Below are 115,343 nucleotides of genomic sequence, written 5' to 3'. Positions count from 1 at the left end.
CCAGAAAATTCCGGCTCTCCAGAAGCTCCTTTTCCTTAATCTTCAGATCGGTGATATCCATCATGATGCCTAAATACCCGCCCTCGGTGCCATCTGACAAATGATAAGCCGACAGAGAATAAAGAATATCATGCTCTTTGCCGTCGGCAAAATGCCTCTTAAGCTGCCTTTGAGCGGGTCTGCCATTTCCGGTCACTTCTCTTCTCATCTCATCCAGCTCTTCATAGCTTGTTCGGGGCAAATGCGCCAAGTCCTTCGTATGCAGACCGGTCAATTCCAGCCGCTTCACATTGAATGCCTGCTCGTAGGCGGCATTGCAGCCAAGGAAATAACCCTCTACATCCAAATAAAATAACGGATGGGGCAAAGTGTCGATAAGCTGGGACGTAAAGTAAAGCTGGTCCAGAAGCTCTTTTTTTATGCGTTTATATTCGGATACATTCTCTTTGATGCCTACATAATGAGTGATCTTCTGGTGATCGTCCTTGATTGAGGAGATGATGACGGCTTCCGTGTACTTCTCTCCGTTCTTTTTCTTGTTGATAAATTCCCCCTGCCAGTTGTCGCCCTTGCTGATTGTTCTCCACATCTCCCAATAGGTTTCCGGCGCCGTATCTTCCGACTTAAGAATACGCGGCGTTTGGCCGACCGCCTCTTCCATGGTGTATCCGGTTATCTTCGTAAAATAAGGATTGATGTATTCAATCTGGCTGTGCGTATCGGTGATAATGATGGAAAGCGGTGATTGCTCGATGACGTTCAGATACAGGCGCAATTGTTCATTGTACTTCTTTTCGGTCTCCAGCATTTTTTTGGCGTCTTTAATCTGTTTTACATACAGGAGTACAATAAAAAAAGCCATTATGAGAATCACTACGTAAACAATACTATGTATGGAAGCCACGAATCGTATACCTCCCTTCAGAGCCCCCAGTTTGAGATAGACTCCCTCATTTCTTTCTTCGACATAATCCAACAAAATAATTAGATCAACCGCCGCGCGGATGCGCTTACATAGAAATATTAATCCTCTCCTCTTCACAAAAAAATAACAAATGGCCGCCCAGCGCCTAATCAGGCAGCCTGGCGGCCAAATCTTATAGCCAAATATTATTTTACCGTCGCGTTATACTGCTTCAGTTTGTCGGTGATCTGCGCTGCAGCATCCTCAAGCGCCTTCTTCGGCTCCTTCTTCCCGTTCAGCGCCTCCTCGATTGCGCCTTCCACGATCTGGCGCGCTTCCGGGAAAATACCCATAACCGCACCTGATGTAGCATTCGAGGCGCTTGAAGCATGAAGCTGATCAACGGCAGTCTGGAACTGCGGGTATTTGGCCATGTTGTCTTTCAAGACCTGCTGATCGTATGCTGCCTTCGTGATCGGGAAGTAGCCGGTGCTTACGCTCCATTCCGCCTGAACTTCCGGGGAAGCTACGTACTTGATAAGTTCCCAAGCCGCTTTCTGCTCCTCCTCCGGCTTGTTGTTCATAATGTACAGACTGGCTCCGCCTACAACCACGCCGCCTTCTTTAACGTCTTCCGGTCTCGGCAGAAAGCCGGTTCCCACTTCGAACTTGCCTCCTACCGCATCCACCATCTTCCGCAGAGCGGCCGTCGAATTCAGGGTCATCGCCACTTGTCCGGCGGCAAATGCGCTGTCCGTATCGTCCGTATCACGTCCAAGGTTGGCAACGGCCTTTTCGTCCACCATCTTCTTCCACCACTCCAGTGTCTTCACACCAGCGTCCGAAGCAAGCAGCGATTCCGTTGCAGCCTGATCACGGCCATTGCCTCCGTTCACATACTCGGCATTCTGATTGGCGAACAGCTGCTCCATGAACCATCCGTAAATCGCGATCGCTGCCCCCGGCTTGCCGTTCTTGCTGAGCGCTTTGGCAGCCGCCTCATATTCTTCAAAGGTCTTGGGCGGATTCTCGGGATCGAGTCCAGCCGCTTTAAATGCGTCTTTGTTATAGTAGAGGATTGGATTGGACGTATTGAACGGCATCGCGTTCAGTTGACCGCCAATCGTATAGTAACGGATGATGTTCGGTTCAAGGGAAGACAAGTCAAATTTATCCTCGTCGATAAACTTCTGTACAGGAGTAATCATCTTGGAGTCAATCATAAATTTGCTGCCGATCTCATACACCTGCATCAGATCCGGACCGCTATTAGAACCGAGCGAAGCCTTCAGCTTGTTCAAGCTCTCGTCGTATTTTCCCTGATAGACCGCTTCAACCTGAATGTCAGGATGGCTGGCGTTAAAGTCGGTTACAATCTTGTTGATTGCCTTCTCGCCGGTGCCGGACATGGAGTGCCACCAAGTGATTTTCACCGGTGCCGCTGCGGTGCTAGCCGTGCCTTTATCGCTGCTTGATGCGTTGTTAGACGATGTATTGGTAGCTTCAGTGTTTGCGTTAGCGCCTGAATTCCCTCCGCAGCCTGCCAAAATCACCATAAACATGGCGAGCACAAGAATCATGCCGCGTCTGAAACGAAATCTTCTAAAGCCAAACCTTTTCATTGTCTTAACCTCTCCTTTTCGGTAATCCCTCTTTGTGAATCTATAGATCATCTGCATCAAGCAGCTGATTTCTTCCATTGGCCCGTGTCTTCTAGCCCTTCAGCGCTCCCGCCGCCATGCCCCGCACCAGCTGCTTCAGCCCGAATACAAGCAGCAGCAGTGAAGGCAAAATTACGAGCGAAATTCCGGCAAACACCAGATTCCACGACGTCGATTCTTGAAATTCCAGCATGGAAATGCCGATCTGCACCGTCCGCATCATTTCACTGTTCGTAATCAGCAGCGGCCATAAATAGGAGTTATACGTATTTAAAAAGGAATAGACAGCCAGGGTGCCGATCGCAGGCCGGGACAGCGGCAGCACATGCAGCAGAAAATAGCGGATATGCCCGCAGCCATCCATCCTCGCCGCCTCGAACAGCTCCTTCGGGAGCTGGAGGAAGAACTGGCGCAGCAGGAAGGTGCCGAACGCCGTCGCCAGAAAAGGAACCGTCAGGCCCTGATACGTATCAAGCCAGTTCAGGCTGCGGACCGTCAAATAATTCGGGATCATCGTCACTTCCCAGGGAACCATCATCGAAGCGACAAACAGGCTGAAAATGAAGCCCTTGCCCTTAAAGTCCATTTTGGCAAATGCATAAGCCGCAAGGCTTGCCGTAATGAGTTGGCCGATCATAACAATGCCTGAGACAAGAAACGTATTTCCGATGAAGGCCGCGATCGGCACAATTCCGAATACGTCGATGAAATTTGCCGGATTGAACGAATGCGGAACAATGGACGGCGGAAAGGCGCTCGCTTCCTCCGGCGTCATCACAGACAGAAAGAAGCTGTACACGACCGGATACAGCGCGAATACGGCTGCCAAGATAAGGATGAGATAGACGGCGGCTTGTCCGGCAATATGCTTTTTCATTGATAATGCACCTTCCTTTCGATCCATTTGAACTGAATCAGGGTAAGGAGCATGATGACCACGAACAGCAACAACGCCTGCGCGCTGCCGGTTCCGAACCGGAAATTCACGAAGGCCTCCCGGTAAATGGAATAGACGAAGACATTCGTGCTGTCCATCGGACCGCCCTGAGTCAAAATATTAATCTGTCCGAACGATTGAAAGGCGCTGATGATCGATACGACCAGAACGAAGAACAGCGTCGGAGATAGGAGAGGAATCGTAATTTGGCGGAACATCGCCACCGGGCCCGCACCGCCGATCTTGGCGCTCTCGTACATGTCATCCGGAATGCCCTGCATGCCGCTGGAAATCACAATGTAATTAAAGCCAAGATTCATCCAGACGGTCATGAGCGAGATGGAGAAGAGCGCCCACTTCGGGCTGGTCAGCCAGGGAACCGGTGCAAAACCGGCCAGCTCCAGTCCGTAGTTCAGCATGCCCAGCGACGGATGAAACAGAAACTTCCAGATGACGGCCGCGGAACCGACGGAAAGCACCATCGGAAGCGAAAACGCGAATTGGAACAGCCGTTTGCCCCTCAGAAGATTATGAGTAAGCGCCGCAAGCACAAGAGCGAGCAGCATCCCTGCCGGTACCGTAAGAAGCGCGAACAGCACGGTAACGCGAATGCCATCCAGGAACAGGCCGGAGGAAAACAATGCCGTGAAATTCTCGGCTCCGACAAAGGAGGCCACTCTTCCCGCCGGGTCCGTGCTGTACAGACTGAGATACACCGACCGCAGCAGCGGATAGAACATAAACACCCCAAACAGCAGCAGAGAAGGTGCGAGAAAAGCATACGCAAGCATATTTTCCCGTACTTTCAGCCTCTTTAACGAAACTGTACGCAGGCCTCTTCCCGCTGAAGCTCTGCTTGCTCCGGCAGGAAGGCTCCAACGATTATCAAGCTCGCTCATGGCGAATGCCTCCTTTTTGTTGAAATCTGCTCTTGTACAATCCTCTGCAAGTGTAAGACTTGAATGTAAAACGAAAACGCCGGGAAATTCTGGCTAAGGTAAAACTTTAGTAAAACTGTTAACTGAATGAAAAACACAAAAAAGCTGTCCCGTAAATTTGCATACTCAGGGACAGCTCCGGTTTAGGGTGCGCGGCCAGCGGGCCCGGGCTTCAAATGAAACGGAATTCCTCCATCTTAATTTTGTCGAAAAGAACCAATGCCAAGCCTGAAAGGGAATTCCTCCCTATAAATCTGGTTTTTTGCCGAAAACAAAGAAATCGCAGAGTATAAGCCGGAGTTTTTCCCGTTTATACTACTGCGACGCTCTTTTTACTTAAAATAAAGGGGAGCTTTTCCTGCTCATGCTTACTCCTACCTGCAGATTATAGTGAAGCCCATCCATAGCCAGCGGCTCCAATCTCCCGGCAAAGTCACCTAATCCTGCATCATGCTCTTAAACAGCCTTTCGGTATCCTCCCGCTTACACAGTTCCCGCTCAGGATTCATGACCGCGGCCGCTCCGGCGGCAATGCCGAAGCGGACGGATTCCGCCAGCGTCCCTCCCTGCTCCAACCGATAGATGACTCCGGCTACCAGGCTGTCACCCGCGCCTACAACGCTGACAACAGGTACTTGGGGAGCGGTAATATGCTCGGCTCCTTCCTTGGAAATCATAAAGGCGCCCTTCGCTCCCAGCGAAACGATAACCGCTTCAGTCCGGCCTTCCGCAATGAGCTTCTCCGCCGCAGCCTTCACATCGCCGTCGCCCGAAAGAGTCATTCCGGTCAACTCTTCCAGCTCGCGGGCATTGGGCTTTAGCAGATACACGCCCGCATCGGCTGCCCGCTGAAGAGCTTCACCCGACGTATCCACGATTACCCGGCAGTTCCAATCCTTGACAGAATTGATGATCTGCGCATAGTAATCTGCCGGGCATCCGGGGGGCAGACTGCCGCTTAAGACCAGATAATCCGGCTTGGTCTTGAGTTGATTTAATTGATCCAGACACCGCTGCCGGTCTTCCTCGCCAAATGCCGGACCCGGCATATCGAATCGAAACTGCTGCCCGGTCGACTCCTCCAGAACAATGAGATTCTCTCTCGTTTGTCCTGAAATCGGAATGGACTGATGCTCGACGCCCTCTTGCTCCAGCATTTGATGAATCAGCTGCCCGTGCAATCCTCCCGATGTGTACAGAGCCAGGGCCTTACCGCCCAATCTGTGGATGGCTCTGGAGACGTTAACCCCTCCTCCTCCGGGTTGATAGGTCGCTTCACGGCAGCGGAGTTTATGGTCGGGAACCACCTGCTTTATTGCTGTGCTGGCGTCCACGCTTGGGTTAACGGTCAAAGTAACAATCATTTCCGCATCTCCTTTTTTGAGGCAGCTCGTTATATTCTACCTAAACGGTATACTTCACATTTACCCTTTTTATACATGGAAATGCCGGGCCGGGTCCTATTTATCCAAAACGTCCGTTCCGTATTGCCAATTTAATACAAAAAAGTGCGTCTAATTATTCGGCCCGTCATTACCCGGCTGCTCCAATTATCCGAAGAATCAGTCTGCCCTACGGTTCATCAGCTCCGTCTGCGCCTCCACAGCCGGTAACCTTTCCTCACCATTTCCAGGACAGGGCGGGGCACCGGAAACAGCCAATGGGAAGCGATCGGCCTGTACAGGCGGGTATAAGCTGTCTTAAAGTCATCCCACATCGTGCAGTCTTCCTGCTTAAGAAAATCCGAGATGTCCACAATCAGGCCGCGTCCATCCTCGGTCATTACATTTTTGGCGTGAACATCGTGGGGATGAAGCCCCCGTGAAGTCGCATATTTCAAGGCCTCATCAATATCATGGATGGCCTGATCGGTAATTGGAATGCCCCGCTTCATGCAGTCGTAGAAGGTAATCCCCCTGAGCCGCTTGAGCACCAGAAAATCAGGACCGGCATGGTAAAGCTCCGCATAGGCGGGATGAACTCCAAGACGCCGGTAAACCTCCACTTCTTCCGCAAGGCCGGGTCTTCCGGGCGCATATATCTTCACCGCATATTTATCGTATTCGGGATGACAGAGCACCGCCGCATAATTTCCCGATCCCAGCAGCATCCATGGCTCGGGGACATTTCGAACCTCGATCGGGTCCTCCGGTTCCACGCTCTCCAAGACCAGATGCTCCAGCAGTTCTTCCTGTATGATTTCCAGCAGCTTATCCATACTTCCTCCCTGCGGCTTCTAAGGCAGCTTTCATTCCGGTAATTTCTCTGACAAGTACTGTATTTATAACTTCAGTTTAAGGCATTTCATGAAAAAACACATCCTAAATGCGGCTAAATTATGCTATGGCAGAGTTCTGCCCCTCTAAAAAATGAAGCAGGCCGCCCAAGGTTATATCCTTGAACGGCCTGCTTATGGACGGTTCCACATGGAACCCGGCGGCTAGTATACTCGCATTATGCCAATACGCCAAGCCAGTATCCGAGAATGCCTACTGCAAATAAAGCGAAGATAAGCGCAATGGCGTTCACTTTCTTTTTCAGCAGTCTCATGCACAGGAAGGTCAGAAGAAGAGGAAGCAGTCCAGGCATCAGTTGGTCGAGAATCATTTGAACCGTAGTGATGACTTCTTTGCCGTCCGAACCCGTATATTTGGAAACGACCAGCGGCACGTTGATACTGGTCCATTTGGAAACCAGCGCCCCCATAACAAATAGTCCCAATATGGAAGCCGATTCGGTAAGCTTGCGCAGCCGGTTGCCCGACATGTCGGACACAATCTCCGTTCCTTTTTCATAACCGTACTTCAAGCCGTACCACTTGGTCGCCAGCCGGCACACGTTAAAGAGAATGAAGAACAGAAGCGGTCCGACGATGCTGCCGGTCAAGGCAATGGATGCGCCGAGCGCCGCCAGAACCGGCCGCAAGGTTCCCCAGTAAATCGGGTCGCCCACACCGGCAAGGGGACCCATCAAGCCGACTTTCACCCCGCTGATCGTAGCGTCGTCAATGGGCTGGCCGTTGGCCTTCTGCTCTTCCATCGCTGCCGTTACCCCCATAATCGGGGCCGAGATAAACGGCTGTGTATTGAAGAACTCCAGATGTCTCTTCAGAGCTTCTTTTTGATCCTCTTTCTTGCTGTAAAACCGTTTGATTGCCGGAATCAGCGTGACGCAGAAGCCGATGGACTGCATCCGTTCAAAGTTGAACGATCCAAGCAGAAACCATGAGCGAAAAAACATACTGTTTAAATCTTTTTTTGTTAATTTCTTCTCTTCCATTGTATAATCCCCTCTTTCTTTGGAAGCTTGCTACAGCTCATCAATTTCTTCCACTGCCGCGCTCTGCGCGCTATATTTCGGATTCAATTGGATGTACAGAATAGCCAGAACCGCACCGACAATACCGAAGCCGACCAGATTGATGCCCGTAAAGGCCGCAACGACGAAGCCAAGGAAGAAGAAAGGCATCAGGTATTTCGCGGACATCATGTTGATTACCATCGCATAACCGACGACTACGATGAATCCGCCCGCAATTTGCAGGCCTCTCGTCACGACTTCCGGTATTGAATTCAGCAGGCTCGTAACCAGCCCCGTTTCGGCTGCAACCGCTACCAGAACAGCTGGCAGTGCGACACGCAAACCTTGAAGCAGCAGCGCTATAAAGTGACACAGCTCAATTCCCTTGAAATTCGAGGACTCCGCATATTTATCCGCCAAATGCTGAAAGAATACGGTAATCGTCCGGACAAAAATCGTAAGTACCTGACCGGCGGCGGCAATCGGTATGGCAACGGCAATCCCGGCGCCTATCGATTGATGCCCTACGATAACAAGGATCGTCGATACCACACTTGCGAGCGCGGCGTCGGGAGCCATTGAAGCGCCGACGTTCATCCAGCCCAGAGCCATCAGCTCCAAAGTCCCGCCAAGTATGATACCTGTCTTAACATCACCGAGTACAAGGCCGATCAGCGTACACGCAATCAGCGGCCGGTGGGTCTGCCCTTCGTCGAGTACGCTGCCCATGCCGCATATGGCCGCAACCAGCGCTACCATTACGATTTCAAAAGTACTCATGTTATAACCCCTCTCTTATTTCCTTTGGCTATAGATCCTGAATCTTGGATATCAGATTCACCTTTGGATCACTGGCGACTTTTCTGATCTCCAATTGGATTCCCTTTTCATGGAGCTTGCGGAATGCATCGACATCCTGTTTATCAACGGAGACCGCACCCGTGATCTGCGTCTTGCCTTCCTTGTAGCACATTCCGCCGATGTTCACCGATTTGAACGGCACCCCGCCTTCCACTACACGAAGCACATCTGTCGGATTCGTAAACAGAAATAAGGTCTTGAAATCCGCATATTTCGGATTATTATAAGCCTCGATCGCTTTGTCTATGGTTACGACGTAGGCTTTTATTCCTGGAGGGGCCACTTGAAGGAGCAGCGTCTTCCGTAATGTATCCGCTGCCACTTCATCGCTCACCGCGATAATCTTATTACACTTTGTTTCTTTCACCCAGACGGTCGCCACTTGGCCGTGAATCAAACGGTCATCAATACGAACAAATGAAATTTCCATTTACAATTCCTCCTCTGTTTGGCTGTCTCTTATGCTGCGGAAAGACTTCATTGAATCTTGCCCTGCCCGAATCGCCAGATCGGCCAAATCTGCTAATTGTTCTGTCGATCTGTTAACCATAACGTCAACGATCATAGGCAGGTTAACTCCGGATACAATGTCCATATTCTCATAGCCTGCCGCAATCCGGCTGGCTGCGTTATAGGGACTGCCGCCGAACAAATCAACAAGAAAAATAACGCCGTCGCTCCAATCAATCGTATCCAGTGCCGCTTTGAATTTTTCGACAAGCCCGTTAACACTTTCACCAGGCTCAAACGTTACACCGGCTACATTCTCCAGCTCGCCGAAGACCATAGATGTCGACCTCAGCAGTTCCTCGGAAAATTTTCCGTGCGTACCTACAATAACTCCAATCATTTGTCTCACCCCCTAAATTCCCTTCGCCTATATTAGATATGCAAGACCCGTGCCAAACTTCTGTATGAAGAGAAGATTCCGGGGGAAAACATAAAAATCCCCGGCTGTGCCGGGGATTCTCGTCTGTAAATAAATAAGGATTCAGTTTGGAATTACGGTTTTCATACACAAATGTAAACGCTTCATACACTATCTCTTTAAATAAGGGCTGTTTTATATACATCGCTCAGCATTTCGCAAATATAATATTTTTCATCGCCCGTTAGAGACAGGTTAATACCGGAAGAAAAAATCGCGCAGGCCTGATTCACCGCATTCAAAATTTGAGGATCGATCATCTCCGTCTCCCCCCGGTATACCAGCCCGTCGTGAATAACCATCCGCTCCAGCGCGTGAGCCGTATGGATCGCAATCTGGACCTTCATCGCATATTCAAAATCCGTATTGAGCCCGCTTTCAAGCTCCTTAACGAAGCTCATCAGGGAACCCAATATTTTGTGGGGATTCAGATAGGTCAGGAATTCCTTCAGGCTTTCTTCGCACAGATCCTTGATAACCACACTTTGGTTCTCCTGTACGACGGGCAGCTCATGGTTCAGCAGCAGTTCTCTCAGCAGTTCCTCACCGCTCGCGTCGATCAGCTGCTCCAGAGGAATGAACGGAACATTGCGGTCGCCCGGCCGCTTTACTCCAATCACGGCCAGAACACTATGCTTGGCCTGCTGCTCTTTGACCACTTTATCCAATTCCCTGACCTTAGCCGGGATTACCGCTATTTTTTTCTGCGTAAGGTCGTAAACGATCTTCTCGACAAATTCCTTAACCTTGATCGCGGCGCCTTTGCCGGACGAGCAGACCGTTATGATGACCTTATTGTCCAATATCGCGCCTACCGATGCCTCCAGGTTGTTGTAGCCCCGGAAATCTTTCAGCGATCGGTAAATGTCCTCAAGCTCCATATCAAGCAGACTGGCCTTCCGGACGGCCTCCAGCGCCAGTGGCGTGGACACCATATCGATGGTCTTCACCTTGATCCCGAGCCGCTCCATAATCGCCGCTTCGAAATTGAGCAGAGAGCCCATATCCACGAGCATCAGCACACCTCTGCCGTTGTCAATGCTCTTTGCCTTGTCGACAATAATCTCCAGAATCTCTCTTGGGCTGACATCGAGCGGCATGTCCACCGCGCAAATGCTGGAGCTCCCCAGCAGGCTGTCGACAACGCCGACGATACTGCTTGCCGTACTGTTGCCGTGCGCGGCAACGATAATTCCCACATTGCCCTTTCGCTCTTCCTCCACCGATTTGAGCAGGATCGCCACATACGTAATTTCGGCCTCCGGTACGTCTATTCCGAAGCCGGATTCAATCATATCCTTGATGGTCAGCGCCATTTTGTATTCTTCATCATTCTGGTCAATGGGATCATAGACGGGTTTGCCGCCATATTTCTTCTCCCGTATCCGCTTAAGAAAAGCGCTTAGATGAAGACTGAAGGCATAGACGAACCGGTCGCTGTACCTTCGGTTCAGCTCCTGCTCAACCAGCGATTTGACCTGATCGGCAAATTCGAGAATCTCCTTGTCTACAATTTTGAGAATCCGTTCCCTGCTGCCTTTTTGATTATAAAAACGGTTATAGAAGCTTTTAATATGGATGTTGACGTCCGTAGTGATAAATTTATTAATGTAGCTGTCGTCGAGGCCTTCATCCTTCAGCAGGCTTATTTTGTCTTCAATCAGCTTGTAGAGGTTGAACGGCGGCTCCAGCACATCTTCTTCCGTGGCATGGCTTCCTTCGGGAGTGATGTACAGCTGGGAAGAAATGGACCCGAGTTCTTCGCTTTCCCTGCGGCTCTTGCCAATGTTGAACAGCCCTTCCCTGATGTTGCCCGGCAGCACTTTGAAGTCAAGTCCGATGTCTTCCCAATTCTCACGGATGCTGTCCAGAAATCCCTTGGCGCAAACGAGCTGGATATTCGATTTAAGCTGCCCGATATTGCCGTAGGTGACACTGCCGATCAGCGCTTTGGCGACTTCCGGCTCGACCCGGATCGGCTTGTTGACGCGAAGGGCCTCGCTCTCCAGCAGATGCTTCAGTATTTGAAGCTGTTCCGAAGGCATCCGTTCCTGAAAAGGAGGAATGTTGATGGTAATCGGGATGCGTCTGATAAAGGTCTTCAGCATGGACGATCCCGGATCTTCCGTCGTTGCCGCGACAAGCAGTACATTCGCGCTCCGCTTGCGTTCGGATTCGCCCAATTTATTGTACGTATGCGTATCCATGAAATAGAAAATCATTTCCTGGCCTTCGGGCGGCAGACGGTGAATCTCATCCAGGAACAGAATTCCGCCGTCGGCTTTTTCAACAAGCCCCTGCTTCTCCTGGTCCGCTCCGGTAAACGCACCTTTCACATGACCAAAAATATGGGACAGCAGCAGCTGCGGATTATTATAATAGTCGGCGCAGTTGAACACGATAAAAGGCGCCTGCCCGGTAAACCGCTTCATGTGCTTGCCGTAGTTGTACATCAATTTGGCAAACATCGTTTTCCCCACGCCCGTCTGGCCTACAATGAGTGTATGCAGTCCCCTTGGCGGGTACAGAATGGCCGCTTTGCCCTGCTCCACCTGATTACGCATGCTGCCTTTGAAGCCGATCAGGGAATAAAAAGGGTCTTCCCGCTCCCCGGTCTGCAGAATTTCCCCAAGGCTGTTCACTTCGATTTGCTTCTCTTTCAGGTGAACGCGAAACATCTCCTCGATGGTCTGTTTATGAAGAAACTTGACCGGTCTTCCCTTGATTTTAATAATCCGGTCGGCCCGTAGAAGTTCATTCAATTCCTTGCTTACATTGTTTCTGAGCATGTTCTGGTTAGCCGCAATTTCCGCAGCCGTAATTCCTTCGCATTGAAGCAAAGCCTCTTCCGGAAATCCCTTTGTTTTTTCGGCAATATACTCCAAAATCTTGTCGATTCTTCTCACCATTTGCACCTCCGGACTAAGCCGTTCCTAGATGAAGCTCTTGCCTTCGTCTCAAGTATATAGGAGCAGCTGGGTAATCTCTATTACAAATCTTTTCTGCAGGTCACAAAAATTTCTGGAGAAACTGTGATAAATGTACTGTGCTCACGGTTCTAAATTCACAAAAATAGAGATATAAAGTTATGGATAGTGGCAGGATATTATCATTCGTCTGACGAATTATCCTCCATATCGCTGAATATATCCGGAGTTCCTTCTGCGGCGGGAGATGGCCGACCTTCCTCCCAAACTGCCGCCGGTTCATTCCGGAAGGAGTTGAAAGCATTTACATGATACAATTCGGACTCAAACAAGAGCAGACACTAAAGCTGGCTATAACGCCCGAACTGCGGCAGGCGATACAAATGCTGCAGTACTCGTCCGCCGAGCTGCTATCCTATCTGCGCGAGCAGGCCAACGACAATCCGGTAATCGATCTGCAAGAAACCGATCTGGCCGTCGGCATCGGCGCGGAGCCGTCCGCTGCTCAGAAAGATTCGAAAGATTACGATGATAGCCGCGGCGGAGAAGGATATGCGCATTCCTTAAGCACTCAGACTTTTGACCTGCTGGCCGCCATGGCCAATCCGGCCGATACGCTCTATGTGCATTTGAAAAAGCAGTTGGGGCTGATTCGCGGGCTGACCGAAAGTGAATACAGAACGGCGTTGTATCTGATCGGCAATTTGGACGAAAAAGGCTATTTAGAGCTGGACATTGATTCGGATGCCCGCTTATCGGGAGCTTCCGAGGATGAGGCGCAGCGGATGCTGGCGCTGATCCAGCGCTTCGATCCGGCGGGGATTGCAGCCCGCAGTCTGGAGGAGTGTCTCCTTCTCCAGCTTCGGAGAGACGGAACCGGGGATGGCCCTATCGTCCTAGTGGTGGAGCGTCATCTGGGAGACCTGGCGGCTAACCGGCTGCAAAAGATCGCGGACGCGCTCGGAACCGGCGTTCAGGAGGTGCAGCGGATAGCCGATTCCATACGCAGGCTTAATCCGCGTCCGGGCGCATTGTTTGCCAGCCAAGAGCGGCAGACCGTTATTGCTGATGTTACAGTGGACAAAATCGGCGGCGAGTACACGGTATTCGTCAATGAGACCGGCGCGCCGCGCGTCTCCATTAATGCATACTATAACCGGCTGCTCAGAGAACAGCCGAACCGGGACGAAGCCTGTCAATATATTCACGACCGGATGGCTGCGGCTTCCTGGCTGATCAAAAGCCTGGAGCAGCGCCGCACGACGCTGCTGCGCGTGTCGCGGGCCGTGGTGGAAATGCAGCGGGATTTCTTCGAGCATGGCATTCAAGGACTGAAGCCGCTGACTCAGAAAGAGATTGCGGAGCAAACGGGCCTCCATGAATCCACAATCAGCCGGGCCGTCGGCAATAAATACATGCAGACCCCCCGGGGATTGTTCGAGCTGAAATACTTTTTCACCTCATCCCTCGCGTCAGCGGACGGCGACGCCGCATCCTCGGAAAGCGTGAAACTGCGTATTAAGGCAATGATCGACGGCGAAGACAAACGGAAGCCTCTATCTGATCAGGCGATTACGGAGCTGCTGACGCAGGAAGGGCTTGAGTTGTCCCGTCGGACCGTGGCCAAGTACCGGGAGGAAATGCGTATCCTGTCATCCGCCAAGAGAAAACGCTTTTAGTTCGTCCTGCGGTCTTTTTAAAATGATAAGAACCCTGTCAGAGCTGCACTTTACTTCGAATACAGCCCTGATCAGGGTTTTTTTGCGTTTCCATCCATTTTTAGCTGTCCCGAGCCGGAAGTTTTCCATATTGTAATATTTAGTTTAAATTTGCGCAGTTTCCTGTCTCTACCCCGCTTTTTCCGCAGCCAACGCCTGATTTTTTGCTCCTTTCTCTCTTTTTTACGCGCTAATTCACTCTATCCTTCTGTCTCATGTAATCTTATCTAACACTGATATTCTAAAATAAATCCTGATTTTCCCGTCAACATGATATATATCAATTATTTTGTCAGTATTTGTTGTTATAGTATTAGAAAAATTTTAAGCATGTGGAGGGAATACCGATGTACAATGTTCAAGAAATCGCGCCTTCGATTTACTGGGTGGGCGGCACCGACAAAAGACTGGAACGCTTCGAAAATATGTTCCCGCTGCCTCAGGGAGTTGCCTATAATTCCTACTTGATTATGGATGAAAAGACGGCGCTTATGGACACGGTTGATTCCGCGATCAGCGTACAATTTCTGGAGAACATCGAGCATGTGCTGGATGGCCGGACGCTGGATTATCTGGTTGTGGGCCACATGGAGCCCGACCATTGCGCCAATATCGAGGAGCTGCTGCGCCGTTATCCGGAAATGAAAATTGTCGGCAACAAAAAGACGTTCCAGTTCATGGAGCAGTTCTATACCTTCAGTAAGCCGGATAATTACCTCATCGTCAAAGAAGGCGAAGAGCTGCCGCTCGGAGAGCATACGCTGCGCTTTATCATGGCTCCATTCGTCCATTGGCCTGAAGTCATGTTCACCTATGAAGTCTCGAAGAAAATCCTGTTCTCCGCCGACGCCTTCGGCTGCTTCGGTTCGCTTTCGGGAAATATTTTCTCCGACCAGACGGATTTTGATGGAGTGTTCTTGGAGGAATCCCGCCGTTATTACTCCAATATTGTAGGCAAATACGGACCGCAGGTGCAAACGGTGCTGAAAAAAATAGCCAAGCAGGATATTGAAATGATCTGTCCGCTGCACGGTCCGGTGTGGCGCGAGAACCTGTCGTATATTCTGGACAGATATCAGAAGTGGAGCACCTATCAGCCGGAGAAGCGCGGTGTGGTGCTGGTCTATGCATCCATGTACGGCAATACGGAGAACGCCATGAATCTGATCGCATCCAAGCTTGCGGCCAAAGGGGTTCAAGACATCCGTATGTACGATGTGTCCAAGACCCATCCTTCCTATATCATCTCGGACGCCTGGAAATTCAGCCATCTGGTCTTCGGTTCGCCTACCTATAACCTGGGACTGTATCACGGCATGCAGGCTCTGCTGCATGAAATGGCGTCCCTGAACCTGCAGAACCGCAAAGTCTCCCTTGTAGGCAACTATACTTGGGCTAACGCCGCCGTAAGGGAAATGACCGAAATCTTGGAGAGCATGAAAAAAATCGAGTTCGTCGGCGAGCCTTTTGAAATCAATTCCGCCTTAAAGCCGGAGCAGCTGCCGGAACTGGATCTGCTGGTGGAAGCCATCTATGACTCCCTGAATACCGATACGGAAGAAACGGTTGCGGCAGGCGCAGGAACAGCCGGAAACTAACAGAAAGCAAGCGATCAGCTTGTCTATCCCATCATGAAGAAGCTGCCTCTAAAGTCTGTATAAGGACTTGAGGCAGCTTTTTTGTGCATAAATATGAAAGGCTTTTCTATCTTATGGGACTTAAAATAGACCGCAATCTATGGCTCCATCCGCTGCCGGAATAGACGATTGCCCGAAATGGGACCGCATGCCCTTGTTCCTGATTTTTCCACCGCGTAAAATGGTATGGATTTTGAATTAATACATAATTTGGGGGGAGAAAAGAAAATGAAATTAATGAAACCGTATTCCCGATTTCTGCTTTGCGGACTCTTGATGGGTGCACTGGCAGGCTGCGCAGAGAAGGAACAAGTCTTACAGAACACAGAAAGCAATCCGCCTACGCAAGCAGCCCAAGCCGCCAAGGTTCACTGGTCGTATGAGGGAGAGACATCACCTGAACATTGGGGCGAACTTGAAGAAGATTTCGGGACCTGCAAGGTGGGAAAGGAACAATCGCCCATCGATATTGAGGCTGCTGATGTGAAGAAGGATACCAACCTCTCCCCGGTAGAGGTCGATTATTCGCCTTCGGAAGTGTCTCTCGTCAATAACGGCCATACGATACAGGTAAATGTGTCAGGGGAGAACAACCACATTGTTCTTGAAGGAAAGACCTATACGCTGAAGCAGTTCCACTTTCATTTGCCAAGCGAGCATGAAGTGGGCGGCAAGCATGATGAGATGGAACTTCACTTCGTTCACAAGACCGAAGACGGGGATACTGCGGTGCTCGGCGTTCTGATTAACGGCGGCGCGGAGAACGCGGAATTGAACAAGCTGTGGTCCCGGCTTCCCCAGAAAGAGAGTGAAGAAGCAGTAGCGATTGACGGTAAATTCGATCTTAAGGCCCTGCTTCCGGGAGATCTTCACTCTTACCGCTATCATGGATCGCTAACGACACCGCCATGCACCGAAGGAGTGCAGTGGATTGTGCTTCAGCAGCCCGTGGAATGGTCCGAGGCGCAAATCAGCGCGTTCCGAAGCATTTTCCCGCATGATAACCGCCCGGTTCAGCCGCTTGACGGCCGCACGCTTGAAACAGAAGAGTAAATTTTTATGAAAAAGAGATTGCTATTCATTCCTGCCGTAGTCTCATCGCTGCTGCTTTCCAGCGGCACTCTGCTTCCTTCACCGGCCCAGGCATCGACGGTGCCCGCATACGTTCAGCTTACGTTCACGAACGGCGGCACGCTGACAATGGGTTATTCCGGCAATGCCATCATCAAGGACGGCATCGCCTATTTGGCCGCTTCCACAGCCAAGGCGGCAGGGCTTAAGATCACTTGGGATCAGACGCATAAGCGCGCCGAATTTACCGGTTGGGAGAAAAGCTTCGCAGTTCGGGTCGGGAGCCGAACCGGTGTGCTTGACGGCATACCGGTTAGCATCGGAGGTGTTCCTTTTATTCACAACAAGGAGCTCTATATTCCAGTGAAGTTTATGGTAAAAGCGCTCGAAGGGGGCACCGTCCGCTGGGATGCCAAGAAGCGCACGTTTTTAGCTAACGGATTGCATTTATACCGCAGTTATTCGGAGACGTTCGAGGGTACCGTATATTCCGTTTCGCTTGATACCGGAGAATTGTATTCATCGTCCCGGCAAGGCGCAAAGCTTAAAATCGCCGATCTCGGCACCGGTCTGGATGTCGTCGACTTTACATTTGAGCGCACACCGGGCGGTCTGCTTCTTCTGCGCATCAGCAATATTTATGGCGAGCCGCATGTCAATACAGCCTACTTCACTTTTGTGCTAAGAAATGGCGCCGTCATACGAAAAGGACAAATCGCTGGCCGCGCTTCCTTTGGGGAGCCTGCCGCCCGGTCTGACGGGAAGCTGCTGCTGAGCGACGGCAGAGCGCTGCGGCTTGTGGAGGATGGCACAGGCAATGTGGCCGAGACAGTCGATTTGGCCAAGCTAATGAATGCAGACGCCACCCAAAACGCCGATACGCTCTATCACGTAGAAGCCTTCTATTCGGATATCGCGCTGATCCGTCCTTCCAATACCGGATTGCTGACACTTGTCGACCGCTCGACCGGAGCAAGCACGCTGCTGTACCGGGAATTTTTCGATGCGGATCGGCAGCGGGAAATCGAGGAAGGCGATCCGTGGTTTTTGGGGGATTTTCTCCGGTTTGCCGGACGGAGCGGAGATACACTGACTTTTACGTATAATACGGGACATGAAATCATCAAGTATACGCATATACTAACCGCCGCTCCGCAGCAGTAAGAAACATGGCCTGACTTCCAATCTCCTCTCGTACTCCTTACCAGGGAGTCATTCGCTGTCCGTAACTGCTAAGGGCTGCTCACAAGTCATGAAGATGACCTGGTGCAGCCCTTTTTGCGTTGCGGGTAAGCTGTCACCCGGGCCGGGAGGCTTCGGCAGAATTATTTCCGCTTCGGTTTATTGTATCCCTTGTCCCCAAAGGGCTGCAGCTTCTCAATCCACAGCTCAAGCAGCGCATCCACTTCTTCCTGATACTCATTTAACTCCGAAATGTCGTTCAAGATTTCCTCACGCGGCTTAATTTGATCCAGTTCTTCAAATACGAAGCTGTCGCCGCCGTATTCCTTCCAGTCCTGCTTTAGTTCATTGATGCTGTTAATATTCGTCTGCTGCAGAAATTCAAGCCGGTTTCTTGCCCCGGTTAGATCCATGCTGCCGAGCACCAGAATTTTACCGTTCTTCACATTTCGTATCTGGTAAACACCCATCGGCCGAAACGACTGCGCGTATGCCGAGGCCAGCTCTTTCTTCTTTTGCTTATCCAGTGACATTGTATTTCCTCCTTGGTTTCAATCGTGCATCATGAACACTTTAGTAGCCCATTTCCTTCAAAATCCGGGACAGCGTGCTTAGACGCTCGCCAATCAGTTCGCTGTCATCGCTGAGCGCCTGGCTGAACAGCTTGATGTCTTCGTTGATTCTGTCGTTGTCCGTGCATACGGATACAGTCATCGCATCCCCTTGCAGACCCACCCGGTCAAGCACCGGATTCTCAGGATCATACAGATACTGATACTGGTAAGCCTCCCGGAAATGGACCATGCTTCTGGTCACCAGAATGGCAAGGTCAAGCACCCGGTGAAGCGGCAGCTCCTCCGATTGTCTGGACCACTTCTCTCCCGTATGCCGCCACACCTTGGCGGAAATATCGACCTTCCCCCGGTCGTTCCACTGAGCCAATCCAAGTGATAATCCCTTCGTGTCCGAATGATTCGCATATCTGCCATCCACATTTTCATAATTCTCGGATACAATAACCGGTTTATGCTTTAGCGTTGTTGGAATTTTCATTTCTTCGTTCACCTGTCCCTTTAATGATCTTCATATTTAATAATTTACTAATTTACTAAATTACTAATTCAGTAACAAGGGTTATACTAGCCCAATTTGCAGCTGAAGTCAACAAAAAACGCCTGGGTTTCCGCATCCCAAGCGTTAAATTCAAGTCTTTTTAAACCTTACTATCAGCTTTTTTCTTAATTCTAATCACTGCGCTTTTCGGGATTCTCGCATCATGATACACAACAAACGCTTCGTTGAAATGCCGCAAATAATCCGATTCATGGGATTTCGGAGACAGGATAATCATTTTTCTCGACAGCTCCTGCTCATACAGCGTGAATACTTTGGACTTTCTCCCTTCGTCCAGGGCGCTGTCGAACTCGTCCAGCACGATGTATCCCGGCTCTGCCTGAATCGTCTTCAGCAGCGCGAGAGCGAACAGAAGCGAGCTGAGCGATTCCTCGCCGCCCGACACCCCTTTTCCGACCCGTCCTCCCCGGCCCTTCATGCCGACTTCCTCCAGCGGGCCGCGGTGCCCCTGCTTTCTGGCTTTGATGTTCAGGTAATATTTGATATTCCCCTGCTTCATCTCCTGCATGTCCCAGCTCACTTCGCCGTCGAACGAGAATTGGTCCATATAGCGCACAAATCGGCTGCCCACCCGTTTGATTTCATAATTGGTCGTGCTGACCAGCTTCTCCTCGAGCTCGGCCAGACTTTCCTCAAGCTGGCGAAGCAGCATGCGGGCGTCCTGCACCTCCTGCTCACCCCGTTCAAACTCCGCTTTTACCTTCTCGTAATTTTCGAGCGCGTTCTCGTCGACGGTTTCGCCCAGCGCCAGGTTTAGCTGAACCAGAGCGCCTTCTTTATACGACTTTGCCTGCGCCGGATTCCAGTCCGGCACTATGGGAAAATCCGGGGCCGCTTCAAGAAGCCCGGCGTATACCATTGGTAGGCGAACGGTCCAATCGCTGTAGAACTGCCGCTCCGCGGCGCGGTTCTCCTGTATGACCTCCAGGCGCTCAAGCAGCTCCCGTTTCTCCCGGTCCAGCGCCTCCAGCGCTTTTTTCGACTCTTCGATATGCTGGTGCTTCTCCCTAATCCTTCGCTTCGTCGAATCCAACGAACGGTCCAGCTGGTCGCTTTCCGTAAGCAGGTCCTGAAGCTCTCTCTCCAGTCCTTGCAGCCGTTCTCCGGTGGCTTCCAGCTCTTTGCCAAGCTGCCCGAACCGCTCGATCTTCGAGCTTTCCTGATCGGCGCGGTCGTAGATTTGCCGGTACCCTTCGAGAGCTTCAAGCCGGACCGCAAGCTCGGCCGCCCCCAGATTCAATCTCTGCCGCTCATCGGCAGAACGGTTTCGGATGTCCGTCCATTTCTTCTGCTCGGCGGTTTTCCTTTCCAGCTCGCGCGCACGCAAATCCCGCTCGGCGACAGCGCCCACGACCGTTTCCGCCTCTTTGACGAGTTGAAGCACCGAACGGATAAGATTCAGCCGTTCCTCGCATTCCGCAAGATTACGGCGAGCGGCTTCAAGCTGAAGCTCCAGCTTCTCCAGCTCCTCGCCGGCGCGCTTCACCCGCAGCTTGATTCCGCGCGGGTTAAGAATCCACCGCTTGTCCTCCTGCGGGCCTCTGCGGCCCATGGAATCGACAAGCTGGCCATTCTTCAACCGGGGCCTGGAAGAATCGGAACCGGATACCAGCTCCCCGATCCACCACAACGCCTTTTGGGCTGCGGCGTAGGTTTGGTCGTCGAGATCCTTTTTCACCCGGAGTCCGAGAGACACCAGCTCATCCGCCGCCCGTTCCGGCACCACCGCCGGCAGCTCCACATGATAGACATCCGTCGGAGCCGCGAAGCCCCTGGCATCTACGAACAGCGTATATTTGATGGCTTCGAGCTGATCCTCCCGTTCCAGCGGAATATGCTCATCCATCTCCAGAAGATCGCGCAGGGCATAGACAGTCACACCTTTGCCGCGCAGACGGCGGATGGACGCTTCCTGCCTCAAGCTGTACATCCCGGTTCCCTTGGTCAACGCCTCCAGCTCGTCCTCAAGCGACCGGATGCTCAGCTCCAGCTCGCGCCCGCTGTCACGCAGGGAAGATCGCTTGCTTTCCAGACTTTCCGCTTCCCGTTCAAGAGCGGCGCTTCCCCCGTATTGGGCCAGCATTTTCTTGGCGTCGCCGAGCCTCCGGAAGTCTTCCTCCAGGGCATACTCCAGCTTGCCGATTTCATTGGCCAGCCAGTCCAGATGCGTCTGCGCCTCCTTGTATGCCTCCTCCGTCTCCCGGCCTTTGGCTTCCGTCTCCCGCATCTTTGCCCGGTCCTGCGCAAGCCGTTCTTCCACCTCGGCTCTGGAGTAGGGAATCGCCCGCATCTGTTTGTCCAGCTCCCTGAGAATATCTTCAAGCTGACGGTACTCGTCATTCAATTGCTCGCGCAGGGCTCGCTCTTTCGCCGCTTCGCCTTCCACTTCCTCAAGCTGCCGGGTCAGTTCTTCCATGCGCCGTGTTCTTTCTTCCAACTCCTTAAGGTAAGCTTGATGCTCTTCCTCCAGCTTCACCTGGCGGTCCAGTTCGTCAGCATGGCGCTCTTCAAGCTCATCCGTCTGCTCCTTCAGAAGCTCCTGCTCCCTGCCGTACAGCCGCTCAAGGGCGGCCGAAGCGGTTAGTACGCTCGCAAGACCGAGCCTGCGCCGTTCGTTCCGGCTGATCAGCCGGTCCCGCTCCTGCTGCCAGTTGCCCAGGTTCAGCCTATGCGAATGTTGGTTGCTTTCCGCCGTTTGGAGCGCCGACTGCGCGTCTTTGCGTTCCTCCTTCACCTTTTCCCAGTTGTGCTGCATCCGCTCTATGCCGGTCATCTCGCTGAAAATTCGGAAGCGCTCCTCCGGCCGCATCACAGCGAACTGGTTCACATCCTGCTGATACCAGATCAGGTAAAAGGCATCCGGGTCCACTTTATATTTATGCTGGAGCTGATGCCGGTACTCATGAAGATGGTTCGTGCTGTCTCCCGGCGTATAGCGGGTCTCTTTATTCCATTTCCACGGCTCATTACCCTCGCAAATAAAGTATTCCTTCCGCAAGGGATCGCCGGGTTTCTGCTCCAGATTCAGCCGGAAGCCGATGTACGCGGCTGCGTCGACGGGACTTGCTCCGATATTGGCAAAAACAAGCTGAATCGTCGCCCGCCACACACGGTCCGGCGGCAGATTGCGGGAACGCAGCCCCTCCAAATCCACTTTGGCGGAAGCCAGCACCGCTCCGAGGCAGAACGAAATCGTCGATTTGCCCGAGCCGTTCGGTCCGCCGATCAGCACATGGTCTTCCGGTCCGCCCCATTCCAGCCTCGTATCCGAGAAATCGCGGATGCCGCTAAATTCCAGCGCCCAGGGGTTCAATATCCCTCACCTGCCTCCAGATTGTAACGTTTAAAAAACTTCAGAACATCGTCCATATTCAATTGCTGGGAATGGCTGAATTCCGCGAACCGTTTTAAATAGGAATCCGAGAACAGCCGCGCGCCGATCGCGGTCAGCGCATAGGCTTCCTCATTGGATGGATTCTCATAGCGGGACACGGCGCCCAGCTTGATGAGCGTATCGAGGTTCGCCAGGATTTTCCGCCTTACATCCAGCGACTCATGCCCGAACGCCTCCAGCAATTGGGTAAACAGGGTATAATCATTCTGCAGCACTTCCTGGTGATAAAAAATAAACATCAGCAAAGCCAGACTCTCGGAGGACATCAGCTCTCGCGCCTGTCTGGCGGGCACATGAATCAGCACAACCGCCCGGTCTCTGCGCTCATCATAGATAAGCCTATAGTAGCGCGCAACCGACTGATTCACCCTTTTCACAAAAGAAGCAAATCCCTGCTCATCCCCCGGCTCCAGCTTCAGAATCTTCATCACCTCGCGCCGGGACAGGCCGAAGCTGCCGCTGCGGACCGCTGCCGACGACGAGAACATAATCTGTACAAACGCGTATTCCTCATCGGGACTGAGCACCGCGGTCAGCCGTTCCATCGCCCCGAGCGGCAGATTGCTGTGCAAGCTCTCCGGTTCTTCTAACGACATGCTGATCTCCTCCTTCGTTCACAAGCTGCCATTCGGTCTGTGCGCTGCCTCCCTGCAAATCCGTGGCGGGGTCTTCTCCCCGTTCAATCGCCGCCCGCTGCCCGCCCACCAGAGCGGAGACCGCCAGCAGCGCGTTCAAGGCGTCGCTCCAGCGCTCCGATCCCGCCTCCAGCACAAGCTGCTCCAGACCGACGCAATCCCGCTTCAGCAGAATCCGCTCCGCTTCATCCGTCCGAATGCGGTCCTTGGTCAACTGCCATTCGATCTGCGCCAAATGAGCGCCGAGTTCCTCCTCGGTCCATTCTTCAGCCTCCGCATATTCCGGCTCCAGGCGCTCCCGAATCGGCTCGGTGGAAGGCACATAGCTTTCCAGATAGCTTACGGTATCCGCCAGTTGAAGATTGGACACGGGGGAAGCGAACTGAACGGGCACCCACATGCCGTCCAGACGCTCTCCGGGAATGCGGTCCTGCTCCAGAAAGCTCAATATCTCATGGGCGCTGGGCAGTTCGGAATCGGCGGTTTTGTAGAAGGAACGGATAATAAACTGGCGAATAGCTTGCGGGGAAATGTCGGACCGGACCTCGGTTTGCTGCAAATGGGCGAAGCCCAGAAACTTATTCAGCGTGCCCAAAGACACCTGCGTTCCTTCAAACATGATTTCTGTACCTTTTTTGAGTAAGGGCGCAAAGGAAGCCCCTTCTTCAAAGGTGGTGAATTTGTCCAGCCGCTCATTCATCCGCGCGTTCAGCTCCTGCATCAGATCCACAATAATCCGGATTTGCGGCAGGGCGTTCCGGTCGGCGAGCAGTTCGAGCTGCCGCTCTTTCAGCTTGTCCACGGCATCCATGACATTACGGATCATGCTAGCCAGCCGGTTTCCTCCCGAAATCCCCTTGTCGTCGTAAGCCTCGCTGAGATCCGCATCCCTTCTTGCCTGAAACAGCGAGCGGGCTACGTCATCCTGCATATAGTAAGCCAGCGAATCATTCGCCAGACGAATCAGCATATCCATCATCCGTTTGCCGACATCCATCATCGTAAGTCTCCGCTTGCTGCGGATGATCCAGTTATATTTCTGCAGCACATTCAAGAGACGCTCCATCGGAATTCCGGGCTCGTATCCATAACGGTTCCTGAACCGGTAAAAGAGCGCGTCCGCATCCTCCAGCGGCTCGTCCAGCCCAAGCGCCTCCTGCTGGATCAGGTTCAGCATTTTTAAAATCTCCAGCACTTTCAGCGGTTCTTCGAAGTATTCCCGCAGTTCGGTCAGCACCCCCGCAAGCTTGACGAGATCCCGCAGCGATTCCTTGCGAAGATGTTCAGGCACTTCGCCGCCAAAGATAGAAATCAAAGATCCATCCACATGTTCCAAATGTCCGTATCCCCCATTTCCGCTTCCTGCTCATCTGCCTGGTTCCGGTCCAGTCCGGCAAGTGCTGCTGCCTCATAAGCCTCCCATGTACGGAAAAGACAGGAGCGCGGATCGTCGCCCTTCTGGTCCACGGCAGGCGGCAAAATCCATTTCACCCCCGCCGGATGCGCCGGCTGCAGCAGGGCTTGCACATTTCTAGCGATGTCCAGCCCGGACTTGTCGCCGTCGCACCATACAATGACCTGCCCAATCGATTTCGAGCCGGTCAATACATCCTTGATCAGCTTGCGGTGTCCGCTTCTAAGCTGTCCGTCCAGCCCGATTATCAAACTACCCGAGTTCAGCAGAAAGTCCGGTTCAGCGCTCATCCGTGTGAGCACGGCCCGATTCTCGGTCAGCCACATTGTATGGCAGCCGGTTCGAAATTCCGTCTTCCAGACGGTCACATCCGTAACCGCATGCAAAAAGCCTTGCGGATAAGCGAATCCGCCCCTTCCGCTCAATTCTCCAGCGAAGTAAATCGGGGTAACCGTTCCTCCGCTGCACAGCCCAAGCAGCGGGAGAGGACAGCCGATCTGCTCCTCCGCCGCCTCCAGAAAATCCACTTTATAGGGATCAAAGCGCTTCGAGCCGCCGATTTCCCGGTAGTAACGCGCCCCTATCTCCTTCCAGTCAAAATGAGCGCGGGCGGCAGCAATTTCGGCCAGTGCGATAATAAAATCGACATAGTACTCCAGCTTTCTGCCCTGCCATGGCTGCTCTTTGTTCCAAATGACCTCGAAGACCTCTTTATAAACGGAACAGTGTTCGAGCTTTGCCGCCATATCCTCTATAAAATTCCACAATAAATGCCGGTTTTCCTTCCCGGACAGGCCATCCGGAACTTTATTCCGCTCTTCCAGTACTGTTCCAAGCCGTGCATGCCAGGTCGCAATGGTCTGCTTCTCCCGTTCCTGCGCTCGTCTTCTTTTCCGCTCAAGATGAATATAAAGCGCATAACCCATGACATACTCCGTTCGGGCTACGGTTTTCCCATCGGACTCGTACCGGTCTATCCGCATAATCCAACCCTCGGCCAATCCGCCATTACACAGCGACGCATCCCGGGTATCACGCAGCAGATCACGCTCGCTCTTACGGACTCTTGGACTGTGAAACAGCCGTTCCAGCACTTCAGGGACACGATTTTCATGAGAGAGAACGTTATCCGCATGCCCGCCGGTGATTTTTCCTATGCGCCTGCGTGTTCTTGAGCCTGCCCTGAAAATATCAATTTCAAAGCCCCTGCCAGATTCGCTGAGAGTCGCGGGCTCAAGCTCCGAGCCTTTGGATAAATAATGAGAACATATGAAATCGACAATCTCCGTATTTAACAAGCTTTTACAACCCCTTATCGATCCGCATAATTAAGATCTAGTATAATACAAGAGTTGAGTTGTGCGGAAAAGGGGGTGACGAAGCCGTTTCCGCTTGTAAAGGAGCGATTCCATGCGATTATTCGAAGTATTGTTGATTGTACTAAACCTGTTCCTTCTGGCCCCGCTGGCATTTGGAAGATTGCGGAGCAAACGCAGCGCAGCTTTATCGGTCGCCGTCTCCCTGACCGCCATTAGTCTGCATCTGGCGCTTGAAGGCTATCGCTTTCAAATGTGGCCGGCATACGTGATCTCGGCCGTTCTAACCCTTCATACCGTCGTCCGCTTCAGACGCGGAAGCTCCTCCGGACAGTCCCCTGTCAAGAGAAGCAGGCTGCGGCGTACGGGGATCGCTGCATTTCTCTTGTTATACAGCTTGCTAGCGGTGCTGCCGCCTTTCGCCCTGCCTGTCCCTTCCTTCGACAAGCCAACCGGCCCCTATAGCGTCGGAACCGTCCAGTACCACTGGATTGATCATGAGCGCAAGGAAACCTATAAGAATGTGCCTGGGAACAATCGGGCCTTGAACATTCAAATTTGGTATCCCGCCGATCACACCGAAGGCTATCCGGCAGCGCCTTATGCGGCGGATCTACCGGTCATTGCCGAAGCGCTGGGCAGGCAATACGGCATACCGAAGCAGTTGTTCAGCTACTTCAATCTGGCCAAGACCTACGCCTATCAGGATCCGCCCGTATCGAAGAGGGAGGCGGCCTATCCGGTTGTCGTGTTCTCCCATGGTTTCCCCGGAGGGCGTTATACCAGCACCTTCCAAACCGTTGAATTGGCCAGTCACGGCTATATCGTCGTTGCCGTAGAACATACCTTAAGCTCGTTTACAACCGTATTTCCGCGAGGGCATTATATCGGCCTATCCCCCAACCAGCCGAAGCCGTCGGACATCTCCGCTTGGGACGATATCATCGACAAAGTCTGGGTGAAGGATATCCGTTTCGTACTGGACCGGCTGGAAGATCTGAACCGCCGGGATGACAAGAAGCTCTTGACGGGCGCTCTCAACTTAAGCCGCATCGGCATGCTAGGCCATTCCTTCGGGGGCGCTAACGCCGCCCAGGCGCTGCTGCTTGACCAGCGGGTCAAAGCGGCGATCAATATGGACGGCACCTTTTTCGGCAAAGGGGATTTGAGCGGCGGATTGCCGCGGCCCTTTCTGTTAATGAGCTCCGATCTGCCACCCCAGCCTGCGGGTGCCACAGCTGAACCGACGGACAGCCAACTGGCAGCCGCCGGTCTGACTCGCGAGATCTTTGAGAAGCAGCTGCGCCAGATCCCTTTGCGTAAACAAGAAGCGTTGCGGAACGGAGGGAAGGAATTGATCATTCCTCACGCCACCCATTTGAGCTTCTGTGACTTCTATCTCTGGTTCCCCATGATGGTCTGGGCCAACGGTCAGACGGAGGACCCCTACCGTACCCACAGGACGATCAACAAGGCGACGCTCGCCTTTTTTGAGGAACACCTTCGCCAGAGATAAGCGGCAAGCCCCGGCCGTGCCTCAGAGCCGCTATTTCTCATCGCTTCTACCACTGAATTCTTGTATAATACATAAATTAGATATAATTCCAAATCGAAGAAGGGACACGGAGGCTTATGATCAGATTAGACTTTGAGGAATACACCAAGGCGGAGGAACCGCTGCAAGAGGTGACCATCAATACACTGTTTGCCCAGGCCGTTATACACGGACATATTCCCGGGGAGGTATATGCGGATGACTTACATAACCCGGCTGTCTTTTACATCGTCCACCCTTACGGAATGTCGCTGCTGTTTGGAGAAACGGATCGTGAATCTTTTAGGGATAATCTGGTTGAGCATTTATCGAATACTAATAACACTAGACAAAAATCCGAGTGGCTGCAGGTATATCCCCGTTCCTGGGACCCTCTGATCCGTTCAATGACGGGCCCGGACTCTGTGGTGCAGGAGGAGAATACAAGAGTCAATTTCGCCTTTGACCGCAGCCGTTATGAGCAGGCCGTCAAGAAGTACGGGAAGAGCGATTACGAAATTGTGCCGACGACTCGGGAGGTATTTCGGAAGCTTGAGGGCGTCGTTACTCCGAAGCGATTCTGGAGAGATTCGGAGCAATTCGCGGAGCGGGGAATCGGGTTTACGCTGCTCGACGGGGACGAAGCCGCTTCAACCTCATTTGCAGCATTTCTTGAAAATAATCAGCTAGAGATAGGAATCGAAACTCCCGAGAAATTCCGGGGAAAAGGCTATGCCTTCCACGTGTGCTCGGCCTTAATCGACTATTGCCTGGAAGCCGGCCTGGAGCCGGTCTGGTCCTGCCGCCAGGAAAACGAGGGCTCTTATTATCTGGCGCAAAAGCTCGGATTTATACCGACGGTTTGCATTCCCTATTACCGGTTAGAGGTATAGAAGAAGTATAGAATCCGCACGATTTTCAGGTGCAAAAAAGCCGGTCCAAACGTGATAGCTTGGCCGGCCATTATAATAGGTCATTCCTGTTCTATAGAAGCGGTCAAAATCCGCTAGGATTGCGTTTTTTCAGAAGTCTAGAGTTTAAAGTGCAGCACCGTCTGACGGAGCTTGGCCGACATTTCATGCAGCGTAGATGTATGCGCCGAATTCTGCTCCATGCAAGCCAGCTGCTGCTCGGTGGCGGCGCCCACACTTTCCGTACTTTCTGCCAACGTCTGCGTCATCTCCGATATCCGGTCCATCGTATTGACAATCTTCTCGGAATGTCCGGAAAGATGATGCAGCGCTTCGGTCACCTCCTGAATTTCGCTCGTTGTGCTGTCCGTCAGTCTCTTGATCTGATCGAACAATTCGCTTACGGAGCTTGTGGTCTGCACGCCTTGAGCCACCTCGTCATTCATTTCCTTGACCGATAGTCCAACCTGCCGCGTATCGCTCTGGATCGCCTGAACCAGCGCTTTAACCTTATCCGCCGAAGCGTTGGTTTCATTGGCAAGCTTGCGGATTTCCGTGGTCACAACCGCGAATCCCCTTCCATGCTCGCCGGCCCGGGCGGCTTCAATCGCCGCATTTAACGACAGGAGATTGGTCTGCATCCCGATCGAAGAAATGACGTTGTTCATCTCTTCGATTTCGCCAGAACGCTTCTCCAGGGATGACATCGTCCGCTCAATCGCATCCATCCGCTGCCGGATCGTATTCATCTGACGAACCGCTTCGGCCAGCCCTTTTTCACCCGATACGGCCATTTCCTGCGCTTGCGTGGCCACATTCATCGCTGTCCGGCTGTTCCGGTCGATGCTGCGGATGTCGGCATCAACGGCCATTACTGCCTCCTGCCCGTTCTTCGTCGCCTCCACCCGGCTGCTGCTGGTCGAAGCCAGCTCGGCCATTACGGAAGCCATATGTTCCGCCGCCCGGCTCGTTTCTTCCGTACCTGCTGCGACCTCCCCGGAAATATTGATAAGATGCCCGGTGCTTTCGTTGATTTCCGTCACAATAACCCTCAGGTTGTCCTGCATCCGGTTGAATGCTTCCGCCAGCATCGCCAATTCATCTTTCTGCTTCAAGACTAGAGGATCTCCGCCCAAGTTCCCTTCGGAAATGGATCGCGCCGCAGCAGACAGCAGCCGGATCGGCCGGGATATCATCCGGGCCATGTACAACCCGATTCCGACCGCAAGAACAAAGACGGCAATGCCGATCGCCATGGTTAGACGGATGGCATCCGCGTTTGTCTTCTCCATTTCCGTCTTGACCGCCAACATTTCCCGAGTTTGCTCATCGGAGAGCTGCTGGGCATAATGGACAATGGCGTCACCCATCAGCATAAGGTCAGTCTTGGCCTCCAAAAAGGCGCCTTCCAAAGACTCCTGCGGCAGCCCGAACAGACCTTCGGCCTTCTCGCTGTAATAGCGGTTCATATTCTTCATCAGATCAACCATTTTCCGGCTCTCCGGCTGGTCCAACAGCATAGGAGACATTTCGTTCAGGAGCTTCTCCGTCTGACGGTTATCCGTCTGCAGATTCGTATGATAGAACGTATCCTGATTGAGCAAATACGATTGCAGGCTGCTGTTCTGCGATATAGCGTAGAACTTCAGATTATCCGCCATGCCTTTCAGCATTACATGTTGCTCAAGAACCCTATCTACGGTACTCTGCACCTTCCGCATCGATAAAATGTAGCTCACACCCGCACACCCGGAAATGATGGCAACCGTCAAAAATCCGGCCAATAATTTATGTGCAATTGATAGACGCACCGGTTTTCCTCCTAATCTCATTGATTCCATTTTGCTATGTACTGATCCGCTTGATTCGCGGTGACCAGCTCGTATGGGACATATGTATTTTTGGTAAAGCTTAAGCCTTGTGCGGCTTTAACCGCGACTTTTATCGCCTGCTTTCCCTGTCCAGCCGCATCCTGAAAGACGGTGACATCAATCTTGCCCATCTTCATCAGCTCCAGAGCCTGCATCGTTCCGTCGACTCCAGCAAATCGCATTCCCTTCTCTTTGCCCTGTAACCGCGCGGCCAGAATGGCTCCGATCGCCATTTCATCATTAGTGGCCACGACAGCGTCGATTGATTTGCCGGTAGTCAGCCAATCCGACATGAGCAGCAGCGCTTGATACCGGTCATGTGCGGCGCTTCCTTCGAACACCAAATTCAATCCCGGATGCTGGGTTAAGACACTTTTAATATCTTCCGCTCGCTTCTCATCTTTGCCGCCGTCTATGAGCGCAATATTCCCCTTTCCCCCCAGCAATTTGGCGATTTCGTCCATTTCCAGAATACCGGCGGCATCCGGCGGCGATTCGGCGGAAGGCGGCCGCTCGGAGCCGACATATGCCGTCGCCCCTTCCACACCTTCATAGGCGCGGGACAGGATAATTGCCGGTATCCCGGCGTCTTGGATCCTTTTCGTCAGCTTTACCGATTGCTCCGCGTTCACCGGAATAAACACGATGGCGTTTACCCCTGCCGTAAGTAGTTCCTCCACTTGTTCGGCCTGGAGTTTCGCATCATCGCCGGAATATTTGATTTCGAGCGACGTTCCCGGTTCGGCCTCGGCTTCCCGCCTCATGTTCTGCGCGAGATAAGTGAGAAACCGGTCTCTCTGATCAAGCAAAATGACGCCAATAGTCACCTTGCTTTTCTTCCCCAGGGTCCCGGCCGCCGCTTTTGCATCCTGCGAGGCTGTTCCGCTCACGCTGCTTTGCGTTCCGGGTGAGCCGGCATCGCCAGCTTTTCGCGCTTCCCCCGCTTCCGGCGAGACGCTGCCGGATGAGCATGACGCCGTCCACGCCAATACTCCCGCTACGCACAGCATCACACACAGGGAACGGATAAGCTTTCTTTTTGTTTTCATAAGCATAACCCCCTAATTTTCATGCCCCCCGACCAAAAGTCAGAGTAAATATGTTTCGGTGATTATCGACAAAAAACCGGTCATTTGTTATACAATTCCAAGAAATTATTTGGTTGACAAAATAATGTTCTGGCTTCCAGGGTTTCGTTATAATTTTCAGCACAAAAAAGCCGTCAAACACACGACAGACCCATGTGTTCAACGGCCACGAAATTAAAGCTTGAATCTTATCTGCCGTCCAGCAGATTGCCCAGTCCGCCGAGAATGCTGCCCTCTTCCCTGCGTCCTGTGCCGCGGGCTGCGGACAGAATACGGTCGGCCATCCGGTTGAACGGCAGCGACTGAACCCAGATCTTGCCCGGTCCCCGCAGCGTGGCGAAGAATAGGCCTTCCCCTCCGAACAGGGCGGTTTTGATGCCTTTGACCATCTCGATATCATAGTCCACCGATGAAGTCATGGCGACTAGACAACCGGTATCGAGGCGAATGACTTCTCCGGGCTGCAGCGTCTTCTCCATGACATATCCGCCGGAATGGACAAAGGCTAAACCGTCGCCCTCCAGCTTCTGCATAATAAATCCTTCGCCGCCAAAGAATCCGGCGCCCAGCTTGCGCTGAAATTCAATCCCTACGGATACGCCTTTCGCCGCGCAGAGAAAAGCGTCCTTTTGACAGACAATTTTTCCGCCGTACTGAAGTAGGTCAAGGGGAATGATCTTTCCCGGATACGGAGCGGCAAACGTTACAGACTTCCGGCCGTAACCGCCGCCATGCGTGAATACGGTCATGAACAGGCTTTCGCCGGTCAGCACTCTTTTTCCCGCGCCCATCAGCTTGCCCATCAGACCGCCGCCGCCCTGACCCGAGTTGCTCCCGTCGCCGAAAATGGTCTCCATACGGATTTCCGGGTCCATCATCATGAAGCTGCCCGCTTCCGCAATTACACTCTCGCCGGGATCAAGCTGAACCTCCACACACTGCATTTCTTCGCCCATAATCACATAATCAATTTCATGCGCTCCCATAACTATCGAATCCTCCTTAATTATTGGTTCAAGGTTTCCTCCAGCCGTTTGAGCGTTTATACGTCCGTTAAGCCGGAGCGGTTTCGCCGGAACTAAAATTTTATGCGATGCAAATCTGTTTAAGACTGCTGTTTCTTCTCCTTCCACACCGCCGCGTATTTCTTCCGGTATTTCGGATCTTCCTCCGTTTCAATCCATTGCAGGGCTCTTACCAAAGATTCAACGCTTCTATCCATTAAGTAACCTTCCGCTAGGTATGTTGAAAAGGAGCTCGAGCAATTCTATTGTATCATGCAAAAAGAAACGGCTGCGCCGTCCTTTTAATAGCGGCATCCGTTTCTCGGAAACCCAAAAAACGCCCGGTTTCCCGGGCGCCCTTGAATCGAGCCGGTTATATTTTGGGTTCAAGCTCATCGCTCGCCGCTGGTTTCGACCATTCGCTGACAAATTCGGCCTCATTATAATCAAAGAAGGATTTCAGAATCGCGTCGCGGTCGTCCAGGAATAATTGGTCCGCGACTCTGGAGACAAGCTTCGGCACCGCGTTCTTCGTGCCCGAGATAGCGGAAGCCGAAAGTCCGCAGCTCGCAAGCGCCGAGTAGTTAAAGACGAACAGTCCATGCAGGAGATACTCTCCCTCCGCGTCGCGGCTGGTGAGCGCAAACCCGGGACTGAGGTAAGGGTGCGCATCAAGCAGCGGACTGGCTACCTCTGCCGGAGCCTCGTAGACATCTCCCCAGCGGGCAATATGGCTCTCGATCAGCCGGAGCTCCGGACGCAAGCCGGGATCGCTGAGCAGACCCGTACTGACGATCAGGAAATCAAAGGTGAATCTGCCTTGAGGCGTGGTCACCGTCACTCCTTCGCCCTCTCTCTCCACATCAAGCCATGGTGCGCCAAGATGCAGCTCAAATCCGGGCCATGCAGCCGCCCGTTCAAAGGTATCGTTGGTCGGCGGCTGATTGTACTTAAAGAAATGGGAAATCGCCGCATATTTCTCGGCATCCGTCAGAACGTGGAAGCGCTCAATCATCCCCGACGATTCCATCTGGCGGATCGGATTGACGCTCGGCAGCTTCTCCCGGCGTACAAAGACATGAGCTTCGGCCACGCCTTGGGACAAGGCGAAATTGGCATTGTCAAAGGCCGACGCTCCGCCGCCCAAAATCCCGATTTTTTTGCCTTTCAGCGCTTCAAAATCAATCATCTCTGAGGTGTGGGCATACAGATGCCCCGGCAAATTATCGGCAATGAATGAAGGCACATGCCACTCGCCGCCCCCTTGAATGCCTGTGGCCAGAACGACTTTTCGCGCCAATAATCGTTCCGAAGGCGCTCCCGCTCCATCAATATGCAAGCGATGAATCCCGTCCTCGGCAGGCTCGATCAGCTTCAGCTTGACCTCATTAATGACCGGAAGTCCGAGAACCTGCCGGTACCAGCGTAAATAATTCATCCAGTCGCCCCGCGGAATTTTATCGACCTCTTCCCAGCCCTGCGGTCCGAACTGCGCTTCCCACCAGGAGCGGAAGGTCAGAGAAGGTATTCCGAGGTCGACGGAAGTCAGATGCTTGGGCGTGCGCAGCGTCACCATTCGCGCATAAGTTTCCCACGGCCCTTCCAGACCCTCACGGTTCTCATCAATAACAAGAATATTCGATATCCGTTCACGCAGCAGGCCGAAAGCCGCAGCCAAGCCGCTTTGACCTCCCCCGATAATTACGACGTCATAGACATGCCCTTCGGAATGATTCTTCGGCTGTACCCAAGCCGCGCCTCCAAAGGCAAGGTAGGAAAGATCGGTTTTCACTCGTTCATTCAAAGCTTCCAGGCTCATGACTCCTCATACCTTTCAGTGGCTTAAGCCAACATATGTGCTAATAGTCATATTATATCTTGAGTCATCAGCCGTTTAAATGTTGATGGCATGTATATTGTCATAATATCTAAAATTCTCATTATTAATTGTGCATGACAACTAAGAATCAGCATTTTATGAGAGAGAATGTGACATGGGAGTACTGCGCGACCTCACGATCAGCTAATCAACGCTGGGCGGAGATGCGAACTTATTAGCCGCCGCATCCTTATTAGCCGCCGTATCCCTATTGGCCGCCGCATCCTTATTGGCCGCCGTATCCCTATTGGCCGCCGCATCCTTATTGCCCGCCGCATCCTTATTGGCCGCCGTATCCATTATTGGCCCCGCATCCATTATTCCGGAGGAGTTATTTCACTTCCCGCTCGCCAGTTGATTCAAGGGCTGGCTTTTGAATAAATTGCAAAACTGCGCCAGTACAGTTTTTTTCGTTGATTCTATGGATCGATTTGGAAAAAGCTGCGGTCGTGCAGGAATTATAAGCTATTTCCGCCATAACGAGAGGTTAAGCGGGAAAAGCATGCATCTTCGCAGGAATGTCCCCCTTGAATAAACAGTTATGAAAAAAAGATGTATGGTTGCAGGTTTTTTTAAACCGCGTTTGTTCATCTTTTTATTCGCACCATTCGGTTCGGAGCAGCGCTTCAAATTTTCGCAACCGTACTTCAGCAGCCGACGGCAAGCCTCGACCGCATAACCATTTCCCTGAAAATTGGAAGGAAACAGTTATTTTGAAAAAAATGAATGGTCATTCAGCATAGCCGAATAGTACGCTTTTTTCTCCAGGGCGACGGTCTTGACCTGCTCCAGATGCTCCATCTGCCGCTCCAGCCAGTCAATATGCCTATCCAGGATGTCCATTCGCATGTGCAGAGAATCCCGGATGTCAGGTATTTCTCTGCCGTCCAGGTCCAATAAACAGCCGTCCTTGGCAAAAGAAGCGATATCCTCCAGCTTCATTCCCGTTTGCTTTAAGCCGTGGATGAAGCGGATAAACCGGATGTCCCCGTCGTCGTAACGCCGGCGTCCATTCTCTTTTCCATCCTTACGGGAAGGGTTCGGCAGTATGCCTATCTTTTCATAGAAACGGAGGGTATACGCCGTAATCCCCGTTAATTTGGATACTTCGCTGATTGAGTACATGCGACTGCCCTCACTTCCTTCATTCAGCCTTAAACCAAATATTTTAGCTGATCAGCACCACTTTGCCGACGGCCAAAGACCGTTCAAGCAGCTCCTGCGCCTTGGCCGCTTCTTGAAGCGGAATGCGGTGCGATACCAGCGGATGGATCAAGCCTCCCTCCAGCAGAGATAGTACGGCGCTTGCGTCTTCCCGGAACCAGTCCGGCTGTTCTTTTTTCAGAAGGGTGATGCTGTAAAGATGCATAGGATGGCCCTGCTCCGTCGTTTGGGTTGCCGCTAGATGGCTCCATTCCTTCTCCCAATTTCCGGAGTCCTGCTCCTGAAGCACTGATGTATACCCATAGCTGACAAACCGGCCGTTCCGGCTTAAAGTCCGCAGCGAGCGTTCGTAGTTCTCGCCTCCAATCGGATCGAATACGGCGTCAATTCCTTCAGGAGCATGAAGCCCCAGAAAATCAACGAAATCTTCGTTCCGGTAATCGATCGGTTCGGCGCCGTACCCGGCAACAGTGGAGTGCTTTATCAGCGAAGCCGTGCCATACATTTTCAGCTTCGCCAATCTGCCCAGTTCCAGCAGGGCCGTTCCAGTTCCGCCGCTTGCGCCGTGGATCAGAACACTCTCTCCCTCAGATACCTTGGCGATTCGGTGAAGCATCTGATAGGCGGTCACATAGTTTAAGACAGCGGCAACGGCGAGCGATGAATCCACCTGCGACGGAACAGCGACCAGTTCGTCATTCTTCGCATACACATAAGCCGCATAGCCCCCCGTTCCGTTATAGAAAACCGCCACTTTGTCCCCTTTACGAAACTGCTGCACATCCTCCCCGAGTTCGTCGATCACACCGACCGCATCGTATCCCGGCGTAAACGGCGGCGTAGGCGGATTCGGAAACTTGCCTTCCCTTCTCATGATATCCGCCAGCGCCACGCCGGAGCTTTGAACTTTGACGCGAACCTCATCCCGATCAGGCATCCGCAGTGGCTCCTGAACCACTTTCAGCACTTCCGGCCCGCCGTACGCCGTTACGATAACTCTTGAGTTGAACACAGGACATCTCTCCTCCAAAGGTGAATTATGGATGCCCGTATTATATTTCTTAGAGTTTACTCGAAGTCAAGCAGCCCCGGCACATTATCTTAAATAGCCTCCGTTGTTAATATCAAAGGTTGCGCCCGTGTAATGCTTGGATTTATCGGATAACAAAAACACGACAGTCTCAGCCACATCCTCCGGCAATACCGGCGCAGGAATCAGTTGGTGACTCAGATACTCCTTTTTTCTCCATTCGGGAATGGTCTCCATCATTGAAGTGTCGACCATCGTGGGCGCGACAGCGTTAACGCGTATGTATGGCGAAAAATTCATGGCGCAGCTCTTCGTTAACCCGAGTAAGGCCGCCTTGGTCAATCCATAAATCGCATCCGAGCTTCCCTCCATACCCGACACGGAGGACATATTGACGATCGTTCCCTTTTGCTGATTGCGAAGCATCCGCCTGCCGAACAGCTTCGAGAAATAGACGGCTCCCTTGATGTTAATATCCATGACTCTAGCGATTTCGTCCTCTTGATAATCCAGTATGCTTTGCGCCAAATAAATCCCCGCGTTATTCACCAAGCTGTCCGCATCCGGGTGCTCCTGTTCAATATAGGCAAAAAAATCGCGAACCTGATCATAGTCGCTTACATCCACTTGATAGGTGTGCAGATTCTGACAAGCATCCGCCTGCTGCTTCAGCTCTTCGAGCAACCGGCTGTTAATGTCACATGCGATCACCGAAGCGCCTTCACGCAAACCGAGCTTCACGATTTCTTTTCCGATCCCGGAAGCTGCGCCGGTTATGATCAATTTTTTATTCGTCAGCATAATAATCAACCACCCTAAATCTAAATTTAATAGCCATTTTACCTTTCAGCAGTTTGGGATTTGCATATGAATAATATAGTTAAATAAAGTGGTTCCATTCAACGGTAAAGGATTTGATGATTTTGAGGATAGCCTTCTTCACCGATACGTTTTACCCGCAAATCAATGGTGTGTCCAATACGTTGATGTATTTGAGCCAATATTTGACCCGATGCGGTATTGAACATATGTTCTTCGCCCCTGATTATGAGACCGATGAGCCTGAAGCAAGCGGGGTCCCTGTCGTACGGTTCAAAGGATTTGCACCTCATATCTATCCGGACTGCCGCCTCGCTTTCCCTCCATCTCCCAAAGTTCTTGAGCAGCTCTCGGACTTTGGGCCCGATGTTGTCCATATCGTTACGGAACTCGGCATCGGCTGGAGCGGCTTGCGGGCCGCAAGAGCGCTGAATATACCGATCATCATGTCCTACCATACGAGCTTCGACAAGTACCTTCAATTTTACCATATGCAGTATTTAAACAAAGCTTTATGGGCATACATGCGCTGGTTTCACAGCTTCGCGCTCGTCAACCTCGCCCCTTCCCGAAGTACGCTGCAAGATTTGACGCGGCACGGCATCCAAAATTTGGCCCTTTGGCCACGGGGAATCGATCTTGAGCGGTTTAATCCCGGGAATTACTCCTCCGAACTTAGGGAAAAGCTGGGCGGAACAGAGGAAGTGGTATTTCTCTACGTCGGCCGCATCGCGGCGGAGAAAGGGCTGCCGACGCTGGCCGACAGCATCACGCAAGTTAATCAGCGATACGGAGAGCGGGTAAAATGGGTCTTCACCGGGGAGGGACCTTATTTGCAGGAGCTGATCGCCAAAAGGATTCCGAACTCCATTTTTACGGGGAGCCGCCGGGGCGAAGAACTGGCTGCAATCTATGCAAGCGCAGATGTCTTCGTATTTCCTTCCGGCACCGAGACGTTCGGCAACGTGCTGCTTGAGGCGATGGCGAGCGGACTGCCTGTTATCTGTACCGATTCCGGAGGCGTGACCGATTTTACGGAGAACCACAAAAACGCGCTTGTATGCAAGTACGGCAGCGTGCCGGAGCTAACCAAGGCAATCGTCAAAATGCTCAATCCGCATAATCGGCAGATTCTGAGTGAGAAAGCGCTGGAAACGGCAAAATCCCGAAGCTGGGACACCGTGTTTGAGGGTCTTATGCTGCAATATCATTACACCGCCCACCCGGAAATCTACACCGGACGAAAGGTCATCGGTTGATGCGATTAACCCGCTCCTCCTGCTCTGCTGCTCTGCATTTCGGGCGGAAATAAGCTGCCTCCTGGGATTCATAGTTTATCACCCGCGGATTTGATGGTGCATACACTGCACTGGTGAGGTGAGCCTAAACTATGGACAGACAGATTTGGCCGCAGCAATATGCTGCGAAGCTCCATCGTTCTTTAAAACAAAAGATTGGGCAATCTTATGCGCCCGGCGCTAACGCTAAACCCGCAGACATTCGGGTCATTATCCAACTGAAGCATAAAATAACCCCGGCCCGGCTGCATTCCCTGAAGAAGCACGCTGGCCGACACGCGCTCCCGGTCTTACGGCAGCTTTCGCTGGTCAATTCGGTATCGTCCAAGATTTCAGTGGACTGTCTGAAGCGGATGTGCCGATGCAGCGCAGTCCAAAAAATATATATGGACGGAATCAAAACAACGTCGCTCTCTATAGCGACGCCTTCCATCGGTTCTACTGCTGTTCAAAGAGCGAAAGGTCTTACTGGAAAAGGGATTAACATCGCTGTTCTCGACACCGGGGTCTTTCCGCACCCGGACCTGACCCGGCCCGCCAACCGGATTGTCGCCTTTAAGGACTTCATCAACCGCAGACAGCGGCCTTACGACGATAACGGTCACGGGACCCATGTCGCCGGAGATGCGGCGGGAAACGGCTGGTCAAGCAGCGGAAAATATAAGGGGCCGGCGCCGGAAGCGGGCATCGTGGGTGTCAAAGTACTGGGCCGGAATGGCATCGGGTACGACTCCACGATTATTAAGGGAATTGAGTGGTGCATCGCCCACCGGAAGCGGCTGAAGCTGCGCATTCTATCCCTGTCACTTGGAGGTCCGATAAATTCTTCATATAAGGACGATCCTCTCTGCCAAGCCGTGGAGCAGGCGGTCAAGGCCGGACTGACCGTCGTGATTGCAGCCGGAAACGGCGGTCCCAGGTACGGTACGATTGAATCCCCAGGAAACAGCCCTTCGGCCATTACGGTTGGAGCGGTGGACGACCGCCGCACCCTAACGCAAGCCGATGACCGCATTGCCTGGTTCTCCAGCCGGGGACCGGCACGCTTCGGAGGGCGCAAGCCAGACCTTGCCGCACCGGGCGAGACGATTATTTCGCTGCGGTCTCCCCGCTCCAAGCTGGACCGCGAGTTTCCTTCTCAGAGAATCGGCCGCAGCTATTTCGTATTGTCCGGCACCAGCATGTCTACGCCCATCATCTCCGGCGCGGCCGCCCAATTACTGCAGAGCAATCCCGCTCTATCTCCATCACAGGTTAAAACGATACTGAAAAAGAATACCTTCCGCCTCAAATTAAACACCAACACTGCCGGAAGCGGTGAGATTAATGTGAGGTTTTTGCAGCGTCGGCGGCGTTCCCGTTAATAATTGTGCGGAATGCCGTAAATTTCGTTACCGAAACCATTAAAATTTAAAATGATATTGACAACCATCCAGACCGCGTTTATGATTAAGCCAATAATTGCGTCACATAACCTGACACTATTATATTATTGCTTCTTGTATAAGCTCACAATGTGGGTGAGCGTCTCTACAGGCAACCGTGAATTGCCCCAGGCTACAAGAGGTGTATCAGTTATTTCCCTTTCTCCGGCAGCCTAAGGCAGCGGAGCGAAAGGCCGATTTAACTATGCGCCTCTTGTACCCGGGGTTTTCTGCGTTGCAGGAATTCCCAATAATCCGTGAGGTGAGAGATGATGAATATCAAAGCTAATTCCCCTGCTGAAGCCGCCCAAACGCAGCTTCCCCGTGACTGTACATTTACGGAAAATGACTGGCATGTTCTCTCCAAATACTGGTATCCGGTTGCCATCGCAAGCGAGATTGCGGACAAGCCGGTGGCTGTGAAGCTGCTGGACGTGAAGCTTGTCTGCTACCGTAGCAAGGGCAAAGTCGTTATTGCCCGCGACCTATGCTTCCACCGGGGAGCCCCTCTCAGCATGGGATGGGTTGAGAACGACGAGATCGTATGCCCTTATCACGGCTTTCGGTATAACTGCGAAGGAACATGTACCGCGGTTCCCGCACACCCGAGCAGCAAAATTTCACCCAAACTGAAGCTGATTATGTATCCCGCCGTTGAGCGGTACGGGTTGATCTGGACTTGTCTCTCGGGTGCCGAGGAACAAATTCCCGACTTCCCAGGCTGGGATGATCCGGATTTCATCAATATTTTGCCTCCGAGCTTTGACATCGCGGGTTCCTCCGGACGCCAAATGGAGGGCTTTCTCGACGTATCCCATTTCGCTTACGTGCATACGGACAGCTTCGGCGACCGCAATAATCCAGAGGTCCCGCAGTACAAGGTGAGACGCGAAGGCACTGAGTTATTTGCGGACTATTGGAGCACGGTCAGCAATTACGGAAAAGGCCAGAACGTCCCCGTTCCCGAAGGCTTTATGTGGCTGCGCGCGTTCCGCGTATTCCCGCCGTTCGCCGCGTCGCTTACCGTGCATTTTCCAGAAGACGGGAAGCTGATGATCTTGAACTGCGCTTCCCCGGTCTCGGCCCGCTACACCCGTCTGTTCTGCCCGATTTCACGCAATTTTGATAAAGACGCTCCGCTTCAGCCCACCATTGATTTTAACCTTCAGGTATTCCAGGAGGACCGCGACATGGTCGAGGCTCAGACACCGGAAGACCTCCCGCTTGATCTGACGGCGGAGGCCCACATTCCGGCTGACCGCACTTCCATCGCCTACCGGCAGCTGCTTACGGAGCTTGGACTCGGAAGACATTATACATCATAAGCAAAAGAAATCGCCCTTCCTTTTTGACAAAGGATCAGGGCGATTCTTTTTTAACCCGCTCCCTAACAGGACGGCGAAGCCGTTTCTTCTTGACCCGCTTCGCATTCCGCTTTGCATATGACCGTCTCATACGGTTTCATGATATCTGCTTCATGATCATTCCGATTGGATAGTACGATAGAACCCGCAAGCGGCGCAGGTATCGCAGCATTTCGGTCCGTAAAATTGCATAATATCGTCCATTCCTCGTTACCCAAGGTCCGAACATATCCGCCAAGCTCCTCGGAATCCTTATAAATCTCCCGATAGCTGCCGTAAATCAGCGCTTTATTCTCGCGGCGCAGCCTGATCAGCTTCCGGTAGAAATGCAGGATCGAATTCCCGTCATGCAGCGACTGCTCCACATTGATCGACGTATAATTCGGATTCACCCGCAGCCACGGCTCCCCGGACGTAAATCCGGCCATCGGCTCCGCACTCCACTGCATCGGCATGCGCCCCTGATCCCGGCTCCTTTTCGCCAGATGGTTCAGGATGTCAGCCTTTGGTCTGCCAAGGGCCGTTTCGTAAGCGTGAAAATTGATGCTTTCAATATCCCGATACTCCTCAATGGATGCAAAATGATGATTGGTCATGCCAATCTCCTGCCCTTGATAGATAAAAGGAGTGCCCCGCATCAGAAAATAGTAGGCGGCCAGCATTTTGGAAGATTCCTCGCGGTAAAGGCTGTCGCTGCCGAATTTCGAAACCGAACGGACATGGTCATGATTCTCCATGAACAGCGCCATCCATCCCTTATCTGCCGTCTCCGTCTGCCATTTGGACAGCGCATGTTTGAAATCGGTCAGCTTCCAGGAATGGTAGATTCCTTTGGCCGCCGGTTTGACGTCCAGGTCCACATGATCAAACTGAAAAATCATATTAAAAACGCCGCTCTGCTCATCCACATATTCATGAATCTGCTCAATTGGAACGCCCGGCGCCTCCGCGACGGTCATCACATTGCGCGGCTTCAGGACCTCCCGTTTCATTTCGTGCAGAAAATCCAATATCCCCGGTTGATTCAGACTTGCCCCTGCAAGCGGAGCATAACGGCGGCCCTCTTCCGTCTTCAGATTCGGAAACCGTTGATCCTTTTTAATAAAAGTAATCGCGTCGATGCGAAATCCGGCAATCCCCTTGTCGATCCACCATTCCATCATGGAGAAAATATTCCGGCGGACCTCGGGATTCTCCCAGTTCAGATCCGGCTGCTTTCTGGAAAAGCAGTGCAGATAATATTCCTGCGTGTCCTCGTCATACTCCCAGGCGGAACCCCCGAAATTCGATTCCCAGTTGGTCGGTTCCTCCCCGCCCAAGCCCGGCCTCCATATATACCAGTCGCGCTTCGGATTGTCTTTGGAGCTGCGGGATTCCACGAACCAGGCATGTTCATCCGAGGTATGGTTCGCCACCAGGTCCATGATAATGCGGATGCCCAGGGCTTCAGCGCTGACGATCAGCTCCAGCATATCTTCCATTGTTCCATATTCGGCCTGCATTTTATAGAAATCCCGGATATCGTACCCGTTATCGTCGTTTGGCGAATCGTAAACGGGGCATATCCAAATAACGTCGATGCCCAGGTCGCTCAGGTAGCCGAGCCGGTTAATAATTCCGCGCAGATCCCCGACTCCGTCTCCGCCCGAATCCTGAAAGCTCCGGGGATAAATCTGATACACGACACTTTCCTTCCACCAATTACGGTCTCTAGTCTCCATATCTCCACTCTTCCTCCAGGTCTCGCATATTTTATCTGTACTTTATTTAATCGCTCCCTGGCTGACGCCCCGGATAATATAACGCTGCCCGAACAGGTAAGCGACAAGGATGGGCAGGATGGTGAGCAGCAGCGCGGGAATCAGCAGTTCCCAGTTGTTCATATACGTTCCGTTAAACACTTTCATTTTGATCGGCATGGTGAAATCCCGGTCTTTCGTAAGCACAAGGGACGGCAGCAAGTAGTCGTTCCAGATCCAGAGCACGTTCAGAATGGCGATCGTCACCGAGGTTGGGGCGAGCATGGGCAGCACAATTCTGAAAAAAGTCTGCGGCCGCGTGCAGCCATCCAGCAGCGAAGCTTCTTCGAGCTCATAAGGTATCGACTTTACGAAGCCGTGATACATAAATATCGAGAGTGCGCTGCCGAACCCGATATAGAGGATAATGAGCAGCGGAATCGGCGCCGCATCGATCCAATGAAGCTTGGCTCCGTAGATATAAATCAGCGGGATCATGATGGATTGAAAAGGAATAATCATCGATGCAACCATCAGTGCAAAGAGCCCGTTATTGAATTTGGTCGGACGTCTGACCATGTAATAAGCGGTCATTGCCGCGAATATGCCGATGAGCAGAACGCTTAGCAAGGTAATCACAACCGTATTTCTAAACGATACCAAGAAATTCATCTTATCGACGACTTCGGCAAAATGCCCGAAATTCAGGCTGGCCGGCAGGGAAAAAGGACTTTCGAGTATCTCGCCGTTGTTCTTGAACGAGTTGACAACCATGAGGAAGAACGGAAAGACAAAGACAACAAAGGATATGATCAGCAAAGTATAAGTGAGGATAGAGGCTGCTCTTTTTCTGGCTTCCATTAGGCGGCAACCTCCATTCTCTTACTGAAATAAACCTGCAAACCTGTAATAACCGCCACTATGATGAACAGCACGATCGCTTCGGCCTGGCCGACACCGTAGATATTTTCCGTAAAAGCTTTTTGGACGACATGCATGGATACCATGGTCGTACTGCCGTATGGCCCGCCTGCGGTCAGGGAGTAATTCACGTCATAGACCATAAAGGCATTTTTCAAGGTCAAAAAGATTGTGACGACAAAGGATGGAACCATCAGCGGGAGAATGACATTTCTTAAGCGCTGCCATGCGTTCGCCCCGTCGATTGTGGCCGCCTCCATGACGTCTTTTGGAACATTGACCAGACCTGCGACAAAAATAATCATCATATAGCCCGCCGACTGCCAAATCGTTACAATTACGATGGCCCAGAAAGCCAGGTGCTCATCCCCCAGCCAGCCCAGCCGCAGCCATTCGATGCCGAGCTTGTCTCCGATGGACGGAAGCGTCTGCACGAAGATGAACTGCCAGATGTAGCCGAGGATCAATCCGCCGATCAGATTCGGAGTGAACAGCGCCGTCCGAAAGAAATTTTGCATTTTCACGCCGGAAGTGACCAGAAATGCCAGAACAAAGCCAAGGATATTAATGATGATGACTGTCGCCACGACGAATTCGACCGTAAGCCACATGGATTCCCAGAACGCGGTATCCGTAAATGCGGTTTTATAGTTGCCGAAACCCGAGAACTTGATCGGATTAACGGGGGAGGTCATATCTGTCAGCGTAAGATACAGGCCATAGGCAAATGGAATCAGTACCGCTATGGCGAAGAAAATAATCGTGGGACCGGTAAAAAACAATTGGTTGCCGAGCGACTTCAGCCGGCTTTTTTCCGTTATCATAAGTTTGACTCACCCCTAAGTGCTTGAAGTTGAGGAAAAGAACGGGGCTGCCCCGCCCTTTTCCCGTTTCATAACGATTAATTGATTAGTGCTGGTTTTTGTAGTAGGTTTCGATGGCTTTGGCCAGATCGGCGCGGGATTCTTTCTGCGCAATATATTTTTGAATATCCGGCGCAAGGATGTTGCCCCAATCTTCAACTTTTACATAGTTGGAGCTGAACGGCAGAGTTTTGCCTGCTTGCACGGCCTCGCCAATTGCTACTCCAAGCGGATTCGTCACTTTATTCGGGTTGTTCTTGAAAGCGGAAATGACTTGGGCTTGATTGACGAGAAAATCTTGGCCTTTTTGATCATAGACGAGCCAGTTCAGAAATTTCTTGCCTGCTTCCTGCTGGGCAGCCGTAGCCGACTTGTTGATCACCAGAATATTGGTCGGGCCTGCGGCAATTTTGTTGTTGAGCGGATTATCCGGATTGTTGTCCACCGGAACCGGGATAAAGCCAAAGGATTCGCCCGAGACCGCTTTCAGTGAATCAAACGCCCAGTTTCCGTTGAACAGGATGGCGGATTCGCCTTTGCCCACGCTCAGGTGCGCATCGTCATAATACTTGCCGAGCGGGCGTTCGCCATATTTGTTGTATGCCTTGGAGACAAGCAGATCCATCGTATCGTAGTAGCCGTTCCATACAGCGTTGCTTGCTAGATCGAACTTTCCGGCTTTCAGCTGTTCCACAATCGTATTCGGGTCCTCCGCCTGGTTCAGAAACTGCGTGCTGTAATGGTTCGCAACCGACCAGTTCTCCGTTTGATAAGCGACCGGATATTTCACGCCGGAGGCCTGGATTTTGTCCAAAAGCGCTTTCAATTTGTCGCGGGTATTGATGGAATAAGGATCGAAGGTGCCGCCTATCGCTTTTTCCACGACACTCTTGTTGTATACCAGCCCGAAGCCTTCAATGGAGAACGGGAAACCGGCGATTTTGCCACTCAAGTCTTTAACGCCGTAAACGGTGTCCTGATTCCACTTCTCGCCGGAAAGATCAATGCCGAAGTCTTTGTATTTGTTAACAATGGAATCGGGAGACATCATTGCTAGCGTAACCGTTTTGCCGGAAGCCGTCAGTTTGTCCAGCAGATTGACCGTTTCCCCAACCGCTCCGGAGACCGCTTCAACCGTAATGTCCGGGTTTGCCGCCATGAAATCTTTTGCTGCCTGCTCCCACTGGGAAGCGATTTCACCTTTGCCGTTGACAATTACAATGTTGACTTTGCCGCCATTTGAATCCGCCGCTGTGTTGCCCGAATTCCCTGACCCGCCGCAAGCGGTCAAGGCAACAACCATTAAAATAACGAGGAATAAAGCCAATGTCTTTTTCAAATGAAACCCCTCCGTAAATGTAATAACTTCACCTGATCCAATCACCTCAGAATGTTTGGGAACGATACCAAATTTTATGATATTATCTCGCATCTCAGTCATCCGAAGTGATTATGGATATAATGTACCACTCTTTGGTAACGGTTTCAACAACTTTTTTCTAACTTAGCACTAAAATAATAACCAGCAAAGCGAATATATGGCTGCTTCATAGCTTCTGATCGGCAATATTTGGTTGTTTAGATTGGTAACGTTACCAAAAATGCACAAGAGCCGCCGGATGCTTGTTCCCGCATGCTAGGTGGATTCCCGGACAATCAGTTCAACCGGAAGCTCATAAACCGCAGGGCTCGGACAAGGCTCATTCAGCATCGCCAGCAAAATCTCTCCGGCCTTCTTCCCCATTTGTGCAATGGGCTGCCGGATGGTGGTTAGTCCTGGGTCCAGCACTTCCGCGATCGGTTGATCGTCAAAGCCGATGATCGCCAGATCATCAGGAATGCGCAAGCCGGCTTTTTTCGCGGCCATCATCAGCCCTCCGGCAATTTCATCGCTCCCGGCGAACACGGCGGTCGGACGGTCCTTCATTTCCATAAGGAGCTGCATCACTTGTTTACCGTCCTCAATCGTATGCTTATCGACCAGAATCCAGCTCGGATTCACCTGAATGCCGGCTTCTTCCAGCGCCTTTTGATAGCCTTGGTTCCGATCCTTGTCCTTTCCGAATTCCGTAAATAATCCGCCCGTGCAATAAGCAATCTTGCGATGCCCTCTTTCAATTAGATGCTTGACGCCAATATAAGTGCCTTGATATTGATCCACCCGGATCATCGGAACATCCGTCTTGTTGATATATTCGTTGCACAGCACAATGGGGCCAAACTCGGTATAAGGTTCAATCTGCGCCCAATCATTCTCAATCGATGTCATAATGATGCCGTCCGCCTGTTTGGTCTTCAGCAGATTCAAATAGGATAGCTCCTTCTCCTTATCCTCATTCGTCTGGCAAATCAGGGTCTGGTAGCCGCTGCGGTAACCGACCTGTTCAATGGCATCCACTAAGTAGGAAAAGAACGGATTCACAATTTTCGGGACGACCACCGCGATGGTTGTCGCAAGCTGGCCTCTTAACCTCCGGGCGGAAGGATTCGGCGTAAACCCAAGCTGCTCCATTGCCCTCAGGACCTGTTCCTTTTTATCCGGGGAAATATGGGGATAGTTATTGATCACCCGGGATACGGTTGTTTTTGACACTCCCGCCAGGCGCGCCACATCAATGATGGTTGTCATCCGTTTGTCCACCTCTCGCAGCAAATATTGAAACCAGTTTCAATCATTTTACCTTATATCGAGATAATGCGAAAGAAATTTAAAAAAGCCGCCGGACACCCGAAAGTGTCAGACGGCTTCGTCGCAACGAGTCAGTTATAAAAATTGCGGACCCAGCGGTGCGCCTTCAGCTTGGCAAGCTGGTCCTCAGGAAGCCCCAACCCATCTCCCACCTTTATATTGCGTTCCACATTGGCAACGGAGCGCATCCCCGGAATAACCGTCGAAACTGCGGGGCTGCTAAGCACATAACGCAGTGCTGTTTCAGCCATTTCGTCAATAGAAATGTTCAAGTCGGCTGCAATTTGCTGCACCCGCTCGAAGACCTCCCGCTTACGGTCATTCTTGAAATAATGATTGCGGAAATCGCCTTTATCGAAGATCGTTTCCGGCGTGATTTTTCCCGTTAATCCGCCCTCGTCCAGCGCAACCCGAACGATCACCCCTATATCGTGCTTCTCACAAGCAGGCAGCAGTTCGTCCTCCGGACTCTGTTCAAAAATATTGTAAATAACCTGCACGGTGTCAACGAGACCGCTTTCAATAAGCTTAATCGCATTGCTTGGCTGATAGTCATTGATGGAAACGCCAAAAAACCGGATTTTTCCCTGTTCCTTCAGCTTCTGCACACCTTCCAGCCAGTCCCCTCTACCGACCCACTCATCCGACCAGACATGGAACTGCTGAACATCAATCGTCTCAAGACCCAAATTCCGCAAGCTCTGTTCCGTGGAGGAAATCACATGCTCCTTAGTGAACGTCTCTTCTACCGGTACACCGCTGCGGGCGGGCCACTGTCTGTTAATCGGCGGGATCTTGGTCGCCACATAGATGTTCCCGGCATGCTCCCGGACAACTTGTCCAACCAGCTTCTCACTGTGCCCGTCTCCATAGCCAAGCGCGGTATCAATAAAATTCAATCCCAGCTCAATGGACCGGTTCAGCGCTTTGAGCGATTCTTGATCATCCGCGCCAATCCATGACGTTTTACCGATCCCCCAGGCTCCAAAACCGACTTCAGATACTTTTAATCCCGTTCTTCCAAGCGTTCTGTAGTTCATGAGTTCCCTCGCCTTCTTTAATCTGAAATTTTCCATTGCAATCCCCAGTATACCACAATGAACGATCAAAACTTAAAGCCGCCAAACCCCCGGAACCCCTTGTGTTTAGCGGCAGTCCGTCCCCCTATTTCTTCACTCTCATTACCTGTTCGATTGCCTGCTTCATCAATCTGCCCCCCCGATCCCAGGAAATCTTGAGCGCATCCTGACGCCCCTGGCGGCCTTTCACCTTGCAGAGATGGGGATTCTCGTATGCGGCCCTCATCTGCTTTCTGAGGCTTTGAAGCTCCGGCTCCGCCCAGCGCTGTCCCTGCTGCGCGAACAGGTGGCTAAATTTACGGGATATCGCGTGCCTGCTTCGCATGCTGACCGCCGGGTTCCGCAGCTTATATTTCACCAGGAAAGCATTTCGGCTGTTTACAAAATCCATATGGCCTCCCCAGCCCGTTGCAATAACCGGAATGCCGCTGGCCATTGCTTCAAGAAACGGCATGCCCACGCCTTCCCCTCTCGTCGGCAGCACAAAAGCATCCCCCAGCGTATATATCCCTCTAAGCTGCCCGGGTGTGATCGGCCTGCCGATGATCTTAACGGGAGCGGTGCTTTTATTAAGACCCAGCTGTTTCTTGTACTGGCTGATTCGTTTCTTAATCCAGCCTTCCGTCTCACGAGAGTCATAGCCGTTCGTCTTGATCACGAGCAGCACGGAATCACTGGCGGAGAACTCCTCCCAGTACGCCCGGAGCAGCCCTTCCGGATTCTTGCGGTGCTGGAAACCAAAGACGGACACAAATACGAATCTCCCTTTATGCTCCGGCAGGTTCAGCTTGAGATTTCCCGGACGGTATTCCTTCGTATTCACGCCATGGGGTACGATGAAGATGGGGACCTTTACGCCGCTGTTCAGGAGTGCTTCTTTGTTCTGGAGCGTAGGCACAAAAACCGCATCAAATTTATTCATGTGCGGCTTCCAGCGATTCGGCAACTGTGTCGTCTCCCAAATGGTGTTCAGGATCACAAGATCGTAACGCTTCCGCTCCTCTTTCACATGTACCTCGTGCGGCGGATGGTGGCATATTAGAACTTTTTTAACCGCTGACCGCCGGATTCCAAGGTTCTTTAACGATTTGAATCCAACCCGCACATTTACACCCTGCCGCCGCAGCGCCCGCACGTACGCCCGGCTGGCGATACCGAGCCCGCTCTTTTTCTTAACGGGGCCCCGCCATTCACACCAATATGTGTTCATAAGCTCCCTCATTTCACTGCGCATCGTCGTATGAGTTAGAGTATGCCAGCTCCGCTGAAAAAGGGATTAACCGGTATACAGGGACATAAATAATTCGCTCAGAAAATCGGGGGACCGAAAATCTTATACATATTTACCCGAAAAAATCAAATGCCGCATCCAGCGGTTTATAGTAAAATGATGTAAGCGCACCCAATTGGTACAATAATCCATTTTGAGGAGAGTGGTGCTGTGGGGAAGTACGCCGCCTATACAATAACCACACTGAAAAACACACAGGTATATAAGTTCGATGTGCTGCTGCGGGTAATCAATTCCTTTATTCTGGTCATCGCCTTCCGCGAAGTGTGGAGGGCCATTTATGCTAACGGGCAAGGGCTTGCCCTATCTACGGGAGTCACTTCACAGGGAATGCAGACCTATGCGATGCTCTCCGTCATTCTATTCGCTATCATGCCCCCATCCATCTCCTATGAAATCAGCGACAAAGTAAGAGACGGTTCCATCGTATTCGACATGCAGAAACCTTGGGACTATGAATGGATGCATTTCTCCAAAGCGGCGGGGGTTTTCCTATACAGCATGGTCTATGCCGTTATTCCGCAGCTGGTTGCGGTGTTCCTGTTCTTCCCGATCGATTATCCGGCCGGCGTGCAGGCTGCCGCTTTCGCTGCAAGCGTCCTGCTTGCTTTTCTGCTGTCCTTTCTGATTAATTTCATCGTCGGCATGACGGCCATCCTGTTCACGGAAACGTGGGGGATCGAAATGTTCAAATCTGTTATTACCGACATTTGCTCCGGCGCAATGGTTCCGCTCTGGTTCTTCCCGGATGCGGTCAGCCGGGTCCTTCTTTGGCTTCCGTTTCAGGGTATTTTCAATATTCCTTTGTCCTTGTTCATTGGAAAAATAACAGGAACCGCCATCTGGGAACAGCTCGCCTTTCAAGCCGCCTGGTGTCTCATCCTTCTGCTGCTCAGCCGGGTGATCCTCGCCTGGATCGAGCGGAAGCTGGTTATCACGGGAGGTTAATCTACAAATAAGGAGGCGAAGGTCCAATTGATCGGCAGACATATCAAGCTGTATCTAGCCATGCAATCGGCAAATTTGCGGTCACACATGGCCTATCCGTTAAATTTCGCCATCGGGGTGCTGAGCATTACGTTTCTCGGTTTGTCTTTTATCCTGGTCTCCTGGGTGATCACGCAGAAGGTTCCCATCATTAACGGCTGGAGTACGTATGAGCTCATCTTCATGACTTCACTCAGGCGGACAACGCACGGCATCTTCATCGCATTCTTCGTCCAGAGCTGGTTCCTCGACTCGCTAATCCGGAATGGGGAATTTGACCGCTTCCTCGTCAGGCCTCTTAACCCGATGTTTTCATTTGCCGCGCATAATATACAAATCTACGGATTCGGTGATATGCTGGCAGGCATCATCGGACTAGCCGTATCCATGGCGCATATTCCAGACTGGACCTTCGGAAAGATCGTATATCTGCTGGTAATCGTCTTCAGCGGCGCGGCTATCGAATGGTCGCTGCAGATGCTGATCGGCTGTATGGTGTTCTGGACACTTCAGGGAGGGGCAATGCGCAATATCCTTGACCAACTGCTCGCCCAATTTACCCGCTATCCGTTATCCATCTATAACGGCGCTTTGCAGGTTCTGCTGACTTTCGTTCTGCCTGTTGCGTTCATCAGCTATTATCCTTCTTCATTTTTATTGGGAAACCGGTCGGACAGCACGTTCTCTCCTCTATTGATGTATCTCACGCCGCTCGTGGCGCTGCTCTTGGTCTCGGTCACTTACTTCGTATGGACAAAAGGATTAAACGCCTACAAAGGAGCGGGTACATAAGTGGACATTATTGTAGCGGACAATTTGGTCAGACAGTTCGATTCCAAAGAAAAGCCGACTGGATCATTCAAGCTGCTTAAAGCTCTCTTTTCCTTCAAAAAGAAGTCCAAGAACGTCGTGGACAACGTGTCATTCACTGTACGGAAGGGGGAAATCGTCGGCTATATCGGACCGAATGGAGCAGGAAAATCGACCACGATCAAAATGCTGTCCGGTGTGCTGGTGCCCACTTCGGGAACCGTCCTCGTTAAAGGGTTGGAGCCGTATAAGAACCGTAAGCAGCACGCGGGGCATATCGGCGTCGTATTCGGACAGCGCACCCAGCTGTGGTGGGATCTGCCGTTGATTGAGTCATTCAAGCTGCTCGGCAAAATATACGATGTTCCGAAAGAGCGATTTCAGCGCAATCTGGAGATGTTCACCGATATTCTGGACATGTCGTCCTTCCTTTCCACGCCGGTCCGCCAATTGAGCCTGGGGCAACGGATGCGTGGAGATATTGCCGCAGCCCTGCTGCATGAGCCGGAAATTCTCTTCCTCGACGAGCCGACAATCGGTCTTGACATCATGGCGAAGGAAAAAATCCAGTCCTTTCTGCAAGAGATCAATAAAGAGAAAGAAATCACGATCATCTTAACGACTCACAACATGGACGATATCGAAAAATTATGCCATCGAGTCATCTTCATCGACAAAGGACAAATCCTGTTCGACGGCAGCACGGAGGTCATGACCGCCGAGTTCGGAGGCTTTCGCTACCTGGTCGTGGATGCGCCGAACTGGGACGAAGCCGCCTGGAACGGGCCACCCGTCGAACGGAGGGAAGACAGCCAGTTGTTCTTCCGGATTGAAGACGACAAGCAGGTCGCCCCGATGATCAAGCAGCTCTCAGACCTGCTTGACATCCACAATCTGACCGTCCAGGAGCCCAAAATCGACGACGTTATCAAACAGTTATATCAAAGGATCGATCATTAGATACGCATGAATTTGATGATATGGTAAAAGCCGCCGGATACCCGAAAGGGTTTGGCGGCTCATAGTTAGGTCTTGATGGATCGGTCAGCCACCCGCTCTCCGGCAGCCATTCATTAACCCATCGATCCCTAGTCGGGCCGATTTCTTCGGATGAGCCGAAATGAACAGTTACCGCATATAGACCTTCCGGGATGATAGCCTCCTTCAACCCATACGTATTGTAACAATTTCTATTCGATATGATCTACTCTATTACGTTTTTTCACTAAATTGAATTGAAAGTTAGCGAGAAATGTAACACTTAGGAGGATGATCAAAAGCCCTATTATTATGCTTGAAGAAATAGGCTCTTGTAAGAACAACCACCCCCACAAAATTCCGAAGACTGGAATCAGGTAGGTTACACTGAGTGTTTTAACCGGTCCTACACTGCGAATAAGTTGGAAGTACAGTAGATATGCAAGGGATGTTGAGAGAATTGCCAACCCTATAACTGCTAGGATCACATCTCCTCCTGGAGCATTGCTCGGGGGAAATGAAACGGCTACCGGCAACAACAACACTCCTGCAGCAAGCTGCTGGCCAATCGCCAGATTTAAGGGATTCTCATCTTTAAATCTCCTTGAAGAAAACACTCCCCCGATAGCTATAAATAATGCTGCAGCAAGGGACATACTCACTGGAATGAGAATGCTTTTACCCATGTCTTGAGGGTTCCAACCCACCAGGATAACTACCCCCAGTATCCCCAACATGAGGCCGAGTTGTTTTTTAAAAGTGAACCGATCCTGAATCCATATCCGAGCAACTAAAGCTGTAAATAATGGCGTGGTTGAATTAAGAATAGCAGCCAATGAGGAGTCAATATGAAGTTCGGCTGCTGCTATAAGGCAGAATGGAATAGCGGCGTTCAATGCTCCAAGAAGCAAGTATTCCTTCCAGTTATGCAACAGCCTGGGGCGATGCCTGATAATGGCTGCATAAATGACCAAGGCGACTCCGGCGATTAAAACACGAAGATCAATTAATAGAAAGGGGCCTAACACAGGAGAAGCTATTCTCATGAATAAAAAAGATGCCCCCCAGAGTGATGCCAGTAATAATAAAACACCTATTTCTCTTGACTTCAAAGAAACTACCTCCTATTATTATTTTCTTCTTGTCTAATCGTAAAGGTTGAGTTAAAATGAATCAAATTAATTCTATTCATATTTGATATGAGGGTATGCTCATGACATTTTCGCAGTTACAAGTTTTCGCCAAAGTTGTGGAAACCGGAAGTTTTACAAAAGCCGGGGAAGCGCTAAATATGACTCAATCCGCTGTTAGTCATGCTATTGCAGGCATCGAGTCCGAACTTGGAGTGTCTTTAATCATTCGTGACAGAAAGCAAGGGATTATGCTCTCTGATTTTGGAAGACGTGTGCTTAAATCAGTTAGGGAAATTTTGAATCATATGACTCAAATCGAACATGCGGCAATGGCAGAAAAGGGTCTTGAAGCCGGAACGATTCGAATTGGCAGTTTTCCCAGTGCTGCTGCCCGCTTACTGCCGAAAATCATTGCCAGGTTTAAACAGCAATACCCCCGGGTAGAAATTGTCCTTTTTGACGGGGATGATAAAGAGGTCTCAGACTGGTTATATGATCGAGTCATTGACGTGGGCTTTGTAGCACAACTTAACCGGAATGATAACTTCATTCCCCTAACCAAGGACAAGATGGTTCTTGTACTGCCTAAAAATCACCCATTCGGAGATTTTCCGTCAATTTCTGTAGAGAAATTTTCTGATCTCCCATTTATCATGTCAAAGGGTGGGTGTGAGCCTTTCATTCGAGAGATTTTTGCCCATGCCGGCTTGTCTCCCTCCGTACAGTTCGAAGTAAGGGATACGAGTACAATATTGAGCATGGTTCAAGAAGGACTAGGAATCACAATTGTTCCTGAATTGGCTTTACCGGACTCTCTTCCCAACATTGAGGTTATAGATTTGAAGCCAACCTATTGGAGGCACTTAGGTCTTCATTGCCCTTATTTGGACGAAGCGCTGCCTGCAGTACGGACGTTCATTTTAGTGGGACAATCATTATTTCACGCAGAATCAAATTCATAGCGCCTGAAGACTGGTGAACAGTCCTCCGAAAACAACAAAGGAGTCGCCATCAGCTTACTTTGTACTGCACCGGATTGGTTGGACTGGCCTTTGTCAAAAAAAGGAGCGCCTCGGTATGATGGGTTGTCCACGGGTTTGAAACCCAACACCATCAAGAAGGCGCTCTTACTATGAAGTTTAAGCAATCAGACGGACAAAATCAACGTATTGAACGAACAAACCGCCGGATGATTCTATCAAAATGGCGATTTGGCACACTCGCCTAAGGATAAAGCTCAAGCCCGGCGTCTGCTCGCCGCATCCATCCAATTCGGAATCCAGCCCCGCTCCAAATCATCCAGCGTCTTCCCTGGAGCTACGATCGTATCAATGGCATCCAGCAGATCAGAGCTTAACCGAACATCAACGCCTGCCAATGATCCTTGAAGCTGTTCGAGCGTACGCGGTCCAATAATGGTAGATGTAATAGATGGGTGCGCTTGGGTGAAAGCGACAGCCATGTGGGGAAGAGCGATTCCGGCCTCGGCAGCAAGTCCTTGCAACTCATTAATGATTTCGAACTTCACGCGATTTTCTTCACGGGTCGGGTCAACAATATTTCCCAGGACACTTCCTTGAAAACGGGCAGCGCGGGAATCTGACGAAGCGGCTTGACCTTTGGCGTATTTTCCTGTGAGCAAGCCTCCGGACAGCGGACTCCATACAAGCACGCCCATGCCGTATTTTCTCGCAACTTCAAGGACATCAAGTTCGATGCTGCGGTTCAGGATGGAATAAGGAGGCTGCTCGCTTGCGAAGCGTGCCAGATTGCGGCGTTCGCTTACCCCTTGCGCCTCGGCAATCTGCCAAGCCTGAAAAGTGGAAGAACCGATATAGCGGATTTTCCCTTCCTGGACAAGATCGGTTAGTACGCCAAGTGTCTCCTCAATATCGGTTTGCGGATCCGGACGATGAAGCTGATATAGGTCAATATGGTCCGTTTGAAGCCGGCGCAAGCTGTTTTCGACTTCCTGTCTGATCCACAACCTGGAACTTCCGCTTTGATTCAGCCCTTTTCCCATTGGCATTCCGACTTTTGTCGCAAGCACAACCTCATTACGCCGGCCTTTTAAAGCTTTCCCGACAATTTCTTCTGAACCTCCGGCCGCATAGACGTCAGCGGTGTCAATGAAGTTGATGCCATTTGCGATGGCAGCATCCACGATTTGAATGCATTCTTCCTCGTTTGTGTTTCCCCATGATCCAAATGCTCCTGTACCCAAAGTAAAATTGCTTACTTTCATGCCTGTGCGTCCCAAATTCCGGTATTCCATATCAATTACCTCCTAAAGCGTTAATAAGTTCTTCCGTCGTCAGAATCTCATGAACGATGGTCGGGCCGTTGATCTCATGCGCCGCATGCATCGCCTCCCGGCTAAAGGCCGCTGTCGCATCTTTTACAAGAGCAACATGGTAGCCGAGCTCCATTCCGAATCTAGCGGTCGATTCAATGCATGTATTTGCCAGCATACCGATGATGATGATTTTGCTGACGCCATGCACTTTAAGCTGATGATCCAGGTCCGTGTTGGCGAAGCCGCTTTGAGACCAGTGCTCTTTGATGATGATGTCGCCTTCCTGCGGCTGGAAATCGGGATGGAACTCGCCTCCCCAGGTGCCTTTGGCAAATGGCTGGGCTTTGGCTGTAGACAGCTGATAAGGCGTCGGATATTTCCATGTTGAAAAATCTCCCGGTTCAAAGCGGTGATGTGGTACAAAAAACACCTGAATGCCCGACTTGCGAACCGCTTCTACGATTTCTTTTAAGTGTTCCAGCATGTTCACGGACTCCGCCACTTCTTTGGCATATGGGTAGAGCTTGCCTTCGGAAGCCAGGAAGTCGTTATACGGGTCCACCAGAAGAAGTCCTGTATTCGTGCTATCGTATTTTTTGTTCGTCATATTAATCACTCTCCATGTATATTTATGATTTCATTAACCCGCGATCTCGTTGCGCATATTTGTGTAGCAAGTACAGGGAAATAAGGGGCAGCACGCATAGTCCGAGATAAATGTTTTGAAACACGTTTGCCATATCCATGCCCTTTTGCAGCACAATCAGCATCCCCGTAATGCCTACCCCGAACGCGCCTCCGAAGAAGCCGCCCAGCTGATTCATGCCCATACCCGCCCCCATGTGTTCTATGGAAAGATACTGTGATATTTCATTGGAATTACTGGCGGTCAGACTGGAAAATCCGAGACTCATAAAAAAGTAACTGATGAGAACACCGTAGATGGAAAGACTTGCCACGGTTGCAAACAGGACGACGGAAAGCAATAGGAACCCTGCCCCCCACCTGGAGACGATGCCGTTTCCGAAACGGTCGATGATTTTCCCTATTTTTCTGGAGGCAAACGCAGTAACAATCGCCCCCGGGAATATAATCAATCCGATTTCCATCGGACTCCGGTGAAAGACTTGAGCCAGCAGGATCGGCATACCGAACAGCGTAGCGAAGTTGATGAAATACGCGGTGAAGCTGACCGACAGCAGCTGCGTGAACCTTCTTTGGCGAAGCAGCTCCGGATGGATAAACGGCGAACGGATTCGATTGATATGCCGCCACAACAGCCCCATCGTAATTAAACTAATGAATAGCGGCCAGGGAGCGAAAGTCGTAACGAACAGCAGCAGACCCGTAATCGAAACTGCCACCAGCAAGCTTCCGGCGATATCAAATTGGACGGACTTTTTCTCTTCCATGGGCACATGTCTGTTAAAGATTGGAGTGATAAACAGAACTGCGGCGGTCATGACAAAAAGGAAGTTCCATCCGAGATACTGAGTCAGGGCTCCCCCGACCACCGGTCCCAATCCGAATCCAAGCGAGGTGCCTGAAGCAATGAAGGACATGGCGCTGCCTCTTCGCTCCTTGGGGATATACCTAGAGAACAACACATAGCCTAGCCCAGGAAATGCTGCAGCCCCTATTGCCTGAAAAATCCGGGCGGTCATCAACAGAATAAAGGTATGGGCGAAGTAGCCGAGCAATGAGGACAGTACCAGTAAAAAGGCGCCGAACAGAACCATTTTACGGATGGGCAAAAAATCGGTCAGGCGGCTGTAAGTAATGGTTGCTATCCCAAAAATAATGGAATATGCGGTGACAATCCATGAAGCGACCGTTGGCGTTAACGAAAACTCATGGGCTACTCTGGGGAGAGCCACGTTGAACATCGTCGTATTCATGACCACGAGCATCGCTGCCAAACTCCAAAAGGGGACGATCAGTTTCTCATTAAATGATTTTTCTCTTGTATTGAGTATCTCTATATCAGATATGGCTTCCATAAAAAAACCTCCCACTCCCATATTCCTCTTATAAGAAAGTCCGAGTAAATCCTTACTCGCTTAAAAACGCGGAGACATGCAGGACAAACCGTTCAGGATATTGAAACAGGAATCCGTGCCCGGAGTCGGGATAGAGTATCAACTGGGCATTCGGTATATGCTGCGACATAATAAAGGAATTGATGGTCGGAGCCATGATATCGTTATCACCGTTCGCGACTAGAACAGGCTGTTTAATCTCAGCCAAACGGGGATAGGCTGTATCCGGTCCGGCAGCGAAACCGATCAGTGCTTGTGTCTGCGCCTTTATGGTTTCAGCTGTAACCAGCGGCGCGCGATCCGTCTTTCTCCATTGAAGACGCTCCAGATACTCACGGCCTTTGGCCTGACTGGTTTCTGTCGGCTCGAAGAACAGGAATAAGAAATCTTTATCCTCATTAACAGGCGTGGTCATCACTTCAAACACTCCGTTTCTCGATCTTTCGGTGTCTTCGCCCGCTCCGGGTCCTGTTCCGGCAAGAATGAGACGGCGAACCAGGTCCGGCCGTTTCAGCGTCACATGCTGCGCCACCATGCCGCCCATTGAGAACCCGATTAAATCGACTTGCTTAAGACCAAGCGCTTCAATAAAAGTGATCGCATAGTCGGCCATGTCAGGGACGTTATTAGGCGTAACCCCTGTAGACAGTCCCACACCGGCGCTGTCGAACAGGATAACGGTTCTCTCCTTGGCGATGCCGTTAACGACAGTCGGGTCCCAGTCATCCATCGTGCCCCGGTAACGCTGGCAGAACACAAGCGGAACTTCGGACTCCGCTCCGAACTTGCGGTAAGCGAAGGTGATTCCTCCGGCTTCCACGTAAGAGGTGGGTACAGTCTCCGCGGTCAACGCGCTTAATGCTCCTTGATTAATCATCGATAATCTCTCCTTTTTTGATGGAATAATTTATTGGAGATTCGCAAGAACTTCAGGGCTGAACGGTTGAATATCTTCATAGCGTCCTTCACGAACCTTGTTCGCCCAAGCCGGGTCGGACAACAAGGCGCGGCCAATGGCTGCCAGGTCAAATCCATCTTTCGAGAACGATCATTCTCAAATTATTAAAAAAAATTTAATCCAAAATAGCCAGCGTCATGTCAATAATGCTTTCCAGCTTCTGTCTGTCATTCGTTGTTTTGACTAATACCCGCAAGCCCGTCAACGAGTTGAATAAATACTGGGAAAGTTTCACTGCTTCATACTGTCCGGAAATTTCTCCTGTGTCTTGACCGTGCGTGATTAGCTCGCAAAAAAGGCTCTCCGTTTTGGCAAAATACTCATTGACTTTAGCCGCTGCTTCCGGGTCCAGCAAGGAAAGCTCGCACGCAGTATTGACAACTAAGCACCCCGGAGGCCGAACATCATCCACGTTAATTACCATTTCGAAAATGGAACGGATCGCCTGTTTCGCGGATGGTTGATCTTGAATTCGGGAGTCGACTGAAGCCCCTACTGTCTCATCATAGCGTTCCATTGCTTTCATAAATAAAGCATGCTTGTCTCCGAATGTATCATACATGCTTCGTTTATGGACTCCCATCGTTTCAACCAGATCCTTCATGGAGGTCTTCTCATAACCTTGACTCCAGAACAAGTACATTGCCTTTCGCAGCACCGTATTAACATCAAACTCTTTGCTTCTTGCCATCTTCTCTCACCTCTACCTCCTTGCAAAAACATCATAACATATTGAGAACGATCGGTAAAGAATTTTTCCAAAAAAATTTTTGTCCTCCTATGCCTGCTGTTCTTCATACGAAAAAACCCATCCGCAATATATGGCGGACAGGCTCTTTCCCGGGTAAAGCTTAAGTTATATGAGGCGGCAGACGCCGCGCTAACTAGACAGCGGAGCAGCGGCTCGATTTCAGATATGGTTACACCGCAATAACTTCGACGGCGGCCGCTCCGATTCCCTTGGAGAAATCCAGCACCTTCAGTTCACGGGCGTCCACCTTATAGATCGCCGTATCCTGCAGCTCGCCCTTTTCCGCTCTTTCTTTAAAGCGGGGATTGCGGCTGCTCAGCTGCTGAATTGCCCGGCCGATCTCGGCCGGTTCGGCAATCACCTCGGCTGTCCCGTGTACAGAAACATTTACAAAGCTTGATAATTCCTGATTCTCATGCTGGAAGAAAAGGACGATTTTCGGATTCTCCTGAATCTGCTCCACCTTCTTGCTGTTCTTCTGTGTTGAAAAATAGATCGTATACCCGTCGGCTGCAAAGGAACCCAAACTTCTTAAGACAGGCGATTGATCGTTGTTAACCGTCGCCAATACAACAAAACGGGTATCATTTAAATATTTTACAATCCGGTCCTTTACTTCCTTGCTCATTTCCATTCACTCCTTGTGATATTTTATATTCCGGCGTAATGATAGCATCAGGCCGCTGATGACAGGCTTTTTTGGGCAATGGCAAAAATCGTATAGTTGCTGAATTTGATCGATCCGTCTCCGCTGCGATGCTTATCCAGTTCCGCTTCAATATCAACCTTGGCCTGTGAACGGAGCGTGTCCGGAACATGATTCAAATAGTTGCCGAAGGAACTGGCCTCGATAAAGCGGGTGATCTCCTGAGCGGAGCGGTATTTGCGTTCAACCTCCTTAATTTGCACATCCCTGACCTTTAACCCGTTGTTCGCTAGCAATTGAACGAGGTTGGTAGTCGTCAGTCCATGAAGATTCTGTATGCTATCCGCAAAATTCACGGCCTGCTTGTACAAGCCTTCGGACAGGACACTGTTGGTAATACGGTTAAGTCCGGTTATGCTGTTCAATTCTCTGGCTCCGGTGGCAAAACCGGCCTTTCCGCCGGGTTTAAGCACCCGGTAAATTTCCTGCAGCGCTTTTTCTTTGTCAACTACCCAGTGAAAAACGGCGTTCAAATAAATGATGTCGATACTGCTGTCTGGAATGAAACCGAGATCCTCGGCCACACCGATCTTGTATGCGGCATTAGCCTGCTGATTCTTGTCATTGGCGATTTTTACGCGTTCTTCCAGAGGGTCGATGCCCAGAAAACTTCCGGTATCCCCGATAATTTCGCCGATGTGACGGCCCAAACGGCCGGTGCCGCTTCCGATGTCAAGAATCGATTGTCCGGGCTTAACAGCCAGCTTCTCAACCAGCAGTGTTCCATTCTTAAATTGTGAATTGCTGATTTCGTCATAGGCTTTTGCAAGATCCTTGCTATCATACGTAAAATGCACAGTCATGATTTCATCGCTTCCTTTCAGATCAAGAGAATTGGCCTACTTTCCCGGAACGCAAAAAAGAGGCCTGATTAGAAATCAAACCTCCAGTAGTCTGGTCAGTAAAATAATATATACTATTCCACTCGGTATTCATGTTATTTCACATGATAGTTATGTGCCAGCGGATTGTCAATACTTAATTTTTTACTTAATTTTTTAATCAAACCAAATACTACTTCCCTCTTCTTCTGTACAAATCGATCGACTTATAGCCTTGGGCCAAAATATCCTTCATTTCGGCTAAACGTTTCTCCTGAGTCTCACTTCTTTTTGCGCTGAAATGGAATCGATATAGTCGTCAACGCATTGACTGCTCTTGGTGCTGGCGGTTTTCTTCGATTTTGGAGCTTGCGACTTCAGTCCGACGACTGTGAACACCTCATCCAGACTGACCATCCTTGAAAATTTCAAGCGGCTGTTCTGTACATACCCTTCCTCGTCCACGGGCATATGAACCATGAAGCTGTCACGGTCTATGTATTCTTTGTACTTCGGATTATTTTTCTTGGGATAAGCAAAATACAAATATCCGTTATCACTTAAGGCTTGGTTGTCAATGACGTACTGCAAATGGCTGCTAAATTGCTTAAGATTAAAAATAAAGATAAAGATAAAAATCAAATCATATTTCTCTTTTTTGAAGGCAGAATCAAAGTCCAATTCATTAAAATCATCAATATCCTCCGGTTTATTAAGAATCAGTTTCGAAGGATATTTATTGAGATTTAGTTTTGTAATGACGCTGTTCTTCGAATTCATGTTCATGATTGTGCCTCCATACTCGCTTATTCTATTCCCTATGAAATATTATAGCCGAATCCGTATGAAAACTGATAACTTAGGTCGTATCGGGATATAAGTACGGGAACATTTGTACTTACCCATATGCTAAAATATGCTATACTGAGAAAGCGATAGAAGGCTTGCAAGGGTGGTCGGCTAACTTCCCAGAGGGGAGGTGATGCCATGGAGGTGTACCAAGCGCTGTCTTTGATGTTCATGTTCGGCATGTTCATTATTGCTCTGCTTAATTACCTCAATAAGAAATAGACCGCCCTCGCCAAAGGATGCGGTCTATTTCTGACTAGTATTCCCGAAGCCGCCGCCCTTAAAAGCGGCTATTGCATCGGAGTCGTGTTAGTCGCACGGCTCTTTTGCATTGTACCTAATATCTACCCTCACTATACCATGATCGAAACAAAATAAAAAGCCGCTGAACACCCATAGATTGTTTTAGTTAATCAAATCAGACTTTTGCAGAAGTCTCTGAATAATAGCGGCAACCTCGGCTCTGGTGATGTTATCCTTTGGTGCAAGTTGGCTGCTGTTTCTGCCGGAAATGATGCCTGCCTGCAAGCAGTCGGCAGCACTATTCTTAGCCCACCCTGAAGTCTTATTCGCATCCGCAAATGGTCTCAGAACTTCTCCTGCTTCTTTAGACGGGAGCTTTGCTTTCAGGTCGGTGATCGTCATCGCTTTCGCGATGATGGCCATCGCCTGTTCTCTCGTAATCTTGTCGTCCGGACGGAAGGTGCCGTCTTCAAAACCGGTAATCAGATGGTAGGCATAAGCTGTTTGAATAAAATCATTATACCAATCCGATTGCTGTACATCCGAGAATGGAGCAGCTTTACCCTCTGGCTTCAGTCCCAATCCCCGAACGATGATTGCCGCAAACTCCGCACGCGTAATGTCTTGATCCGGATTGAACATGTCACTGCCGCTGCCGGTGACGATCATTCGTGAACCCATGTCGTTCACCGCATCCTTGGCCCAATGCTTGGCGACATCCTTGAACTCAAGGGGATGCCAGACAACGGAGTACGTACTGTTCGTCAAACTGTTCACTTCAGCGAAGTACTTACCGTCAACGTTAACGATCTTCGTTGGCACATGGCGGACGGCTCCGTCCGGTTCAATCACAACTCCTGTGGTGATTTTTTGGGGATCTATGCCATCCGGGATGGCAAGCGTCCGTTCCACATAGGCATTGAACTTGGACACTTCAACCTTCGCATCTCCGTAGATTCCTCTGACCGAGAAGTTAATCGGCGGAGCGACAATTGTGAACTGGCCTTTGGACGCCGCGTTCTCTACGGTCTTTAGCGTGTCTGCCTTCGGTGCGGCGATTTCGATCTGTACCTTGATATCCTGAAGCGCTACCTGCTTTCCAAGCTGATCCGATAAATGACTAATATTGATCTGCTGGGCAGGCAATGTGTAGGTGGCGTTCTCGGTTTTGATTTCCAGAACCGCCTGTTTCTGCTCCATGTTCTTAACCATCTGGCCGTTCAGTTCGCCAATCACGACATCCGCTTTCGTATTCACCGGTATCGTAATTACCGCATGCTGATCTTCTGCCGCAAGGGCGTCTTCAAGCTTCTTCGGATCAATCACTATAGTCGTGACCGTTTGGTCATTCACTTTAGCTGTTGTTGCCGTACCGATCGTCTGCACCTTGCCATTGACAATCGCATTAACGCCAGTATTCGTTGGCTGCGGATTGACAGGTATACTGCCTGCATTGCCGCTGAAAGGTGCCAGCGGTGTTACGGCATTGGAGACAGCGGAAGCCGCACTGCTGCCTGCACTATTTATCGCCTTTACCGTAAACGTGTAAGCCGTTCCATTCTGCAGTCCTGTTATTGTAATGGGACTGGCTGTTCCTGTCGCTATGATATTGTCTGGCGAAGAAGTGACCTCGTAACCAGTAACTGCACTTCCGCCATTATCCGCAGGAGCCGTAAAGGTAATGGTCGCTTGACCATCGCCTGCTGCCGCAATGATGTCTGCCGGCGCAGCCGGGACCGTCTTCGGCGTTGCGCTTACTTCATTGGAATATCCGCTGCTTCCGCCGTCATTTCCCGCCTTGACCGTGAAATAGTAGGTTGTGCCATTGGCTAGACCTGTCGCTGTGCAGCTATAAGTCGATCCGCTCACGGTCGCCAAGGCGCTTTCACCATATTCGCCGGGGGCAGTCCCTTGATAAATTTCGTAATAGGTGGCTCCGGTCACACTGTTCCAGCTTAAGTTCGCCTGGCCATTGCCTCCAATTGCGGTAAGTCCAACGGGTGACACGGGCGCCGCAACCTGAGGGGTCGCGGATACTTCATTGGAGTATGCGCTGCTTCCGCTGTCATTTGCCGCCTTGACCGTGAAATAATAAGTTGTTCCATTGGCTAGACCCGTGGCTGTGAAGTTATAAGTTGATTCACTCACGGTCGCCAGGGCGCTTTCACCATATTCGCCGGGGGCTGTTCCTTGATAAATTTCGTAATAGGTGGCTCCGGTCACGCTGTTCCAGCTTAAGTGTGCTTGGCCGTCGCCCGCGCTTGCGGCAAGTCCGGTTGGGGCAGCAGGAACAGGCGCTGCTTCATTAGAGATATTATCAATTGCTTCATCTATGTCTGGATTCAAGCTATCATAAAAATTAAAAGTTTTCGATTGATCTGGTGCCAAGTTTCCAAGTGCGCCGGTTAATCCAATCCATGTATCCTCAGAAGATTCAGGCTGCAGCAATTGGCTTCCATCAAGGTCGTAAGAGGTGGCTGCATAAGGGTCGTTTCCATACCCTACCGATGCTCTCGCGTTAGGGTCTGCAGACATCAAGATTAATGCGTTGCCGGTTATGGGCCCTTTTGAAATCACGATTGCGCTGGAATCATTAGGAGGATTTTGAGACACGGAATTTAACGTATTATAAGTGCCATTCATATCCATATCAATGTCAGGGTCGACGCTTCTCATATAACGCACATCGTATACCGTTTCATCAGAGACGTTTTTCAACTGAACGGACACCTTGAAATATTTATCATTAACTCCAAATGAAACCGTCTGCTCGACTTGAATTTTTCCGTCCGAGGTTGTACCGATCGTTCTCGCCGCTAATGTATCCCCGCTGGAAATATCGGTAGTTACTGACGGAATCTGACTCAATCCCATTCGGTCAGCATTCATAAATTTGTTAATCGCACCAGTCTCTGATCCGCTGCGGTAACCGACGATAAAGGCTTCATAAGGCCCTCCTGGAAGGAAATAGTCTCCACTATTCATAGGGCTTCCTGTATCGTAGCCGTCGGCATCCACGTTAAAGCCAATAGCCGTTCTTCCTCCCATTGGGTGAAATCCGGCCGGTGCGGGGCTTGCCGTACCAAATGAACCGATGCCCGCAATTCCCACCTCAATAAAGTTTCCGCCCAAAAACACATCGTCCCCGACTTTTTCGTGACGCGCCCCCGAAGCCGCTTGAACTTGAGCTGGCACCGCAAAAGGGTAAAGTGTAATCGACAAGATCATCAGAAATATTACGTGTCTTTTTAGTCTCATGAAGCGTCCCTCCAAGTTATCTGTACAACCAATGCACTATTTGTTATTACGGTTATCTGCCTATTTCATGCTATGTACTTGTCCACTCTCCTTTCGCCTTTTTTCTACATTTTTCACAAAATTGATTATAGCAAAGGCCTCTAAACCGATTCTAAAACGACTAAAGCCCCAGGGCCTCATAAGGCCGAAGGGCTTGTCATTAAACGTACTGATTATAAATACTTATCGTTTCCTGGCTGGGTTCAATTCCAAGGTCTATATGCAAGAGCTTAACAAAGGCATCGTAATGACGGTTCAATGAAGCGTATTCGCCCTGCCGGGCATAAGTGGTAAGCACGAGACGGCATATCTCTTCCGAATAGGGGGCTTTTTTCTCTGCAAAATGCAGCCGCTCAAGCGCTTTTCGTTCAAAACCATGTTCCATCTCATAAGCTGCGGCCCTGATCACGAAATTCAAATAACGTTCCAGTAAATTGCTCCTTAGAGTCTCCGCCCAAGGATAATCATATCCTTCCAGGTAATCGCCGCGGTAGAGCGCAATGATATTTTCATAAAAAAGCCGGTTCTGCTCGGTAATAGCAGGCCCCCGGTCGGTTGCCCGTTCAAACTCCGATACATCGTACAGGATTCCATCCAGAACAAGACGGTAGCTGTCCAGAGCATACTCTAAGGATATCTGGCCCTGCCATTCTTTGACCAGCTTCCGAATCTGGGATACGGTGGTATGTAAATAGGTCAGCGCCTTGTCCTTGGGATAATCGGGCCAAAGGGTTTCGAGCAGGATTTCCTTAGAAATCCACCGCTCCCGGTGATGGAGCAAATAAGCAAACAACTCTTGGGCTTTCGCCGTCTTCCACTTTAACTGCCTGTCATTACCCGCACCGTCCTCAAAAGACAAATGGCCAAAGCAGCGCACCCTCCATTTGCTGAAGATTTTCATTGTCTTATCCGGGATGCTCCGCTGGATATATTGAAGTGTTTTAGCCAAACGATCCGGGTCAATCGGCTTTAATACATAGTCAAGCGCATGAATTTCGAAGGCTTCGATAGCATACTCCGAGTATGCGGTTATATAGACGATACGAATGTCACTGTTTAATTGCTGAATGTGCTCCCCTGCTTCCAGCCCAGTCATCTCAGGCATGTCCATATCGAGAAAAACAACATCTACCTTGGATCTGGCCAGATACTCAAGCCCAGCTTGGGCAGATGTATATTTCCCTTCAACTTGGAACCGTCCATCGGTGAGCAGCATCATTTCCAGATACATCAGGGCAGGCTTTTCATCGTCAATCAGTATGCATGTTAGAATAAAGCTCTCTCCTCTCCTTGACGGTAACCGCCGGCTGTTTCTTTAGGTATCTCAAAGTAAACCTCAGTTCCCTGATGCAGCCGGCTCTCCACTTGCAAACCCCTCCCATACAGCGACAGAAGTCTCCGGTCAATATTCATTAGCCCTACACCCGAGCCTGATTGCCCCGACAAAATCATATCCAGCTGTTCCTTCGGCATCCCGATCCCATCATCCTTTACCGTCACTTTGATGGTCTGATCGGATTCCTGAATGATCATTCGAATGGTACCGCCAGCCGCTTTTTTCATAACTCCATGCCTGACCGCATTCTCTACGATCGGTTGAATGGTAAGGGGTGGAAGAAGAACGTTCATCGAAGCGTGAATGTCATAGGATACCTTCAGGCGTTCCTCGAAACGCGCGCTTTCCAAAGACAAGAATGCCTTGACCAGTTCTAATTCTTTATGCAGCGGAATAAGCTTGTCGCGGTTCTGAAAGTCGAAGCTTCCCCGTAAATATTTGCTTAAATCCAGAAGCAGCTGGGTTGCCTTGGATGGTTCTGCTTTGGACATATAGATGATCGTGTTTAGAGCATTATACAAAAAATGCGGTTTAATCTGTGCCTGCAAAAAGGCCATCTCTGTGCGTACCGCCTTCTGAACAGATCGGCGAAGCGTGATTAAGGTGCGGACTCTTGCCCGTAATTCTACCGCATCAACAGGTTTGCCCAGATAATCATTAATTCCCGATTGAAAGGCAAGCTCAATATCATCCGCCCGGCTTCGCGCCGTTAGCATAAGAACAGGCAGGCTGGAAAGCGGAAATATTAAGCGAATCTCCCTGCACAGTTCCAGCCCCGACATCCCTGGCATCATCCAATCGGTAATAACCAGATCAATATTTCGGTTAAGAGACAGCTGCCCCAGTGCAGCAGTCCCTTCATGGACAGCAACAACTCGGTAGTTGTCTACGGAAAGGATATCCGTTAACACCTGCAGATTTACAGGGTCATCGTCCACAATCAACAAAGTACCCTCAACAGGCTTCATATCCGATGCAGCAGCCACCTCTGTCTGGGCAGCGGGACCCCGGCCAATGAAGGTGACCTGTGTTAATCCGGTCTTCGATTCGGGAGAACGGGAGATGTCCGCCACAGGAACCGTAAAGTAAAATACCGATCCTTTACCCGGCTCGGATTCCACCCAAATCCGGCCGCCTCCAAGTTCGACGAGTTTCTTGGTAATGCTTAATCCAAGGCCCATCCCAAGGAAGGTAGGGTCTACCGGCTTTCCAATCTCCCCGAATGGCAGGAATATCGTATCCTGCCGTTCAGCGGCAATGCCAATTCCGGTGTCCGCCACAGCAATCTTCACTTCCCGGCCGCAATCCTCGGCAGAAACCGTAATGGTTCCTTCAGCCGTAAATTTAATGGCATTACCCAATAAATTATACAAAATTTGCTGGATGCGATTCTCATCGGCTTTCAGAAGCGGCAGATTTTCAGGCCACTCCTGTACAAATTGCAATCTTTTGCCGCTGCCGGTTGTAAAGGTCAGGATATCGAGAACCGCGGAAACAACGGGCCGAAGATCTACAGGACGCTGCGCAAGGATAATGTCGCCATTTTTCAGCCTGGCCCAGTCCAGAATATCATTAACGAGTAAGGATAGCCTCTTTCCTGTCGCCGTAATCATGGAAAGATGCTGCCTCTGCTGCGGATTCAGTTCGCCCGCCACCCCTTCCAGCAGAGAAGACGACATGTTGACAATTCCATGGAGCGGTGTCCGCAGTTCATGAGACGTGCTGGCCATGAATTCGTCCTTCAGCCCGTCAAGCGTCAGAAGCTTGCGCGACAGCTTCTCTACTTCGTGGAAAGATTTCGCCGACCGAAAGGCGGACTGCAGCGCTTGTGCGATAAGAAAGATCAGTATGCCGTAAGAGCTTGGCAATTGACTCTCCAGCTTGCCGTACACATTCAGCAGGCTGACGATAATGACAATAAGCAGGCATAAAATGTTTACAAGCATAAAGAGCCTGTCCAAGGTGCGCAAACGCAAGTTTTTGATCATCATATAGATGATATATCCCAGAATGAACATAGACCATATGAGCCAGCCCCCATCCCACTTGGAGAACAGGAGAGTAGGAACGCATAACGCCACAATCATGTCGATCCCGGTAATCCATCTGCACAGCAGCATTACAGGTCTGTGAACGGCTGCCGGGGAGTGCGCTGCAACATAATGAACGACGCAAAAGTACACCCCCACAGAAGCTATCATCTGCAATCTTAAGACAGCATCATAAGGAAGAGCGGGAAATAGGTCTCCTATGACCTTCTCGCCATGAGTCAGCACATAAATGCAGGCGAATAATGAAATCCCTCCCAAATATAAAAGTGAAGTCTCCTGTCTTCGCAATCGATACAGCAGCAGAAAGTAAACGGTTGAGACCAGAAAGCCGAATGCGATCAGCGAGTCGCCAAAAAATTCTGTTTTTTCAATATCCATTATCATCTTGAAATCACCGAACGAGATAGGGTATACCATCCCTCCCGATGAATAGCTGTAGTTGGCGATTTGCACAAGGATTTCAATTTCGCCTCCATTTATTGAAGCAAACCCGGCATAGGGGATATTGCGCTGCACACCTTCCTTGCTAGATACTGCGGGATCACCGCTCGCTCCGACCTCGGTCCCGTTAATAAATATCCGGTTCGCGGACCGGATATTATCCGTTTTGAAGCCGTAAATCTTATTTTCGCGCTCCGGGACAAGAACACGCAGGCGATACGTTGCATAACCCGTAGCCTTCCGGCTGCCGGCGCTGCCCATATAGCTATTCCAAATGCCTGGAACATGAACTAGACCCGTAGGCTCCGGTGTCTTGTCTGAAGACGAATGGGACGCTTGAAAGCTTTCCGGGGTCAGCAGTTGATCGCGGTAAAGTTCCCACTCCCCTTTAAGCGGAACAACCCCATTCGCCTGAAAGTCCCATTTCCGCAAATCCAGCACCCCGCCCTGCGACGAAGCATGCTGAGAGGCTGTATGTATATAATTAAATATCCAGAATATAGGAATGATAACAAGAAATATCATCGTTAAGAACACAGCCGGCCACTGTTTGTACATTAATTCTCTCCAAAAATATGAGTTTTTACTTTCTGGGGTTACGAAGTGCAGTCGCATTATACCTTATAATCGGCTGCCTTTGAAGTCTTTTCAATAGGGGAGTAGGTAAGCTGCAATTTCAATGGTCCTGATTTTTTGGGCACACAAGAAATTGGGTCAATAGCGTGGTGAATATGCCCTTATCACTCGGTCGTGACAAACGTATAATGTGGTACATTCGTACAAAAACGCTATGAGAGGATAAATCAGATGATTGAACTAGTATTGGCTTTTCAGGATAAGGATGGGCAATATGCTGAGCATGCTGGGGTCGTTCTAGCATCAGTTTTTCACCATACGAGTTCCCCTGTTAATGTTCATATTTTGCATGATGAGACTTTAAACGATGATAACAGGCAAAAGCTCGTTGACCTAACAACCAGATTTAACCACACGATTAATTTCTATCACATCATTATACCTGAGGATATGCTTCAGGTAATGGCGGGTGTTGGTTCCATTAACGCATGGACGCAGGCCTGCATGTATCGGCTGCTTCTTCCCGGATTAATACCAGTGGACAAAATTATTTATTTGGACTGCGACGTTCTGGTTAACATGGACATTACCGAGCTGTGGCAAATTGAATTGGGCAATTATTATTTGGGCGCAATTAAGGATCAAGGCATCATGGAAATAGCGCCAATTATTAACTCCAAAGGGCTTAATCCAGATCTTTATTTTAATTCCGGGGTTATTTTATTTTCCTTGATCAATATCCGCAGCAATGCTGGCTGGTACGGTGAAACGCTAAACTTTTTCCGGAACTTCCCCGATACCACCATGCCTGATCAAGATGCATTAAACGTAGTTTACGGAGGAAATTACCTCCCATTGGATTTACGCTTTAACTTGTTCAGCCTTGCCTCTGTTGATCATGACTTTACGAATAAAATCGTCCATTTCGCCGGAATTGAAAAATGCTGGGATGCTAATTCTATAGGCGCAGAGCTGTACAGGAATTATCTTAACCTAACGCCGTGGAGTGAACAGCAGCCTCGAAAGGCAGTGGAAGTCCATCCTGCTGTTGTCCATCCTGCTGTTGTTCAGAAAAATAGGAAGCGCACGAGCGCGAAGAGATATCGGAAACGCATATCTAACACAGCTTCTCATAACAGCTTAAAACGAAGAGTACGTAAAGCTTCCCAGGGAAAACTGCCATTAAAAAGAAGCAGACGAACAAAGATCAGCCTGATTGATCTGCCTAGTTTGAGATTGATCAGACTGACCAGAACCAATAAAGGTACTCAGAACAAGGAGACGAATTCGGCACCGAATCTTCCGTTGAGAAAATATTTTTAATCCCGCTGGTATCCATCCAAAAAGCCGTGTTCTTGTGGACGCGGCTTTTAATATGAGGTTACAAACCCTTCGATTTCTTCCACTGCTCATGGTTCCTCAGTACTTTCTTCCATAAATCATCCCGCTCTTGGCTGGAATAGTTAACGAGATGTATTTCTTCTTTCGGGTAACATTGATTCTTTTGTCGCCCCCATCATAACAGCATGCTATATAAGCTGAACTTAAGATTTTCCTATCAGATACCAGTCGCAACTACGAGGAACGTTTGGACTTCCGGCCGCTGTTGTCTCCAGATTTCTCGAATAACCGCTCTTCGCGGTTGAAATCCGGAGACAAAGGCGATCGCTATCGCTCCTACAGTTCCAAACTTCCCCTTCGTTACTCCTTACACTGATTACATTTTTCAAGTTCATCTTATATAGCTACACATATATCTTGCTTTATTTTACTTGCTTTTGCTTGGAAAAGTAACGTATTCACGCTTAGTTAATAGCCAAAAAAGCAAAGCAATGATGCTGACTGTGGCACCCAGCACACACACACCGGTCCACCCGGCGTATGCGAAGACTGAAGTAGAGGAAATCGCACCAGCGGCGCTGCCGATGGAATAGAAGATCATGTACCCTGCAGTGAGACGGCTGCGAGCCTCAGGACGCACACGTAAAATCATCGATTGATTCGTAACATGCACAGCCTGCACCGCGAGATCCAGAGCGATAACTCCTACAATCAATGCCCACAATGAATGTTCCGTAAAACCGATAGGCAGCCATGATCCCACCAAAACAGTCAAAGCTATCCCGGTCGTTCGCTGCCCCAAACCTCGATCCGCCAGATGTCCTGCTCTTGCCGCAGCCAACGCTCCCGCCACACCCGCGAGGCCAAACAACCCGATAACGGTATGTGAAAGTGAAAGCGGCGGTGCGCTGAGCGGCAGCACAAGTGAACTCCATAATATGCTAAACGCAGTAAAGATCGACAAGCAGATAACAGCACGAATTCGCAATACCGGCTCCTGCATAAATAAGGTAAACACCGAGCGTAACAGTTGCGGGTAGGATATTGATCTTTTTATTTTTTGGTTATGCGGCAGAATCCGGAACAGCACAATAGCCATCAACAGTGTCAATCCAGCGGAGACAAAATAGACCGTACGCCATCCCCCGATGTCGGACAAAATGCCAGCAGCGGTACGGGCCAGCAGAATGCCAATCACCACACCGCTTGTTACCAAACCAACAGCACGCCCGCGATCAGACGGTGCAGCCAAAGTCGCCGCAAACGATACAAGCACTTGCACCACGACGGCAAACATACCGACCACAGCCATTCCCGCCAACAGTACGGTGCTATTAGTGGCAATGCCTACCGTGAACAATCCTAACACAGAGAGAAGCATCATACCGGCAACCAGGCGGCGCCGATCCACTAAATCGCCAAGCGGTACCAGCAATAGAAGGCCAAATGCATAACAAATTTGAGTAATTGTGATGATTATGCCTATGTACGCATGACTGATTCCGTATTCTTTCGATATCGCGTCAAGCAGCGGCTGCGCAAAATAAATGTTGGCAACTGCCAGTCCGCAGACGGCTGCAAACAACAGCGTGACTGAACGTGAAAGCGACGGAGCGGATTTCGAATCTTCAAGCTTCTTCAAATGGTACACTCTCCTCTTCATTTGCACAATATGTATCGATCAGTATATTATACCAATCAGTAAATAATGACAATGGGAATATATAATAACTGAGCTTCCGCTGTCAATGATTTGACAGATTCATTCAGATAATCGTAAAATCATAATGTACTGTTTGTTACAAAAAGAAACGCCTGACGGCGTCCACAAAGGACGCAAGTGCGTTTCTCGTAGAAATATAAGGCCAGTGATAAACGTGAAACTTATTAATTCTTATATTTTGAAAAGGGGGTGTTATTATGGTGCGGCAACGTGAGTTTGATGAGCAAAAGGCATTGGAAGCAGCTATGCATCAGTTTTGGGAGAAAGGATACGAGGCAACCTCGTTAAGCGATTTGACCTCCAGAATGGGCATCCAACGGCCAAGCATTTATTCAGCATTCGGGGACAAAAAGCAGCTTTTTGAGGCTGCACTTCGAAAATATACTCAGTTTCACGCTTCATTTGTTAGTTCCCAGCTCCAAAAAACTCCATCCGTTAAAAAAGCGTTTCGTTCCTTCTTCGAAGGGGTTGTGGCCAAAGAATACGGGGAAGATCTCAATCGGGGATGCTTCTGCATCAATACCATGGTGGAGCTTGCGCCCCATGAACCAAAATTTGAAATTCTGACACGAGAACATCAAATGTATCTATCCGCAATATTTCAAGAAACAATTGAACGAGGCATACAATCTGGCGAAATTAAAAAGGATACCCATGCAGCAGCTTTGGCCCAGACACTCGTCGTATCTTTAATCGGACTTACTGTGATGATGAAATCTCGCCCCGATCGATCATTTATAGACCATTCGGTTGAAACAATCCTTACATTGATAAAATGAAGAACCCGAACCAGTCCCGCTCTCAAGGGTGGCTCGGGCTCCTTCTTATTTTAATCCAGCAATCCGGTAAAGCTTGTCAATATCGAGATGCGCTCTGGCATGGTCGGCCAATCGGTCGAAGGCAGCCGTTTTGCGGCTTTGAAAATGGATGTCAGTTGGAAGAGGGGCAAGTCCTTTGTCTTGCCGGATCAGGTTGAGCCATTTACGCCGGAATTCATCGTTTTCGAATATCCCGTGCAGATAAGTGCCCCATATCCTCCCGTCCGCCGACAGCATGCCGTCTTCATGGCCGCCGATCTGAAACAGCCCTTCTACGGGCTCCAGCTTATCCGTTCTGCCCATATGGATTTCGTAACCCTCTACGGAAATGCCTTGCAGCTCCAGCCATTCCGGATGATTGCAAGCTACAGTCCCCCGGACTCTCTCCGTTCGTTTATCGGGATAAAAGACCGTTTCCGCCGGCAAAAATCCCAGTCCGGCCGCTTTGCCTTCCTCCGACTCCACTTGATGAGGATCGCTCAACCTCGCTCCCAGCATCTGGTATCCGCCGCAAATGCCCACAAGACGGGTTCCGGACGCAGCCCTTTTCCTTATGGCTTCCGCCAGTCCCGTTTCCCGCAAAAAGCCCAGGTCAGCCAGTGTATTCTTCGTTCCAGGCAGCAAAATGACATCGGGATTGCCCAGTTCCTCCGGACTCTGTACATAACGCACCTGCACATCCGGTTCAGCCCCGAGCGGGTCGGTATCCGTAAAGTTGGAAATCCGGGGCAACCGGATGACAGCGACATCGATGTCGGCATCCGAATTCAGGTTATCCTGCTGGTGATCCAGGGCCACCGAATCCTCGGCCTCGATATCGATCCCGTTCAGGTGGGGAACCACGCCAAGGACGGGTATTCCCGTACGCTGCTCCAGCCAGTCAAGCCCAGGCTGCAGGATCGCGATATCTCCCCTGAATTTGTTGATAATGAAGCCTTTTACCCGGCTCCGTTCATGCTCTTCAAGCAGTTCCAGCGTTCCGACGATAGAGGCAAACACACCGCCTCGGTCAATATCCGCGACCAGGACAACCGGAGCATCCGCCCACCCCGCCAGCCGCATATTGACAATATCCCGGTCCTTCAAATTGATTTCCGCCGGGCTTCCCGCCCCTTCGATGACGATCACCTCATACTCGGACTTCAAACGGTCAAGAGCGTCCCGTACAATCGTTCCCGCTATGGGCAAGTATTCCTCGCGGTAGCGCCGGGCGCTCATTTCCGCATGCGGCCTGCCGTGAACGACAACCTGGGCGGTCATATCTCTTGTCGGTTTAATAAGAATGGGGTTCATGTCCGTTGTAGCCGTAATCCCGCAGGCTTCCGCCTGAACGCCCTGCGCCCGGCCGATTTCTTTGCCGCATAAGGTAACATAGGAGTTCAGCGCCATATTTTGCGATTTGTAAGGCGCCGTCTTGAACCCGTCCTGATAAAAAATCCGGCACACCGCCGTGGTGATAATGCTTTTACCAACGTCGGACGCCGTTCCCTGAAACATGATCGTTTTCGCTTTACTCAGTTTCCCTCACCTCTTGACCCTCGCATTCGGTCCACTCCCCATGCTTAAGGGGATTCTCCCAGAATGGCTTCTTCCCGATATGCGCGAGCCATGAATTAATGACTCCGCCATGGGTAACAATTAGTATTTTGCCGTAATCCTGCCCGCTCACTTCCTTCATAAAATGGCACACCCGGCTGCGGACATCGGATAGCGATTCTTTCCCGCCTGGCGGGGTCCGCGTCTCGATCTGTCCGTACCACCCGGTCATTTCTTCGGGAAAGCGGGCCATCGCTTCTTCATAAGTCAAGCCTTCGATCCAGCCGAAATCCGTTTCTCTCAGCCTCGCATCCGCGATCAGCGGCGGCCGGCTTCCCCCTTCGCCGCAAATTGCCTGCTGCACTTCATAGGCTGTCTCGCGGGCTCTCCGCAGATCACTGCAATAAATGGCATCGAAATGAAAATGCGCCAAGGCGCTGCCGAGTTCCTTCGCCTGCTTCCTGCCCAGCTCATTCAGCGGCTGATCCGTATGTCCTATGTAGCGCTGCTGCGTATTCCACTCCGTAGCTCCATGCCTGGCAAAAATAATCTTCGTTAGCGAGACGGCCAATCTGTCCCCTCCGCTCCCTGCCGATTGCAGAGAGCGCCATGCAGCGCGGCAATCAAGCGTTCATTCTCCATACATGTTCTAACCGCAATCCTAAAATATCGGTGATCAAGACCGGCAAAACCAGCGCATCCGCGAATCAGAATGCCCTGCCGCCCCAGCGTGAGCTGGAGCTCCGAAGCATTCGGCCCGGAGGCGCCGGTGCGGACCAGAATAAAATTGGCTTTTCCCGGATACGGCAAGCAGCCCATTCGCTTTAATTCCTCTTCCAGCCAGGCCCGCTCCACGGCTACGAGCCGCTTCGTGCGCATTTCGTATTCGTTCTGCTTTAACGCGAACACCCCGGCTTTTTGTGCCAAAAGATTTACGCTCCATGGAACCTGCAGCTTCCGAATGAACGAGATATTGTCCGGGTGGGAGGCGGCGTAGCCCAGCCGCAATCCGGGGATGCCGTAAAATTTGGTCATGGACCGAATAACGATCACATGCCTCGAAGTAGCCGCCTCGCGAATGAAAGACAGCTCTCTCTCGTCCTCGAAAAAGTCGATGAACGCCTCGTCGAGCACAAGGATGGTATTATGCGTTACGGCTGTGTCCGCAAGACGAACCACGGCTTCCCTGCTCAGCCACTGTCCCGTAGGATTGTTGGGCTGGCCAATAAACAGCAGGTCCGCTTCTTCGCAGGCGGCGAGCAGCGCTTCCTCGGGAATGGCGAAGCCGTCGTCCGCAGAGGCGGGAACGGATAGAACTTCGGCGCCGGCTTTTAACGCGGCTTCGGCATATTCCAGAAACGCCGGATCGACCACCGCCACTTTCCCCGGCTTAAACCCTCGCACGATCAAATCAATGATTTCGGCAGCCCCGTTGCCAACGAGAATGGACGCAGGCTCAATATTGTATTTTTGCGAAATGGCTGTTCGCAGTTCCCGGGATTCAGGGTCGGGATAGTGAACCAGCCCCGCCCATTCCTCATGAAGGACATCCTTTAACCCCGGCGGCGGTCCAAAGGGATTAATATTCGCGCTGAAATCAAGCAATTCCCGGGCCGGTACTCCGAACAGTTCTTCCGCCGTAGCCAAGTCCCCTCCATGGCCGTTTCGCTCCAGCATGCTTTTTCCTCCTGTTCTAGAACGAGATATATACCGCAGCCAGGAGACCCGCAGTCTCTACCAGCTCGTTCAAAGCTCCATACGTATCACCGGTCAACCCTCCAAGCCGCCGGACAAAATAACGGACCAGCAGCCAGGCGGCAGCGGCCTGAATGATGGTAAGCCAGATCCATCCGAAGGAAGGCCGGAGAATAACCGGGAATAGCAGCAGCAGCATAGCTCCTGCAAGATAACCGGCACGGGCTTCCCGGAACAGCCCTCCCATGCCTTGTTCCCCTCCAATATAAGGGCGCCGGACAATGGCAGCCACCATAGCCCCCCGGCTCACGGCCGGAACGGTAAGCAGCACGCACAGCAGCACGCTCCCGGATATCGAGCCCTCTCGCAGTCTGTCAATCAGGGTCCAGAGAGAGGCCCACTTGATCAGCAGCACGAAGAACGCCGCCAAGACGCCCATGGCTCCAACACGGCTGTCCTTCATGATCGCTAGCATCTGTTCACGCGGCCGATGGCTTCCGAGTCCGTCCGCCGTATCCATCAAACCGTCCAGATGCAGCCCCCCGGTCAGAAGGGTCCAAATGAGCAGCAGTACAGCCGCATCGAGAGGAGCCGAGCCGGATGACAGCACTACCAAAGCCAGATAAAGAACAGCGCCGATGACAAACCCCACAACCGGATAAAACAGCACGCTTCGGCTCACATAGCGCTTGTCATAATCCACTTGAACAGGAATCGGAAGCCGGGTAAGAAACTGAAACGCCACAATTAAAGAAACCAGCCATTGTCTCATCTTATCTCTCCATAAAAAAGGCTTCCCGCCGCGAGCAGAAGCAGGGTCACGATGATTGCCGCGGTCAGCCTTAGAATCTTTATCGTCTGCCGGATATCTTCCGCTGCCAACTGCCGGGTGGCGGTTCCCATTCTGGCTCTCTCCGAAACAATGCCGCCATAGCTGTTGAACCCGCCAAGCTGAATCCCCAGCGCTCCGGCAACTGCAGCCTCGGGGATGCCGCTGTTCGGACTCGGATGCTTCGCGGCATCGCGACGCATGGCCTGCCAGGCCCTCCCAGCATTCAGCTCTTTCGTCATAAGCGCCGCAGCCCAAAGCAGCAGCCCCGTTATTCTGGCGGGGATATAGTTCAGCACATCGTCAAGCCGGGCGGAAGCCCAGCCGAAATACCGGTATTTATCGTTCTTATAGCCGACCATCGAATCGAGGGTATTCACCGCACGGTACAGTAAAGCCAGGGGAGCCCCGCCGATCAGCGCATAGAACAGAGGGGCAACCACGGCATCGACAATATTCTCGGCAACCGTCTCCACGGTGGCTCTCGTGACTTCCCGTTCCGATAAAGCATGAGTTTCCCTGCCCACAATGTAGCCGACATAGGTTCTGGCGCTGTCCAAATCTCCCTTGATCAAGGGACGGAATACCTGCATGCCCGCGTCACCCAAGCCTTTGATGGCAATCGTGGTTGAAATCAGCCAGACCTCCGCTAATAACCGGATAATCGGGTGAATGAGTCCGGCAAGCCACAGAATCAGGAAAGCGGCGGCGTACACGGCGGACAGTACGATTAGGACAAGGAGCACGCCAAGCGCTCTCTCTGCCGCCCGTCCTGTCCCCCATTTCCGCAGGGCCGATTCCGCGGCGGATATGGTCTTCCCGATCCCGATCACCGGATGCGGAATGCCGCGCGGGTCGCCGATCAGCAGATCAATGACAATCGCTGTAATCACAATCATAATTCCTTGCAACAATTACTGCCCCTTTCCACCGAACCGCCAGGCCGCTTCCCGCAAATTCACAGGAATTCCGCAAACAACCAGAAAGACTTCATCCGCCTGTTCCGCAAGCGTCTGATTCACCTGCCCGGCAAGGTCGCGGTACACTCTGCCGAGCGGATATTCGGGAACGAGCGAGTCGCCTACTTCATTGGTAACGAGAACCGCATGGAATGGAGCCCGTTTCAGCAGGCGTACAAGCTCCCGGGTCCGTTCGAGAATAGACTCGCTGAGCTCCGGCATCATCCAGCGCTCTTGTCCCGCTTCGTCCGGCTGTAACAGCAGGTTCGAAATCCATAAGGTAATACAATCGATCAGGACTACGGATACCGGTTCTTCCGACAGCCGCCGGATGACGGATTCCAACTCGTACGGCTCTTCGATCGTCCGCCATTCTGCGGGCCGCCGGTCCCGGTGTAATGCCGCCCGTCTTTTCATCTCGTCATCATAAAGTTGGGATGTGGCAACATATATGACCTCCTGCCCCCGGGTCAGTCCCAGTTCCCCGGCATACTGTTCGGCAAAACGGCTCTTCCCGCTTCGCGCCCCTCCGGTGGCAAGGATCAGCTTTTTTTCATCGGACTCCGCTTCAACCATCATTTCCTCCCTGCCGCGTCCAAGGTCAATATTCAATCCCGAGAACCGCGGGTACTCCATCATTATAATAATGCTTAACCGCCTGAACCTCGGACACCAGATCCGCCAATTCCAGAATTTCCGGTTTCGCCTGACGCCCGGTCAGGACCAGATGCAAATGCTTCGGCCTTAGCCTGATTAAATCAAGCACTTCGCCGAGGGGAAGAACGTCGTCAACCAGGAATTTCTCGATCGCCAGCGCATTGTTGATTTCGTCCAGCACTACTACATCCCAATCGCCGCCAAGCACTTCTGCTCTGGCCGAAGCCCATGCCTCCCGCAGTGCGGAGCGGTGCTCCTCCGGCGTCTTTGTCCAGGTGAATCCCGCGCCAAGCTGCCGGATCTCCACACCCAGTTTACGAAGAGCGATATGTTCTCCGTAGGTCCTCTGCGGCGATTTGATAAATTGCAGAATCAGCACTTTGTAGCCGCGTCCCGAAGCCCGCAGCGCGAGCCCCAGCGCGGCTGTCGTTTTGCCTTTGCCGTCGCCTGTATAGACAAGGGTATAGCCCTTGCGGTTCGATCTCCGGTCAGACTGTTCCACTGGCTTCGCCTCTTTTCCGGCTGTATTGTAAGCAGCGCTGTATGAAGCGCTCCGCGACTTTCGGATTGGATGCAAAATGGAGATGCGTGTAGCCTGCCATCACATTTTCCGAATGGTATCCTTCGAGTCCCGTTCCGCGCAGACCTTTCGTTTCATAAACGTAAGGGTAATGCTCCCGGTCCGTCGTTAGTTTGGAATAATGGAACTCATGGCCCCGGATGACCTCGCCCGCTTCCATAAGCAGACAGTCCCGAAGCGCCGTGGCCTCACGATAGCCCAGAGCGGCGAGCTTATCCTGCATCGTAACGTCCGCCGGGATAAGTCCAACCATGGCATGGGCAACTCCCGCACGGTCGGTAATCGAACGGGTCAGGTACATATACCCTCCGCATTCGGCGAAGACCGGCAGCCCTTCCTGAACGCGGGCTTGCAAATCGCGCTTCATCTGCTCATTAGCCGACAGTCCGGCGGCAAACTCCTCGGGGAATCCTCCCCCGAGATAAAGACCGTCCGCATCGCCTGGCACGGTATCGCCCCCCAGGGGACTGAAATACACCAGTCTGGCGCCAGATTGCTCTAGTAGTTCCAGGTTCTCACGGTAGTAGAAGTTGAACGCTGCGTCCCGGGCAACGGCAATCACCGGTCCAGGGTTCGGACACGGCCCGGCGATGAACAGCCGTTCCTTAGGCCATGCAAGCGCCGGGGCCGTGCCCGCCAGGGATAGTATCGCATCAATATCCACGCCGCCTTCGACCAGATCGGCGGCCCGGTTAAACAAACCGTCCAGTTCTCCCCGTTCAATGGCCGGAACGAGACCAAGATGGCGCTCGGGAATGTCCAGCCCCTCGTCCCGCCCCAGCCAGCCGACAACAGGAATGCCGCATTCCTGTTCAATCGCGGATTTGACGAGCTGGTAGTGCCCCCGGCTTCCGCACTTGTTGACGATGACTCCGGCAATGCGGATACTCTCGTCCAGCTTCTGATACCCCAGCACGAGGGCGGCCGCGCTGCGTGCCATGCTCTGCGCGTTCACAACGAGAATGACCGGACTCTCCAGCAAGGCGGAAATTTCCGCTGTCGAACCGGTATTGGACAACGGGTCCTTCCCGTCGTACAGTCCCATGACGCCCTCAATAACAGAGACTTCCGCTCCTTCGGAAGCTCTGAGAAAAATTTCACGCATGATATCATGAGACAGCATCCAGGTATCCAGATTGCGTGACGGCCTGCCCGTTACGGCGGTATGATAGGTCGGATCGATGTAATCCGGGCCGCACTTGAAGCCCTGAACCCGAAGACCCCGCTGCTTCAGCGCGGCCATTAACCCGATCGTCACCGTTGTTTTACCGGCGCCGCTGCCCGTTCCCGCAATGACGATGCGGTTTCTGTTCCCGTTCATACTCCCACCTGCCCGCCGGATGGGAATGGTATGCGGGCGATGGAAATGGTGACGTTGCCGCTCTTCCTTTTCTCCAGCAGCCAATCCGCCGCTCTGGATGAGCGGAGCGCCGCAGGCTCGCTGACCCCGTATGCACCCGTATATTTATACACGGTTTCGGACGGATTTTTCAGCGGAACCTCATTCAGCTCGTCCGGTGTATACAATTCAAGCTTCCACTTATACTTCCGGCAGACTTCAAGGAGCCCCTCCTCATCCTGTTTCAGCACGATGGTGGCCGCATTGCGCACGCTCTTGACGGACAGCCGGAGCTCGGACAGTGTGCTTATAATCGTATGCTCAATCTCCTCCGCTGAAGTTCCCCGGTTGCAGCCGATGCCGAGGACAAGCGTCTTGGGTCTGTACAGCACCCCGTTATTCAGCAGTGCGGCTTCTTCCCCGGGTTCCAGCAGCCGGTCCGTAACCACCAGCGCCGCGTCAAACTCCGCTTGCAGCGCTTCTGCGGCGTGACCGTAAACGGTAATATGCGGCGGCAGCGGCTTGTCATAGGTCCACCACTGCGTCTCGCCCGCTTCCTGCACAACGGCGATCCACTCCTCATTGACCACTGAAGCGCTGACGGGCGTCGCCTTGTCGAAGCTTTCGATCTCCCAGCCGAAGCCGCGTCCAAACAAGTCCACCGGGATCGTTCCCTGCACATCGGACGCGGTCGTGATGACAGGACGCGCGCCGAGTGCTTTCGCTACCTCCAGCGTCAGCGCATTGGCGCCGCCCAGATGGCCCGAAAGGACGCTGATCACATGCTGGCCGCGATCATCGATCACGATGACTGCGGGGTCCTTTTTCTTGTCTTCCAGAATCGGAGCAATCATGCGGACGACGGCTCCAAGAGAAATGAAAATAATAAGTCCTTTGTACGCTTTGAACAAGTCCGGCAGGATCAGCTTGACAGAGCCTTCGAACAGTCGATATCCCAGTTCCGTCTCATCGCCCCGGGCAAATTTGCTCATATAATAAAGGTCGGTTCCCGGGAAATCGGCGGCCAAGGACCGGGCCATTTCCACCCCATGCTTGGTGATTGCGACGGCGGCGTAAGGCTTAGTCATTAGCGGCCTGCCCTTTCCGGTAACCGTGGGTAAACGACTTGTCATATAGTTTAGAGCGGTGTTCGTCACGGTCAACCATTCCCGGGTCAAGCGCCCAGCCCGCCAGGATCATGGCATGCATGCGGATTCCGGCCTGCCGCAAATCGCTGTCGAGATGCCGGAGCGTCGTGCGCACGATTTTCTGATCCGGCCATGTGGCCCGCTGCACAACGGCTACTGGCGTGTCCTCCGACCAGCCCGCCTCCAGAAACTCTTTGACCACCTTCTTCGCAAGCGTAGCGCTTAAAAACAGCGCGACCGTACAATGATGGGAAGCGAGGTCGCGGAGTTTCTCCCGTTCCGGTACAGGCGTCCGTCCTTCAGCCCGGGTCAGAATGACCGTCTGGGTCAAGTCCGGAACAGTTAATTCAGCACCCAACACGGCAGCCGCAGCGAAGACGGAGCTGACGCCCGGCACGATCTCGTAGTCGATCCCGCGCTGCTTCAGCAGAACCATCTGCTCCAGGATCGCGCCGTATACGGCCGGGTCGCCGGTATGGACTCGGGCTACGCTTTTTCCAGTCAGAACGGCCTCTGACATCACATCGACCATCTGCTCCAGATCCATCCCGGAGCTCTGCAGTACCTTGGCATGACTGCCCGCACGGGAGATAAGCTGTTCGTTTACGAGCGAATCGGTATACAGGACAAAATCGGCGTTCATCAGGATGTTCAGACCTTTCACTGTAATAAGATCCGGATCTCCCGGACCGGCGCCGACAATATACACTCTCGGTTCGAGCTTCACTATTTTTTCACCGCCATTAACGTCAAATATTCAAGCTCCTGCCCCTTTAATTCCCGTACATTTCGCCAGATCAGCTCATCAGAAGAGGTTACTTTCATGACCACCGAAGCTTTGTCTACAAGCTCCATCTCCTCCAATAGATCGATGATCAAATCCAGCACCTTGGCCACCTTGATGAACACAACCGCATCATGGTCTTCAAGGGCTTTCTTCATTGCCTGACGGTCATTTCGGGCGGGCACAATCGCCACTTGTTCATCACCATCGGCAAGAGGGAGCCCTAGGCGGGCGGCAGCTCCCAGAACGGAGGAAATGCCCGGAACGGAAATAACAGGGACTTCTGGATAGAGCTCCTGCACCAGGCGCGCCATATGAATAAAGGTGCTGTACAGATTGGGATCGCCTTCCGTTACAAAAGCGATATCGCGTCCTTCTTTTAGGTGCTCCCAGCACTGGGCAACCGTCCGGCTCCACTCCCTGTCAAGGGTTTCCTGATCCTTGGTCATCGGGAACACTAGCCCCAGCATGTTTTTCTCCGCTGTATTAATATATAATTCCACGATTTCAAGCGCGTAGGATTTGCCTCCCATCCGCTTCTTGGGATAAGCAATCACCGGACATTCCTTCATTAAGCGGAACGCCTTTACCGTGATTAATTCCGGATCACCCGGGCCTACGCCGATCCCGTATAAGGTTCCTGTTTTTAGTGCTGTCGTTGTCATGGTTGTTCGGTTCCCCCTCTTTCACTTCCGGGCTTCGCAAAGCCGGTGATCACATAAATGGGATTGAGTCCCTCGAAGCGGGTCATGTTCAAAATCGGCTTGCTGCGCGAAATCTGCACCAGCGTAATCCGGGAATCGAAGCCGTGATCGGCGAGCGCCTGCCGGGATTCGGACAACGTCTCGATCGTTGCTGCGTTCACGACTATACGCCCACCCGTCTTCAGCCGGGAGCAGCAGATCCGGATCAACTCCCGCAGTTCTCCTCCGCTGCCGCCAATAAACACCGCATCCGGATCAGGAAGCTGATCAAGGCCACTGGGGGCCTTGTCATGAATCACCGTAAAATCCGCACGGAATTTCTTCCGGTTCAGCTCAATGTTCTCGATATCTCCGGCGTTTTTCTCGATGGCAAACACCTGCCCGTAAGGCGCCGACAATGTACACTCAACAGCAACCGATCCGGAGCCGGCTCCAATGTCCCACACGACGCTGTCTTTCTTGAGCTTTAACTCGGCCAGGCTGAGCACCCGGACTTCTTTTTTGGTAATCAATCCTTTTTCAGGCTTCCGCTGATGAAATTTCTCGTCCTCTATGCCAAATCCGAACCATGGTGCCGCAACTCCAGGCTTTCGGCGCAGAATGACAACATTCAGGGGTGAAAATTCTGACCGGGACATCTCGTCCAGCGTCCAGAATCCGCATCTTTCATGCTCACCGCCCAAATTTTCCGCAACAAAAGCTTCATATTCATTGATCCCAAAATCGATCAGATAACGGGCAATTGCGGACGGACTGTTCTCGTGATCGGTCAACAGGGCAATCTTCTCTTTGCCGTTGATTCTCTGTGCCAGCCCTTTCATCGTTCGCCCATGGACGCTTTCCACTGCGGCATCCTGCCAGCTTTCGCCCATTCTTGAAAAGGCTAATTGCACCGAGCTTACATGAGGGTGGATCTCCACCGCATCCCCGCCCAGCTTCTTCACTATGAAACTCGCGATACCGTAAAACAGCGGATCACCGGAAGCCAGAACGACGACATCTTTGTCCGCCCTTAGTTCAGCCAGCCGTTCGACAGTGCTTCCCAGCCCTCCCTTAAAGATGAAGCTTTCGCCACGGTGACCGGGGAAAAAAGACAGATGTCTCTCGCCGCCGGCAAGCACGTCCGCCCGATGAATCCGTTCGAGGGAAGCCGCGGACAGCCCCGCAGGGCCTTCGTCTCCGATACCGATAATCTTGATGCGCCTATCCACTCCGTTCCTCCCTCCCCAATATGTCGCCTTTCATCGTGATCAGCACGATTTCCACCGTTACTCCTCCCCCGATGTGCTCAAGGCAGTGAAGGCAGGCGTATTCGCATAATTTATCAAAAAAACCGGGCAGACCTGCTTCAATTACGAGGTCGGCAGCTTGAGTCGCTGTATTGCACTCCAGAATCGCCTCCTGCAGTTCGGACGAAGCGCCTGTCTCGGCAGCGGCCCTGGCTAGAAAGCCGAAATCAACGGCGGCGCTTTTGGAGTGAACCATCATCACGCCCTGGGCCACCTTCGAGAATTTGCCGATCATCCCGACCAGGCTGACGGTTCTCATTCCAAGGCGTTTGGCATGCTGCAGGGAGAAACCGACGAAGTCGCCCATCTGGATAAAAGACTCCTCACTCAGCTCCGGGTTTAGCTTCATCGCATATTTCTCGCTGCTGCCGCCTGTGGTCAGGACAACCTGAGTGCAGCCGGAAGCTCTCGCCACCTGCATGGCTTGAATAATACTCGCCTTATACGCGGACGTGGAAAATGGCACTACCGTTCCTCGCGTGCCCAAAATCGATATCCCGCCGATAATGCCCAGACGGCCGTTCAAGGTCTTCTTGGCGATTTCTTCTCCGCCGGGCACGGAAATCACCACTTTAACGCCGCGCTCAATGCCGTACTCCTCCAAGACTTCCTGAACTTCCTTCCGGATCATCCGGCGGGGAACCGGATTGATGGCCGCTTCGCCTACCGGGATCGGAAGCCCCGGCTTGGTGACACGCCCCACCCCGGTGCCGCCGTCGATTTCGATGCCGCTGCCGTCTGTCCATACCGCCATGGCGACAATCCTCGCCTTATGCGTAGCGTCCGGATCATCGCCCGCGTCCTTGATCGTGGCGCACTGGGCCATATCCCCAGTGAATTCACCATCCAGGATGGTAAACGTATGGAAAAATCCGGCGGGCAGCCAGATGGTCGATTCATTAACCCGGGTCTGGGTAGCCAGCATCATGACCGCGGCTTTTGCCACCGCAGCCGCGCAGGCGCCTGTTGTAAATCCGTGCCGCATCTCTTTTGGATTGTTCTCCGGTTCCACAAAATCGCTCATGAGATCCCTTCCCTGATTTACGCTTTTTTCTCCGCCATAATGGCAAGGGCATTAACAGCCGCCACCACAACCGTACTGCCGCCCTTGCGCCCGAGGTTCGTTATAAAAGGAATATCGAGCTTGCGAAGCTCGTCCTTCGATTCCGCGGCGGATACGAAGCCTACCGGCATACCTATAATCAGGCCCGGCTTGGCTTCGCCCTCCTTGACCATGCGGATCAATTCAAGCAGGGCGGTAGGAGCGTTGCCAATGGCGTAAATTCCGCCCTCCGCTTCACGTACCGCTTTACGCATGGAGATAATGGCGCGGGTTGTGTTCAGCCGTTTCGCTTCCTCCATCACATCGGGGTCCGAAATGTAGACGTCGACGCTTCCGCCGAACTTTTGTATACGCGGCTTGCTGATTCCAACCTGAACCATCTGGACATCAGCGACGATCTTTTTGCCGCTGCGGATCGCCTCTATTCCCGCTTCAACCGCTCCTGGATGAAACACAATATTTCTGCCAAGCTCGAAGTCCGCCGAGGCATGGATGATCCGCTGAACGACCGGATACTGCTCGGGTGTAAAGGGATGTTCTCCCAGTTCTTCCGTGATGATCTCGAAGCTTTTGCTCTCAATCTCCTGAGGCTGCACCGTCAGCGGTTTAAATTCCGTCTTAAAATCCATAACATTTCTCCCTTGTATTCGAATGATATAAAATGAACTTGAGATTTTCCCCTTTGGGTATCGTTCGCAACTTCGAGGAACGTTTGGACTTCCGGCCGCTGTTGTCTCCAGATTTCTAAATTTATTACACTCTTCGTGGATGAAATCCGGAGACAAAGGCGATCGCTGTCGCTCCTCCAGTTCCAAACTTCCCCTTCGTTACTCCTTACCCTGATGTCATTTTTTCAAGTTCATTTTATATAGCGGGCAACTTGTTGCAGCTCGTCAATGACATCCTGAAAATCCGTAAACACAGCGCCAAAATCAATTTCCGGCCGGGAAATCAATATTACTTGTATACCCAGCTTCAGCGCAGCTTCAATCTTCTCGTCGACGGCCCCGGTTTTTCCGCTCTCCTTCGTGACCATCACCGTCGTGCCGTACTGCCGGTACAGAGCTTCATTCAGCTCCCGGGTAAACGGCCCTTGCAGGGCAATGATGTTCTTCTGCTCCACGCCGAGCTCTTCGCATTTCTCCATATTATCGCGCCGTGGCAGCATTCGGGCTACCAGACGGATGTCGGGATCTACCAGCAGATGCTTTGTAAAAATAGACAGTGTCTTGCTGCCGGTAGTCAGCATTATGGAGCCCTTAAGCTTCTTGGCTTCCAATGCCGCTTCTTCATAAGACGACACAACCGTAAGCTTCGGATCGTCACCGTAGACTAAAGATGCCCGTTCAAAACGAATATAAGGAATACCCGCCTCCTTCGCGGCTTCCATCGCATTCCTGTGCGCTTCTTCGGCGAACGGATGGCTTGCGTCAACAATGGCCTTAACTTCTTCCCGGCGTATTAACGTCACGATTTCATCCTTGTCCAGACGTCCGGCGCGCACGGGCAGATTGGCTTCCTGTAAACTTTTCGCCGCATTATCGGTAACCACCGATGTCAATATTTCAAATCCGTTCTGTTGTATCAAAGCAGCGAGTTCTCTCGCATCGCTTGTACCGCACAGGGTAAAAATCAAATCGTCTCCTCCTCAACATGCTCTTGATGTCATTCTGCGCGGCTACGTTCCACATGATGATGATCGTGGTCGTGATGATGATGATCGTCATGATCATGCCCATTCTCGTGATCGTGCTGGTGAGCATGGAAATGATCGTGGCTGTGCCCGTGGTGATGGTCGTGATCATTCTCGTGGTGGTGATGCCCATGATCGTGACCGTGCCCATGGTGGTGATGATCGTGATCATGCCCATGATCGTGATGATGGTGATGATGCTCATGACCGGCCGCCAACCGGTATTGGCACATATCACAGTTCATAAAGGCCTGCCCTTCCACCGCTTCGGCAACCCGGTCAAGCAGCGCTTCCACCAGCTTCGGATGAAACCCAAAATACCCTGCAAGCTCAACGGTGATATCCGGGTGCAGTGCGGCAAACTCCGCTGTCATGTCCTCAATTCGCTTAATCAAAATTCCTGTAAACAGAAAGTAAGGAAGGACGAAGATTTTTTTCGCGCCAAGCCGTAAGACTCTTTCCAGACCATCCTCAAAGGTAGGCTCCGTAACGCCAATAAAGCAGTTTTCCACCCATTTGACCGGAAGCTGCTCCCACAGCAGTCGGGTCATCTTAAAAAAGTCGCCGTTAGCATCGCCATCGCTGCTCCCCCGGCCAATCAGCAGAACAGCCGTTTCCAGTTCGCGCAGTCCATGTTCTATCGGCAGCTCCGGGCTGCCGGTCTTAAATCCGGCGGACGCCACACGGGAGGTCAGGATCTCCATCACCTTTTGGTGAACGCCAATCGGACGCCCATAGACGAATTCCACGGCGGGATACAGCTTCTTGGCCCGGTCAATCTCAAAAGGGATATGGATTTTGGCATGGCCCGCCGCGAACAGCATGATCGGAATTACAACAACCCGAGTGGCTCCCTGCTCAACGCAGTTGGCTATTCCCCGGGCAATATCCGGCTGCACAAACTCCAAAAAGCAGGTCTCTATTTTATACTGGGGCGCAGCCTGACGCACCGTATCGGCAAACTGCAGCAGTTCCTCGTTCCCTTCGGGGTCCCGGCTTCCATGCCCCACCAACAATATCGCGTCCATCTTCTTCCTCCTCATGATCGTTAATCGCCGCAGACCGCATCCGCCACAGCAGCGGCAGGCTGTTCCTGATGTCTGAACCCGGCAATCGTCCCCACACGTTTAAAAAACTTATGAAATCTTTCACCCGGAAAAGCTTTATCGGCATATTCCCGGAAAATCCGTTCAACCGTATCTACAATTTGATCCGCTGCAATCCCTTCGGCTGCCGGCTGCGCCGGATGGGCGTTTCGCCCGATCGTCTTGCCGCCCAGGAACAGGTCATACGCCCCTTTACGGTATACAATGCCGATATCCTCAAGAACAGCCCCATAGCAGGCCATACCGCAGCCGTTAAAGCCGATTTTCAATTCCTTGGGCGTTTTTAATCCGCCGATGACCCGGTTCAGCTCTTCCGCGACGGGGATTGACCCGTCTTTCTCCAAATTGCAGAAGTCGCAGGCTTTAATCTGTGCAACATCGCCAACCGGGAAGACGAGCAGCTTCTCCGCTTTCAATTCCGCCACAACCCGCTCGGGATCGCCCCCGGGGATGCGCAGAATGATTTGGTGATGCGGGGTATACTCCATTTCCCCCTGTTCACCTGCGATTTCCGCAAGCAGCGCCATTTGACGCGCAGTGAATTTCTTATTCGCAATGCCCGGCGCCACTCCCACCTCAAAAAGGGCGTTCGGATTTGCGGCGGCAGTTGGGGCGGACGGGTTCACGGCGGCAGACGGGGCTGAACCGACTGAGCCCCCGGAGACGATGCCTTTAGCCTCGAGAATTTGCAGCGCCTCCATCGCCGCTTCGAGAGGGCTGGACGAATTCGCGCTGCTATAAGAGGCAGAAGCCAGGAAATCACGCTCGGCGGACTTTGCTTCCCCGCTCTCTCCAGCCTGTTCTTTCGCACTCAGTGACCACGGCTCCGCTGCCACCTGCAGACGCTCGCTTGGCCTTAGTCTCTGCTCTTCGGAATCCAGCGTATATTTCCGCTGGTAGCCTCTTGGCGTAATCATTAGCCCGTCATATACCACCGTCGAGGAGTTGCCGATAATAACCGTCGTAAGCATCCCTATTTCATGCTCCAGCATGTCCGCGAGCGTGGTAAGGACGACCTGCTGCCGGTCCCGGTAAGCGCTCTTCACCAGGCCCACCGGCGTGTCCGGAGAACGGTGCCCCAGCAAAATCCGCTGAGTCTCGGCGATCTGCCGGGTGCGCCTTCCGCTTCGCGGATTATACAGAGCGATTACAAAATCTGCCGCAGCCGCCGCTTCCACGCGTTTGGCAATCGTGTCCCAGGGGGTTAAATGATCGCTCAGACTGATCGTGCAGGCATCATGCATAATTGGCGCCCCAAGCAGGGCTGCACAGGAGTTGATCGAGGATATTCCGGGAATAACCTCTACTTCCACTCCTTCATCAGGATGCCATTTCTTTTCCATCAACACTTCATAAATCAGCCCGGCCATTCCGTATACACCGGCGTCGCCGCTGGAAATCACTGCAACCGTCCTTCCCATATACGCCTGCCGTACAGCTTCCTGAGCGCGGCTTACCTCTTCCGTCATGCCGGTTCTGACGATCTCCTGAGTGGTCAGCAGGCCCCGGATCAAATCCACATAAGTGTTGTAGCCAATAATGACTTCGCTTTCCTCAATTGCCCTGCGGGCACGATCCGTAATCTGTTCAAAAGCTCCCGGCCCAAACCCGATCACAAGCAGTTTGCCTCTCTTCTCTTCCATTCGTGCTGCCTCCTCTGTATGAAACAACTATCCCCGTAACACCAAGCTTTCCTTAGAGGAAGCCGGGTTCGTAGAATCAACTTCCCGGGACCGGCTTAACCTGAGTATCCTGCTGCACCCGGAGCCGGATCACTGAACCGCAAGGCCGAATTCATCTTCTTCGGGGGCCGGGCTCGGGATACCGAGATCCTCAAAAGTGGCCATCTTCGCAACCAATTGGAGGGCTGATTCGATTACAGGCAGGGCAAGTGCGGCCCCAGTCCCTTCTCCAAGGCGCATGTCCAGATGCAGTAAAGGCTTCAGCCCAAGCTCATCCAGAACGATCCGGTGCGCCGGTTCAACGGACAAATGGGAAGCGAATAAGTAATCCTGGCAGCGTGGTTCGATCCGGCAGGCAGCCAGCGCCGCAGCCCCTGTAATCACCCCGTCAATAACCACCGGAACCTTGCGGGCTGCCGCTCCTAATATCACGCCCGCGAGCCCGGCGATTTCTAGTCCCCCTACCTTGGCGAGTACGTCGACAGCGTCACCGGGATTTGGCCGGTTAACCTCTATCGCCCGTTCGATTACCTTCGTTTTGGCGGCTAACGCTTCGTCATTGATACCCGATCCCTTTCCGGTGATCTGTTCCGCCGGATGGTTAGTGAACACTGCCGTCATGGCGCTGCTCGGAGTCGTGTTGCCGATGCCCATTTCCCCTAAACCGATCACTTCGATCCCTTTATCAGCAAGCTCGTAAGCCGTATCTATCCCGACCTGGAGCGCGGCAACCGCTTCTTCCTTGGTCATCGCCGGCCCTTTAGCCATATTGGCCGTTCCCGGGCGAACTTTCCGCTGCACTACACCTTCCGGCAGGTCTGTCAGCAAAGTTCCGATATCGACAACGTGAACCTCCGCCCCCGCTTGCTGTGCAAGCACATTAACCGCAGCGCCTTGGCGAATAAAATTCGCCATCATCAGCCCGGTAACTTCCTGCGGAAATGCGCTGACACCTTCCTGAACGACCCCATGATCGCCGCACATCACGATAATCGCTTTATTTTCCACACGGGGCTGCACGCTGCCAGTAATACCAGCAAGCTTTACAGCGATTTCCTCTAGGCGGCCAAGACTCCCCAAAGGTTTGGTCAGGTTGTTGACGCGCTTTCTCATTTGATGCATCGATACAACATTGAGCCGTTCAATCTCATTTAGCACCTGCAATAATTTTTCCAAGAAAATCACAATCCTCTCTTTTATTTAGAGACCTATGTAACAAGTTGAGAAACAAAAAAGCACTCCTACACACAAAAGAGCGTAGAAGTGCCGTTAATCGCCGCAATACAAGCGTTCTCCCCCTCCCTAATCCTCGTAGGTCAGTCGTGCTGTTGAAAAAAGGCAGGTCTCCTGACTTATGGATCAGACGCAAAAACGAGATCATAATGACCAAGTTGCTTAAGCCTTCCCATTTGACACAGTGGCTTAAAGCTCGCTCTCCATTTACAGTGGCGGGACCGCGACGGATTTTCACCGTTCTTCCCTTTTAAGAAACGCCGCAGCGTTTCACCTTTTCTCTCATATGCTGTTGTAGACAAATATGCTTAAAGTACGTCTATTATAACTTGAGATTTAAAGAGAAGTCTATAAGTCTGTTTTTCAGTTTATCCGTTAATTCGATTACCGTACCGTTCTCTACGATTTCTGCTTGTCCGGTAATCATCTGAATGATGCTGCCATGGGTTACAAGCAGTACATTTCTGTCCGCCAACGGCTCCAGACTGCTAATTCCGTCGCACACCCGCACTTGCATCAATTCCATAGATTCGACCCCGTAGACCGGGAAGCGGATCAGCTCTGGATTTTCTATTTGGAATACAGACCTGATTTCCCCCAGCGTCTTGCCTTCCAGCTCACCGAAGCAGCGTTCCGCGAACCGGCTGTCAACCTTAACAGAGAGTCCGTGGACGGAAGCTATAATTTTGGCCGATTCAAAGGCTCTTCGCAATGGGCTTGAAATAACGGCATGAACATTCATCCGTTCTCTGAGCCGTCTGGAAGCTTCCTGAATCTGGCCGATCCCGCGCTCATTCAGACCGATATCCTGTATCCCTTGTATTCTCCCCTTGTTGTTCCAATCGGTCTCGCCATGGCGCATCAGATAAAGAGGCATTCTTCCATCTTGTCCTTCCTGCCCTGTTATGTTGATTCACTGTTGCTGTATTAAAGCTGAACTAACGACCATTTTAAAGAGATATCATGAGAATTGCCCAATACATATTTTGGGTCACTCATTTGGCTACGAGTCAGCAGCTCTAATAATTCACGTAATAGTAATTCTTCAGTTTCTTTAAGTGATTTCAACCAAAGAATCATATCCGTAATAATATCTTTGTTTTTATTTATATAAAACTTAATCATTAAACTTCTTTGAATAAACGCATCATTTTCTATTTTTTTGTACATCTCATAAAATTTAGAATCCTGCAAAACTTGCTTTTCCTCCAGTAATTTCATCCGGTAAACCATGCATTTTTTATGTTCCCATAATATATGTAAAAATCTTATATCATACTCACACTTATCCTCCAGCAATAAATATAAATACTCGATAATTTTATCGTAAACACTTATACCTAAAAAACTATTCTTGGCCCAATTAACACTTCCATCATCACGGATACGAGTATCCCTTGACTCTAAATAATCAGTTAAAAGATCAGAAATCCTTAGAATATCGAGTTCCGCATTAATATCTTTATTAAGCTTCATTAATATAACTCTATTATAGTGATGTAGATTAATATTAGCCGGATTTATGTAAGATTGTATAAACTCATAAAATGAACAATCTTTGAATTCATATTTTCCTCCAAAATTGTCAGCAACATTCAGTATCATTTTTTCCATATTGTAGCCGTAAATAAATAACTCATGTGCTATATTAATTCGTTTATACCATTGTACATTTGAACATGATAAATATTTATGGTTAACACTCATGTAAACATAATAGCCAGAGTCAATACGATCCGTTATGGACTTGATAATGTTGGATGAATCATTAAATTTCTCAAATATGTCTTTGTTCAATAATTGAATATCAAGAAAAGGACAACTATAGGGCACCCAGGTAACCCATGGTTGGAAGAAGTCCAGCTTAATACCCGTATCTTCTTGTTGAAGAACTAATTGTATAAAATTGCTCATCAACCAAGGATGATAGTTCTCTTCTGATGCTGAAAGAATAGTTAAAGGACCTGCATAATATGGATATCCAGTCAAAAACGGTTCTTTTACGGGAAGTATTTTTTCAGTCAAAATGTCCACCCTTTCAAAGAAATTAGATTCAATAAAAATAGCAAGTCTATTTTATTCTACAACATATTACATTATATTTTATAAATGTAGATTTATTACATTTTAGATTATATGGATACTTGTAATTTATGTCAATAAATTCCTGTAGAACAATGAGACGGCTACATAAATCGTGGTTTAACAATACCATTCATGTCTCATTCCTCTTTCGCAAACAAACCCAATAAACTAAAGCTTGACCGCTCTACTGTTCCTAGTTCCTCCGTTCTTGCATGATCAATAGCGGCTACTACCCTTGTAAAAGTTCCCGGCACAAGAGATATCATTGGGATGTTCGCTCTGTGTAGAGGCTGGCCTTCTCCAAAATAAAATTTACCTTTGGGCTTCAAGGTTAGGGTTCGGACTTTAGTCCGCCCTTGGATGGTGTTCAGGTAGATGCTGTCCATAGCTGAATTGGCTGTAAATACTAATTCATTATCAATCTCTTTTGTAAACGTATATAAATAAGTTTATTCGTTTTATGATCGAATTTTAACTCGCCGCCTGATCTCCTAGCGGACATTCCTGCGTTTGCACATCTTTTTCTGTGGAAATCCTCCTCCCTGACCCAATTCCTGCAAAAGCGCAGACATTTCTCTCCCGATCTCCCCGCCTGGCGGCGCGCATGCTCTAAAAGCTGCGCAATCGCAGGCATTACTTTTTCCTGCCCGAAATTCACCTGATAAACCTGCGGATTTGCAGGAAAACCCCGGTCACCAACACCGGACACACGCTGAACAGAAGCAGCCCAGATTCCGCAAGAATCAAACCATTACATCTATTGACCATAAATATTACATGTTATGTTTTTGGTAATTTGTAACACATAAGAGGTGAACCAGAATGCCAGTCAGCCGCTATGCAGGAAATTAATGCATACTGTCAGGCCCTGACTTCTTCCGCCGGGCAGCTGTATGATGCAGTGAAACGTTTTACGGTAAAAAAATCGCCTTGCCCCTATTTAACAAAGGGCAAGGCGATTTTCATTTACTTTTTCACAGCATGCCTCTTCACACTTACTCTTTTCACGCTTGGCCTCTCCAGATGAAAAACAAATTTTCCTCTCTCGACCAAAACTAAAGCCTACAGCGTATCTTGGCAGTCATTTTTTTGACGAAGGAATCTTTATATGGGCGTTTTTTTACGAACACAGAAATTGCTAGGCTTGTGAGCGAGAGATCATGATCGTTTATTTTGCATCTACTGCTGAAGTGTTTGTATTATTTTTGTCCATTCTATCTTTTATCCGGATTCTCGTTTCCATATGACGCCCATAATAGGTGGCAGCAACTATCAAAAGTCCTCCCAGCCATTCTTGAACCGAAAGATGTTCACCGCCTAAAAAGACAGCAAATAGTGCTGAAAATAATGGCTCTGTTCCCATCAATAATCCCACTCGGGTTGGAGAGGTACGCCTGATCATGGTCAGCTGAATATAAAAAGCGAACAACGTACAAAAAATAGCCAGATAAGCGGTTAGCAGCCAAAATCTCATTGATGATGGCACGACAAAAGCATGAATACCTTCTGTTGTCAGTGATAAAATGCCCATAATGACAGCAACGACACTTAATTGAATGGTAACTAGCACTCTTGAATCCATATCTCTTCCATTTGTCATTTTTTGTGTCACGGTCATTTGAACGGCACGTAATAATGCTGCAACGAGGATCAATACATCCCCAATATTAAATTGGTAACCGTCTTTCATTGTTAAAAAGAAAGTTCCTATGACAGATAGTAATACCGAACCTAAAATACCAACATTCAGTCTTGTTCTAAACATGATAGATTCCATAATTGGTGTGAACACAACGAATAAACTAATCAAAAAACCAGCGTTAGTAGCAGATGTACCATTAATCCCCCAAGTTTCTGAAGTGAAAATACCTGAAAGAAATAAGCCAAAAATAATACCTGACAGCCAAGTATGTATGGAGGCTTTCACACATTTTTTCCACGTCAGTAGAGCCATAATAATTACTGTAAGCATAAAACGAATAAAAAGGAATGGGAATACCGCTATATCTGATAAAACAACCTTTGTTGCAAGATAACTGGAACCCCAAACCACTGCAATTAAAAGCAAAGATAAATCTGCTAGCCATTGCTTTTCCTTTTTCATAATTCTTTTTCACTGACAAGAGATTTGTAAACTTCCTTCATCGGTCTAAGCCAATTCTGCTTCATAATAGACGCAGCCTTCTCAGGATCACGGTCTTCAAAAGCTTGAATTAAAGCTTTATGTTCTCTTAATGATTCTCTTACAACCAATTCATGTCCTTTTAAAAACACATATTTAAACTGCCGAATATGTAATTGCAGTATCGACGAGAAGTCCGTAATGTACGGATTATCAGCAAGATCAACAATAAAATTGTGGAATTTTTCATCACATTCCATTGTTTTAAATCGTTGTTCATGATTAATTAACTGTTCATATTCGTTTGTCATTTCTTTCAATGTTTCAATTTGTTCTGCCGTGATGGATTGGGCAACTTCTTCGGCAGCCAAAGCATGCAAGGAAGCAAGCGGCGGATAAATTTTCAAAACATCTTCTTTTTTAATCTTTGTTACCCGCGTCTCTTTTCCTGGACGCATGTCAATAAAGCCTTGAACTGCTAACAACTGTAAGGCTTCTCGGATCGGTGTGCGGCTAATACCTAAAGCTTTTGAAAGTTCCGTGTCGTAAATCTGTTCACCAGGTTCAAGTGTTCCATCAATAATCCATCTTTGTAATTGATTAAATGCTTTATCTTTTGCCAACATTCGAATGGGTGAAGAAAAATTTTGCGGTATCGGCATAAATTGTTTCCTCCTTTTTATGCAATATATTGGATACATATATTATATAAATATTCTTTTGAAAATCAAATGGTCAATCAAAATATGATCGGTTTTCTATATGCAGTGAAACGTTTTACGGTATAAAAAAACGCCTTGCCCCTATTCAACAAAGGGAAAGGCGATTTTCATTTACTTTTTCACAGCATGCCTGACCTCTTCACGCTTGGCCTCCTCAGATGAAAGACAAATTTCCTCTGGGACCAAAAACTAAATGAAAACAGGGTAAGCCTTGGCATTTAGATAACTGTTATCCTTGAAAATTCTTTATAATATTTTCTAATATATATAAATATTTGGGCGATTTATCCAACTTTCTTTATAATATTATTTGTATAATAAAGAGTAAGTGAGTTAGAGGAGGTAGTAAGATGCTAGGAATTGATGTGAAGAAGCAGAATGAAAAACTAATTATCACTTGGCAATTAACTAAAATAGAAATACCTATTGATGACATTCAGGATGTTTTGTTTGATGATACTTACGGTGGTGAGGAGAAAAGTGCAATTAGGATTGGTACCCCCTATGCTACAACTGACAGAGTTATAATTAAGACGATTTCAAAAACTTATATTCTGTTTACCACTAATGGACATAGTATCTTAAATAAGATAAAGTCTTATCTCAAATAATTATAATTGTTGCAAGAAAATTTTTGGATTCTTCTAAGCCTTTTTTATTAAAGCGTTCAGGCTGTCGAGATTTTCTCGACTGCCTGAACTTCTAATATTTACCATTCTCCGTCAAGCTCCGAGCAGGAGCACATAATCCGTCAATTTCACGCCGTTCCAGCCGCTAGAGACAATACGAGCCGCTGCGGCGGCATCGGTAATATGGGTTCATCCAGCTTCGGAAACTAAGGTGAATCGTTCGTTAATATGCTGCGGCTGTTCAATTTCGTCGATGATCGCAACCGCGTAATCCGCATAACTTACATAGCTGTCCCCTTTGGCGTTGACGATGAAGTTATCTTTTCCTTTTTGATAAGCGCCTGTTCGTTTGCCCTCCGGGTTGAAGAACGCGGCCGGACTGACAAATGTCCACTGGATTCCGTCCGAGTTCTGAAGATCCTCAAGGTTTTTGCCTTGATTGAACGCTGTTGCAAAATACTCCTTAGGAAATTGAGGCGTATCCATCGCACGTATCGTTTGGGCTTCGTCTACAAACAAGCTTCCGGCTCCGCCGACAACGATTAATCGGGTTCCCGGAGCTCCCTTGATCGCTTCTATCAATACTCTCCCCGCTTCAACATGCAGCTGCTCTTGACCAGGAGCGGCCCCGAACGCATTGACGACAGCATCAAACCCTTGAAGGTCATCAGATGTTAGATCGAAGATGTCTTTCTCCAAAATAGCGGCTTCTTTGCCTTCAACTTTCGATGCGTTTCTGACAATCGCCGTTACTTCATGTTGACGGCTTAGTGCTTCCTTTGCAATTGCTGCTCCCGCTTTTCCGCTTGCTCCAATAATTCCGATTTTCATGTTCGTTTACCTTCCTTCTCCGTATTTAACCTGTAACAACTTTGATTACCTGTAACTATAATAGTTTCATGTAGATCATTTGTCAACCCTCTTTTTTTCCAAATAAAAAACAACCCTGGTTCGTCTAAAAACGAAACCGAGAGTTGCTTAGCGGCTTTCTTGATTGCTAACTAAAGAAGCGCCAATATTTCTGCAGTTGACTTTTCCCTTAGGGTAAGGTGCATAGTGAAATTGAACAAAGTAATATGAAGAATGGAGGTGACTTCTTGCTATCGATTGGAGAATTCTCAAAGATATGCGAAGTATCTACAAAAACGCTTCGATATTATGATGAAATTGGATTAATCAATCCTGATGAGATTAACTCTGAGAACGGTTATAGGTATTATTCCATCAGACAACTAAAAAAGATGCTCTTTATCAACCGTCTGAAATCCTATCATTTTTCTCTGGAAGAAATCAAAGCCATTCTGGAATTGGAAGAGGATCAATCAGAGGAGAAGCTTTGTTCCGCCCTTAATCGCAAGAGAAGGGAAGTACAGGGAAAGCTAAATGCTTTTGAGTATACCCTAAAACAAATGAGTAATGATATTTTAAATTTAGAGAAGGGCATACCCATGATGTCATGCCTTGACAATATAGAGGTACAACTTGTTGAAACCCGGCCAATGAATATCCTTTATATGCGTCAGATGATGAGTAGTGATGACTATGCCCGAGGATATGGAACGTATTTTAACAGGCTATATGAAAAGATTGCTGCTGAAAAACTAACCTTGCTTGGTGCGCCAATGACTATTTATCACAGCCCTGAATACAATCCTGCCGGCAATGATACAGAGTTTGCCATCCCGATAGAGGAGACTGTAAAGGGAACGAGAGATTTGCCTGGAGGCCTTTGTGCGAAGTCGGTTTTAAAGGGTTCTTATTCAGAATTGACATCGGTATATGCTAAGCTGAGGGAATGGGTAGAAAATGAAGGATATGAGTTGGTGAAATCACCATATGAAGTATATGTAACCGACCCCAATCAAGCCACCGTTCCTGAGAAAATTGTTACCGAGGTATATTTTCCTGTTTAGAGAGGTATCTATTATGCAAAGAAACTACTGGCCAACTACAGAATGGCAAGCCCTAGACCCGGCAACCTTGAGAATGGACGCTGAAAAGCTTGCAGAGCTTGAACCTATGATAAAATCCGAGTACAGCAATATAAACGGTATCGTTGTTGTGAGAAATGGATATATTGCTTATGAAAAATATTATAATGGCTATGGCCCGGATGATCCACACCATGTGGCATCTATAACGAAAAGTGTACTATCTGCCCTTATTGGTATTGCCATTGATGCAAGATATATTAAAAATGTAGACCAGAAGGTGCTGGATTTCTTCCCTGAATATGTTCTAGGTGCTGCTGATCGGCAGAAACGAGAAATCACCATACGCCATCTTCTCACGATGACGGCCCCCTATCCATTTGAGGACTGGCACGAACCGCTGGACAAGATGTGTATGGAACCTGACTGGGTAAAGTATACTCTGGATATTCTGGGGCAAAACGGTGATATTGGAACTTTCAAGTATTCCACCGCAGGGGCGCATCTGCTTTCAGCCATCCTCACTCGCAGCACAGGAAAAAGTGCCCGTGAGTTTGCGGGCGAACCGTTATTTAAATCTATCGGCATGAAAGAAATCCCAGATTATGAAATGAAATCATTTGGGTTTGAAGATTTATTCGGGGAAAATGTGAAAGGATGGGTCAACGACCCAAACGGTAACTCCACAGGAGGATGGGGACTTACGCTAACTCCCCGAGATATGGCACGTTTTGGATTTCTTTATCTGAACCGTGGCGTTTGGGACAATAATCAGATTATTTCGGGGACATGGATTGACGAATCAACAGCGATGAACCCCAATAAATACGGTTATCTATGGTGGTTATACGAAGAGGATGGAGTTTTCGCATACTTAGCACTAGGCGATGGCGGTAATGTCATTTGTTGCATTCCAGAAAAAGACCTAGTCGTAGCCATTGCATCAGAATTCATCATTAATCCTCGTGATAGGTTGACTCTGATTAAGGAACGTATTATCCCGGCTGTAATAGACTAAACTTATAATGAAAGCCCCCCGCAATTATCCAAAAATTGCGGGGGGCTTTATCAAGTTGCTTTTTGTCTATGTTGGTATCCAACCGCTGGTTTTAAACAAGTTGCCATTTATAAGGGATTAGCCCAATTGCTCAATAACCGCCTTAGTTACAGCCAGCGTTGATTGCGGATTTTGGCCTGTAATCAGGTTGCCGTCTACCTCGTAATGAGAAGTCCAGTTCGGAGCGGCCACATAGATCGCGCCCAACTCGCGAATTTTGCTTTCCAGCAGGAAAGGAAGATGACTAGCCAGAGTCGTTTGATCCTCTTCCCGGTCTGTAAAGGCACTGACACGTTTGCCAGCCACAAGCGGTTGACCGTTCGACAAGGTAGCTCCAACCAGCCCGGCTGGTCCGTGGCACACAGCGGCTACAATCTTGTTCCCTTCATAAAAATCACGCAGGAGCTTGTGAAGGGTTTCGCTTTTTGGAAGATCATACATCGTTCCGTGACCGCCCGGCAAGAAAATAGCATCGAAGCCTTCAGCAGATACTTCATCAAGCTTTGTCGTGTTTTCCAGATATTTTTCCGCATCCAAAATTTCTTGCGGGGTGCTGGCATCTACACTGCCGGGATCGACAGGAGCTTTTCCTCCAAGCGGGCTAGCCACCAACAGCTCATAGCCTTTTTTTGTAAATTCAATATAGGCTTCGGCAAATTCAGACAGCCAAATCCCGGTCGATTTGCTTTCATGAACTTCCGTATGATTAGTTACAACGATTAACACTTTTTTTGCCATTTGTATTGCCTCCAATTCATTATTTTGTTGCCTACTTAATCTTAATCCCGAGTCTTGTATAAAACAAATTATGAAATTTCAGATTATCCATAAATATATTTATATATCTTTGCGTATGAGCGTCATCATCTCATGGATTTGCGGCAGATGTTTATGCTTCAGCTTATAGGCGAAAAACAGCTCATTCTTCACTCTTAAATCCTCATAAATGACTTTGGTTCTTTCATTTGCCGAACTTTCAAATAGATATGTAGGGATAGCGCTTAAACCCGCACCGTTTCCGATAGCCTTCAGAATGAGATGTAAATCAGGAATGATATGGTTAGGTCTGATTTGGGGACGCTTTTTAAAATGCTCTCTCCAAATTCTCCGTATCATCGGTAAATCCAGCCCATAGCTTATCCAATTTTGCGAAGAGAGCCACTGTTCCATTGACTTCAAGTTGTCTGTATCCGGTATTTCACAATCACTGGGGGCAACAATAACAAATTCTTCGTCCATCAATTTCTGATACTCAATGCCCGGCGCTTGATACCTTTTAGAAGTAATGATGAGATCCAATTTATCCTCTTTCAGCAGTTCTATCAATTGATCGGCCGTTCCCAAACTCGAAATGGTGCTCATATTGTATTTATGCAGCCTGGGGAGAATTTTTTCAGTGTAAAACTCGTGTGCGGCCCCTATCTTTATGACCATAAGCGTAGGCAAAGAAGCCGATTTGAAATTCATCGTGGTCTCCTCCAGAGACTCGATCAGCGGAGCCAATTGTGAATATAACTCCTTCCCGCGTTCCGTTGGAATTAATTTTCTTGAAGTCCTGACGAATAAAATTTCACCTACCTCGGCTTCCAAAGCAGCTAAGTGCTGGCTCATTGCCGGTTGTGTCATGATCCGCGCCTTTGCGGCTTCGGACACAGAGTTGTGCTTATATATCGTACAAAAGCTTCTGTACCACTCAAAATCAACCATATCCATTTAACCCCTTTGCTTGTTGACTGACTTGCCTCAAAACAAGAATAGACCGCCTCTCGTAAAGGATTACGGTCTATTTCCTGACTGATATTCCGAAAGGCGCTTTCTCCCCCCACTATACCACGATTGAAGCACAATAAAAAAACCGCTGAACACCGAAAGTGTCTAGCGGCCTTATAATGTACGAAGCCTGTACAACCTAAAGTACGTTAACGATATTTAGAATCCCCAAGTCCTTCGTAAACCGCTTCGCAAAGGTCTGTCGTAAACTGGCCTGACATGCCTTCCAGCGCGGTATTGGTAAACGCCACGACGCTTATTTGCTTGACGGGATCAACAAACCAGGAATGGCCATAAGTTCCGCCCATGCGCCAGGTTCCCGGCGACTCGGAAGTTTGAGCGGCCGCCGGATCTTTCAGCACGGTAAACCCCAGCCCGAATCCACGCCCTGGCCAGTAGGCCATTGGAAGATCGCCAATCTGGTTGGTAGTCATTTCTCTAACCAGGCTCTCCGGTAATAGAGGCGCTCCGCCTTTTCGCAACGTTTCCAACAGCAGCATAAAGTCACCAGCACTGCCAACCATGCCAGCGCCACCTGACGGATACGCCGTATCATCAAGCGCCCGGCCGGGAGCAAGCCGGAAACCCGAAGTACCTTCTATAAATGGAATGTGGTCCAAATCAAGCAAACGGCGCGGCTCAGGAAGATCATTCGCATAGGCCGCAGAAAGCCTTAGGGCATCGACCGCAATAAATCCGGTATCATTCATGCCTAGCGGTCCGGTCACAAGAGAACGTACGGCTTCGCCTAGCGGGGCATCGGCAGACCTGGCAATAACTGCACCGAGTACATCTGTTGCAATGGAATACTTCCACTGGGTACCTGGCACATAGAGGAGCGGTACGGAAGCAATACGGCGCAGATTTTCTTCCAATGAAATACCGGCCTGATCCATACCGTCCGATACTCCGGCATTCTCATATGAATCATGTTCCTTCTGGAAGAAACGGTAGGTCAGCCCTGCCGTGTGAGTCAACAAATGCCGAATGGTTACAGCAGCAAATTCACCATTTTGCAAACGGGGGCGAAACTCGGGCAGCCATCTGTCCACGCGGTCATCCAACCCCAGACGGCCTTGCGATACAAGCACCAGTGCAGCCGTGGAAACGATCGGTTTGGATACGGAAGCAAGCCGAAATAACGTATGATCTTGCATGAACCGGTTTTGTTCGCGGTCTGCATATCCGGCAGCACGGTTATAACATTGCGTTCCGTTAAGCGCAACTTGGACAACAGCACCAACCAGCCTTTTTTCGGCAAGGGTACGATCAATGACTTCATCCATACGTGCCTGCAGCGCTTCAGTATCTCTCTTATTTAGATCATATTTGCTCAATGTTAGCCATCCTTTCTAACTTTCATGGATTAAATTAAATTGCTCATTTTACATATCGAAATCAATACATTATGATGATTATACAAAGCAATAAAAGAAACTTTATTTGAAATACCTTAAATTTAAAGGAGGACTTTTATAGTGGATCATGTGGACAAACAAATTCTCTTCCATCTGCAAAATCAGGCAAGAATTTCAATGACAGAGCTGGGTAAAAGCGTGGGTTTGTCCCAGCCTGCCGTAACGGAACGGGTCAGACGAATGGAAGAAAAAGGCGTTATCGAGGAGTATCGTACCGTCATCTCTCCCGAAAAAATTGGAAAGCATGCGGCAGCCTATATGTTGTTTCGGACTAGAGACTGCTATGCCTTTCTTGATTTTGTCCAAGCTTCTCCCTATGTTACCGAGTGCCACCGCATAAGCGGAGAACACAATTACTTATTAAAAATACAGACCGACTCCACACACGCTCTCGAAGAATTTGGCAATCAGTGCGACAAGTATGGAACCTATACGATCCTGATTGTCATGTCCTCGCCAATCGATCATAAATTTCTCATTCAATCACTTGAAGAAGCATAAGGAAATCCATGGTCTTTTGCCCGCCACACAACAAGCAGTGCTAGGAGCAGCAGCATTAGCAAAGCCCAAGGGAAGGATCGAACGCCCAGGGTTTCGAGTAAAACAGCGCCCATTAAGCCACCGCCGCCGATGGCCAGATTCCATGCCGTCACCAGCATCGATTGAGCCACATCCGCATTCTCGCCAGCGGCCACAGCTATTGCCGTCTGCAGCAGTGTCGCCGCTCCACCGAATGTAAGTCCCCAGACGGCAACCGCTGCATAGACTACAACGGGCTGACTGCTGCCTATGCCAAGCAGAAGGGATGCCAATGCGAAAGCTGCGAGGCTTATCAATACCAATAGGCGCTGCATACGGTCAATCAACAGTCCGATTATCCAGATCCCCACAACCGATGTAACCCCGAAAATAAGCAGTACCATATCAACACGATGGGTAAGTCCGGTCCGGGCAAGATAAGGCGCAATATAGGTGTACAAAATGTTATGAGATAACACCCAGGCCATAACAACAATCAATACGGGCCGTACCCCCGGCAAAATGAAAACTTTGTGGAGGGCGAGTCTTTGGGTCGCGGCCTGTCCGGGAAAATCCGGCATTTTCCAGAACACCCAAACAACGAGCAGCACTGCCAGAAACGACATGATTACAAAAACAGAGCGCCAGCCAACTAGCACGCCGAGGAATGTTCCGGCAGGGACACCAAGCGCCAGAGCAAGAGGAGTGCCGGTCATTGCCACCGCCACGGCCCGGCCTTTAAGGACATCCGGCACCATACGCCGGGCATAGCCTGCTGTCATCCCCCACAAGACACCTGCAGATACACCAGCCAAGAAACGGGCAACCAGCGTCAATATGTAGCTAGAGGATAATGCAGTAACACTGTTGAACACGAGAAAACCAATAATGCACAGTAACAACAGCGGCTTTCTCCTCCACCCTCGTGTTGCAGTTGTTAAGGGAATTGCGGCGAGCAGGGAGCCCAGAGAATACAACGTGACGAGTTGGCCGGCGATGGCCTCCGAAACTCCAAGCCCCTCGCCGATCTGGGGAAGCAAACCGGCTGGCAGCGTCTCCGTGAGGATACAAATAAATCCCGCCATCGCAAGGGCTAACAATCCGGCCCATGGAAGGCGATCAGAAGAAGCAGCACTCGCGGCACTTTGCGCGGCTGAAGTCAGATTTGAACTCAATATCAATCACCTCCTGATTTCTATTTGAGTGGACTAATGATCCCACTACCAAGCGAGCAATCGCTCAATAGAGTTCAGTTTACAATATTAAATCGTTATTTTACATACATCAATCAAAGTATATGAACACCTTTAGCCACAGTATTAAATTTAAAAATCAGTGTTATCCTTTAATTTAAAATCTGTATAAAACAAAAATGACCTTCCGCATTCGGAAGGTCATTAAATCATTATAATGGGGCCTGGGGGGATCGAACCCCTGGCCTCATCGCTGTCAGCGATGCGCTCTGGCCAGTGAGTTGCTTTTACTGCCCAAAATCCTTTGACATCCCGTCATAATTCTCCTGTTCCAAGATTGAACTGCCATTCTACGCCGAACTTGTCCGACAGACTTCCGTAACATTTGCTCCAGAAGGTTTCTTGAAGTTCCATGCCAACTTTACCGCCCTCTTTAAGTTTGTCAAAAGCGGATTGCAAGGCGTCCTTGTCGTCGGTCACAATGGCAAGGCTAATATTGTTGCCTACCACAAAAGGCATGCCGGGAAACGTATCGGAAAACATCACATTGCTTTCAAAAATATTAAGCCGGGTGTGCATGATCAGGTTTTTCGCTTCATCCGGAAGCGGATATTCCGGGCTCGGGGGCGCTTCCCCAAAAGTCATTAATTTGGGTTCTTCCGTTCCAAAGGCCTGCACGTAAAACTCTACAGCCTCACGACAATTGCCATTAAAATTCAAATATGCGTCGACAGCCATGAGCAATCTCCTTTATTTTAAATTTGATATTTCTATAATACATCATGTCTTAATAAGCAATCAATCATACCTTCCCTCTATCAAAGGCTTGATGAAATCGGGGATCTTCTGTACTTCGGCGCAAATACAATATGGTATTTGCAGTTCCACTTCGTGTGTGCTAGACTGCTCTTTTCAATCCTTTGTTCTCCTTTGATTTCATGTGTGCGGCCCTCAAACCGGCACCCATTTTATCATCGAGTTCAAAGGAATTAGGGGTTTCTCATACAAAAAAGGCCCTCGAATGATTCCGAGGACCCATTTGACGTCGCTTTATTTGAAGCTCTGGGCTTGCTTGAAGGCAATTATTTGGTTAGCGGCAGGCGGTGAACGCCCTGGCTGCCTCCTGGCGCCGTTCCTATATATAGATATCCGTTATGGCTTACAGCCGTAGTTACGCCATACAGCGAGCCTTCCGGATCTTGCCAGCTTTCGATCAGCTCCCCCTGCGGGCTGAGCTCCGCTACAAGCCCATGCTTCGCCGGTGCGCTCGCGCCGCTAAGCAGCGACTCCGGCAGCTTGGCCATAGTACCGGCCAGCCACGGGCTGCGATGCATCTGATCTACAAAAGAAATGCGAGTCGTAAAGATCCCGACCCAGAAATGACCCTGCTCATCGCGCGTAATATTATCTGGAAAGCCCGCGAGATTGTCCGCGAAAATATCAGATGTCCCCTTCTTCGGACCCTTCAGCCAGTATCTGGTCAACTGATAATGATACGATTCCGCCACAAGCACAAAATCCTCCTCACTAGACAAAGCAATTCCGTTGGCAAAATAAAGCCCCTCTAACAGGACGGTCGTCTGCTTGGTTATCGGATCATATTTCAGCAAACGTCCATGCGGCTTGTTCTCGGCCATTTCTTTGAACATCACGCGGCCATAGGTCGAGGTGTCGGAAAAATAAATTGTACCATCCTGGGCAATATCAAGCTCGTTGGTTAAATAGATCGGCTTGCCGTCCACTTGATCGGCCAATACCTCTACGGTCCCGGATGGGTTTACAGATAGCAGTCCCCTCTTGATATCAGCAACAATCAAATTCCCATTGTCATCGAATTTAAGTCCGTTGGGCGTTCCTTTGGTGTCTGCAAACACTTGAGCCTCTTGCGGATTACCCTCTGCATCGAAAGGAACCATATAAATTTTCCCGTCAGAATCTCCTGTATATAGATTACCTTCCTTATCAAAGGTAATGAATTCCGGGGATTTAGGGGCATCCGTAACAATCTGAGCCGAGCTGAGTTTGTTGTTCTCTTGCCACGGACCCGCTTCCTGAAAAGACGGGGCCGTTGGCGCGATCCATTTTGCCGGTTCGATAGGTGAAGGTACAAGCAGGAAAGTGATCACTCCAAGAAGGATCACCGCAAGCAGCGATAATCCCACTCTGCGTATCCTTTTATGTGTTGAGCGTTTCGGATGATTTCCGCCTGGAGGAGCTTTAGCAGAGAAATCTGTAGTATTAGGCATTAGAGCGCCTCCTATGTCATGGAAGTAAAATTTTAAATTTGAACGACGATTTTACCGAAATATTGCTTTCCTTCGGCCAAGAGCGCGAATGCTTCTCCAATTCGGTTCAGTGGGAATACTTGGTCAATGACAGGATGCAAACCATGATGGGCAATTGCCCGATTCATCTTTTCAAAGTGATCCCGGTTGCCGACTTGACTGCCGCGAACCGTTGCAGCTTTCTGCAAGATGCCGGTGACATCGTATTCCGGAATGGTCAATCCCGATAAGAACCCGACCATACTCACTGTCCCTCCAATGCGAAGCGCATTGATGGATTTCACCATCGTCGCCGCTCCTCCAACATCCAGAACATGGTCGACGCCGCCGTCAGTCAGCTCTAACGCCACCTTATCCCAATCTGGAACTTCCGAATAGTTGATCGTTTGCCATGCGCCGAGAACCTTTGCCCGTTCCAGCTTGGCGTTGCTGCTTGATGTAATGATAGCTCTTGCTCCGGCCATAACAGCGAATTGAAGGCCGAAGATGGAAACACCGCCTGTTCCTTGCAGCAGCACGGTATCACCCGCTTGTAAACCGCCGTATTCGATCAGCATGCTCCATGCAGTTAATGCAGCGATCGGCAATGTGGAGGCCTCCTCCCAAGTGAGGTGATCTGGAATACGGACGATTCCATTTTCATGCAGGACGACATACTCGGCCGCCACTCCGTTCAACGGACCTGCCAGGCTTTCTCCTAATACCTCCGCTCTTGGGTTGCCGGCAATGAATCGTTGCTGCAAATTACCCGCTACCCGGTGTCCTACCTGAAATCTTGTTACTCCTGGGCCTACAGCTACAATTTCTCCCGCTCCGTCTGATACTGGAATGAAGGGAAACTTGATGTCGACCGGCATTAATCCATTCAGGATCACTAAATCCCGGTAGTTGAGAGAAGCTGCCCTCATGCGGATCAGCACCTCCTGAGGGCCAGGCGTTGGTATGTCGAGTTCCGTCAAAGTTAATTCCTCAAAGCCGAAGCCGTTTGTTAGTTGTACAGCTTTCATTGATTTGTCCTCCCTGCAAGATCAGATTGATTACCATTATTCTTATAATTACCGGATCCTTCGCGCGGACGAAGCATGTTTCCAACAAGCCGAAGACCTTGCTTTCGTGTAATGAATCGCGATAACTGCGCCCCCATATAGTTCTGCATACCGGGAACGACATACAGTTTCCCTTCCTTCAACGCGCGAAGCGCAATCTCTACGACTCTTTCCGGTGTGTCTTTCTTTCCGACGGAGGCTTCTTCCGCTCCTACGACATTAAAGAAACTGGTATCCGTCGAACCAGGACAAAGTGCGAAAAATTTGACACCGCGGTCACGATTTTCCCAATATAATGCTTGAGTAAACGATAAGACGAAAGCCTTCGTCGCCCCATATACGGCCATATAGGGAAGCGGTTGAAATCCGGCGGTTGAAGCAACATTAATTACTGCACCTGAGCTTTTGCGCAACATGTCCGGTAAGAACAAGTGGGTCATATCTACAACAGCCGTGACATTGAGCATCACTTCTTCATGCTGACGCTCACCTGACACTTGTTCAAACAAACCATGTGTAGCAAAACCTGCATTGTTGACCAGCAGTTCGATCTCCACTTTCAAAAGCCGACATTGCTGATATAACTCGCTGGGCGCGCCCTCTTTCGCAAGATCCAAAGGGATAACCTCAGCTTTGATGCCATACCTCTTTCTAAGCTCCGATGCCAGTTCCTCAAGCTTGCTCTTTGATCGGGCCACGAGTACCAAATGGCTGCCTTGTTTGGCCAGTTGTCTCGCGAATTGCTCTCCAATACCGGAAGAAGCTCCCGTGACAAGCGACCATTTACCTTTTATTTCCAATATTTATCCTCCTTTCAGATACTACGTTTTAATTCGGAAACATTGTTACCGAGCGGTTAAAAATAATTCTCAACTTCCCAAAAAAGTTAAGAATCGTCGCATTATTTCAGTAACAGTGTTTCCATTGGAATTCATTGTAACGTCCCTTTTGTGGAAAGTCAATATGATCTTTGAACATCCAACGCACATTGACAACTGTCCAACAACTATATAAAATTCTTGATAAGAGAGTCGGAAACCTTGTTTCCTAACGAAAACATAATAACCGAAGGTGATGATTATGAGCGACCAAGGTACCTCCTCCAATACGAACACACGAAAGTTGAAAACCTACCAAGAAGCTCGCTTGCAAAATATAGAAAATCTACGCAAGCTTGTTGTTGATGCTGCGGCAACGTTATTGCAAGAAGAAGGCCCGGAAGCCGTTACTGTGCGAAGAGTAGCGGATAAAATGGATTGTTCGACAAAAATCATTTATAGCTTGTTTGTTAATAAAGAAGGTTTAGCTCAGCAGTTGTATCTGGAGGGTTGTAAGATTCTAGCTGACGAATTCGAAGGTACGCCGCAGGCTGCTGATCCGGCACAGTATTTGCTGAATTTTGGCGAAACCTTTTGGGAATTCGGGCAGCGTTACTCCAGCTATTATAAGCTGATGTTCGGAGGAGCCTTCGCAGATTTCAAACCGGACGAGGAAAGCATGCAAGGCACTGTAACGGCCATGCAGCAATTATTGACCGTGATCAGCAATGCGCAAGAGCAAGTACTAATCCCCAGCCAGTATGACACGGAATCCGTTGTACGTATATTCTGGGCCTCGCTCCACGGCGTTATCCATCTATACATGGGTGGACACTTGGGAGATGTAGAATCGGCCTATGCCATATACAGGAAAACTTTGTCTTTGATTGTTAGTTCGTTGTTTCAAGCTCGTAGCAGCTAAAAGGCATCCCGCTAGGGAATGAGCGAGTTGCCCAAATTAGAACCAAATGTTCAATCGATACTTTGGCTCACGTTGTGCTCCATCTTGCTCTCCCTATATTTCTTTATTGGCAGCATAACTTCAACAATGGTTCCTTTCGGCTGGTTGGCGGCAAAATGAAGGGTTCCATGATGATCCTGTATAATTTTTTGGCTGATCATTATTCCGAGTCCCGTGCCCCCTGACTTTGTTGTGAAAAAGGGGGAACCGATTTGGCTCAGAATCTCGGCGGGAATACCCTTTCCCTGATCCAAAAAACGAACCAATACATTCTGCTTTCTCCGGATAACCTCAACTTTAATTCCGGCTCCTCTTGGGCTCGCTTCAATGGCATTTTTCAGAATATTAATAAAGACCTGTTTAAGCTTGTTTTCAGCACATCTTATATATAGACTCCCCGGATTGCTTTCCATGACAATCTCATTTTCGGTCAAATGCGCTTGGGCGTTAAGCAAGGTTATCGTTTGTCTCAGCAGGGTGATGAGATCCTTGTCGATTAGATCTGAGCTTTGCGGTTTAGCAAGAAACAACAGCTCCCCAATTATGGAATTAATCCGGTCCACCTCGGAGATGACTAAATCACGATAACTTTGAATGGATTCGGTTTCAGAAAATAATAGTTGAGCGAATCCTCTTATACTGGTTAACGGATTCCTGATCTCATGAGCAATTCCCGCTGACAGCTCTCCGATCAGGGAAAAGCTCTCGCTCTTTCTTAATAACTCTTCCGTCCTTTTCCGTTCCGTAAGGTCACGAACTATAGCAATGACCATGTTCTTATTATTTAGCTTAAATATTTTAGAATTAATCTCAACCGGAATTCTTGTTCCGTCTTTAGCCACATGAATCCATTCAATAAAAGTTGTTTTTCCTTGTACAATGGAGCGGAAACTTAGATCGAACTGATCCGCAAGACTTGGGTCCCCAATATCGGGCGGTGACTTCGCGAGAAGCTCCTGTCTGGAATAACCGAGTCTTTGGCAAGCTGTGTCATTCACATCGATAAAATTAGAGACTTTTCCTTGATCATTATATTCAAAGATAAATATGGAGTCATTTGCCTGGTTGAACAAGCGGTAATATTTTTGCTCCGACATTTTATTTTCTGTTACATCCCTCGAAAGGCAAAGGAAAGCGGTGATTGGACCATCCGGCTCCATGAGCGGCGAGATCGTAATGCTGATGCTGATCAGTTCACCATCCCGTTTTTTTCTGACCGTATCCAGCGTAACAGCCTCTTTCTTGTGGTCGAAATGCTGAAAAATGCCGGCCCATTCATTATATAATTCAGACGGTATATGGGGAAAATTCAACTCATATAAATCATCTTTAGACCAGCCGAACAATTTAATAAAAGAAGGATTCACATACACCACTTTTTTATTCAGATCCAAAATATAAATGGCATCAGGACTGTATTCAAGGTAGGAGTATAAGGAATGCTGCGGCAATTGAATCTTCGAGATCTTTTCCATAGGACTTAACTCCCGTAACCAGTTTACATTTCAATCAGACCGTTTATTCGCTATCCAGTGAGGGTTCCTGATGCTCTCTAGCAAACACTTTTCTTCTATTGTACTCTTTATTCTTCTTTTATGAATTTACTTTTTTCACATATCGAAGAAACAAAAAATCGGAGATTCTCATGAACCTCCGATTTTTGCCTATTATTCTTTGGTGAGTATGGCGTAGATTTTCCAGCTGTTATCCGGCATTTTCTTCATCAGGTATTGGCCGTCCGTCTTGATGGTTTCTTCGTAGGTATTAACACCGTTCGAAATTTTCATTTCCACTTCACCGTATACCGAATCCAATACCACTAGACGGTCAGAACGTTCGGTAACGCGGAAGGTCGGGGCTTTCACAACTTTAATGTCTAACGTTCCGCCCCCGGCAGCCATTTCATTGATCTCCTTCAAGGAAGACATACTGTAAGCGAACTGGTAGCCTGTGTAATATTTAAGAAAAATCCGCTCAAGTTCGGCATACTTCTTGTCTACCATTAGCTGTGTTTCTTCTTTGTCTGCTTTCACGGCAAGATCAATCAAATCCTGTTCAAGCGGCAGGTTCCCCTGCTGCAGCTTCAGGGAGCGTTCCAGCATGACAACCGCTTGAGCGCGGGTAGCGCGGCTGAACGGCTTGAATTCGGTCTCGGTCATCCCGGCCACAATGCCGGCTTGGCTAGCTTTTTGAATAGCAGGCTTTGCGTAATATTGCGGAACATCCGTGAAGGTTTTAGGTTGTCCGTCGAACTTTACGGATGATGAAAAAGCGTTGACGACCATAACAGCGATCTCGCCTCTTGTGATCGGCCGGTCAGGACCGAATTCCGTATTTGTGATGCCGCCGACGATACCGAGTGAACTGGCAATCCGGATCGGATCAGCGTACCATTTTCCAGCCTTGACGTCCGTAAAGGTTTTACCTGACTGGCTGCTGGTTAGGCCCGCCGCACCAACAAGAATCGTTACGAATTCGGCGCGGGTAACGTTATTGTTCGGCTTAATGAGGATTGTACCATCGGCGTCGGCATAACCGTTCAGCCAATTGGCATTGACGAAATTATCAATCGCGTCATTTGCCCAGTGCCCTTCAATGTCGGCAGGATAATACTTGTCCAGCAGAGCGGTTTCAGCAGCATGGGCTGACGGTGGAAAGCTCGTGAAAATCAGGAACAAGGGTAAAAGCAGAAAAAGAGTAATGCGATGTAACTTCGGTCTCATCTGGGATGTCCTCCTAATATTTCTATATTCCGTCCCTTAGAATAGCAGAATCATAAGCTTAACTCTAACGGAAATATCTGCTAGCCGGAACTTTTATGCATAATCCCTTCATTCAGCGGGACACTAATCGTTGTTATCTGAAAACTGGAGGAGGGTAAGAAAATGAATACACAAAGAGCTCAAGAGATCGCAGCTTCGCCGATCATGGAACATGTAACCTACGAAGGAACTCCTATCTATATCCAGCATGTGGATGAAAACACCGGTATGGCCAGAATCTATCCATTGGATCGGCCGGAGAACGAGCAAACGGTCCCCGTTAGGAGCCTGATCGAATAATAAATATCAAATGGATTTAACTTCCTGCTATAAGAAGTCGCTTTGGACATTATGTGCCCAGCGGCTTCTTTTTCGAGTAGAGCCTTAGGAAATCGATCCCTGACCTCATCATTTAGAAAATTGTTGACCTATCTCTTCAACAATGCATTCAAGAATAAAGAATACATCTCCCTGGCAAACTCCGGATTGTTGTCAAATATTGCGGTGGAATCAGGATTGTGAATAAAATAATACCGGATAATGTCGAAGTAAGCGGCCATTGCATTTGTTGTAATCGACTCGATGAACACGCCCTCTCTTTTTCCATCCTCAATAAGGTTAAGAATTGCATTATGATAATTTTCATCCTCTGAAAGTTCTTCGGTAATAATCCCCATTCCAGATGATTCCAGTGGAAAATGCACGGAAAAGTTTTTGAATAAAGTAATTTTGGACATCAGCAATTTTTCAAGCTTAAGTTGGACAGGATCGTGACTCGAAGAAATATTCATCGTCCTCGTACAATCTTCATACATCAGCTTCCTCATCAATTCCAGCTTCAGATTTTCTTTATTGCTGAAAAAGTTATAGATCGAGGACTCCGCAACGGAAGCCGCTTTCGCTATCTCAGCGATGCTGACCTTGTGATATCCGTATTGTTTAAACAATTCTAGCGCGGCGTTTAATATAGAATCTCTTTTTTGTTGACGTCTTTTTTCAAAACCGTTCATCGTAACCCTCTTCTTTAGTTATGGAGTATATACATCATTATACTGTATAACTATTGATTTTCAATCGCATAGAATATAAAATCAATTTATGGAGTAAAACAATATTTTTACTACATAAATCGAGAGGGGCTAGAAGGGTATGGAAACAAACAAACGGATTGTGGTTAGCCGATTTGGAGGACCTGAAGTATTGGAACTGATCGAAGAACCGATGCCCAAGCCGAAAAAAAATGAAGTCCTTATCAGGAGCTTAGTGACGGGAGTCGCGTTCGGAGATATTATCCTTCGGAAAGGAGAAGCCCCGTTTCAAAAGCCTCCGCTTACACCCGGCACTGAAATTGTTGGCATCGTAACAGAAGTAGGGCCGAATGTCACCACGGTAAAAGTCGGACAACTTGTTGCTGCACTCCCCTTCTTTGGAGGATATACCGAACATATTTGTCTGCATCAGAAGGAGCTTATCCCGATCCCCGATGGGATTGATCCGAAAGAAGCGGCATCTCTTGTGCTCAACTATTTGATGGCGTATCAGCTGCTTCACCGGTATGCCCATGTACAGAAAGGAGAGAAAGTTCTCATCCATGGCGCCTCAGGAGGGATTGGTACTGCGCTTCTCCAATTAGGCAGGATAGCTGATGT

General features: G+C 50.0%; 103 protein-coding genes, 1 pseudogene and 2 riboswitches (2 of these 106 cut by a window edge). Of the genes and pseudogenes, 23 read left to right on the top strand and 81 right to left on the bottom strand.

The features are described from left to right. The 11 genes from PDUR_RS10065 to PDUR_RS10015 form a co-directional block, all read right to left on the bottom strand. Window positions 1-904, bottom strand: partial view of a response regulator gene (locus PDUR_RS10065; protein ID WP_052410155.1) — the start only. The gene continues 2,636 nt to the left of window position 1, outside the view; only the first 904 of its 3,540 coding nucleotides appear in the window; its start codon is at window positions 902-904; the stop codon falls past the left edge of the window. Window positions 905-1,110: 206 nt separating this feature from the next. Then, window positions 1,111-2,526 carry an ABC transporter substrate-binding protein gene (locus PDUR_RS10060; protein ID WP_042209233.1) on the bottom strand — a complete coding sequence of 472 codons (1,416 nt, stop codon included), beginning with the start codon at window positions 2,524-2,526 and terminating at the stop codon, window positions 1,111-1,113. 91 nt (window positions 2,527-2,617) lie between these two features. After that, a complete protein-coding gene (locus PDUR_RS10055) occupies window positions 2,618-3,442 on the bottom strand; it encodes a carbohydrate ABC transporter permease (RefSeq protein WP_042206158.1) in 825 nt (274 codons plus the stop codon). Continuing rightward, window positions 3,439-4,293 (bottom strand): carbohydrate ABC transporter permease, encoded by an 855-nt coding sequence (locus tag PDUR_RS10050; protein WP_233277558.1) that lies wholly within the window; start codon window positions 4,291-4,293, stop codon window positions 3,439-3,441. Before PDUR_RS10050 ends, PDUR_RS10055 begins: the two co-directional genes overlap by 4 nt. A gap of 584 nt (window positions 4,294-4,877) precedes the next feature. Continuing rightward, a complete protein-coding gene (locus PDUR_RS10045) occupies window positions 4,878-5,804 on the bottom strand; it encodes a 1-phosphofructokinase family hexose kinase (RefSeq protein ID WP_042206156.1) in 927 nt (308 codons plus the stop codon). Window positions 5,805-6,022: 218 nt separating this feature from the next. Continuing rightward, window positions 6,023-6,658 (bottom strand): serine/threonine-protein kinase, encoded by a 636-nt coding sequence (locus PDUR_RS10040; protein ID WP_042206155.1) that lies wholly within the window; start codon window positions 6,656-6,658, stop codon window positions 6,023-6,025. Between the two features lie 236 nt (window positions 6,659-6,894). Next, window positions 6,895-7,719 carry a PTS mannose transporter subunit IID gene (manZ, locus tag PDUR_RS10035; RefSeq protein WP_042206154.1) on the bottom strand — a complete coding sequence of 275 codons (825 nt, stop codon included), beginning with the start codon at window positions 7,717-7,719 and terminating at the stop codon, window positions 6,895-6,897. A 30-nt stretch (window positions 7,720-7,749) separates the two neighbouring features. Continuing rightward, window positions 7,750-8,520, bottom strand: a complete 771-nt coding sequence (locus tag PDUR_RS10030) for a PTS mannose/fructose/sorbose transporter subunit IIC (RefSeq protein ID WP_025695722.1) — start codon at window positions 8,518-8,520, stop codon at window positions 7,750-7,752. A gap of 28 nt (window positions 8,521-8,548) precedes the next feature. Continuing rightward, window positions 8,549-9,031 carry a mannose/fructose/sorbose PTS transporter subunit IIB gene (locus PDUR_RS10025; RefSeq protein WP_042206153.1) on the bottom strand — a complete coding sequence of 161 codons (483 nt, stop codon included), beginning with the start codon at window positions 9,029-9,031 and terminating at the stop codon, window positions 8,549-8,551. Further along, a complete protein-coding gene (locus PDUR_RS10020) occupies window positions 9,032-9,451 on the bottom strand; it encodes a PTS sugar transporter subunit IIA (protein WP_042206152.1) in 420 nt (139 codons plus the stop codon). Between the two features lie 197 nt (window positions 9,452-9,648). Then, window positions 9,649-12,438, bottom strand: a complete 2,790-nt coding sequence (locus PDUR_RS10015) for a sigma-54-dependent transcriptional regulator (protein WP_233277516.1) — start codon at window positions 12,436-12,438, stop codon at window positions 9,649-9,651. Window positions 12,439-12,764: 326 nt separating this feature from the next. On the opposite strand from PDUR_RS10015, the gene rpoN reads away from it, so the two are divergent. From rpoN to PDUR_RS09995, 4 genes are all read left to right on the top strand, one after another. Then, complete coding sequence (rpoN, locus tag PDUR_RS10010; protein WP_042206151.1) at window positions 12,765-14,135, top strand: RNA polymerase factor sigma-54; 1,371 nt, start codon at window positions 12,765-12,767, stop codon at window positions 14,133-14,135. Window positions 14,136-14,521: 386 nt separating this feature from the next. Next, a complete protein-coding gene (locus PDUR_RS10005) occupies window positions 14,522-15,772 on the top strand; it encodes an FprA family A-type flavoprotein (protein ID WP_042206150.1) in 1,251 nt (416 codons plus the stop codon). A 267-nt stretch (window positions 15,773-16,039) separates the two neighbouring features. Further along, complete coding sequence (locus PDUR_RS10000) at window positions 16,040-16,864, top strand: carbonic anhydrase (RefSeq protein ID WP_052410154.1); 825 nt, start codon at window positions 16,040-16,042, stop codon at window positions 16,862-16,864. A gap of 6 nt (window positions 16,865-16,870) precedes the next feature. Then, a complete protein-coding gene (locus tag PDUR_RS09995) occupies window positions 16,871-18,046 on the top strand; it encodes a stalk domain-containing protein (protein ID WP_081949461.1) in 1,176 nt (391 codons plus the stop codon). A 161-nt stretch (window positions 18,047-18,207) separates the two neighbouring features. Here PDUR_RS09995 and PDUR_RS09990 read toward each other — a convergent pair whose 3' ends face one another. From PDUR_RS09990 to PDUR_RS09965, 6 genes are all read right to left on the bottom strand, one after another. After that, a complete protein-coding gene (locus PDUR_RS09990) occupies window positions 18,208-18,597 on the bottom strand; it encodes a GIY-YIG nuclease family protein (protein ID WP_042206149.1) in 390 nt (129 codons plus the stop codon). 40 nt (window positions 18,598-18,637) lie between these two features. After that, window positions 18,638-19,117: a DUF6530 family protein gene (locus PDUR_RS09985; RefSeq protein WP_042206148.1), complete on the bottom strand. Its 480-nt coding sequence runs from the start codon at window positions 19,115-19,117 to the stop codon at window positions 18,638-18,640. 160 nt (window positions 19,118-19,277) lie between these two features. Next, complete coding sequence (locus PDUR_RS09980) at window positions 19,278-22,511, bottom strand: SMC family protein (RefSeq protein ID WP_042206147.1); 3,234 nt, start codon at window positions 22,509-22,511, stop codon at window positions 19,278-19,280. Then, the gene (locus PDUR_RS09975) at window positions 22,508-23,188 is read right to left on the bottom strand and encodes a hypothetical protein (protein ID WP_042206146.1); all 681 of its coding nucleotides are present in this window, start codon (window positions 23,186-23,188) and stop codon (window positions 22,508-22,510) included. Before PDUR_RS09975 ends, PDUR_RS09980 begins: the two co-directional genes overlap by 4 nt. Then, a complete protein-coding gene (locus tag PDUR_RS09970; RefSeq protein ID WP_233277557.1) occupies window positions 23,103-24,554 on the bottom strand; it encodes a hypothetical protein in 1,452 nt (483 codons plus the stop codon). Before PDUR_RS09970 ends, PDUR_RS09975 begins: the two co-directional genes overlap by 86 nt. Further along, window positions 24,539-25,939, bottom strand: coding sequence for a hypothetical protein (locus PDUR_RS09965; protein ID WP_052410153.1), 1,401 nt, complete (start codon window positions 25,937-25,939; stop codon window positions 24,539-24,541). The genes PDUR_RS09970 and PDUR_RS09965 overlap by 16 nt, the downstream gene beginning before the upstream one ends. A gap of 112 nt (window positions 25,940-26,051) precedes the next feature. Here PDUR_RS09965 and PDUR_RS09960 point away from each other — a divergent pair, with 112 nt between their 5' ends. Further along, window positions 26,052-27,473: an alpha/beta hydrolase family protein gene (locus tag PDUR_RS09960; RefSeq protein WP_042206144.1), complete on the top strand. Its 1,422-nt coding sequence runs from the start codon at window positions 26,052-26,054 to the stop codon at window positions 27,471-27,473. Between the two features lie 116 nt (window positions 27,474-27,589). Beyond that, window positions 27,590-28,384 (top strand): GNAT family N-acetyltransferase, encoded by a 795-nt coding sequence (locus PDUR_RS09955; RefSeq protein ID WP_042206143.1) that lies wholly within the window; start codon window positions 27,590-27,592, stop codon window positions 28,382-28,384. A gap of 137 nt (window positions 28,385-28,521) precedes the next feature. Here the strand turns inward: PDUR_RS09955 and PDUR_RS09950 are convergent, their stop codons facing one another. From PDUR_RS09950 to PDUR_RS09920, 8 genes are all read right to left on the bottom strand, one after another. Continuing rightward, window positions 28,522-30,213, bottom strand: coding sequence for a HAMP domain-containing methyl-accepting chemotaxis protein (locus PDUR_RS09950; protein WP_042206142.1), 1,692 nt, complete (start codon window positions 30,211-30,213; stop codon window positions 28,522-28,524). Window positions 30,214-30,230: 17 nt separating this feature from the next. Beyond that, the gene (locus PDUR_RS09945) at window positions 30,231-31,322 is read right to left on the bottom strand and encodes a sugar ABC transporter substrate-binding protein (protein WP_052410152.1); all 1,092 of its coding nucleotides are present in this window, start codon (window positions 31,320-31,322) and stop codon (window positions 30,231-30,233) included. A 227-nt stretch (window positions 31,323-31,549) separates the two neighbouring features. Next, on the bottom strand, window positions 31,550-32,347 hold the full coding sequence (locus PDUR_RS09940) for a TIGR00266 family protein (RefSeq protein WP_042206141.1): 798 nt from the start codon (window positions 32,345-32,347) through the stop codon (window positions 31,550-31,552). Window positions 32,348-32,738: 391 nt separating this feature from the next. Further along, complete coding sequence (locus PDUR_RS09935; protein ID WP_042206140.1) at window positions 32,739-34,184, bottom strand: flavin-containing monooxygenase; 1,446 nt, start codon at window positions 34,182-34,184, stop codon at window positions 32,739-32,741. Window positions 34,185-34,388: 204 nt separating this feature from the next. After that, on the bottom strand, window positions 34,389-34,544 hold the full coding sequence (locus tag PDUR_RS28725) for a hypothetical protein (RefSeq protein WP_156130405.1): 156 nt from the start codon (window positions 34,542-34,544) through the stop codon (window positions 34,389-34,391). Window positions 34,545-34,952: 408 nt separating this feature from the next. Continuing rightward, window positions 34,953-35,369 (bottom strand): MerR family transcriptional regulator, encoded by a 417-nt coding sequence (locus PDUR_RS09930; RefSeq protein WP_042206139.1) that lies wholly within the window; start codon window positions 35,367-35,369, stop codon window positions 34,953-34,955. Between the two features lie 43 nt (window positions 35,370-35,412). Continuing rightward, the gene (locus PDUR_RS09925) at window positions 35,413-36,420 is read right to left on the bottom strand and encodes a zinc-binding dehydrogenase (protein WP_042206138.1); all 1,008 of its coding nucleotides are present in this window, start codon (window positions 36,418-36,420) and stop codon (window positions 35,413-35,415) included. Between the two features lie 84 nt (window positions 36,421-36,504). Next, entirely contained in the window at window positions 36,505-37,239 is a 735-nt protein-coding gene (locus PDUR_RS09920; RefSeq protein ID WP_042206137.1) for an SDR family NAD(P)-dependent oxidoreductase, read from the bottom strand. 122 nt (window positions 37,240-37,361) lie between these two features. On the opposite strand from PDUR_RS09920, the gene PDUR_RS09915 reads away from it, so the two are divergent. From PDUR_RS09915 to PDUR_RS09905, 3 genes are all read left to right on the top strand, one after another. Next, window positions 37,362-38,516: a glycosyltransferase family 4 protein gene (locus tag PDUR_RS09915; protein ID WP_042206136.1), complete on the top strand. Its 1,155-nt coding sequence runs from the start codon at window positions 37,362-37,364 to the stop codon at window positions 38,514-38,516. A 131-nt stretch (window positions 38,517-38,647) separates the two neighbouring features. After that, window positions 38,648-39,919, top strand: coding sequence for a S8 family peptidase (locus tag PDUR_RS09910; RefSeq protein ID WP_042206135.1), 1,272 nt, complete (start codon window positions 38,648-38,650; stop codon window positions 39,917-39,919). A gap of 115 nt (window positions 39,920-40,034) precedes the next feature. Next, window positions 40,035-40,135: riboswitch (purine riboswitch) on the top strand. A gap of 116 nt (window positions 40,136-40,251) precedes the next feature. Then, window positions 40,252-41,304 (top strand): aromatic ring-hydroxylating oxygenase subunit alpha, encoded by a 1,053-nt coding sequence (locus PDUR_RS09905; protein ID WP_042209227.1) that lies wholly within the window; start codon window positions 40,252-40,254, stop codon window positions 41,302-41,304. 62 nt (window positions 41,305-41,366) lie between these two features. On the opposite strand, the gene PDUR_RS09900 is transcribed toward PDUR_RS09905, so the two are convergent. The 7 genes from PDUR_RS09900 to PDUR_RS09870 form a co-directional block, all read right to left on the bottom strand. After that, the gene (locus PDUR_RS09900) at window positions 41,367-43,064 is read right to left on the bottom strand and encodes an alpha-glucosidase (protein ID WP_042206134.1); all 1,698 of its coding nucleotides are present in this window, start codon (window positions 43,062-43,064) and stop codon (window positions 41,367-41,369) included. Between the two features lie 42 nt (window positions 43,065-43,106). Further along, entirely contained in the window at window positions 43,107-43,943 is an 837-nt protein-coding gene (locus PDUR_RS09895) for a carbohydrate ABC transporter permease (RefSeq protein ID WP_042206133.1), read from the bottom strand. Next, the gene (locus tag PDUR_RS09890) at window positions 43,943-44,827 is read right to left on the bottom strand and encodes a carbohydrate ABC transporter permease (RefSeq protein WP_042206132.1); all 885 of its coding nucleotides are present in this window, start codon (window positions 44,825-44,827) and stop codon (window positions 43,943-43,945) included. The genes PDUR_RS09895 and PDUR_RS09890 overlap by 1 nt, the downstream gene beginning before the upstream one ends. Window positions 44,828-44,912: 85 nt before the next feature. Further along, complete coding sequence (locus PDUR_RS09885) at window positions 44,913-46,205, bottom strand: ABC transporter substrate-binding protein (protein WP_156130403.1); 1,293 nt, start codon at window positions 46,203-46,205, stop codon at window positions 44,913-44,915. Window positions 46,206-46,502: 297 nt separating this feature from the next. After that, the gene (locus tag PDUR_RS09880; protein ID WP_269079211.1) at window positions 46,503-47,507 is read right to left on the bottom strand and encodes a LacI family DNA-binding transcriptional regulator; all 1,005 of its coding nucleotides are present in this window, start codon (window positions 47,505-47,507) and stop codon (window positions 46,503-46,505) included. Window positions 47,508-47,626: 119 nt separating this feature from the next. Next, a complete protein-coding gene (locus PDUR_RS09875) occupies window positions 47,627-48,595 on the bottom strand; it encodes an aldo/keto reductase (RefSeq protein WP_042206130.1) in 969 nt (322 codons plus the stop codon). Between the two features lie 124 nt (window positions 48,596-48,719). Continuing rightward, window positions 48,720-49,844 carry a glycosyltransferase gene (locus tag PDUR_RS09870; protein ID WP_042206129.1) on the bottom strand — a complete coding sequence of 375 codons (1,125 nt, stop codon included), beginning with the start codon at window positions 49,842-49,844 and terminating at the stop codon, window positions 48,720-48,722. Window positions 49,845-50,075: 231 nt separating this feature from the next. Between PDUR_RS09870 and PDUR_RS09865 the strand changes: the two genes are divergently transcribed. From PDUR_RS09865 to PDUR_RS09855, 3 genes are read left to right on the top strand one after another with little or no spacing between them, the layout of a single operon-like run. Beyond that, the gene (locus PDUR_RS09865; RefSeq protein ID WP_042206128.1) at window positions 50,076-50,873 is read left to right on the top strand and encodes an ABC transporter permease; all 798 of its coding nucleotides are present in this window, start codon (window positions 50,076-50,078) and stop codon (window positions 50,871-50,873) included. 27 nt (window positions 50,874-50,900) lie between these two features. After that, complete coding sequence (locus tag PDUR_RS09860; protein WP_042206127.1) at window positions 50,901-51,704, top strand: ABC transporter permease; 804 nt, start codon at window positions 50,901-50,903, stop codon at window positions 51,702-51,704. After that, complete coding sequence (locus PDUR_RS09855; protein WP_042206125.1) at window positions 51,705-52,682, top strand: ABC transporter ATP-binding protein; 978 nt, start codon at window positions 51,705-51,707, stop codon at window positions 52,680-52,682. Here the strand turns inward: PDUR_RS09855 and PDUR_RS30330 are convergent. Both PDUR_RS30330 and PDUR_RS09850 read right to left on the bottom strand, forming a co-directional pair. Next, window positions 52,651-52,890, bottom strand: coding sequence for a GyrI-like domain-containing protein (locus tag PDUR_RS30330; RefSeq protein WP_169744903.1), 240 nt, complete (start codon window positions 52,888-52,890; stop codon window positions 52,651-52,653). The two genes, PDUR_RS09855 and PDUR_RS30330, sit on opposite strands and share 32 nt — an antisense overlap. Window positions 52,891-52,912: 22 nt before the next feature. Next, window positions 52,913-53,812 carry a DMT family transporter gene (locus PDUR_RS09850; protein WP_042206124.1) on the bottom strand — a complete coding sequence of 300 codons (900 nt, stop codon included), beginning with the start codon at window positions 53,810-53,812 and terminating at the stop codon, window positions 52,913-52,915. Window positions 53,813-53,913: 101 nt separating this feature from the next. Between PDUR_RS09850 and PDUR_RS09845 the strand changes: the two genes are divergently transcribed. Continuing rightward, window positions 53,914-54,795, top strand: a complete 882-nt coding sequence (locus PDUR_RS09845) for a LysR family transcriptional regulator (RefSeq protein ID WP_042206123.1) — start codon at window positions 53,914-53,916, stop codon at window positions 54,793-54,795. A gap of 275 nt (window positions 54,796-55,070) precedes the next feature. On the opposite strand, the gene PDUR_RS09840 is transcribed toward PDUR_RS09845, so the two are convergent. The 8 genes from PDUR_RS09840 to PDUR_RS09805 form a co-directional block, all read right to left on the bottom strand. Further along, entirely contained in the window at window positions 55,071-56,108 is a 1,038-nt protein-coding gene (locus PDUR_RS09840) for an aldo/keto reductase (protein WP_042206122.1), read from the bottom strand. Between the two features lies 1 nt (window position 56,109). Then, complete coding sequence (locus PDUR_RS09835; protein WP_042206120.1) at window positions 56,110-56,736, bottom strand: cysteine hydrolase family protein; 627 nt, start codon at window positions 56,734-56,736, stop codon at window positions 56,110-56,112. Window positions 56,737-56,758: 22 nt separating this feature from the next. Further along, entirely contained in the window at window positions 56,759-58,129 is a 1,371-nt protein-coding gene (locus PDUR_RS09830) for an MFS transporter (RefSeq protein WP_042206119.1), read from the bottom strand. 52 nt (window positions 58,130-58,181) lie between these two features. Further along, window positions 58,182-59,045: an alpha/beta fold hydrolase gene (locus PDUR_RS09825; RefSeq protein ID WP_042206118.1), complete on the bottom strand. Its 864-nt coding sequence runs from the start codon at window positions 59,043-59,045 to the stop codon at window positions 58,182-58,184. Between the two features lie 196 nt (window positions 59,046-59,241). After that, complete coding sequence (locus PDUR_RS09820) at window positions 59,242-59,817, bottom strand: TetR/AcrR family transcriptional regulator (protein ID WP_042206117.1); 576 nt, start codon at window positions 59,815-59,817, stop codon at window positions 59,242-59,244. Window positions 59,818-60,046: 229 nt separating this feature from the next. After that, window positions 60,047-60,505: a pyridoxamine 5'-phosphate oxidase family protein gene (locus PDUR_RS09815; protein WP_218918453.1), complete on the bottom strand. Its 459-nt coding sequence runs from the start codon at window positions 60,503-60,505 to the stop codon at window positions 60,047-60,049. A gap of 47 nt (window positions 60,506-60,552) precedes the next feature. After that, window positions 60,553-61,386, bottom strand: coding sequence for a class I SAM-dependent methyltransferase (locus tag PDUR_RS09810; protein ID WP_042206115.1), 834 nt, complete (start codon window positions 61,384-61,386; stop codon window positions 60,553-60,555). Between the two features lie 279 nt (window positions 61,387-61,665). After that, window positions 61,666-62,190: a hypothetical protein gene (locus PDUR_RS09805; protein WP_330217251.1), complete on the bottom strand. Its 525-nt coding sequence runs from the start codon at window positions 62,188-62,190 to the stop codon at window positions 61,666-61,668. Between the two features lie 201 nt (window positions 62,191-62,391). Here PDUR_RS09805 and PDUR_RS30075 point away from each other — a divergent pair, with 201 nt between their 5' ends. Continuing rightward, window positions 62,392-62,475 (top strand): putative holin-like toxin, encoded by an 84-nt coding sequence (locus PDUR_RS30075; protein ID WP_269079210.1) that lies wholly within the window; start codon window positions 62,392-62,394, stop codon window positions 62,473-62,475. 183 nt (window positions 62,476-62,658) lie between these two features. Here PDUR_RS30075 and PDUR_RS27235 read toward each other — a convergent pair whose 3' ends face one another. The 3 genes from PDUR_RS27235 to PDUR_RS09790 form a co-directional block, all read right to left on the bottom strand. After that, window positions 62,659-65,754 carry an S-layer homology domain-containing protein gene (locus PDUR_RS27235; RefSeq protein WP_052410150.1) on the bottom strand — a complete coding sequence of 1,032 codons (3,096 nt, stop codon included), beginning with the start codon at window positions 65,752-65,754 and terminating at the stop codon, window positions 62,659-62,661. Window positions 65,755-65,953: 199 nt separating this feature from the next. Next, window positions 65,954-67,048, bottom strand: coding sequence for a response regulator (locus PDUR_RS09795; RefSeq protein WP_269079209.1), 1,095 nt, complete (start codon window positions 67,046-67,048; stop codon window positions 65,954-65,956). An 11-nt stretch (window positions 67,049-67,059) separates the two neighbouring features. Next, window positions 67,060-70,179: a hybrid sensor histidine kinase/response regulator gene (locus PDUR_RS09790; RefSeq protein ID WP_042206113.1), complete on the bottom strand. Its 3,120-nt coding sequence runs from the start codon at window positions 70,177-70,179 to the stop codon at window positions 67,060-67,062. 249 nt (window positions 70,180-70,428) lie between these two features. Between PDUR_RS09790 and PDUR_RS09785 the strand changes: the two genes are divergently transcribed. Then, window positions 70,429-71,520, top strand: a complete 1,092-nt coding sequence (locus tag PDUR_RS09785; protein ID WP_042206112.1) for a glycosyltransferase family 8 protein — start codon at window positions 70,429-70,431, stop codon at window positions 71,518-71,520. 445 nt (window positions 71,521-71,965) lie between these two features. Here the strand turns inward: PDUR_RS09785 and PDUR_RS09780 are convergent, their stop codons facing one another. Further along, window positions 71,966-73,180, bottom strand: a complete 1,215-nt coding sequence (locus PDUR_RS09780) for an MFS transporter (protein ID WP_233277515.1) — start codon at window positions 73,178-73,180, stop codon at window positions 71,966-71,968. A gap of 278 nt (window positions 73,181-73,458) precedes the next feature. On the opposite strand from PDUR_RS09780, the gene PDUR_RS09775 reads away from it, so the two are divergent. Next, complete coding sequence (locus PDUR_RS09775; protein ID WP_042206110.1) at window positions 73,459-74,040, top strand: TetR/AcrR family transcriptional regulator; 582 nt, start codon at window positions 73,459-73,461, stop codon at window positions 74,038-74,040. Window positions 74,041-74,085: 45 nt separating this feature from the next. On the opposite strand, the gene PDUR_RS09770 is transcribed toward PDUR_RS09775, so the two are convergent. The 22 genes from PDUR_RS09770 to PDUR_RS09665 form a co-directional block, all read right to left on the bottom strand. Continuing rightward, a complete protein-coding gene (locus PDUR_RS09770) occupies window positions 74,086-75,576 on the bottom strand; it encodes a cobyric acid synthase (protein ID WP_052410149.1) in 1,491 nt (496 codons plus the stop codon). A gap of 13 nt (window positions 75,577-75,589) precedes the next feature. Then, entirely contained in the window at window positions 75,590-76,186 is a 597-nt protein-coding gene (locus PDUR_RS09765) for a histidine phosphatase family protein (protein WP_052410148.1), read from the bottom strand. After that, window positions 76,171-77,292 carry a threonine-phosphate decarboxylase CobD gene (gene cobD / locus PDUR_RS09760; protein ID WP_042206108.1) on the bottom strand — a complete coding sequence of 374 codons (1,122 nt, stop codon included), beginning with the start codon at window positions 77,290-77,292 and terminating at the stop codon, window positions 76,171-76,173. Before cobD ends, PDUR_RS09765 begins: the two co-directional genes overlap by 16 nt. 16 nt (window positions 77,293-77,308) lie before the next feature. Beyond that, complete coding sequence (cobS, locus tag PDUR_RS09755) at window positions 77,309-78,082, bottom strand: adenosylcobinamide-GDP ribazoletransferase (RefSeq protein WP_042206107.1); 774 nt, start codon at window positions 78,080-78,082, stop codon at window positions 77,309-77,311. Further along, on the bottom strand, window positions 78,079-79,038 hold the full coding sequence (gene cbiB, locus PDUR_RS09750; RefSeq protein WP_042209223.1) for an adenosylcobinamide-phosphate synthase CbiB: 960 nt from the start codon (window positions 79,036-79,038) through the stop codon (window positions 78,079-78,081). Before cbiB ends, cobS begins: the two co-directional genes overlap by 4 nt. Window positions 79,039-79,053: 15 nt before the next feature. Beyond that, entirely contained in the window at window positions 79,054-79,674 is a 621-nt protein-coding gene (gene cobU / locus PDUR_RS09745; RefSeq protein WP_042206106.1) for a bifunctional adenosylcobinamide kinase/adenosylcobinamide-phosphate guanylyltransferase, read from the bottom strand. A gap of 25 nt (window positions 79,675-79,699) precedes the next feature. Beyond that, window positions 79,700-80,257 (bottom strand): cob(I)yrinic acid a,c-diamide adenosyltransferase, encoded by a 558-nt coding sequence (cobO, locus tag PDUR_RS09740; protein WP_042206105.1) that lies wholly within the window; start codon window positions 80,255-80,257, stop codon window positions 79,700-79,702. Further along, a complete protein-coding gene (locus tag PDUR_RS09735; protein ID WP_042206104.1) occupies window positions 80,244-81,656 on the bottom strand; it encodes a cobyrinic acid a,c-diamide synthase CobB in 1,413 nt (470 codons plus the stop codon). The genes cobO and PDUR_RS09735 overlap by 14 nt, the downstream gene beginning before the upstream one ends. Next, window positions 81,653-82,762, bottom strand: a complete 1,110-nt coding sequence (locus tag PDUR_RS09730; protein WP_042206103.1) for a cobalt-precorrin 5A hydrolase — start codon at window positions 82,760-82,762, stop codon at window positions 81,653-81,655. The genes PDUR_RS09735 and PDUR_RS09730 overlap by 4 nt, the downstream gene beginning before the upstream one ends. Further along, complete coding sequence (cobM, locus tag PDUR_RS09725; RefSeq protein WP_042206102.1) at window positions 82,755-83,549, bottom strand: precorrin-4 C(11)-methyltransferase; 795 nt, start codon at window positions 83,547-83,549, stop codon at window positions 82,755-82,757. Before cobM ends, PDUR_RS09730 begins: the two co-directional genes overlap by 8 nt. Further along, a complete protein-coding gene (cobI, locus tag PDUR_RS09720; RefSeq protein WP_042206101.1) occupies window positions 83,549-84,271 on the bottom strand; it encodes a precorrin-2 C(20)-methyltransferase in 723 nt (240 codons plus the stop codon). The genes cobM and cobI overlap by 1 nt, the downstream gene beginning before the upstream one ends. Beyond that, window positions 84,268-85,521, bottom strand: coding sequence for a bifunctional cobalt-precorrin-7 (C(5))-methyltransferase/cobalt-precorrin-6B (C(15))-methyltransferase (locus PDUR_RS09715; RefSeq protein ID WP_042206100.1), 1,254 nt, complete (start codon window positions 85,519-85,521; stop codon window positions 84,268-84,270). The genes cobI and PDUR_RS09715 overlap by 4 nt, the downstream gene beginning before the upstream one ends. Beyond that, on the bottom strand, window positions 85,514-86,623 hold the full coding sequence (locus PDUR_RS09710) for a cobalt-precorrin-5B (C(1))-methyltransferase (RefSeq protein WP_042206099.1): 1,110 nt from the start codon (window positions 86,621-86,623) through the stop codon (window positions 85,514-85,516). Before PDUR_RS09710 ends, PDUR_RS09715 begins: the two co-directional genes overlap by 8 nt. Window positions 86,624-86,640: 17 nt before the next feature. Beyond that, complete coding sequence (locus PDUR_RS09705; RefSeq protein ID WP_042206098.1) at window positions 86,641-87,291, bottom strand: precorrin-8X methylmutase; 651 nt, start codon at window positions 87,289-87,291, stop codon at window positions 86,641-86,643. Window positions 87,292-87,521: 230 nt separating this feature from the next. After that, the gene (cobK, locus tag PDUR_RS09700) at window positions 87,522-88,298 is read right to left on the bottom strand and encodes a precorrin-6A reductase (RefSeq protein ID WP_042206097.1); all 777 of its coding nucleotides are present in this window, start codon (window positions 88,296-88,298) and stop codon (window positions 87,522-87,524) included. 29 nt (window positions 88,299-88,327) lie between these two features. After that, window positions 88,328-89,383, bottom strand: a complete 1,056-nt coding sequence (locus PDUR_RS09695) for a sirohydrochlorin chelatase (RefSeq protein WP_042206096.1) — start codon at window positions 89,381-89,383, stop codon at window positions 88,328-88,330. A gap of 20 nt (window positions 89,384-89,403) precedes the next feature. Beyond that, window positions 89,404-91,104 carry a precorrin-3B C(17)-methyltransferase gene (gene cobJ, locus PDUR_RS09690; protein WP_042206095.1) on the bottom strand — a complete coding sequence of 567 codons (1,701 nt, stop codon included), beginning with the start codon at window positions 91,102-91,104 and terminating at the stop codon, window positions 89,404-89,406. Between the two features lie 129 nt (window positions 91,105-91,233). After that, entirely contained in the window at window positions 91,234-92,328 is a 1,095-nt protein-coding gene (gene cobT / locus PDUR_RS09685; protein ID WP_042206094.1) for a nicotinate-nucleotide--dimethylbenzimidazole phosphoribosyltransferase, read from the bottom strand. Between the two features lie 135 nt (window positions 92,329-92,463). Further along, window positions 92,464-92,669, bottom strand: a riboswitch (cobalamin riboswitch). A 29-nt stretch (window positions 92,670-92,698) separates the two neighbouring features. Then, entirely contained in the window at window positions 92,699-93,253 is a 555-nt protein-coding gene (locus PDUR_RS09680; RefSeq protein ID WP_052410147.1) for a histidine phosphatase family protein, read from the bottom strand. Between the two features lie 50 nt (window positions 93,254-93,303). Beyond that, the gene (locus PDUR_RS09675; protein WP_156130396.1) at window positions 93,304-94,401 is read right to left on the bottom strand and encodes a hypothetical protein; all 1,098 of its coding nucleotides are present in this window, start codon (window positions 94,399-94,401) and stop codon (window positions 93,304-93,306) included. Window positions 94,402-95,629: 1,228 nt separating this feature from the next. After that, window positions 95,630-96,565 carry a DMT family transporter gene (locus PDUR_RS09670; RefSeq protein ID WP_081949456.1) on the bottom strand — a complete coding sequence of 312 codons (936 nt, stop codon included), beginning with the start codon at window positions 96,563-96,565 and terminating at the stop codon, window positions 95,630-95,632. Beyond that, window positions 96,562-97,245: a GntR family transcriptional regulator gene (locus PDUR_RS09665; RefSeq protein ID WP_042206092.1), complete on the bottom strand. Its 684-nt coding sequence runs from the start codon at window positions 97,243-97,245 to the stop codon at window positions 96,562-96,564. Before PDUR_RS09665 ends, PDUR_RS09670 begins: the two co-directional genes overlap by 4 nt. Window positions 97,246-97,655: 410 nt before the next feature. Here PDUR_RS09665 and PDUR_RS09660 point away from each other — a divergent pair, with 410 nt between their 5' ends. Then, window positions 97,656-97,916: a SunI/YnzG family protein gene (locus tag PDUR_RS09660; RefSeq protein WP_042206091.1), complete on the top strand. Its 261-nt coding sequence runs from the start codon at window positions 97,656-97,658 to the stop codon at window positions 97,914-97,916. Between the two features lie 207 nt (window positions 97,917-98,123). On the opposite strand, the gene PDUR_RS09655 is transcribed toward PDUR_RS09660, so the two are convergent. Further along, on the bottom strand, window positions 98,124-98,765 hold the full coding sequence (locus tag PDUR_RS09655; RefSeq protein ID WP_042206090.1) for an NAD(P)-dependent oxidoreductase: 642 nt from the start codon (window positions 98,763-98,765) through the stop codon (window positions 98,124-98,126). Between the two features lie 266 nt (window positions 98,766-99,031). Here PDUR_RS09655 and PDUR_RS09650 point away from each other — a divergent pair, with 266 nt between their 5' ends. Both PDUR_RS09650 and PDUR_RS09645 read left to right on the top strand, forming a co-directional pair. Continuing rightward, entirely contained in the window at window positions 99,032-99,847 is an 816-nt protein-coding gene (locus PDUR_RS09650) for a MerR family transcriptional regulator (protein WP_042206089.1), read from the top strand. Window positions 99,848-99,860: 13 nt separating this feature from the next. After that, window positions 99,861-100,883 (top strand): serine hydrolase domain-containing protein, encoded by a 1,023-nt coding sequence (locus PDUR_RS09645; RefSeq protein WP_042206088.1) that lies wholly within the window; start codon window positions 99,861-99,863, stop codon window positions 100,881-100,883. 117 nt (window positions 100,884-101,000) lie between these two features. Here the strand turns inward: PDUR_RS09645 and PDUR_RS09640 are convergent, their stop codons facing one another. The 3 genes from PDUR_RS09640 to PDUR_RS09630 form a co-directional block, all read right to left on the bottom strand. Then, window positions 101,001-101,660, bottom strand: a complete 660-nt coding sequence (locus tag PDUR_RS09640) for a type 1 glutamine amidotransferase domain-containing protein (protein WP_042206087.1) — start codon at window positions 101,658-101,660, stop codon at window positions 101,001-101,003. A 99-nt stretch (window positions 101,661-101,759) separates the two neighbouring features. Then, window positions 101,760-102,629, bottom strand: a complete 870-nt coding sequence (locus PDUR_RS09635; protein ID WP_042206086.1) for a LysR family transcriptional regulator — start codon at window positions 102,627-102,629, stop codon at window positions 101,760-101,762. Between the two features lie 212 nt (window positions 102,630-102,841). Beyond that, a complete protein-coding gene (locus tag PDUR_RS09630) occupies window positions 102,842-103,978 on the bottom strand; it encodes a serine hydrolase domain-containing protein (protein ID WP_156130683.1) in 1,137 nt (378 codons plus the stop codon). Window positions 103,979-104,170: 192 nt separating this feature from the next. Here PDUR_RS09630 and PDUR_RS09625 point away from each other — a divergent pair, with 192 nt between their 5' ends. After that, the gene (locus PDUR_RS09625; RefSeq protein ID WP_042206084.1) at window positions 104,171-104,611 is read left to right on the top strand and encodes an Lrp/AsnC family transcriptional regulator; all 441 of its coding nucleotides are present in this window, start codon (window positions 104,171-104,173) and stop codon (window positions 104,609-104,611) included. Here the strand turns inward: PDUR_RS09625 and PDUR_RS09620 are convergent. From PDUR_RS09620 to PDUR_RS09595, 6 genes and pseudogenes are all read right to left on the bottom strand, one after another. Next, window positions 104,590-105,804, bottom strand: a complete 1,215-nt coding sequence (locus PDUR_RS09620; RefSeq protein WP_042206083.1) for an MFS transporter — start codon at window positions 105,802-105,804, stop codon at window positions 104,590-104,592. The two genes, PDUR_RS09625 and PDUR_RS09620, sit on opposite strands and share 22 nt — an antisense overlap. A 333-nt stretch (window positions 105,805-106,137) precedes the next feature. Next, window positions 106,138-106,560 carry a VOC family protein gene (locus PDUR_RS09610; protein ID WP_042206082.1) on the bottom strand — a complete coding sequence of 141 codons (423 nt, stop codon included), beginning with the start codon at window positions 106,558-106,560 and terminating at the stop codon, window positions 106,138-106,140. A 95-nt stretch (window positions 106,561-106,655) separates the two neighbouring features. Continuing rightward, window positions 106,656-106,739, bottom strand: a pseudogene (locus PDUR_RS27900) (IS200/IS605 family transposase); the annotation flags it as partial. A 165-nt stretch (window positions 106,740-106,904) separates the two neighbouring features. Continuing rightward, complete coding sequence (locus tag PDUR_RS09605; RefSeq protein ID WP_052410146.1) at window positions 106,905-108,068, bottom strand: SMP-30/gluconolactonase/LRE family protein; 1,164 nt, start codon at window positions 108,066-108,068, stop codon at window positions 106,905-106,907. A 32-nt stretch (window positions 108,069-108,100) separates the two neighbouring features. Beyond that, on the bottom strand, window positions 108,101-109,114 hold the full coding sequence (locus tag PDUR_RS09600) for a zinc-dependent alcohol dehydrogenase family protein (protein WP_042206081.1): 1,014 nt from the start codon (window positions 109,112-109,114) through the stop codon (window positions 108,101-108,103). Then, the gene (locus PDUR_RS09595) at window positions 109,111-109,956 is read right to left on the bottom strand and encodes an SDR family NAD(P)-dependent oxidoreductase (protein ID WP_407944316.1); all 846 of its coding nucleotides are present in this window, start codon (window positions 109,954-109,956) and stop codon (window positions 109,111-109,113) included. The genes PDUR_RS09600 and PDUR_RS09595 overlap by 4 nt, the downstream gene beginning before the upstream one ends. Window positions 109,957-110,233: 277 nt before the next feature. On the opposite strand from PDUR_RS09595, the gene PDUR_RS09590 reads away from it, so the two are divergent. Continuing rightward, on the top strand, window positions 110,234-110,893 hold the full coding sequence (locus PDUR_RS09590) for a TetR/AcrR family transcriptional regulator (protein ID WP_042206079.1): 660 nt from the start codon (window positions 110,234-110,236) through the stop codon (window positions 110,891-110,893). Between the two features lie 50 nt (window positions 110,894-110,943). On the opposite strand, the gene PDUR_RS09585 is transcribed toward PDUR_RS09590, so the two are convergent. Then, a complete protein-coding gene (locus PDUR_RS09585; RefSeq protein WP_042206078.1) occupies window positions 110,944-112,407 on the bottom strand; it encodes a PAS domain S-box protein in 1,464 nt (487 codons plus the stop codon). Window positions 112,408-112,599: 192 nt separating this feature from the next. Next, window positions 112,600-113,655, bottom strand: a complete 1,056-nt coding sequence (locus tag PDUR_RS09580; protein WP_042206077.1) for an S-layer homology domain-containing protein — start codon at window positions 113,653-113,655, stop codon at window positions 112,600-112,602. 162 nt (window positions 113,656-113,817) lie between these two features. On the opposite strand from PDUR_RS09580, the gene PDUR_RS09575 reads away from it, so the two are divergent. Next, window positions 113,818-113,994: a small acid-soluble spore protein H gene (locus PDUR_RS09575; RefSeq protein WP_042206076.1), complete on the top strand. Its 177-nt coding sequence runs from the start codon at window positions 113,818-113,820 to the stop codon at window positions 113,992-113,994. 128 nt (window positions 113,995-114,122) lie between these two features. On the opposite strand, the gene PDUR_RS09570 is transcribed toward PDUR_RS09575, so the two are convergent. Continuing rightward, complete coding sequence (locus tag PDUR_RS09570; RefSeq protein ID WP_042206075.1) at window positions 114,123-114,704, bottom strand: TetR/AcrR family transcriptional regulator; 582 nt, start codon at window positions 114,702-114,704, stop codon at window positions 114,123-114,125. Window positions 114,705-114,843: 139 nt separating this feature from the next. Here PDUR_RS09570 and PDUR_RS09565 point away from each other — a divergent pair, with 139 nt between their 5' ends. After that, window positions 114,844-115,343: the 5' portion of a medium chain dehydrogenase/reductase family protein gene (locus PDUR_RS09565; protein WP_081949455.1), read on the top strand. Its footprint extends 424 nt past the window's final position; only the first 500 of its 924 coding nucleotides appear in the window; the start codon lies at window positions 114,844-114,846; its stop codon lies beyond the right edge, outside the window.

Origin of the sequence: Paenibacillus durus (assembly GCF_000756615.1) — a bacterium.
In the GTDB taxonomy this organism is placed as follows: domain Bacteria; phylum Bacillota; class Bacilli; order Paenibacillales; family Paenibacillaceae; genus Paenibacillus_AQ; species Paenibacillus_AQ durus.
Note: the sequence above shows the minus strand (reverse complement) of the source record. Positions and strands in the feature narration are given on the sequence as shown.

Coding starts and splice junctions, on each gene's coding strand:
- PDUR_RS09710 (WP_042206099.1), bottom strand. CDS start 86,623: ATGAGCGATTTTGTGGAACCGGAGAACAATCCAAAAGAGATGCGGCAC.
- PDUR_RS09600 (WP_042206081.1), bottom strand. CDS start 109,114: ATGAAAGCTGTACAACTAACAAACGGCTTCGGCTTTGAGGAATTAACT.
- PDUR_RS09920 (WP_042206137.1), bottom strand. CDS start 37,239: ATGCTGACGAATAAAAAATTGATCATAACCGGCGCAGCTTCCGGGATC.
- PDUR_RS09785 (WP_042206112.1), top strand. CDS start 70,429: ATGATTGAACTAGTATTGGCTTTTCAGGATAAGGATGGGCAATATGCT.
- PDUR_RS09990 (WP_042206149.1), bottom strand. CDS start 18,597: ATGTCACTGGATAAGCAAAAGAAGAAAGAGCTGGCCTCGGCATACGCG.
- PDUR_RS09775 (WP_042206110.1), top strand. CDS start 73,459: ATGGTGCGGCAACGTGAGTTTGATGAGCAAAAGGCATTGGAAGCAGCT.
- PDUR_RS09735 (WP_042206104.1), bottom strand. CDS start 81,656: ATGAACGGGAACAGAAACCGCATCGTCATTGCGGGAACGGGCAGCGGC.
- PDUR_RS10040 (WP_042206155.1), bottom strand. CDS start 6,658: ATGGATAAGCTGCTGGAAATCATACAGGAAGAACTGCTGGAGCATCTG.
- PDUR_RS30075 (WP_269079210.1), top strand. CDS start 62,392: ATGGAGGTGTACCAAGCGCTGTCTTTGATGTTCATGTTCGGCATGTTC.
- PDUR_RS09655 (WP_042206090.1), bottom strand. CDS start 98,765: ATGAAAATCGGAATTATTGGAGCAAGCGGAAAAGCGGGAGCAGCAATT.
- PDUR_RS09870 (WP_042206129.1), bottom strand. CDS start 49,844: ATGAACACATATTGGTGTGAATGGCGGGGCCCCGTTAAGAAAAAGAGC.
- PDUR_RS09910 (WP_042206135.1), top strand. CDS start 38,648: ATGGACAGACAGATTTGGCCGCAGCAATATGCTGCGAAGCTCCATCGT.
- PDUR_RS09955 (WP_042206143.1), top strand. CDS start 27,590: ATGATCAGATTAGACTTTGAGGAATACACCAAGGCGGAGGAACCGCTG.
- PDUR_RS09705 (WP_042206098.1), bottom strand. CDS start 87,291: ATGGATTTTAAGACGGAATTTAAACCGCTGACGGTGCAGCCTCAGGAG.
- PDUR_RS09730 (WP_042206103.1), bottom strand. CDS start 82,762: ATGACTAAGCCTTACGCCGCCGTCGCAATCACCAAGCATGGGGTGGAA.
- PDUR_RS10020 (WP_042206152.1), bottom strand. CDS start 9,451: ATGATTGGAGTTATTGTAGGTACGCACGGAAAATTTTCCGAGGAACTG.
- PDUR_RS10030 (WP_025695722.1), bottom strand. CDS start 8,520: ATGAGTACTTTTGAAATCGTAATGGTAGCGCTGGTTGCGGCCATATGC.
- PDUR_RS09960 (WP_042206144.1), top strand. CDS start 26,052: ATGCGATTATTCGAAGTATTGTTGATTGTACTAAACCTGTTCCTTCTG.
- PDUR_RS10055 (WP_042206158.1), bottom strand. CDS start 3,442: ATGAAAAAGCATATTGCCGGACAAGCCGCCGTCTATCTCATCCTTATC.
- PDUR_RS09580 (WP_042206077.1), bottom strand. CDS start 113,655: ATGAGACCGAAGTTACATCGCATTACTCTTTTTCTGCTTTTACCCTTG.
- PDUR_RS09835 (WP_042206120.1), bottom strand. CDS start 56,736: ATGACGAACAAAAAATACGATAGCACGAATACAGGACTTCTTCTGGTG.
- manZ (WP_042206154.1), bottom strand. CDS start 7,719: ATGGAAGAGAAGAAATTAACAAAAAAAGATTTAAACAGTATGTTTTTT.
- cobS (WP_042206107.1), bottom strand. CDS start 78,082: ATGAGACAATGGCTGGTTTCTTTAATTGTGGCGTTTCAGTTTCTTACC.
- PDUR_RS09815 (WP_218918453.1), bottom strand. CDS start 60,505: ATGAGCAAGGAAGTAAAGGACCGGATTGTAAAATATTTAAATGATACC.
- PDUR_RS09590 (WP_042206079.1), top strand. CDS start 110,234: ATGAGCGACCAAGGTACCTCCTCCAATACGAACACACGAAAGTTGAAA.
- PDUR_RS09975 (WP_042206146.1), bottom strand. CDS start 23,188: ATGTCGTTAGAAGAACCGGAGAGCTTGCACAGCAATCTGCCGCTCGGG.
- PDUR_RS10000 (WP_052410154.1), top strand. CDS start 16,040: ATGAAATTAATGAAACCGTATTCCCGATTTCTGCTTTGCGGACTCTTG.
- PDUR_RS10050 (WP_233277558.1), bottom strand. CDS start 4,293: ATGCTTGCGTATGCTTTTCTCGCACCTTCTCTGCTGCTGTTTGGGGTG.
- PDUR_RS10005 (WP_042206150.1), top strand. CDS start 14,522: ATGTACAATGTTCAAGAAATCGCGCCTTCGATTTACTGGGTGGGCGGC.
- PDUR_RS09810 (WP_042206115.1), bottom strand. CDS start 61,386: ATGACTGTGCATTTTACGTATGATAGCAAGGATCTTGCAAAAGCCTAT.
- PDUR_RS09640 (WP_042206087.1), bottom strand. CDS start 101,660: ATGGCAAAAAAAGTGTTAATCGTTGTAACTAATCATACGGAAGTTCAT.
- PDUR_RS09570 (WP_042206075.1), bottom strand. CDS start 114,704: ATGAACGGTTTTGAAAAAAGACGTCAACAAAAAAGAGATTCTATATTA.
- cobD (WP_042206108.1), bottom strand. CDS start 77,292: ATGCTGGAGCGAAACGGCCATGGAGGGGACTTGGCTACGGCGGAAGAA.
- PDUR_RS09670 (WP_081949456.1), bottom strand. CDS start 96,565: ATGAAAAAGGAAAAGCAATGGCTAGCAGATTTATCTTTGCTTTTAATT.
- PDUR_RS09805 (WP_330217251.1), bottom strand. CDS start 62,190: ATGAACATGAATTCGAAGAACAGCGTCATTACAAAACTAAATCTCAAT.
- PDUR_RS09945 (WP_052410152.1), bottom strand. CDS start 31,322: ATGAAAACAAAAAGAAAGCTTATCCGTTCCCTGTGTGTGATGCTGTGC.
- cobU (WP_042206106.1), bottom strand. CDS start 79,674: ATGGTTGAAGCGGAGTCCGATGAAAAAAAGCTGATCCTTGCCACCGGA.
- PDUR_RS09985 (WP_042206148.1), bottom strand. CDS start 19,117: ATGAAAATTCCAACAACGCTAAAGCATAAACCGGTTATTGTATCCGAG.
- PDUR_RS28725 (WP_156130405.1), bottom strand. CDS start 34,544: ATGGATACGGCGGCCAATAAGGATGCGGCGGGCAATAAGGATGCGGCG.
- PDUR_RS09695 (WP_042206096.1), bottom strand. CDS start 89,383: ATGGACGCGATATTGTTGGTGGGGCATGGAAGCCGGGACCCCGAAGGG.
- PDUR_RS09680 (WP_052410147.1), bottom strand. CDS start 93,253: ATGCCTCTTTATCTGATGCGCCATGGCGAGACCGATTGGAACAACAAG.
- PDUR_RS09825 (WP_042206118.1), bottom strand. CDS start 59,045: ATGATTAATCAAGGAGCATTAAGCGCGTTGACCGCGGAGACTGTACCC.
- PDUR_RS09820 (WP_042206117.1), bottom strand. CDS start 59,817: ATGGCAAGAAGCAAAGAGTTTGATGTTAATACGGTGCTGCGAAAGGCA.
- PDUR_RS09665 (WP_042206092.1), bottom strand. CDS start 97,245: ATGCCGATACCGCAAAATTTTTCTTCACCCATTCGAATGTTGGCAAAA.
- PDUR_RS09605 (WP_052410146.1), bottom strand. CDS start 108,068: ATGCCTAATACTACAGATTTCTCTGCTAAAGCTCCTCCAGGCGGAAAT.
- PDUR_RS10045 (WP_042206156.1), bottom strand. CDS start 5,804: ATGATTGTTACTTTGACCGTTAACCCAAGCGTGGACGCCAGCACAGCA.
- PDUR_RS09995 (WP_081949461.1), top strand. CDS start 16,871: ATGAAAAAGAGATTGCTATTCATTCCTGCCGTAGTCTCATCGCTGCTG.
- PDUR_RS09585 (WP_042206078.1), bottom strand. CDS start 112,407: ATGGAAAAGATCTCGAAGATTCAATTGCCGCAGCATTCCTTATACTCC.
- PDUR_RS09575 (WP_042206076.1), top strand. CDS start 113,818: ATGAATACACAAAGAGCTCAAGAGATCGCAGCTTCGCCGATCATGGAA.
- PDUR_RS09645 (WP_042206088.1), top strand. CDS start 99,861: ATGCAAAGAAACTACTGGCCAACTACAGAATGGCAAGCCCTAGACCCG.
- PDUR_RS09940 (WP_042206141.1), bottom strand. CDS start 32,347: ATGGGAGCGCATGAAATTGATTATGTGATTATGGGCGAAGAAATGCAG.
- PDUR_RS10025 (WP_042206153.1), bottom strand. CDS start 9,031: ATGGAAATTTCATTTGTTCGTATTGATGACCGTTTGATTCACGGCCAA.
- PDUR_RS09770 (WP_052410149.1), bottom strand. CDS start 75,576: ATGTTTCAGGGAACGGCGTCCGACGTTGGTAAAAGCATTATCACCACG.
- cobI (WP_042206101.1), bottom strand. CDS start 84,271: ATGACAACGACAGCACTAAAAACAGGAACCTTATACGGGATCGGCGTA.
- PDUR_RS10060 (WP_042209233.1), bottom strand. CDS start 2,526: ATGAAAAGGTTTGGCTTTAGAAGATTTCGTTTCAGACGCGGCATGATT.
- rpoN (WP_042206151.1), top strand. CDS start 12,765: ATGATACAATTCGGACTCAAACAAGAGCAGACACTAAAGCTGGCTATA.
- PDUR_RS09935 (WP_042206140.1), bottom strand. CDS start 34,184: ATGAGCCTGGAAGCTTTGAATGAACGAGTGAAAACCGATCTTTCCTAC.
- PDUR_RS09900 (WP_042206134.1), bottom strand. CDS start 43,064: ATGGAGACTAGAGACCGTAATTGGTGGAAGGAAAGTGTCGTGTATCAG.
- PDUR_RS09890 (WP_042206132.1), bottom strand. CDS start 44,827: ATGATAACGGAAAAAAGCCGGCTGAAGTCGCTCGGCAACCAATTGTTT.
- PDUR_RS09845 (WP_042206123.1), top strand. CDS start 53,914: ATGACATTTTCGCAGTTACAAGTTTTCGCCAAAGTTGTGGAAACCGGA.
- PDUR_RS09830 (WP_042206119.1), bottom strand. CDS start 58,129: ATGGAAGCCATATCTGATATAGAGATACTCAATACAAGAGAAAAATCA.
- PDUR_RS09790 (WP_042206113.1), bottom strand. CDS start 70,179: ATGTACAAACAGTGGCCGGCTGTGTTCTTAACGATGATATTTCTTGTT.
- PDUR_RS27235 (WP_052410150.1), bottom strand. CDS start 65,754: ATGAGACTAAAAAGACACGTAATATTTCTGATGATCTTGTCGATTACA.
- PDUR_RS09895 (WP_042206133.1), bottom strand. CDS start 43,943: ATGGAAGCCAGAAAAAGAGCAGCCTCTATCCTCACTTATACTTTGCTG.
- PDUR_RS09635 (WP_042206086.1), bottom strand. CDS start 102,629: ATGGTTGATTTTGAGTGGTACAGAAGCTTTTGTACGATATATAAGCAC.
- PDUR_RS09905 (WP_042209227.1), top strand. CDS start 40,252: ATGAATATCAAAGCTAATTCCCCTGCTGAAGCCGCCCAAACGCAGCTT.
- PDUR_RS09630 (WP_156130683.1), bottom strand. CDS start 103,978: ATGGATGAAGTCATTGATCGTACCCTTGCCGAAAAAAGGCTGGTTGGT.
- PDUR_RS09610 (WP_042206082.1), bottom strand. CDS start 106,560: ATGGCTGTCGACGCATATTTGAATTTTAATGGCAATTGTCGTGAGGCT.
- cobJ (WP_042206095.1), bottom strand. CDS start 91,104: ATGGAAGAGAAGAGAGGCAAACTGCTTGTGATCGGGTTTGGGCCGGGA.
- cbiB (WP_042209223.1), bottom strand. CDS start 79,038: ATGATTGTGATTACAGCGATTGTCATTGATCTGCTGATCGGCGACCCG.
- PDUR_RS09875 (WP_042206130.1), bottom strand. CDS start 48,595: ATGAACTACAGAACGCTTGGAAGAACGGGATTAAAAGTATCTGAAGTC.
- PDUR_RS10015 (WP_233277516.1), bottom strand. CDS start 12,438: ATGGTGAGAAGAATCGACAAGATTTTGGAGTATATTGCCGAAAAAACA.
- PDUR_RS09660 (WP_042206091.1), top strand. CDS start 97,656: ATGCTAGGAATTGATGTGAAGAAGCAGAATGAAAAACTAATTATCACT.
- PDUR_RS09840 (WP_042206122.1), bottom strand. CDS start 56,108: ATGGAATACCGGAATTTGGGACGCACAGGCATGAAAGTAAGCAATTTT.
- PDUR_RS09930 (WP_042206139.1), bottom strand. CDS start 35,369: ATGTACTCAATCAGCGAAGTATCCAAATTAACGGGGATTACGGCGTAT.